General features: G+C 70.7%; 111 protein-coding genes, 5 tRNA genes, 1 other RNA gene and 2 pseudogenes (2 of these 119 cut by a window edge). 62 read left to right on the forward strand and 57 right to left on the reverse strand.

Going from position 1 to position 111919, the window contains the following annotated elements:
• The 9 genes from ACIRO3_RS15930 to ACIRO3_RS15970 form a co-directional block, all read right to left on the reverse strand.
• A protein-coding gene (locus ACIRO3_RS15930) for an HAD family hydrolase (RefSeq protein ID WP_404136824.1) crosses the window boundary here: on the reverse strand, positions 1-11 show its 5' portion. The gene continues 802 nt to the left of window position 1, outside the view; the window shows 11 of its 813 coding nt (coding positions 1-11); the start codon lies at positions 9-11; its stop codon lies beyond the left edge, outside the window.
• Positions 8-1285: a serine--tRNA ligase gene (serS, locus tag ACIRO3_RS15935; RefSeq protein WP_361770810.1), complete on the reverse strand. Its 1278-nt coding sequence runs from the start codon at positions 1283-1285 to the stop codon at positions 8-10. Before serS ends, ACIRO3_RS15930 begins: the two co-directional genes overlap by 4 nt.
• A 525-nt stretch (positions 1286-1810) precedes the next feature.
• Entirely contained in the window at positions 1811-2746 is a 936-nt protein-coding gene (gene pheA / locus ACIRO3_RS15940) for a prephenate dehydratase (RefSeq protein WP_361770812.1), read from the reverse strand.
• Positions 2747-2788: 42 nt separating this feature from the next.
• Positions 2789-4084: an iron uptake transporter deferrochelatase/peroxidase subunit gene (efeB, locus tag ACIRO3_RS15945; protein WP_404137165.1), complete on the reverse strand. Its 1296-nt coding sequence runs from the start codon at positions 4082-4084 to the stop codon at positions 2789-2791.
• On the reverse strand, positions 4081-6174 hold the full coding sequence (locus ACIRO3_RS15950; protein WP_404136829.1) for a copper resistance protein CopC: 2094 nt from the start codon (positions 6172-6174) through the stop codon (positions 4081-4083). Before ACIRO3_RS15950 ends, efeB begins: the two co-directional genes overlap by 4 nt.
• 22 nt (positions 6175-6196) lie before the next feature.
• Positions 6197-6697, reverse strand: coding sequence for a copper chaperone PCu(A)C (locus ACIRO3_RS15955; RefSeq protein ID WP_404136831.1), 501 nt, complete (start codon positions 6695-6697; stop codon positions 6197-6199).
• Positions 6694-7347, reverse strand: coding sequence for an SCO family protein (locus ACIRO3_RS15960; protein ID WP_404136833.1), 654 nt, complete (start codon positions 7345-7347; stop codon positions 6694-6696). The genes ACIRO3_RS15955 and ACIRO3_RS15960 overlap by 4 nt, the downstream gene beginning before the upstream one ends.
• Before the next feature lie 69 nt (positions 7348-7416).
• Positions 7417-8130: a YcnI family protein gene (locus tag ACIRO3_RS15965; protein WP_404136836.1), complete on the reverse strand. Its 714-nt coding sequence runs from the start codon at positions 8128-8130 to the stop codon at positions 7417-7419.
• Positions 8131-8243: 113 nt separating this feature from the next.
• Positions 8244-9053 carry a hypothetical protein gene (locus ACIRO3_RS15970; protein WP_404136839.1) on the reverse strand — a complete coding sequence of 270 codons (810 nt, stop codon included), beginning with the start codon at positions 9051-9053 and terminating at the stop codon, positions 8244-8246.
• Positions 9054-9273: 220 nt separating this feature from the next.
• On the opposite strand from ACIRO3_RS15970, the gene ACIRO3_RS15975 reads away from it, so the two are divergent.
• The gene (locus ACIRO3_RS15975; protein ID WP_361973889.1) at positions 9274-9756 is read left to right on the forward strand and encodes an ATP-binding protein; all 483 of its coding nucleotides are present in this window, start codon (positions 9274-9276) and stop codon (positions 9754-9756) included.
• A gap of 64 nt (positions 9757-9820) precedes the next feature.
• Here the strand turns inward: ACIRO3_RS15975 and ACIRO3_RS15980 are convergent, their stop codons facing one another.
• The gene (locus tag ACIRO3_RS15980; RefSeq protein ID WP_361770827.1) at positions 9821-11287 is read right to left on the reverse strand and encodes an aminopeptidase P family protein; all 1467 of its coding nucleotides are present in this window, start codon (positions 11285-11287) and stop codon (positions 9821-9823) included.
• A gap of 92 nt (positions 11288-11379) precedes the next feature.
• Entirely contained in the window at positions 11380-12933 is a 1554-nt protein-coding gene (locus ACIRO3_RS15985) for a PP2C family protein-serine/threonine phosphatase (protein WP_404136843.1), read from the reverse strand.
• 406 nt (positions 12934-13339) lie between these two features.
• Here ACIRO3_RS15985 and ACIRO3_RS15990 point away from each other — a divergent pair, with 406 nt between their 5' ends.
• Together ACIRO3_RS15990 and ACIRO3_RS15995 are read left to right on the forward strand one after the other, a co-directional pair.
• The gene (locus tag ACIRO3_RS15990; RefSeq protein ID WP_404136846.1) at positions 13340-14059 is read left to right on the forward strand and encodes a bifunctional DNA primase/polymerase; all 720 of its coding nucleotides are present in this window, start codon (positions 13340-13342) and stop codon (positions 14057-14059) included.
• A gap of 130 nt (positions 14060-14189) precedes the next feature.
• Positions 14190-14750, forward strand: coding sequence for a hypothetical protein (locus tag ACIRO3_RS15995; protein WP_404136848.1), 561 nt, complete (start codon positions 14190-14192; stop codon positions 14748-14750).
• A 181-nt stretch (positions 14751-14931) separates the two neighbouring features.
• Here ACIRO3_RS15995 and ACIRO3_RS16000 read toward each other — a convergent pair whose 3' ends face one another.
• The 3 genes from ACIRO3_RS16000 to ACIRO3_RS16010 form a co-directional block, all read right to left on the reverse strand.
• The gene (locus ACIRO3_RS16000; protein ID WP_361770835.1) at positions 14932-15918 is read right to left on the reverse strand and encodes a DUF5926 family protein; all 987 of its coding nucleotides are present in this window, start codon (positions 15916-15918) and stop codon (positions 14932-14934) included.
• 154 nt (positions 15919-16072) lie between these two features.
• Positions 16073-16675, reverse strand: coding sequence for an ATP-binding protein (locus ACIRO3_RS16005; RefSeq protein WP_404136852.1), 603 nt, complete (start codon positions 16673-16675; stop codon positions 16073-16075).
• A gap of 84 nt (positions 16676-16759) precedes the next feature.
• Positions 16760-17560 (reverse strand): glycerophosphodiester phosphodiesterase, encoded by an 801-nt coding sequence (locus ACIRO3_RS16010; protein ID WP_365997388.1) that lies wholly within the window; start codon positions 17558-17560, stop codon positions 16760-16762.
• 233 nt (positions 17561-17793) lie between these two features.
• On the opposite strand from ACIRO3_RS16010, the gene ACIRO3_RS16015 reads away from it, so the two are divergent.
• The 15 genes and pseudogenes from ACIRO3_RS16015 to ACIRO3_RS16085 all read left to right on the forward strand — a co-directional run bounded on the left by ACIRO3_RS16015 (position 17794) and on the right by ACIRO3_RS16085 (position 33129).
• A complete protein-coding gene (locus ACIRO3_RS16015) occupies positions 17794-19314 on the forward strand; it encodes a S1C family serine protease (RefSeq protein ID WP_404136856.1) in 1521 nt (506 codons plus the stop codon).
• Positions 19315-19429: 115 nt separating this feature from the next.
• Positions 19430-20335, forward strand: coding sequence for a LysR substrate-binding domain-containing protein (locus ACIRO3_RS16020; RefSeq protein WP_365997390.1), 906 nt, complete (start codon positions 19430-19432; stop codon positions 20333-20335).
• Between the two features lie 100 nt (positions 20336-20435).
• On the forward strand, positions 20436-20990 hold the full coding sequence (locus ACIRO3_RS16025; RefSeq protein ID WP_404136859.1) for a cysteine dioxygenase: 555 nt from the start codon (positions 20436-20438) through the stop codon (positions 20988-20990).
• Complete coding sequence (locus tag ACIRO3_RS16030) at positions 20990-22042, forward strand: YeiH family protein (RefSeq protein ID WP_404136862.1); 1053 nt, start codon at positions 20990-20992, stop codon at positions 22040-22042. The genes ACIRO3_RS16025 and ACIRO3_RS16030 overlap by 1 nt, the downstream gene beginning before the upstream one ends.
• Positions 22043-22321: 279 nt before the next feature.
• Positions 22322-23272, forward strand: coding sequence for a trypsin-like serine peptidase (locus ACIRO3_RS16035; RefSeq protein ID WP_404136864.1), 951 nt, complete (start codon positions 22322-22324; stop codon positions 23270-23272).
• Positions 23273-23315: 43 nt separating this feature from the next.
• Positions 23316-23402 (forward strand) — tRNA-Ser (locus ACIRO3_RS16040).
• A 278-nt stretch (positions 23403-23680) separates the two neighbouring features.
• Positions 23681-24100, forward strand: coding sequence for a DUF6344 domain-containing protein (locus ACIRO3_RS16045; RefSeq protein WP_404136867.1), 420 nt, complete (start codon positions 23681-23683; stop codon positions 24098-24100).
• A gap of 1051 nt (positions 24101-25151) precedes the next feature.
• Positions 25152-25462 (forward strand): annotated as a pseudogene (locus tag ACIRO3_RS16050) (hypothetical protein).
• Positions 25463-25711: 249 nt separating this feature from the next.
• Positions 25712-26947 (forward strand): acyl-CoA dehydrogenase family protein, encoded by a 1236-nt coding sequence (locus tag ACIRO3_RS16055; RefSeq protein ID WP_404136870.1) that lies wholly within the window; start codon positions 25712-25714, stop codon positions 26945-26947.
• An 83-nt stretch (positions 26948-27030) separates the two neighbouring features.
• Positions 27031-28008: a bifunctional MaoC family dehydratase N-terminal/OB-fold nucleic acid binding domain-containing protein gene (locus ACIRO3_RS16060; protein ID WP_404136873.1), complete on the forward strand. Its 978-nt coding sequence runs from the start codon at positions 27031-27033 to the stop codon at positions 28006-28008.
• A 1-nt stretch (position 28009) separates the two neighbouring features.
• A complete protein-coding gene (locus ACIRO3_RS16065) occupies positions 28010-29074 on the forward strand; it encodes an acyl-CoA dehydrogenase family protein (protein WP_404136876.1) in 1065 nt (354 codons plus the stop codon).
• On the forward strand, positions 29071-29460 hold the full coding sequence (locus ACIRO3_RS16070) for a MaoC family dehydratase (RefSeq protein WP_361770860.1): 390 nt from the start codon (positions 29071-29073) through the stop codon (positions 29458-29460). Before ACIRO3_RS16065 ends, ACIRO3_RS16070 begins: the two co-directional genes overlap by 4 nt.
• Entirely contained in the window at positions 29457-30623 is a 1167-nt protein-coding gene (locus ACIRO3_RS16075) for a lipid-transfer protein (protein WP_404136879.1), read from the forward strand. The genes ACIRO3_RS16070 and ACIRO3_RS16075 overlap by 4 nt, the downstream gene beginning before the upstream one ends.
• A 146-nt stretch (positions 30624-30769) precedes the next feature.
• Complete coding sequence (locus ACIRO3_RS16080) at positions 30770-31303, forward strand: SigE family RNA polymerase sigma factor (RefSeq protein ID WP_404136882.1); 534 nt, start codon at positions 30770-30772, stop codon at positions 31301-31303.
• 176 nt (positions 31304-31479) lie between these two features.
• Positions 31480-33129: a long-chain fatty acid--CoA ligase gene (locus ACIRO3_RS16085; protein ID WP_404136885.1), complete on the forward strand. Its 1650-nt coding sequence runs from the start codon at positions 31480-31482 to the stop codon at positions 33127-33129.
• A 97-nt stretch (positions 33130-33226) separates the two neighbouring features.
• On the opposite strand, the gene ACIRO3_RS16090 is transcribed toward ACIRO3_RS16085, so the two are convergent.
• From ACIRO3_RS16090 to ACIRO3_RS16100, 3 genes are all read right to left on the reverse strand, one after another.
• Entirely contained in the window at positions 33227-33802 is a 576-nt protein-coding gene (locus tag ACIRO3_RS16090) for an antibiotic biosynthesis monooxygenase (protein ID WP_404136887.1), read from the reverse strand.
• A 13-nt stretch (positions 33803-33815) separates the two neighbouring features.
• The gene (locus tag ACIRO3_RS16095; RefSeq protein ID WP_404136890.1) at positions 33816-37214 is read right to left on the reverse strand and encodes a PAS domain-containing protein; all 3399 of its coding nucleotides are present in this window, start codon (positions 37212-37214) and stop codon (positions 33816-33818) included.
• 119 nt (positions 37215-37333) lie between these two features.
• Positions 37334-37768, reverse strand: coding sequence for an SSI family serine proteinase inhibitor (locus ACIRO3_RS16100; RefSeq protein WP_404136893.1), 435 nt, complete (start codon positions 37766-37768; stop codon positions 37334-37336).
• Between the two features lie 336 nt (positions 37769-38104).
• Here ACIRO3_RS16100 and ACIRO3_RS16105 point away from each other — a divergent pair.
• The 11 genes from ACIRO3_RS16105 to ACIRO3_RS16155 all read left to right on the forward strand — a co-directional run bounded on the left by ACIRO3_RS16105 (position 38105) and on the right by ACIRO3_RS16155 (position 48101).
• A tRNA-Ser gene (locus ACIRO3_RS16105) sits at positions 38105-38195 on the forward strand.
• 374 nt (positions 38196-38569) lie between these two features.
• Positions 38570-38642 (forward strand) — tRNA-Arg (locus ACIRO3_RS16110).
• 165 nt (positions 38643-38807) lie between these two features.
• Positions 38808-39176 carry a PH domain-containing protein gene (locus tag ACIRO3_RS16115; protein ID WP_361770874.1) on the forward strand — a complete coding sequence of 123 codons (369 nt, stop codon included), beginning with the start codon at positions 38808-38810 and terminating at the stop codon, positions 39174-39176.
• A 181-nt stretch (positions 39177-39357) separates the two neighbouring features.
• On the forward strand, positions 39358-39792 hold the full coding sequence (locus ACIRO3_RS16120; RefSeq protein WP_404136896.1) for an Lrp/AsnC family transcriptional regulator: 435 nt from the start codon (positions 39358-39360) through the stop codon (positions 39790-39792).
• Complete coding sequence (locus tag ACIRO3_RS16125; protein ID WP_404136898.1) at positions 39789-40682, forward strand: DUF2797 domain-containing protein; 894 nt, start codon at positions 39789-39791, stop codon at positions 40680-40682. Before ACIRO3_RS16120 ends, ACIRO3_RS16125 begins: the two co-directional genes overlap by 4 nt.
• Positions 40683-40864: 182 nt before the next feature.
• On the forward strand, positions 40865-41206 hold the full coding sequence (locus ACIRO3_RS16130; RefSeq protein WP_404136901.1) for an antibiotic biosynthesis monooxygenase family protein: 342 nt from the start codon (positions 40865-40867) through the stop codon (positions 41204-41206).
• 58 nt (positions 41207-41264) lie between these two features.
• Entirely contained in the window at positions 41265-42170 is a 906-nt protein-coding gene (locus ACIRO3_RS16135; protein ID WP_404137167.1) for an amidohydrolase family protein, read from the forward strand.
• 124 nt (positions 42171-42294) lie between these two features.
• Positions 42295-43062 (forward strand): response regulator transcription factor, encoded by a 768-nt coding sequence (locus ACIRO3_RS16140; protein ID WP_404136904.1) that lies wholly within the window; start codon positions 42295-42297, stop codon positions 43060-43062.
• Entirely contained in the window at positions 43062-44597 is a 1536-nt protein-coding gene (locus tag ACIRO3_RS16145; protein ID WP_404136907.1) for a sensor histidine kinase, read from the forward strand. Before ACIRO3_RS16140 ends, ACIRO3_RS16145 begins: the two co-directional genes overlap by 1 nt.
• A gap of 25 nt (positions 44598-44622) precedes the next feature.
• Positions 44623-45897 (forward strand): glycosyltransferase, encoded by a 1275-nt coding sequence (locus ACIRO3_RS16150; RefSeq protein ID WP_404136909.1) that lies wholly within the window; start codon positions 44623-44625, stop codon positions 45895-45897.
• Positions 45894-48101 carry an ArnT family glycosyltransferase gene (locus tag ACIRO3_RS16155; RefSeq protein WP_404136912.1) on the forward strand — a complete coding sequence of 736 codons (2208 nt, stop codon included), beginning with the start codon at positions 45894-45896 and terminating at the stop codon, positions 48099-48101. The genes ACIRO3_RS16150 and ACIRO3_RS16155 overlap by 4 nt, the downstream gene beginning before the upstream one ends.
• A 103-nt stretch (positions 48102-48204) precedes the next feature.
• On the opposite strand, the gene ACIRO3_RS16160 is transcribed toward ACIRO3_RS16155, so the two are convergent.
• Both ACIRO3_RS16160 and ACIRO3_RS16165 read right to left on the reverse strand, forming a co-directional pair.
• On the reverse strand, positions 48205-49839 hold the full coding sequence (locus ACIRO3_RS16160) for an MDR family MFS transporter (protein ID WP_404136915.1): 1635 nt from the start codon (positions 49837-49839) through the stop codon (positions 48205-48207).
• A gap of 15 nt (positions 49840-49854) precedes the next feature.
• Positions 49855-50313: a MarR family winged helix-turn-helix transcriptional regulator gene (locus ACIRO3_RS16165; protein ID WP_404136918.1), complete on the reverse strand. Its 459-nt coding sequence runs from the start codon at positions 50311-50313 to the stop codon at positions 49855-49857.
• A 102-nt stretch (positions 50314-50415) separates the two neighbouring features.
• Here ACIRO3_RS16165 and ACIRO3_RS16170 point away from each other — a divergent pair, with 102 nt between their 5' ends.
• Positions 50416-50649 carry a hypothetical protein gene (locus tag ACIRO3_RS16170; protein WP_361770892.1) on the forward strand — a complete coding sequence of 78 codons (234 nt, stop codon included), beginning with the start codon at positions 50416-50418 and terminating at the stop codon, positions 50647-50649.
• A 68-nt stretch (positions 50650-50717) separates the two neighbouring features.
• On the opposite strand, the gene ACIRO3_RS16175 is transcribed toward ACIRO3_RS16170, so the two are convergent.
• From ACIRO3_RS16175 to ACIRO3_RS16220, 10 genes are all read right to left on the reverse strand, one after another.
• On the reverse strand, positions 50718-51599 hold the full coding sequence (locus ACIRO3_RS16175) for a hypothetical protein (RefSeq protein WP_404136921.1): 882 nt from the start codon (positions 51597-51599) through the stop codon (positions 50718-50720).
• Between the two features lie 57 nt (positions 51600-51656).
• A complete protein-coding gene (locus ACIRO3_RS16180; protein ID WP_053684131.1) occupies positions 51657-52496 on the reverse strand; it encodes an RNA polymerase sigma factor SigF in 840 nt (279 codons plus the stop codon).
• 223 nt (positions 52497-52719) lie between these two features.
• On the reverse strand, positions 52720-53637 hold the full coding sequence (locus tag ACIRO3_RS16185; RefSeq protein ID WP_404136924.1) for a SigB/SigF/SigG family RNA polymerase sigma factor: 918 nt from the start codon (positions 53635-53637) through the stop codon (positions 52720-52722).
• Between the two features lie 384 nt (positions 53638-54021).
• A complete protein-coding gene (locus ACIRO3_RS16190) occupies positions 54022-54183 on the reverse strand; it encodes a hypothetical protein (protein WP_199826690.1) in 162 nt (53 codons plus the stop codon).
• A 434-nt stretch (positions 54184-54617) separates the two neighbouring features.
• The gene (locus tag ACIRO3_RS16195; protein ID WP_361770897.1) at positions 54618-54905 is read right to left on the reverse strand and encodes a hypothetical protein; all 288 of its coding nucleotides are present in this window, start codon (positions 54903-54905) and stop codon (positions 54618-54620) included.
• Between the two features lie 125 nt (positions 54906-55030).
• Positions 55031-55117: transfer RNA gene (locus ACIRO3_RS16200), tRNA-Ser, on the reverse strand.
• An 81-nt stretch (positions 55118-55198) separates the two neighbouring features.
• On the reverse strand, positions 55199-55627 hold the full coding sequence (gene tadA, locus ACIRO3_RS16205) for a tRNA adenosine(34) deaminase TadA (protein ID WP_365997459.1): 429 nt from the start codon (positions 55625-55627) through the stop codon (positions 55199-55201).
• 65 nt (positions 55628-55692) lie between these two features.
• The gene (locus tag ACIRO3_RS16210) at positions 55693-56241 is read right to left on the reverse strand and encodes a hypothetical protein (protein WP_361770990.1); all 549 of its coding nucleotides are present in this window, start codon (positions 56239-56241) and stop codon (positions 55693-55695) included.
• 413 nt (positions 56242-56654) lie between these two features.
• Positions 56655-56840, reverse strand: a complete 186-nt coding sequence (locus tag ACIRO3_RS16215; RefSeq protein ID WP_361770899.1) for a hypothetical protein — start codon at positions 56838-56840, stop codon at positions 56655-56657.
• 102 nt (positions 56841-56942) lie between these two features.
• Positions 56943-57887 (reverse strand): universal stress protein, encoded by a 945-nt coding sequence (locus ACIRO3_RS16220; RefSeq protein WP_361770901.1) that lies wholly within the window; start codon positions 57885-57887, stop codon positions 56943-56945.
• 185 nt (positions 57888-58072) lie between these two features.
• Here ACIRO3_RS16220 and upp point away from each other — a divergent pair, with 185 nt between their 5' ends.
• On the forward strand, positions 58073-58708 hold the full coding sequence (upp, locus tag ACIRO3_RS16225) for a uracil phosphoribosyltransferase (RefSeq protein WP_053684141.1): 636 nt from the start codon (positions 58073-58075) through the stop codon (positions 58706-58708).
• A 40-nt stretch (positions 58709-58748) separates the two neighbouring features.
• Here upp and ACIRO3_RS16230 read toward each other — a convergent pair whose 3' ends face one another.
• Entirely contained in the window at positions 58749-59414 is a 666-nt protein-coding gene (locus ACIRO3_RS16230; RefSeq protein ID WP_361973975.1) for a LytR C-terminal domain-containing protein, read from the reverse strand.
• Between the two features lie 79 nt (positions 59415-59493).
• Positions 59494-59790, reverse strand: coding sequence for a type II toxin-antitoxin system VapB family antitoxin (locus ACIRO3_RS16235; RefSeq protein ID WP_008740979.1), 297 nt, complete (start codon positions 59788-59790; stop codon positions 59494-59496).
• Between the two features lie 88 nt (positions 59791-59878).
• Here ACIRO3_RS16235 and ACIRO3_RS16240 point away from each other — a divergent pair, with 88 nt between their 5' ends.
• The gene (locus ACIRO3_RS16240; RefSeq protein ID WP_404136931.1) at positions 59879-61459 is read left to right on the forward strand and encodes a helicase HerA-like domain-containing protein; all 1581 of its coding nucleotides are present in this window, start codon (positions 59879-59881) and stop codon (positions 61457-61459) included.
• 109 nt (positions 61460-61568) lie between these two features.
• Positions 61569-62501 carry a glucose-6-phosphate dehydrogenase assembly protein OpcA gene (opcA, locus tag ACIRO3_RS16245; RefSeq protein ID WP_404136934.1) on the forward strand — a complete coding sequence of 311 codons (933 nt, stop codon included), beginning with the start codon at positions 61569-61571 and terminating at the stop codon, positions 62499-62501.
• Here opcA and ACIRO3_RS16250 read toward each other — a convergent pair.
• Together ACIRO3_RS16250 and ACIRO3_RS16255 are read right to left on the reverse strand one after the other, a co-directional pair.
• The gene (locus tag ACIRO3_RS16250; protein ID WP_404136937.1) at positions 62450-62929 is read right to left on the reverse strand and encodes a cupin domain-containing protein; all 480 of its coding nucleotides are present in this window, start codon (positions 62927-62929) and stop codon (positions 62450-62452) included. The genes opcA and ACIRO3_RS16250 overlap by 52 nt on opposite strands.
• Positions 62930-63035: 106 nt before the next feature.
• Positions 63036-63650, reverse strand: a complete 615-nt coding sequence (locus ACIRO3_RS16255; RefSeq protein ID WP_404136940.1) for an HhH-GPD-type base excision DNA repair protein — start codon at positions 63648-63650, stop codon at positions 63036-63038.
• A gap of 120 nt (positions 63651-63770) precedes the next feature.
• On the opposite strand from ACIRO3_RS16255, the gene ACIRO3_RS16260 reads away from it, so the two are divergent.
• Positions 63771-64583: a VOC family protein gene (locus tag ACIRO3_RS16260; protein ID WP_404136943.1), complete on the forward strand. Its 813-nt coding sequence runs from the start codon at positions 63771-63773 to the stop codon at positions 64581-64583.
• Positions 64584-64657: 74 nt separating this feature from the next.
• Here ACIRO3_RS16260 and ACIRO3_RS16265 read toward each other — a convergent pair whose 3' ends face one another.
• The 3 genes from ACIRO3_RS16265 to ACIRO3_RS16275 form a co-directional block, all read right to left on the reverse strand.
• Entirely contained in the window at positions 64658-65170 is a 513-nt protein-coding gene (locus ACIRO3_RS16265; RefSeq protein ID WP_404136945.1) for a hypothetical protein, read from the reverse strand.
• Between the two features lie 102 nt (positions 65171-65272).
• The gene (locus ACIRO3_RS16270; RefSeq protein ID WP_404136948.1) at positions 65273-66226 is read right to left on the reverse strand and encodes a helix-turn-helix domain-containing protein; all 954 of its coding nucleotides are present in this window, start codon (positions 66224-66226) and stop codon (positions 65273-65275) included.
• A 285-nt stretch (positions 66227-66511) separates the two neighbouring features.
• Positions 66512-66877 carry an ATP-binding protein gene (locus ACIRO3_RS16275; RefSeq protein WP_361770920.1) on the reverse strand — a complete coding sequence of 122 codons (366 nt, stop codon included), beginning with the start codon at positions 66875-66877 and terminating at the stop codon, positions 66512-66514.
• A gap of 157 nt (positions 66878-67034) precedes the next feature.
• Between ACIRO3_RS16275 and ACIRO3_RS16280 the strand changes: the two genes are divergently transcribed.
• Both ACIRO3_RS16280 and ACIRO3_RS16285 read left to right on the forward strand, forming a co-directional pair.
• Positions 67035-67889: a helix-turn-helix domain-containing protein gene (locus ACIRO3_RS16280; protein WP_404136951.1), complete on the forward strand. Its 855-nt coding sequence runs from the start codon at positions 67035-67037 to the stop codon at positions 67887-67889.
• Positions 67886-68071, forward strand: a complete 186-nt coding sequence (locus ACIRO3_RS16285) for a DUF397 domain-containing protein (protein ID WP_404136954.1) — start codon at positions 67886-67888, stop codon at positions 68069-68071. Before ACIRO3_RS16280 ends, ACIRO3_RS16285 begins: the two co-directional genes overlap by 4 nt.
• Positions 68072-68086: 15 nt before the next feature.
• On the opposite strand, the gene ACIRO3_RS16290 is transcribed toward ACIRO3_RS16285, so the two are convergent.
• The 5 genes and pseudogenes from ACIRO3_RS16290 to ACIRO3_RS16310 form a co-directional block, all read right to left on the reverse strand.
• Positions 68087-68701, reverse strand: coding sequence for a hypothetical protein (locus ACIRO3_RS16290; RefSeq protein WP_404136956.1), 615 nt, complete (start codon positions 68699-68701; stop codon positions 68087-68089).
• 93 nt (positions 68702-68794) lie between these two features.
• Complete coding sequence (locus tag ACIRO3_RS16295) at positions 68795-70870, reverse strand: RICIN domain-containing protein (RefSeq protein WP_404136959.1); 2076 nt, start codon at positions 70868-70870, stop codon at positions 68795-68797.
• A 287-nt stretch (positions 70871-71157) separates the two neighbouring features.
• Positions 71158-71535, reverse strand: a pseudogene (locus tag ACIRO3_RS16300) (hypothetical protein); the annotation flags it as partial.
• Positions 71454-74336: a molybdopterin-dependent oxidoreductase gene (locus tag ACIRO3_RS16305; protein WP_404136962.1), complete on the reverse strand. Its 2883-nt coding sequence runs from the start codon at positions 74334-74336 to the stop codon at positions 71454-71456. The gene ACIRO3_RS16305 and the pseudogene ACIRO3_RS16300, both read right to left, overlap by 82 nt.
• Complete coding sequence (locus ACIRO3_RS16310; protein ID WP_404136965.1) at positions 74333-75217, reverse strand: FAD binding domain-containing protein; 885 nt, start codon at positions 75215-75217, stop codon at positions 74333-74335. Before ACIRO3_RS16310 ends, ACIRO3_RS16305 begins: the two co-directional genes overlap by 4 nt.
• 219 nt (positions 75218-75436) lie before the next feature.
• Here ACIRO3_RS16310 and ACIRO3_RS16315 point away from each other — a divergent pair, with 219 nt between their 5' ends.
• Positions 75437-76882 carry a PucR family transcriptional regulator gene (locus ACIRO3_RS16315; protein WP_404136968.1) on the forward strand — a complete coding sequence of 482 codons (1446 nt, stop codon included), beginning with the start codon at positions 75437-75439 and terminating at the stop codon, positions 76880-76882.
• A gap of 61 nt (positions 76883-76943) precedes the next feature.
• Here the strand turns inward: ACIRO3_RS16315 and ACIRO3_RS16320 are convergent, their stop codons facing one another.
• The 4 genes from ACIRO3_RS16320 to ACIRO3_RS16335 form a co-directional block, all read right to left on the reverse strand.
• Complete coding sequence (locus ACIRO3_RS16320) at positions 76944-77339, reverse strand: molybdopterin-binding protein (RefSeq protein WP_404136971.1); 396 nt, start codon at positions 77337-77339, stop codon at positions 76944-76946.
• 89 nt (positions 77340-77428) lie between these two features.
• Complete coding sequence (locus tag ACIRO3_RS16325) at positions 77429-78172, reverse strand: hypothetical protein (RefSeq protein WP_404136974.1); 744 nt, start codon at positions 78170-78172, stop codon at positions 77429-77431.
• Positions 78173-78368: 196 nt separating this feature from the next.
• On the reverse strand, positions 78369-78635 hold the full coding sequence (locus ACIRO3_RS16330; RefSeq protein WP_365997423.1) for a hypothetical protein: 267 nt from the start codon (positions 78633-78635) through the stop codon (positions 78369-78371).
• Positions 78632-79360, reverse strand: coding sequence for a DUF5994 family protein (locus ACIRO3_RS16335; protein WP_404136978.1), 729 nt, complete (start codon positions 79358-79360; stop codon positions 78632-78634). The genes ACIRO3_RS16330 and ACIRO3_RS16335 overlap by 4 nt, the downstream gene beginning before the upstream one ends.
• Positions 79361-79664: 304 nt before the next feature.
• On the opposite strand from ACIRO3_RS16335, the gene ACIRO3_RS16340 reads away from it, so the two are divergent.
• Positions 79665-80174: a DUF5994 family protein gene (locus ACIRO3_RS16340; protein WP_404136981.1), complete on the forward strand. Its 510-nt coding sequence runs from the start codon at positions 79665-79667 to the stop codon at positions 80172-80174.
• A gap of 108 nt (positions 80175-80282) precedes the next feature.
• On the opposite strand, the gene ACIRO3_RS16345 is transcribed toward ACIRO3_RS16340, so the two are convergent.
• The 8 genes from ACIRO3_RS16345 to ACIRO3_RS16380 all read right to left on the reverse strand — a co-directional run bounded on the left by ACIRO3_RS16345 (position 80283) and on the right by ACIRO3_RS16380 (position 86552).
• A complete protein-coding gene (locus ACIRO3_RS16345) occupies positions 80283-81251 on the reverse strand; it encodes a DUF1648 domain-containing protein (protein ID WP_404137170.1) in 969 nt (322 codons plus the stop codon).
• Between the two features lie 8 nt (positions 81252-81259).
• Complete coding sequence (locus ACIRO3_RS16350; RefSeq protein ID WP_404136984.1) at positions 81260-81607, reverse strand: GntR family transcriptional regulator; 348 nt, start codon at positions 81605-81607, stop codon at positions 81260-81262.
• Between the two features lie 581 nt (positions 81608-82188).
• Positions 82189-82659 (reverse strand): hypothetical protein, encoded by a 471-nt coding sequence (locus ACIRO3_RS16355; protein WP_404136986.1) that lies wholly within the window; start codon positions 82657-82659, stop codon positions 82189-82191.
• A 293-nt stretch (positions 82660-82952) separates the two neighbouring features.
• The gene (locus ACIRO3_RS16360; protein ID WP_404136989.1) at positions 82953-83528 is read right to left on the reverse strand and encodes a hypothetical protein; all 576 of its coding nucleotides are present in this window, start codon (positions 83526-83528) and stop codon (positions 82953-82955) included.
• Positions 83525-84778 (reverse strand): hypothetical protein, encoded by a 1254-nt coding sequence (locus ACIRO3_RS16365; protein ID WP_404136992.1) that lies wholly within the window; start codon positions 84776-84778, stop codon positions 83525-83527. The genes ACIRO3_RS16360 and ACIRO3_RS16365 overlap by 4 nt, the downstream gene beginning before the upstream one ends.
• Positions 84775-85521: an ABC transporter ATP-binding protein gene (locus tag ACIRO3_RS16370; RefSeq protein ID WP_404136995.1), complete on the reverse strand. Its 747-nt coding sequence runs from the start codon at positions 85519-85521 to the stop codon at positions 84775-84777. The genes ACIRO3_RS16365 and ACIRO3_RS16370 overlap by 4 nt, the downstream gene beginning before the upstream one ends.
• 74 nt (positions 85522-85595) lie before the next feature.
• Positions 85596-86021, reverse strand: a complete 426-nt coding sequence (locus ACIRO3_RS16375) for a hypothetical protein (RefSeq protein WP_404136997.1) — start codon at positions 86019-86021, stop codon at positions 85596-85598.
• Between the two features lie 96 nt (positions 86022-86117).
• Entirely contained in the window at positions 86118-86552 is a 435-nt protein-coding gene (locus tag ACIRO3_RS16380) for a hypothetical protein (RefSeq protein ID WP_404137000.1), read from the reverse strand.
• An 827-nt stretch (positions 86553-87379) separates the two neighbouring features.
• On the opposite strand from ACIRO3_RS16380, the gene ACIRO3_RS16385 reads away from it, so the two are divergent.
• The gene (locus ACIRO3_RS16385; protein WP_404137002.1) at positions 87380-87916 is read left to right on the forward strand and encodes a GNAT family N-acetyltransferase; all 537 of its coding nucleotides are present in this window, start codon (positions 87380-87382) and stop codon (positions 87914-87916) included.
• A gap of 68 nt (positions 87917-87984) precedes the next feature.
• Here the strand turns inward: ACIRO3_RS16385 and ACIRO3_RS16390 are convergent, their stop codons facing one another.
• Positions 87985-89484 carry a hypothetical protein gene (locus ACIRO3_RS16390; protein WP_404137005.1) on the reverse strand — a complete coding sequence of 500 codons (1500 nt, stop codon included), beginning with the start codon at positions 89482-89484 and terminating at the stop codon, positions 87985-87987.
• A gap of 398 nt (positions 89485-89882) precedes the next feature.
• On the opposite strand from ACIRO3_RS16390, the gene ACIRO3_RS16395 reads away from it, so the two are divergent.
• From ACIRO3_RS16395 to ACIRO3_RS16415, 5 genes are all read left to right on the forward strand, one after another.
• A complete protein-coding gene (locus ACIRO3_RS16395) occupies positions 89883-90068 on the forward strand; it encodes a hypothetical protein (RefSeq protein WP_404137007.1) in 186 nt (61 codons plus the stop codon).
• Entirely contained in the window at positions 90069-90815 is a 747-nt protein-coding gene (locus ACIRO3_RS16400) for a hypothetical protein (RefSeq protein ID WP_404137010.1), read from the forward strand.
• A gap of 1043 nt (positions 90816-91858) precedes the next feature.
• Positions 91859-94072: an ATP-dependent nuclease gene (locus ACIRO3_RS16405; protein WP_404137011.1), complete on the forward strand. Its 2214-nt coding sequence runs from the start codon at positions 91859-91861 to the stop codon at positions 94070-94072.
• 175 nt (positions 94073-94247) lie between these two features.
• Positions 94248-94694 carry a GntR family transcriptional regulator gene (locus ACIRO3_RS16410; RefSeq protein ID WP_404137014.1) on the forward strand — a complete coding sequence of 149 codons (447 nt, stop codon included), beginning with the start codon at positions 94248-94250 and terminating at the stop codon, positions 94692-94694.
• 11 nt (positions 94695-94705) lie between these two features.
• Positions 94706-95275 carry an HD domain-containing protein gene (locus ACIRO3_RS16415; protein WP_404137017.1) on the forward strand — a complete coding sequence of 190 codons (570 nt, stop codon included), beginning with the start codon at positions 94706-94708 and terminating at the stop codon, positions 95273-95275.
• Here ACIRO3_RS16415 and ACIRO3_RS16420 read toward each other — a convergent pair.
• Together ACIRO3_RS16420 and ACIRO3_RS16425 are read right to left on the reverse strand one after the other, a co-directional pair.
• A complete protein-coding gene (locus ACIRO3_RS16420) occupies positions 95263-95736 on the reverse strand; it encodes an NUDIX hydrolase (RefSeq protein WP_404137019.1) in 474 nt (157 codons plus the stop codon). The two genes, ACIRO3_RS16415 and ACIRO3_RS16420, sit on opposite strands and share 13 nt — an antisense overlap.
• Entirely contained in the window at positions 95733-96503 is a 771-nt protein-coding gene (locus ACIRO3_RS16425) for a helix-turn-helix domain-containing protein (protein WP_404137022.1), read from the reverse strand. Before ACIRO3_RS16425 ends, ACIRO3_RS16420 begins: the two co-directional genes overlap by 4 nt.
• A gap of 497 nt (positions 96504-97000) precedes the next feature.
• On the opposite strand from ACIRO3_RS16425, the gene ACIRO3_RS16430 reads away from it, so the two are divergent.
• The 15 genes from ACIRO3_RS16430 to ACIRO3_RS16500 all read left to right on the forward strand — a co-directional run bounded on the left by ACIRO3_RS16430 (position 97001) and on the right by ACIRO3_RS16500 (position 108505).
• Positions 97001-97321 carry a hypothetical protein gene (locus tag ACIRO3_RS16430; protein WP_404137025.1) on the forward strand — a complete coding sequence of 107 codons (321 nt, stop codon included), beginning with the start codon at positions 97001-97003 and terminating at the stop codon, positions 97319-97321.
• Positions 97318-97962 carry a GGDEF domain-containing protein gene (locus ACIRO3_RS16435; RefSeq protein ID WP_404137027.1) on the forward strand — a complete coding sequence of 215 codons (645 nt, stop codon included), beginning with the start codon at positions 97318-97320 and terminating at the stop codon, positions 97960-97962. Before ACIRO3_RS16430 ends, ACIRO3_RS16435 begins: the two co-directional genes overlap by 4 nt.
• Positions 97962-99047, forward strand: a complete 1086-nt coding sequence (locus ACIRO3_RS16440; RefSeq protein WP_404137172.1) for a conjugal transfer protein — start codon at positions 97962-97964, stop codon at positions 99045-99047. Before ACIRO3_RS16435 ends, ACIRO3_RS16440 begins: the two co-directional genes overlap by 1 nt.
• On the forward strand, positions 99047-99391 hold the full coding sequence (locus ACIRO3_RS16445) for an RRQRL motif-containing zinc-binding protein (protein WP_404136655.1): 345 nt from the start codon (positions 99047-99049) through the stop codon (positions 99389-99391). Before ACIRO3_RS16440 ends, ACIRO3_RS16445 begins: the two co-directional genes overlap by 1 nt.
• A gap of 69 nt (positions 99392-99460) precedes the next feature.
• Positions 99461-101617: a cell division protein FtsK gene (locus tag ACIRO3_RS16450; protein ID WP_404137030.1), complete on the forward strand. Its 2157-nt coding sequence runs from the start codon at positions 99461-99463 to the stop codon at positions 101615-101617.
• A 140-nt stretch (positions 101618-101757) separates the two neighbouring features.
• Positions 101758-102039, forward strand: a complete 282-nt coding sequence (locus ACIRO3_RS16455; protein WP_404137033.1) for a hypothetical protein — start codon at positions 101758-101760, stop codon at positions 102037-102039.
• A gap of 3 nt (positions 102040-102042) precedes the next feature.
• Positions 102043-102243 carry a hypothetical protein gene (locus tag ACIRO3_RS16460; RefSeq protein ID WP_404137036.1) on the forward strand — a complete coding sequence of 67 codons (201 nt, stop codon included), beginning with the start codon at positions 102043-102045 and terminating at the stop codon, positions 102241-102243.
• Positions 102240-102845 (forward strand): hypothetical protein, encoded by a 606-nt coding sequence (locus tag ACIRO3_RS16465; protein ID WP_404137039.1) that lies wholly within the window; start codon positions 102240-102242, stop codon positions 102843-102845. Before ACIRO3_RS16460 ends, ACIRO3_RS16465 begins: the two co-directional genes overlap by 4 nt.
• A complete protein-coding gene (locus ACIRO3_RS16470; protein ID WP_404137041.1) occupies positions 102842-103144 on the forward strand; it encodes a hypothetical protein in 303 nt (100 codons plus the stop codon). Before ACIRO3_RS16465 ends, ACIRO3_RS16470 begins: the two co-directional genes overlap by 4 nt.
• A gap of 12 nt (positions 103145-103156) precedes the next feature.
• Positions 103157-103447: a hypothetical protein gene (locus tag ACIRO3_RS16475; protein ID WP_404137044.1), complete on the forward strand. Its 291-nt coding sequence runs from the start codon at positions 103157-103159 to the stop codon at positions 103445-103447.
• An 85-nt stretch (positions 103448-103532) separates the two neighbouring features.
• Positions 103533-104240, forward strand: a complete 708-nt coding sequence (locus ACIRO3_RS16480) for a DNA methylase (protein ID WP_404137047.1) — start codon at positions 103533-103535, stop codon at positions 104238-104240.
• On the forward strand, positions 104237-105151 hold the full coding sequence (locus ACIRO3_RS16485) for a bifunctional DNA primase/polymerase (protein WP_404137049.1): 915 nt from the start codon (positions 104237-104239) through the stop codon (positions 105149-105151). Before ACIRO3_RS16480 ends, ACIRO3_RS16485 begins: the two co-directional genes overlap by 4 nt.
• Entirely contained in the window at positions 105148-106698 is a 1551-nt protein-coding gene (locus ACIRO3_RS16490) for a YfjI family protein (protein WP_404137052.1), read from the forward strand. Before ACIRO3_RS16485 ends, ACIRO3_RS16490 begins: the two co-directional genes overlap by 4 nt.
• Positions 106699-106970: 272 nt before the next feature.
• Positions 106971-107195, forward strand: coding sequence for a helix-turn-helix domain-containing protein (locus tag ACIRO3_RS16495; protein ID WP_404137055.1), 225 nt, complete (start codon positions 106971-106973; stop codon positions 107193-107195).
• A 26-nt stretch (positions 107196-107221) separates the two neighbouring features.
• The gene (locus tag ACIRO3_RS16500; protein WP_404137057.1) at positions 107222-108505 is read left to right on the forward strand and encodes a tyrosine-type recombinase/integrase; all 1284 of its coding nucleotides are present in this window, start codon (positions 107222-107224) and stop codon (positions 108503-108505) included.
• Positions 108506-108568: 63 nt separating this feature from the next.
• On the opposite strand, the gene ACIRO3_RS16505 is transcribed toward ACIRO3_RS16500, so the two are convergent.
• Positions 108569-108656, reverse strand: a tRNA-Ser gene (locus ACIRO3_RS16505).
• A 316-nt stretch (positions 108657-108972) separates the two neighbouring features.
• On the opposite strand from ACIRO3_RS16505, the gene ffs reads away from it, so the two are divergent.
• The 3 genes from ffs to purD form a co-directional block, all read left to right on the forward strand.
• An RNA gene (gene ffs / locus ACIRO3_RS16510) (signal recognition particle sRNA small type) lies at positions 108973-109067 on the forward strand.
• Positions 109068-109146: 79 nt separating this feature from the next.
• Positions 109147-111390, forward strand: a complete 2244-nt coding sequence (locus tag ACIRO3_RS16515; protein WP_404137060.1) for a DNA polymerase III subunit gamma and tau — start codon at positions 109147-109149, stop codon at positions 111388-111390.
• A gap of 61 nt (positions 111391-111451) precedes the next feature.
• On the forward strand, positions 111452-111919 hold the beginning of the coding sequence (gene purD / locus ACIRO3_RS16520; RefSeq protein ID WP_404137063.1) for a phosphoribosylamine--glycine ligase. 786 nt of this gene lie beyond the right edge of the window; 468 of the gene's 1254 nt are visible here — the first part of the coding sequence; its start codon is at positions 111452-111454; its stop codon lies off the right edge, out of view.

The raw sequence follows: 111919 nt of genomic DNA on the forward strand, positions 1-111919 counted from the left end.
GCCGGGCTCACTTGGCGATCGGCTCCAGGACCTCGCGACCGCCCAGGTACGGACGGAGCACCGGGGGCACTCGCACGCTGCCGTCGGCCTGCTGGTGGTTCTCCAGGATGGCGACGATCGTGCGCGGGACGGCGCACAGGGTGCCGTTCAGCGTGGAGAGCGGCTGGGTCTTCTTGCCGTCGCGGTAGCGGATCGACAGACGACGCGCCTGGAAGCCGTCACAGTTCGAGGCGGAGGTCAGCTCGCGGTACTTGCCCTGGGTCGGGATCCAGGCCTCGCAGTCGAACTTGCGCGAGGCGGAGGCACCCAGGTCGCCCGTGGCGACGTCGATCACCTGGAAGGGCAGCTCCAGGCTGGTCAGCCACTGCTTCTCCCACTCCAGGAGCCGCTGGTGCTCGGCCTCGGCCTCCTCCGGCGCGACGTACGAGAACATCTCGACCTTGTCGAACTGGTGGACGCGGAAGATGCCGCGGGTGTCCTTGCCGTACGTGCCGGCCTCGCGGCGGAAGCACGGCGAGAAGCCGGCGTAGCGCAGGGGCAGCTTGTCGGCCTCGATGATCTCGTCCATGTGGTACGCGGCGAGCGGTACTTCGGAGGTGCCGACCAGGTAGTAGTCGTCCTTCTCCAGGTGGTACACGTTCTCCGCGGCCTGGCCGAGGAAACCCGTGCCCTCCATGGCGCGCGGACGGACCAGCGCGGGGGTCAGCATCGGGATGAAGCCGGCCTCGGTGGCCTGCGCGATCGACGCGTTGACCAGTGCCAGCTCCAGGAGCGCGCCGACGCCGGTGAGGTAGTAGAAGCGGGAACCCGACACCTTGGCGCCACGTTCGACGTCGATGGCGCCCAGCGACTCGCCGAGCTCCAGGTGGTCCTTGGCCTCGAAGCCCTCGGCGGCGAAGTCGCGGATCACGCCGTGCGTCTCAAGGACGGTGAAGTCCTCCTCGCCACCGACGGGGACGTCGCTGTGGACGATGTTGCCGAGCTGGAGGAGGAGCCGCTTTGCCGCCTCGTCCGCCTCGTTCTGCTCGGCCTCGGCCGCTTTCACGTCCTGCTTGAGTTGTTCGGCCTTTGTGAGGAGCTGCGCCCGCTCCTCCGGAGAGGCCTTCGGGATGAGCTTGCCGAGCGACTTCTGTTCGTTGCGCAATTCGTCGAAGCGCATGCCGGAGGACCTGCGGCGCTCGTCGGCGGAGAGCAGTGCGTCGACGAGGCCGACGTCCTCTCCACGAGCGCGCTGCGAGGCGCGGACACGGTCAGGGTCTTCACGGAGCAGCCGGAGGTCAATCACCCCTCCAGGCTACCGGGCTGGGGTTCCCGGCATCACACCGATATCACGCTGCGTGTCGCTATGCCCTAATTGTCGCGAATATTAAACGGTCGACCGTTGGCCTGATGCGATCGCTCCACGGAGGGCCGATAAAAGCGTCCCATTCCCTGAAAAGGGGCAAACTCCGGGCTGCGAGCGGCTCCTGGATCGGCCCGGGGCCGTTCTTTGTCCACAGGAATTCCTGCCAGAGCCGTCTTATCCACAGGCTGTGTGCCGCATCTGTGGAAACGCCAACAGTTCATTCGCGATCCGCGGTCGAGCGGGGCGAATCGGGGTTCAAACCGCCCTCACACACTCATTCGGGTGGGAATGACTCGCCCCAACGAGTTGATCTGCGATGCACGGGTGACGCCGTTCACCTCCCGCTCTCCAGCACGAAACCCGGACCACCCGACCGATTTGTCGACCTTGTCATGCTGCTCTGTCGACTTGTCCCCAGGTCACCATCTCGTCCTGTGGATAACTCTGTGGACAGTGGACGAAGCCCTACCCGCGGCCGTCGAGGCAGCGCGTCAGCCAATCGGAGGCCGCCGTGAAGTCGCCGTCGGAGGTGCCGGGACGCGAGGCCCGCACGTCACCCAGAGCGACGCCCGCGCGCGGGTACGAACCGAGGAAACGGACCTGCGGACACGTCCGCTTCAGTCCCATCAGCGCCTCACTGACACGACGGTCGGAGATGTGGCCCTCGGCGTCCACCGCGAAGCAGTAGTTGCCGATGCCGGCGCCCGTCGGCCGGGATTGGATCAACATCAGGTTGACGCCACGCACGGCGAACTCCTGGAGCAGTTCCAACAGCGCACCGGGGCGGTCGTCACCGAGCCACAGCACCACGGACGTCTTGTCGGCGCCGGTCGGCGCCGCCGGGCGCGCGGGCCGGCCGACGAGCACGAACCGGGTCTCGGCGTTCTCCGCGTCGTGGATCTCGGTGACCAGGGCCTCCAGCCCGTACGTGGCGGCGGCGAATTCGCCCGCGAAGGCGGCGTCGAACCGGCCCTCCTGCACCAGCCGGGCCCCGTCCGCGTTGGACGCGGCCGACTCCCACAACGCGTCGGGCAGGTGCGCCCGCAGCCAGTTGCGGACCTGCGGCTGGGCCACCGGGTGCCCGGTGACCGTCTTGACGTCCGACAGCTTGGTTCCGGGTCGCACGAGGAGCGCGAACGCGATGGGCAGGAGCACCTCGCGGTAGATCATCAACGGCTCGCCGGAGGCCAGCTCGTCGAGGGTGGCGGTGACCCCGCCCTCCACCGAGTTCTCGATCGGGACCAGCGCGGCGGCGGCTTCACCACCCCGCACGGCGTCGAGCGCGGCCGGCACGGACACCATCGGGACGAGCTCCCGGGTGGCGGCTTCCGGCAGGGTACGAAGGGCTGCTTCGGTGAAAGTGCCCTCGGGACCGAGATAGGTGAAACGTGTGGCCGACATGTGATCAGCCTAATGCCGCAGGCCGTGCGCCCGAGGGCCTGTTCACCCTTCGAGCAGCCGCTGTCCCACGTACTCCCCGGCACGCGGTCCGGGCGGGACCGCGTACAGCCCGCTGGACTCGTGCCGGATGAACTCGGACAGGGCGTCACCGCGGTCGAGCTTGCGCTGCACGGGTACGAATCCGCGCAGCGGATCGGCCTGCCAGCAGATGAAGAGGAGCCCGGCGTCCGGGGCGCCGTCGGCGGTGATCCCGTCGTGGAAGGAGAACGGACGACGCAGCATGGCCGCTCCTCCGTTCTGCTCGGGAGCCGAGATCCGCGCGTGGGCGTTGGACGGGATCACCGGCTTGCCGTCGCCGCCGATCCTGGTCAGGTCCATCTCGGTGGTCTCGCCGCCCCCGGTCAGGGGCGCCCCGGTGGCCTTCGTACGACCGATGACCTGCTCCTGCTGAGCCGTGGACCGCTTGTCCCAGTCGTCCAGGAGCATCCGGATCCGGCGGACGACGGCGTACGAGCCCCCGGCCATCCAGGAGTGCTCCGCCGGCCCGGGCCCGCCGGCCGGCACGAAGATCCGCTTGTCGAAGTCCGGCTCGGAGGGCTTCGGGTTGCCGGTGCCGTCGATCTGGCCCATCAGGTTGCGGGCGGTCATCGGGGAGAGGGTCGCGCCGGGAGACCGGTTGAAGCCGTTCATCTGCCAACGCGCCCGGGCGGCCTCGCCCGCCTCCTTGTGCAGGGCGCGCAGCGCGTGGAAGGCCACGAGCCCGTCGTTCGCGCCGATCTGGACCCAGAGGTCGCCGTTGCTCCGCTGCGGGTCGAGCCGGTCCGAGGAGAAGTTCGGCAGCGGGTCCAGGGCCGTGGGGCGGCGCGCGGCCAGGCCGGTGCGTTCGAAGAAGGAGTGGCCGAAGCCGAAGGTGATCGTGAGGGACGAGGGCCCCGCGTCGAGGGCGATCCCGCTGTCGGCGTGTGGCGCGGTCTCTCCCGCCATCAACCGCCGGGCCGTTTCGGACCAGCGGCGCATCAGCGCGGCGGCCTCGGGGCGGCCGGCGCCGGGGGCCAGGTCGAAGGCCACGACGTGGCCCTTGGCCTGGAGCGGCGTGGTGATGCCGGCCTGGTGGTCGCCCTGGAAGGAGACCTCCGTGGCGCCGAGCGAGCTGAGGGCCCCCGCGGCGCCGGGAGCGCCGCCGGTCGGGGTGTCGGACAGTGCCGAGTGCGTGAGGGCGCCACCGACGCCGCCGAGCGCGAGCCCGGCGGCGCCCGCGGCGCCGACCGTGCCCAGCAGCCGGCGCCGGGAGATCTCGATGTCGGGGTGGTTGTCGCTGCTCTCGGTCACGCTGGTCAGCCGATCTTCACGTTCTTCTGGACGGTCGTCTGGTCGATGTCGGAGGTACGGACGGTCACGTCGATGCGCCACTCGCCCGCGAGGGGCAGCTGGACCCCGGACGACGACCAGTGTCCCGGAGCGGCCCGGTCCGGGGCGAGCGGCAGCGGGCCGATGTCCTTGGCCGGGAGGGTGAAGGCGACCTTGATCTCGGGAAGGTCGACGGGCTGCCCGTCCGGGCCGTCGGCCCAGAGGTGGAGGGTGTTGGCGCCCACCCGGCCGGGATCCAGCTCCAGTCGCACGGTGCCCTTGCCGTTCTGGCCGCCGGTGTCGAAGGGCAGGGTGATCTTCACGGCCCGATCGGGGACGGCGGTGGCCGAACCGTTGCGGCCGGTCTCCTGCTGTACGGCGCGGCCCGGCTCGGTGCCCGTCAGGATGGTGGTGACGGCCAGCAGTGCCACGGCCACACACGCCTCGGCGAGAACGGAGCGGCGCAGGCCGGCACGGCCCGGATCGGAGTCCCGGACCTGCTTCTCGCGCGCGTTCTCGCGGGCGGCGTGCTGTCGGGCGAGCTGGGCGGCGCGCCTGGGGTCGGCGGGAACCGTCTCAAGCGTTGCCTCGGGAACCGTCTCGCGCGATGTTTCACGTGAAACATCGCCCTTCGTTTCACGGGCCTTCGTTTCACGGGCCTTCGCTTCACGTGCAACCCCGGTTGTTGTTTCACGTGAAACCCCGCTCCTTGTTTCACGTGAAACACGGCCCTTCGCCCCGGCCACCCCGCTCCCCACCCGGCTTTCGGCGAGTCGGGCGGTCCAGCCCCGCGAGACGTAGGCGATGCCGACGAGGGCGGCGACGAGGCCGACCTTGATGAGCAGCAGCCGCCCGTAACTGGTGTCGGTCAGGGCGGACCAGCTTCCGAGCTGGCGCCAGGACTGGTAGACCCCGGTGACCGTGAGCACCAGGACGCTGATGAAGGCGACCTTGGAGAAGCGTCGGACGGCCTCGCGCTCGATGTCGGGGACCTTGTGGAGGGCGACCAGCAGGGCGGCGAGTCCACCGAGCCAGGTGGCGACGGCCAGGAGGTGCAGGATGTCCGCCGGCATCGCGATGCCCGGCTGGATCCCCGTGGAGGCATGCTCGGCCAGCGCCCAGGTCGCGGCGATGCCGGCGGCCAGGACGGAACCGCCGATCCCGAGCCCGAATGCGAGATCGGTGGTGTCCTTGCGATCCTGTGCCGCGGTGTCCTCCCCGGCCGGGTCCGGGGAGCTCGCGGTTTCGGCCACCTGCCGGCGGCGCGCGTAGGCACCGAACAACACGGCGATGAAGAGCGCGGCCGCGCCGAGGAGCAGCAGCCTGGAGACGAGGGAGGCGCCTGTCTTGGTCTCCAGTACGGCCTTGAGGCCGTCGAGGTCGAAGACGTCGGCGAACTTGCCCGAGCCGGTGTACGGGTTGCGCAGTGCGAGCATCGCCAGTGTGGCGGCGGTCAACGTGACCCAGCCGCGCAGCACCAGCTTCTGCAGGGGACGCTCGGCGGACCCCCGTCGCCAGCACAGCAGGATGAACGCGGCGCCTCCGACGAGCACGATGAAGCCCGCGTAGGCGGCGTACCGGGCGAGCCCGTAGGCGACGCCCACGGGACCACCGCCGGCCTGTTGCGTGGGAAGGGCGACCTGGGTGGCCGACGGGGCGCCGATGGAGAAGGTGAAGGCGCCCGAGATGGGGTGGCTGTCCGCCGAGACGGCCTGCCAGGCCACGGTGTACGTGCCGTTGGGCAGGCCGGAGTGCAGGGCGGTGCCGTAGCGGATGGTGGATCCGCTGCACATGTCGCGCAGCTCACCGGTGTCCACGCGCTTGCCCTGCGGGTCCATCACGCGGATGGAGTCGTCGCCCATGGCGACCTGCTCCGAGAAGGAGAGGGTGACCTGGGCGGGCGCCGTGGCGACCACCGCCCCGTCCTTGGGGTCGCTCGCGGTGAGTGCGGCGTGTGCCGTGGCCGGTGCGGCCGCGGCGAACAGTGTTGCCAGCAGGGCTGCGAGGACCAGCGCGAATCGCGGCACGAATGCCGGGATGTGCGCGCGGACCGGGGCGGGGGCGGGGGCGGTGGCCGTCATGGCGTGTCAGTTCCTCGGTCCGTCAGTGGGCGTTGGAGGTCTGTGCGTTGTACGTCCGTTCCTTCACGTCCAGCTCGACCTTGACGGGATCGGCCTTCTCGAAGCGCAGTTCGATGGTGACCTTGTCACCGACCTTCGGCTTGCTCTTGAGTCCCATGAACATGACGTGGTTGCCGCCGCGCTCCAGGTTCAGTTCGCCGTTGGCGGGCACGTCCATGGACGCGACCTGCTGCATCTTCTGGTTCTTGGTCTCGTGGATCTGAAGATCGTCCGAGAGGGGGCTGGTGATGCCGGTGAGCTTGTCCGCGGTCTTCGAGTCGTTCTTGATGACCATGAACGCGCCGGCCATCTGGTCGTTGACCGGCTCGGGCATGAAGGCGCCGCTGACGGTCATCGCCGGCTTGGCGCCGTCCGCCTTGGCGCCGTCGGCCTTGGTGTCGGAGTCCGAGGAACAGCCCGATATGGCGAGCGCTGCCGTCAGGGAGAGCGCGGCGGCGAGGGTGCGGGTGGTGCGGGCGTTCACGGGGTGTCTCCCTTGACGAGCTTCGGCAGGTCCTTGGTGTAGTCGTCGACGGTGGTGCCCTCGCCGTAGAGGACGTAGCCCTCGTCGGTCTTGGGCGAGAACGCGATGACCTGGGCGCCGTGCATGGAGACGACGTCGCCGTTGGCCGCCTTCGTGGGGGCCTCGATACCGATGCCGAGTGCGCGTGCGCCGGCTTGGATGGTGGCGAATTCCCCGGTCAGCCCGATGAAGGACGGGTCCTGGGCCTTGAGCCACGAGCCGAGGGAGTCGGGGGTGTCCCGTTCCGGGTCGGTGGTGACGAAGACGACCTGGAGCTTGTCCTGGTCCTCCTTGGGAAGCGCCTTGCGGGCGACGGCGATGTTGCTCATCGTCAGCGGGCACACGTCGGGGCAGTGGGTGTAGCCGAAGTAGATGAGAGTCGGACGGCCCTTGGTCTGCTCGCGCAGGTTCCACGGCTTGCCGGTGGTGTCCGTGAGAACCAGGTCCGGCTTGTCGAAGGGGCGGTCGAGGATCGTCGCGGCGCCGGCCTTGGCCTGGCCGCTGATCTGCTTGATCGAATCGCCGGTCTTGGCGGTTTCACCGCCGCAGGCGGTGAGGGTGAGGGCGGCCGCCGCGAGGAGCGCGGCGACCGTCACACGTGTGGTGCGCATGGAGAGGTGTCCCTGGGATCGGGGAGGGTGCGGATGGTCTGAATGACTGGGGCCTGCGGGTGCGTCCGGTCAGGAGGCGCGACGACGCGAGGCGACTGCGAAGGCGACGCCGCCGAGCCCGATCACGATGCCCGCGATGCCGAGGGCGCGCGCGGTCGTGTCCGAGCCGCTCTTCGCGGCCTCGTCGTGGGCCGTGTCGTCGCTCTTGGCCTCGCCGGTCTTGGCGTCCCCCGCGGCGTGGTGGTCGTCGCCGGCCTTGGCGGCGACCAGCTTCAGGACGGGCGCCGGGTTCTGCGGTTCCGCGGCGCCTTCCTTGGCCTCCTCGATCCAGCGGACGACCTCGTTGTTGTCGTACGTCTGGATCGCCTTGAGGACCATCTGGTCCGCGTTCTCCGGCAGCTTGCCGACGGACACCGGGAACTGCTGGAACTTGCCGGCCTCGATCTTGCCACCGCTCCAGGTCACCTTCGTGACGGCCTCGTTGATCTGCTTGCCGTGCACGGTGAGCGGCTTGTCGAGCTTGGACTTCTCGACCTTCACGGTCCAGCCGGGGACGTCCTGCGGCATGACGGAGGTCAGCGGCTGGTCGATCGGGAAGTTGACCTCCAGCTGGGTCGTCGACGCGTTGTCACGCTCGTTCGGGACCTTGAAGTTGATGACGGCGTAGCCGCCCTTGGTGGCCTCGCCGGGCTGTACGCCGACGTGGGCGAAGGCGGTGCCGGAGAGGACCAGGACGGTACCGGCGGCGAGGGCGGCGGCGAAGGAGACGCGAGAGGCCTTCATGGCAGAAACACTCCACGGGGAGACGGTGTGACGGTGGCCCCGCGCACGGGCGCGCGCGGAGTTCGCGGCACCGGTGCTCCCGCCGTGTGTCTCGGGGAGGTGGGGATGCCGCGTCAGGCTGCGAGGGCGAGGCCGCCGGGCGGGCCGCGCCTGATCACCGTGTGCTGGAGGGCTTCCCGTCCGGTCGCCGTGGCCGGGGTGGCCGCGGTCCGACGGGTCCGGGGAGCGCCGGAGCACGTCCCGAGGAGCCCGTTGCCGAGGGCGCGTACGAGGGCCAGCGCGGCGCGCAGCGGACGTACGGGGTCGGCTTCGGCGGAGAGCCGGGACAGTTCGACGAGCCGGAACAGCGCGGCGTCGCCGCGTCCGAGGAGCCAGCCGGCGGCGAGCGCGGCCAGCAGGTGGCCGAGCAGCATGGCAGGGCTGAACAGTCCGGTCGCCGGGACGGCGGCGCTCTGGGTCACGTGTGCGTGGGCCATGTGGCCCTGCGCGGCGGCCTGCTCGGCCATCGCGGCCGGATCCAGTCCGGCGCTCACCAGGATCTGCCGCGCGTCGGCCGGGTTGATCGGAACGGAGTTGCCGCCGCAGACCAGCCGGGCGGCGAGCGCCGCAAGCGAGGAGTCGGACAGGGCGGGGTCCGCGGCCGAGGCGGCGTTGTGCTGGCCGAGACCGAAGACGCCGTGGAGCCCCAACTGGCCGACGGTGAGCCCGGCGGCGATGCCGGGCAGTGAGCGCCGGCGGCCGGCGAGCGGCGTCACGACCGCGAGGACGGCGAGGAAGCCGATGCCGATGGCCCACCAGGGAACGGTGGCGCAGGATGCCAGGGCGTGCCCGACGGCGGACAGCACGACGCAGACCGCGGCGAACACCGCGGCCCGGATCGTCCGGAGGCCTGTTCCGGCCTGCGTCGTGTGGGGGGCAGTCATGGCCCGGTCATCATCGCACTGCCCGCGGGCCGGACATACGGCAGGTCCGGAAGGTCCCATGCGTCCCCCGCGGGACGAGGTGCGGGCGTCGCAGAGGGCGTGTGGCGGCGCCTGGTCGCCACGGCGTACACCGCTGCCCGGGAGTGCCAGATCGGCCGAATGAGCGCTCTGTCCGCTCTCGGGGGCTTACGGCCGACCTCGGGCGGCAATAGGTAACCGTATGAGCATCTGGTGGTCTCTCCACTTGAGGCGCGAAGCCGCGAGCGTGCCGCTCGCCAGGCGGTTGTTGCTGGGGACGATGGAGACCGCGGGGGTGGATCCGGACATTTCCTTCGACCTGTCGGTGGCGCTGAGCGAGGCGTGTGCGAACGCGGTCGAGCACGGTGGCCCGGTGTCCGTCGCCGGCTGCGGCGGCGGATCGGTCCCGGAGGACTGCGCGGCGTATCGGGTCACGGCCTACCTGGACGGCGATCGTTGCCGCATCGAGGTGACGGACTCGGGCCCGGGTTTCCCGCCCACGACGGTAGCCGGCCACAGAACCCCGCCGGTCGTCCCCTCGGAGAAGGAACACGGCCGCGGCCTGTGGCTGATCACGGAACTCGCCGACCACGTCCGCTTCGGCAACGGACCGGGACGGGGCGCGGTGGTCAGCTTCGACAAGATCCTCAAGTGGCGTGACGGCGCCCTGGTGACGGCGTCGTAGCAGCCCGGGACACGCCGGTGGGCGGGACCCCGTGAGGGATCCCGCCCACCGGCGTGAGGCGGTGTCAGCCCTTGAGGCGCGCCATCCAGGCCTCGACGTCGACGGAGGTGCGGGGCAGCCCGGCCGAGAGGTTCCGGTTGCCGTCCTCGGTGACGATGATGTCGTCCTCGATCCGGACGCCGATGCCGCGGTACTCCTCGGGCACGGTCAGGTCGTCGGCCTGGAAGTACAGACCGGGCTCGACCGTGAGGCACATGCCGGGCTCCAGCGTGCCGTCCACGTACGCCTCGGTGCGCGCGGCGGCGCAGTCGTGGACGTCCATGCCGAGCATGTGGCCGGTGCCGTGCAGGGTCCAGCGGCGCTGGAGGCCCAGCTCCAGGACGCGCTCGACCGGGCCCTCCAGCAGACCCCACTCGACGAGCTTCTCGGCGAGCACGTGCTGCGAGGCGTCGTGGAAGTCGCGGAACTTCGCGCCGGGCTTGACGGCGGCGATGCCGGCTTCCTGGGACTCGTAGACCGCGTCGTAGATCTTGCGCTGGATGTCGGTGTACGTGCCGTTGATCGGCAGGGTGCGCGTCACGTCGGCGGTGTAGAGGGAGTGGGTCTCCACGCCGGCGTCGAGCAGCAGCAGGTCGCCGGAGCGGACGTCGCCGTCGTTGCGGACCCAGTGCAGGGTGCAGGCGTGCGGGCCGGCGGCGCAGATGGAGCCGTAGCCGACGTCGTTGCCCTCGACGCGGGCACGGAGGAAGAAGGTGCCCTCGATGTAGCGCTCGGACGTGGCCTCGGCCTTGTCGAGCACCTTCACGACGTCCTCGAAACCGCGGACGGTGGAGTCGACGGCCTTCTGCAGCTCGCCGATCTCGAACTCGTCCTTCACCGCGCGGGCCTCGGAGAGGTAGACGCGCAGTTCCTCGTCTCGCTCCTTGGTGACCTTGTCGGTCAGGGCCGTCTCGATGACGGAGTCGTGGCCGCGGACGTTGCGGACCGGACCGTCGGCCTCGGTGAGGGCCTCGGCCAGTTCGCGGACGTCCTTGGCGGGGATGCCCAGCAGCTGTTCGGCCTCGGTGAGGGAGTGGCGGCGGCCGACCCACAGCTCGCCCTGGCCGGACAGCCAGAACTCGCCGTTCTCGCGGTCGGAGCGGGGCAGGAGGTAGACGGTCGCGGTGTGGCCGGTCTCGCCCGTGGGCTCCAGGACCAGGACGCCGTTCTCGGTCTGGTCGCCGGTGAGGTACGCGTACTCGGTCGAGGCACGGAAGGGGTACTCGGTGTCGTTCGACCGGGTCTTGAGCCGGCCGGCGGGAACGACCAGGCGCTCGCCGGGGAAGCGCGCGGACAGCGCGGCGCGACGGGCGGCGGTGTGCGCGGCCTGGGCGATCGGCTCCAGTCCACGCAGCTCCGTGTCGGCCCAGCCGGTGCGCATGCTCTCCGCGAGTTCCTCGCTGACGCCCGGGTACAGCCCGTTCTTGCGCTGCTTGTGCTTCTTCTTGGGCTGCTCTTCTTCCGGGGTCTCCGGGGTGAGCTCGTCAGCCACGTCATCTCCTCAGCTACGACATGCAAGGGCCGGGTATGGACCCCGTCCATCGTATGTGTGAGCGGAAGATGCCCGGCGAACTATGTGACAAATCAGTCAAACCGGGCGGCGAGCAGGACGATGTCCTCGGTGGCGTCCTCCCCGGAGACCGGGGCGGCCTCCCCCTCCGGCAGGACGGTGCGCAGGATGTGGTCGCAGATCGCCGCCGGATCGTCGCGAGCGGCACGGGGGACCCCGGCGGCCGCCGCGTGCAGCCGGGCGTACGCGCGGTCCATGGGGTCGCCGGTGCGCCGCAGCAGTCCGTCGGTGTAGAGCAGCACCGTTTCTCCGGCGGCCGGTTCGATCTCCACGCTCGGCGCCTCCCAGCAGGCCAGCATTCCCAGTGGCGCGGAGAGCGAGGTCTCCACGTACTCGGTCCGCCGCTCGCCGATGAGCAGGGGCGGGGTGTGCCCCGCGCCGGCCAGGATGATCTTCCGGGCTGCCGGCTCGCAGTAGGCGAAGAGCGCGGTGGCCGAGCGCGCGGGTTCCGTCAGCCGCAACAGCAGCTCCAGGTCGGAGAGGACCGCGACGGGATCCTCCCCCTCCATGACGGCGTACGCGCGCAGGGACGCCCGCAGCCGACCCATCGCGGCGACGGCGCTCGGGCCGGCGCCGGTGACGGAGCCCACGGCCAGGCCCATGGCGCCCTCGGGCAGCGGGAGCGCGTCGTACCAGTCGCCCCCGCCGCGCGGGCCGGTGTGGTGCCGGGCGGCGAGCTGCACGCCGGGGATCCGGGGCAGTCGGCTGGGCAGCAGCTCCTCCGCGAGGATGGCCAGGCGGGAGCGGGACCGCTCCACCTCGACCATGCGGGCCAGGTGCTCGGCGGCGTGCCGGACGTAGAGCCCCGCGAGGTCGCGCTGGCGGTCGCCCGGTTCGGCCTGCTCGTCGTACAGCCAGACGGCCGCGCCGAGTCGGCCGGTGGCCTCGGCGGTCAGCGGCAGCGCGTAACTGGCCGCGTAGCCGAGTCGGGCGGCGACCTCGCGGTGGCGCGGGTCGACCGGGACGCCGAACCCGCCGGTGCCGGGGGCCTCGCCGGGTTCGGGGAGCACCTCGGAGCCACCGTGCGCGTCCGGGAGCCCGTCCAGGATCCGGCCGTACGAGGTGGCGCTGCGCGGCACCGTCTCGATGTGGCCGAGGTCGGCGTGGCCGAGCCCGAGGCCGATCGTGGTGGTGGGGCCGAGCCCGTCGGAGGGTTCCAGGACGACCAGGCCGCGTCGGGCGCCGACCAGCGCGGCCCCGGCGCGCAGGAACTCCCGCAGGGAGGAGTCGAGGTCGACGGCCCGGGCGAGCCGCTCGGTCAGTTCGTGGAGGGTGGTGAGGTCGGAGACCATGCCCGCCAGGCGGTCCTGGATGACGCTGCTCGCGGCAGGCGGAGGGGCCTGGGCGGGGGTGCTGCGTGCGGGTGTGGGCGCGGTGGGCGCCGCAGTGTGCGGTGACGCTGTAACTGCTGGATCGATTCCAGCCACTTTCGGCAGATGCGGGGCGCTCATGGCGTCCGCCTTTCCACCTGGTGCGATTCGCCATGTAGCATCGCAAACCCCCAGATCGTGCTGCGCCGCCATCAATGGATCCACATCTACACGCACACGAGGATCGATGTCCAGCATTGCCCAGGTGGGAATCCTGGTGTCCGTGAGACTGCAACTCACTGTGCGGCCAAGGCTAAAACTTGGCCGGAAAAAGCGGGAACCGGACGGTTTTTGCGATCGACTGGGCGGGCGTCCCTGTGGGCTCGGGTACGTAATCGGTGGTGGCCGGGGCGAGTTGACCCCTTCCGGCGCCCACCGGGAACCACCCGGCGCAGCCCGTCGTCCTTAGCGGCGGCAGCCGGTCTCGACCCGGCGCGGGTCGCGTTCCGCCCCCGCCGGACGTTTGATGGACCCGTAAGAAACTGCACGAACCCGTGTGAACCTGCTTCTGGCGGACAGTGACGCGCAACGTGTACGTGTGGTGAGACACCGATTACCTGGTGTGATGTGGCCCTCGGCGTTCAACGGAAAGGAACGAGCGCTCATGCGCGAGATCCTCGGAAGGCGTCTCCAGCGGCTCCGCGATCGCTTGAAATCCCTGCGACCGACCTCCCCCTCCGACCGGATCCCGGACGGCGGCACACCACCCTCGCTCCTCGACGCGGCGCTCGTCTGCGCCGCCGAGTGGCGGTGGCCCGTGCTGCCCGGTGTGGGCCGGGCCGGCGCCGACGGCGTGCGCTGTGCCTGCCCCGATCCCGACTGTGTGGTGCCAGGCGCCCATCCCTTCGACCCCGGGCTGCTCGCGGCCACCACCGACCCCCGGATGGTGGCCTGGTGGTGGGCCAGGCGTCCCGCCGCTCCCGTGCTCATGGCCACCGGAGGGGCCGCTCCGTGCGCGGTGAGCCTGCCGGCCACCGCCGCCGCGCGTGCCGTCGCGCGGCTGAACGCGCAGGGCATGCGGCTCGGTCCGATCGTCGCGACGCCGACCAGGTGGTCCCTGCTGGTGGAGCCGTATTCGTTGGAACGGCTCGGTGAACTCCTGTACGCCAAGGACCACGTGCCCTCCTCGCTGCGCTTCCACGGCGAGGGCGGCTACCTGTTGCTGCCTCCGTCCGTCGCGTCCGGTGGCGGACAGGTCTGTTGGAACCGGGAGCCGCAGGCGGGTCCCGACGGCATCTGGCTGCCCGAGGTGGAGGCGGTCGTGGACGCGTTGGTCGAGGCGAGCAGTGGGGCGCCGGGCGGCGGCAGCCGGTTGGCGTACTGACCGTCATCGCCTTCCCGACCGCCGATCCCTGCCCGGGAGATCACTCGTACGGGTGCCGGCGGGACGAGTTTCCAAGGGAATTGGGCGCGGGGATCTCCGCGCCCCTTTCCCGCATCGCTATCTTCGGCGAATGAATCTCCGCCTGATCGGTATCGGCGCCGGTGTGCTGATCATCTTGTCGCTTCCCCTCGCGGGGGCGATCGCCGGGCCGGATTTCGCCGGTCAGGATGACGGAAAGGGCGGCGGGTTGCTCTCGACGCTCGGCCTTTCGGACTCGTCCCGTAGCAAGGACGAGGCGTCGCCCGCCGCCCGCCCCGCCCAGCCCGGACCACCCGTACAGCCACGCACGGATGCCCGGTGCGGCCCCGAGGTCTCCTCGCCGCACGGAGTGGAGGCGCAGACCTGCGTCCTGGTCGGGGACGGCAGTACGTGGGGCCGCAGTTACTACCGCAACACCAGTGGCCGCGCACTGGACGCTGTGCTGACCGTGATGGGTCCGGCGGGGCGCACCGTGCAGATCCGCTGCGTCGTCGGACCGGGTGACGAGCCGGGGCTGTGCGAAACACCGCGTGACGACTTGGCGGGAGGCCCGGAAGGCTACTCGGCCGTGGCGGAGTTTGCAGTTCCGGATGATGAAGGGGCGTTGCTGCTGAGGTCCGGGAGCAACTCACCGGCACCGGGAGATGGTTGAACATCGCCTGAAATGTAAGGGCCCGGTCGCTGGCGACGGGGGATGCACCAGCGACCGGGCTACAAGAACGGTAACAAGAGATCGCCTGTTCGCAAATTCGATCTCTGATATTCGGACACGGATTTGCAGGCGATTAGCGGGAGTTGTGACCCCAGTCACCGGCCCTGCGGACGCGCGGTGGTCAGCTGAGCGTCACCTGGCGGTTCGTGAGGCCGGCGCGCGCCCGACGCTCCTCCGTGGTCAGGGGCGCGTCCGTGGCGAGGGCCGCGGCCAGGCGCTCCGCGAGTTCCGCGGCGGGCTTCTCGACATCGTCGGCCGAGACGCCGGTGGGCAGGTCCCAGACGGGAACCATCAGGCCGTGGGCGCGGAAGGAACCGACGAGCTTGGTGCCTTCACCGAGGGAGGAGGTGCCGGCCGCGTGCAGTCGTGCCAGCGCGTCGAGCAGCTTCTCCTCGGGGTGCGGCATGACCCAGCGCAGGTGGTTCTTGTCCGGCGTCTCGCACCAGTAGGCCGCGTCCACGCCGGCCAGCTTGACGGTGGGAATGGCGGCGGCGTTGGCGCGTTCCAGCGAGGCGGCGATCTCCGGAGAGGCGTTCTGGGCGTTCTCCGCATCCGGAATCCAGAATTCGAAGCCACTGTGGACAACCGGCTCGAAAACGCTGTCCGTGTCCAGGAGATCCTGAAGTCGCGGACCCTCGGCCGGAACCCGGCGGGCGGGGACCGGAGTACCCGGCTCCGCCACCAGCGCGCGCTCCAGGGTGTCGGCCATGTCCCGGGCGAGGTCCCCGGTGGTCGAGTCGTTCTGCAGGCCGAGGAGGACGGAACCGTCCTCGCGGCGCAGGGCCGGCCAGGCCATCGGCAGTACGGTCACCAGCGTGACCGAGGGGACGCCCTCGGGCAGGCCGCCCTTGAGGGTCAGCGGGATGGTCGCGGCGGGCACCAGCTCGCGCAGGGCGACCCAGTCGCACTCGCCGGGCAGGCCCTCGAAGGGGCGCCGCACGTGCTCGGTCACGGCGTGCGCGGCGGCGGCGCCGTGGCAGGCCTTGTAGCGGCGCCCGGATCCGCAGGGACAGGGCTCGCGGGCACCCACCACGGGGATCTCCCCGTTGTTGAGCTGCGGCGTGCGCTGCGACTTCGCGTTCTTCGCGGCGGGGCGCTTCTTTGCCATCGTGGGTGTCTCCCGGTTGCGGCGGTACGGCGGTTTTCTGGGCGCGAGCCTAGCCGTTCACACCGCCCGAACCTGTGGGGTGCGGCCGGGAGCGCGGTCGGCGTGCGCTCCCGACGGCCGTTCCGATCCGACGTGGGACGGGACTCCCGGGGCCTCAGTGGTCCAAGTCGTCGAAGGACGTGCCGAAGTCGATCGCCGGGGCAGTGACGCGCGTAGCGAAATCCTCGTGCCGGGTCCCACAGGCAACGACCACCCATACGGTGACCTCACCCCCCGCTCCGTCCCGGACGCCCCAGTCCTGGGCCAGCGCGCTGATGATGTTCAGCCCCCGGCCGCCGCGCGCGGTGACCGACGGTGTGGAGGGGACCGGGCGGGTGGGCCCGCCGCCATCCGTGACCTCGACGGTCAGTCGTCCTGCCCTGTCGACGCGCCACGCGGCGCGTATCTCCCCGTCTCCGACTTCCCGCGAGCCCAGCGGCCGGCCGTGCCGGCAGGCATTGCTGAGCAGTTCGGAAAGGATGAGTACGGCATCGTCCACGACCGATTCGGACAGTCCGCCGATGCGCAGGTGTTCGCGCATGCGGCGCCTCGCCTCGCCCACGCCCGCAGGACCATGGCGTACGTCCACGCACGACGACGTGGGCACTTCATGTGCCATCACCAACGCCACCCCCGGAACCTCCTTAGCCCCACGCCAAGGTCTGGATGCCCCAATGGCCTGGACCGGAAACCGTTCATGAAGAGCCCTCTGGCGCATTCACGACGACAATTGCGGAGCGGATGCGCCGGGGCACACCCTGTGACGGATGGGACGCCCGTGGCGGGTGGGCAAATCGGGACGTCAGCGCCCCAGCTGTGACAGAACCTGGCGGGGTCTGTTCGTGATGATCGCTTCTACACCCAGGTCAGCGCAGAGCTGAACGTCCGAGGGTTCGTTCACGGTCCATACGTGCACCGAATGTCCCGCCGCCTGGAGCTTGCGGATGTAGCCGGGATGGTTGCGCACGATGCGCATCCCGGGGCCGGCGATGCTCACGCCGGCCGGCAGCCTGCCGTCCCGCAGGCGCGGGGAGATGAACTGCATCAGGTACACGGTCGGGATCGTCGGCGCGGCCGCCCGCACCCGGTGCAGCGAACGCGCGGAGAAGCTCATGACGCGGACCGGGTGCGGTCCCTCGGCGGGCGGGGCGTCCAGTCCGAAGCGTTTGAGGAGGAAGAGGAGCCGCTCCTCCACCTGTCCGGCCCAGCGGGTCGGGTGCTTCGTCTCGATCGCCAGCTGTACGGGCCGCCCCGCGTCGGAGATCAGTTCCAGCAGCCGCTCCAGGGTGAGCACGGAGGTGCGCTCGGGATCGGCGTCCCAGTCCGGCGACTCCTCGCGGTCCTTCCAGGAGCCGAAGTCGAGGGCCGCGAGATCGGCCAGCTCCAGGGCGGACACCGCGCCGCGGCCGTTGGAGGTCCGGTTCACCCGGCGGTCGTGCACCAGGACCAGATGGCCGTCGGCCGTGAGCCGGATGTCACATTCGAGGGCGTCGGCCCCGTCCTCCATGGCCTTCCGGTACGCGGCCAGGGTGTGCTCGGGGGCGTCCTCCGAGGCACCGCGGTGGGCGACGACCTGGATGGGGAGCGGCGTTGCGTGGGTCACGGGGTCATGGTGCCACCGAGGCGGCCCCCCACGGCGTGGCGAGCTTGCGGATGCGCCCGAAATGCCGGGGATAAAGGATGGGGGGAGACGCACAGGTCCGGCTTACAGTGCTCTGACGGGTCATGGGAAAGGCTTTGCACTGGAACTTGTGCGGCACGTCGAACGTTCAGTCGGACCGGTATCGCCAGATATTCAAGAACCAGAAGCCGTGTTTGTGACGAGGAGAGAGCGCTGTGAGCACCGAGAACGAGGGCACCGCGGCCCAGACGCCCCCCGCGGCCCCTTCCGCACCGCCTGCGCCCGTGCCCGCCTCCACCCCCGGCCCGGCCGCCGAGCCCACAGCGTCGCGGCCCGCCGACGCCGCTCCCCCCGCTCCCGCCACTCCGCCGCCCCCGGTCGGCGCCCCTGGTCCCGAGCCGACGCAGCGGCTTCCGCACACCCCGGGCGGGCCTGAGGCCCCCGGTTATGCCCAGGACCAGGGATACGCCCAGGCGCCGCCCTACGCGCAGCCGCCGACCGCCGCCCACGGCGCCGAGGGCTGGCCCCCGCCGCCGCCCACGGTGCCCGCGTACGCCGACGGCGGCCACGGCGGTGGCGGCTGGGGCGTGCCCCTGACCACGGACGGCCCCCCGCCCAAGCCCAAGGGCAGGGGCGGCCTGATCGCGGGTGTGCTCGCGGCCGCCCTCATCGCGGGCGGTGTCGGCGGCGGCATCGGTTACTGGGCCTCGGAGCGCTCGCACGACGGCTCGGGCTCCACCACCATCAGCGCCAGCACCCCGAAGGACCTCAAGCGTGAGTCGGGCTCCGTCGCCGGCCTGGCGGCGGGGGCACTGCCGAGCGTGGTGACCATCGAGGCGAAGGCCGGTGACGGCGAGGGCGGCACGGGCACCGGCTTCGTCTACGACGAGCAGGGCCACATCCTCACCAACAACCACGTGGTGGCCTCCGCCGCCAACGGCGGCAAGCTCTCCGCGACCTTCTCCAACGGCAAGCGGTTCGAGGCCGAGGTCATCGGCCGGGCCGAGGGCTACGACGTGGCCGTGCTCAAGCTGAAGAACCCGCCGGCCGGCCTCAAGCCGCTGGCCCTGGGCGACTCCGACAAGGTGGCCGTCGGAGACTCCACCATCGCGATCGGCGCCCCCTTCGGCCTGTCCAACACGGTCACCACCGGCATCGTCAGTGCCAAGAACCGCCCCGTGGCCTCCGGAGACGGCTCCAGCGGCAAGAACTCGTACATGAGCGCGCTGCAGACGGACGCCTCGATCAACCCCGGCAACTCCGGCGGCCCGCTCCTCGACGGCCGCGGCGCGGTCATCGGCATCAACTCGGCGATCCAGTCGGCCGGAAACGGCGGCTTCGGCGGCGGTCAGGCCGGATCGATCGGCCTCGGTTTCGCCATCCCGATCAACCAGGCGAAGAACGTCGCCCAGTCGCTGATCAAGACGGGCAAGCCGGTCTACCCGGTGATCTCGGTCTCCGTCGACCTCCAGGCCAAGACGGAGGGCGCCAAGATCTCCGAGTCCGGCGCCCCCGCCAACGAACTGGTCGACCCGAACGGGCCGGCGGGCAAGGCGGGCCTCAAGCCCGGCGACATCATCACCCAGCTCGGCGACAAGCCGATCGACAGCGGCCCGACCCTGATCAGCGAGATCTGGACGTACAAGCCGGGCGACACGGTGAAGCTGACCTACCTGCGCGGCGGCAAGCCGAGCACCGTGGACATCACCCTCGGCTCGCGGACCGGGGACAAGTAGCACCCACGACCGGGCCCGGACCTGCTCGACAGGTGCTGGACGCCGGCTTGATGGAGAGGGGCCGCAGGCGCGATTACGCCTGCGGCCCCTCCCAACGTCCGCTTATGCTTTGCTGGTGTTCGATTCCCGGCACATACGGACATTCCATGAAGTGGTCGCCTCCGGTTCGTACTCGGCCGCCGCGCGGGCCCTCGGATACACCCAGCCCGCGATCACCCAACAGATGAAGGCCCTCGAACGGGCCGTCGGCACGCCGCTGTTCACTCGTATCGGCCGCACGATGCAACTCACCGAGGCCGGCCGGTCCCTGGCCAAACACGCCGACTCCATTCTCGGCAGCCTCTCCGCCGCCGAGGCCCAACTGAAGGCGTACGCGCGTCTGAGCACCGGCCGGGTCCGGGTCTGCGGGTTTCCCAGCGCCAATGTCACCCTCGTTCCGGAAGCGCTCAGCGGGCTGGCCTCGTCCCATCCGGGCATCCAGGTCGAACTGCTGGAGGGGGAGCCGCCGGAATCGCTGCGCAGGCTGCAACGCGGCGAGTGCGACATCACGCTGGCCTTCACCTACCCCGGCCTGCGCGAGGAGGTTCCGGAGGAGGTCGACGAGGTCAGGCTGCTGGAGGACCAGCTGACGGTGCTCCTGCCGACCGGCCATCCGCTGGCCCGGCGCCGGGCCGTACACCTGGCCGACCTGGCCGAGGAGCGGTGGATCGCCGGTTGCCCCCGCTGCAGGGCGAACCTGCTGCACGAGTGCGCGGAACTCGGCTTCGTCCCCGACATCCGGTTCGCGACCGACGACAACCTGGTGGTCCAGAGCCTCGTCGCGCAGGGCCTGGGCGTCGCGATGATGCCCGCGCTCGTCCTGCCGTCGCTGGCCCTCACCCGGGTCTGCGGTCGGGCCCTCCAGCCTGCCGCCCGCCGCCACATCTCCGCGTACGTGTACCGGGACCACCTGAGGATTCCCGCGACGGCCGTGGTGTTGGACGAGCTGAAGCGGGTGGCGTCGAACCGGATCGGCTGCTGACCGCCGGCGCGAACGCCCGAGCCAACCCATAAGCAGAGCTTGGGATTTCGGGTGAAAACTGTCGTTGGACGTGATCGGTGGGCTGTTCGACGCTGCCCGTATGACCACCACCACGCCGGCCCGAACGACCGCGAGGATGGCCGCCCTCGTCAGCGAGATCCGTACGGTAGTGGAGCGCGGGCTCGCCCCCGACCTGACCGCGTACCTGGTCGGCGAGCGGCTCGCCCCGCACCTGGGTACGTCCGATCTGCTCGCCCCCGAACAGTGCGAGGGGCATGCGGATCGGTACCGGCAGCACATCCTGCACGCGGAGCCCGACGGCAGCTTCTCGGTGGTGGCACTGGTGTGGCTGCCCGGGCAGGAGACGTCTATCCACGATCACGTCTCGTGGTGCGTGGCCGGCGTCCACCAGGGCGCGGAGAGCGAGCGCCGCTACCGGCTCGCCCCGGCGGCGGGTACGCACGGCGCCCGGCTGGTGCCCACCGAGGAGGTGGTCAACGGCCAGGGGGACGTCTGCGGGTTCGCCCCGCCCGGGGACATCCACCAGGTCCGCAACTCCTGTCGTACGACGGCGATATCCCTCCACGTCTACGGCGCGGACGTCTCCCGCCTGGGCAGCAGCGTTCGCCGCGTCTACACCCTCCCGACCGACTGATGGCGCTGTTGCACCGCCCCGTCCACCGACCCGGGCGGGCGCGCGATGTTTCACGTGAAACAGCCTCCCCCTGGCCCGGGTTGGGGCTGGCCGTCGGGGGCGCCCTCGTGGCCTGGTGCGTCCACCGGTTGGCGCCGGCCGTACCGATGCTGACCGCGGCGGTGGTGCTCGGCATCGCGGTCGCCCACCTCCCGCGTCTGCGGACCGTCGTACGGGGTCCCGCGCGGGCGGGTCTCTCCCTGGCGGGCCGCCGCCTGATGCGGATCGGCATCGTCCTGCTGGGGCTCGGTCTCGGCCTGGACCAGGTGCTCGGGCTGGGCTGGGCGACCGTCGCCATGGTGACCGGGGTGGTCGCGGCCACCTTCCTCGGGACCCTTTGGTTGGGTCGGCGGCTCGGACTCCCCGGTGATCAGCCGCTGTTGATCGCGACCGGGTACTCGATTTGCGGGGCCTCGGCCATCGGAGCCGTCAGTCAGGTCTCCGGCAGCGACGAGGAGGACGTGGCCTCGTCGGTGGCCCTGGTCACCCTCTGCGGAACGATGGCCATCGCGGTACTCCCGCTCCTCCAGGATCCGTTGGCGCTGTCCGACCTCGCCTTCGGGCGCTGGGTGGGCGCGAGCGTCCACGATGTCGGCCAGGTCGTGGCGACGGCCCAGACGGCGGGTCCCGACGCCCTGGGCGAAGCGGTCCTGGTGAAACTGATGCGGGTGGCGCTGCTGGCCCCGCTCGTCGCCGCGGTGGCCTTCTCCGTACGGGCCCGGCGGCGCGGAGTGCGTACGGCCTCGGGACGCCGGCCGGCCCCGGTGCCCCTGTTCGTCGCCGGGTTCCTCGCCGCCGCCGCGCTCAGGGCGACGAACGTGCTGCCCGACGCGGCGCTGGAGTGGGCGCACACCGCGCAGGAGGCGCTGCTGGCGGCGGCACTGTTCGGCCTGGGCAGCGCCGTACACCTGCCGACCCTGGCCCGGACCGGCGGACGGGCTGCGCTCCTGGGGCTCGGAGCCTGGGCGGTGGTCGCCGGGGCCTCGTACGCGGGCGTCCTGCTCACGCTTTGACCGGGCCCTCAGCTCCGGGCTCCGGGCCCTCAGCTCCGGGCCCTCAGCTCCGGGCCCTCAGCTCCGGGCTCCCGGCCCGAGATTTCGGGTGCCGGCTGGCTTCGGGTACCGGGGAACGGAGGGGAGTTGGCCATTTCCTGGCCGGAACCGACCGAACGTTCCGACCGGTGCCTGACATCTCATACGGCCCGTGCAACCCTGCATCCGATCCGCACCGGAAACTCTTCACCCCCACCCTGCCCGGACCCGACAGGCCGGGCACGGCAGAAGGAGTCCTGCGTGAATCGTCATCGCACGGCCCTATCGGTTCTGTTGGCCGCGGGCGCCCTGCTGGCCGGCGCACTGACCGCGGCGACGCCGTCGGTCGCCGCCGACGCCCCCGTCTCGTTCCGACAGCAGCACAGCCAGGGTTTCTGGACCGCGGAGCGCATGCGGTCCGCCGTCCCGCTGGACGTCACGGCGACGCCGGGGAGCATGCGTACGGCGCCCTCCCCGGCGGACCGACCCACCCGTGTGGCCCCCATGGCCGCTCCCGCCTCACCCACCGCGTTCCCGCAGGCGGGCGGCGCGTGGACCGGCGGCGGGGCCGTGGTGAAGACGTCCGGGCGGGTGTTCTTCACCATGGGCGACCGGACGGCGTCCTGCTCCGGTGACTCGATCGCCGGCGCCAACGGGAGCACCGTCATCACCGCCGGGCACTGCGTGAAGTACCAGGGCGCCTGGCACACCAACTGGGTCTTCGTCCCGGCGTACGACAACGGCAGCGCGCCCTTCGGCCAGTGGTCGGCGACGCGCACCTTCGCCACGGCGCAGTGGGCGGCGAGCGAGGACATGAACATGGACGTCGGCCTGGCCGTGGTCGCCCCGCTGAACGGCCAGAAGCTGAGCCAGGTCGTCGGGGCCCAGGGAATCCTGTTCAACGGGGGCTACAACAAGAGGATGTACTCCTTCGGCTTCCCCGCCGCCGCTCCATACGACGGCACCAAGCTCGTCTACTGCAGTGGCAACAGCAGCAAGGACTTCCTGCTGACCAAGGACCACGGGCTGGCCTGCAACATGACCGGCGGCTCCAGCGGAGGCCCCTGGTTCCAGGACTTCAACGAGGCGACCGGCCTCGGCACGCAGGTCTCGGTGAACAGCTTCGGATACACCTTCCTGCCGAACCGGATGTTCGGCCCGTACTTCGGAAATGAGGCCAAGGCGGCGTACGACCAGGCACAAACCGCCTGACCAGCCCCGCACACCCCCACCGCCCGGTACTCTGTACCGACCAGGTGGGTTGCCCGAGCGGCCTAAGGGAACGGTCTTGAAAACCGTCGTGGCAGCGATGTCACCGTGGGTTCAAATCCCACACCCACCGCCGGTGAACGACCCCTGACGAGTGTTCCGGTCAGGGGTCGTTCGCGTCTTCCGGCTCATCCGCCCCCTGGTTTCCCGTGTTCCCACGGCTGCGATGTGCCGTCGCCGCAAGGGCCTCCCACCTGCGCGATTCGCAGGCTGTAAAGGGCGGTCTAGGCCTTCCGAGTGGTGTTTGTCGGAAGATCGGCGCGCGTGGTGGAGGCGCTCCGGTTGCGCACACATCATGGCGAATGTATTCAGATCGGCCCGTCGGAACATCGCGAAATGAGGCAACCCGTCATGGCACACCGCAGCAGCGTCACGTCCATCTGGACCGCCGTCCTCGCCGCACTCGTGGCACTCTTCGCCGCCCTCGGTCTCGGCGCCAAGGTGGCCCCGGCCGCCCCCGCCACCGTCTCCGCTCCGGAGGCCCCGACCGCCACCGTGCGCCGGCCGGCCGTGATGGCCCGGCGGACGTGGCGGGCGATGATGCGGGGAGGTTCGCTCCCGCCCACCATCAAGCAGCGGATCCGCGCCGAGGCGCACGGCAAGACCCCGTCCGTTCGTCGCTCGACCACCGCCCTCGCCGCCGGGAACGCCGGGACCGCTGTCAGCCCCGTCGACGGTGTCACCCCGCTCGCCCCTGTCGCACCCGTCACCGCGGTCGCCGCGGCCACCTCTGCCGGAACCGCCGCCCGGGGCATGGCGCTCGCGGCGTAGTAGTCGTGCTTGCGCGACCACGTGGCCCTGGTAGGAACCGCGGGCATCGTGGGTACGGAACGGCAACCGCCCGGAGGGACAGGCGTACGCGCCTACGCCGGGCAGACGGATCAGCGAAGCAGTACGGCAATGCAGCGGTAGGGCAGTACGGCAGTACGACACAGCGATGTGGCAGCACAGCATCAGGTCAGCACAGAAGTACATCGGTACAGGAGCACAGCAGCACAGGCGCACGGCAGCACAGCAGCACGGCAGCACAGGCGCACGGCAGCACGGTGATACGGCAGCGCGGCCATTCGGCGAGACGCCGAGAGGCCAGGGCGGCAGCCCGTGAAGTCGGCGGTACGGACGAGCGTCGCCAAGGCAGGACGGCGGCAGCGCGCCGACGCCGCAAGGCAGCAGGGTGGTACGGCACCGATCTCGTGCCGGCGGCAAGGCTGTGCGGAGTGCGGCCCCGAGGTCGAACGGCAGGACGCACCACACGGCGAACGACAACACGACGGCGCGACGGAGTGTCAGCGCGGTGGCCCGAGCGCCGCGGCACGACCGCATCCGGCGCGGTGGTACGGCAACAGCACGTGGAACGGTAGGCGCTGGAGCCCGGTCGGTATGCGACCGCGGATCGCGCCATGACGTGCCCCCGAGCGGGGCGCGGATGGATTCACCCCGGCGGGCGCCGGGGGCGTGCAGGGGGCGCAGAGCTTGGCGTCGCCAGGTGACACAGGTTCGCGGACCCGGGGGGCAGTGGGACTCCCGAACGGCGCGGCCCGTTTTGGCATGTCCAGGGTGCGGTGGTTTGGCGGAACGATTCCGCACTGGTGTCGCAGGGGTTTCGGGCGGCGGGGGGTCGCTGACCTGGGGCGCTCGGGGCGCGAATGGGGTTTATCCGATGTTGCTCATGCTTGCGGGGGAATCACCGGCTCCGGGGTGGTTCGCCGGGGATTCGGTGGGCAACTCTGATGTCGCGACGTCGTCACCACGCGTAATGACCGGGTCGGTCGGCCAACTGCCCTGGTGTGAAGCCCACTTCGGTTTTCTGGAGGATAAAGACATGGCAAGCATCCGTACCGCCCGCGTCATCGCCGCCGTCGCCGCTCTCCCGCTCGCCGTCGCCTTGTTCGGCGGGGTGCCACGGCTGACAACGGCTCGTTCGCGAACGACGGATCGAATGCGAGCGTCGCGAGCATCATCGGCAGCGGCGTGGGTGGCAACAACAACGGCAACTCCTCCACGTCGCAGCAGGTCGCCACCGGCTCCGGCGCGTCCAACCAGAACAACACGGCGCAGGTCAACGGGTCGGCCTTCACCGCTATCGAGCAGCACAACGCGAACCTGGCGGTGAATTTCTTCCCCTTGTTCTGATCGTTGCGAATGCGGCCTGAGCCGCGATGGCGGCGATGAGCCGCGATGAGTGTTGAGGGCGTCTGCGTGACCGGACCGGCTGGGGTCCGGTAGCGCGGGCGCCCTCGGGCGTTTCGGGGCCGGGGTGCCGGCCGGGCGCGCCGGGCACTCGCTGCCGCTTCGGCGGTTCCCCGGTGGACCTTGACATCCACAGTGAATCTGACGGACAGTCAGGTTTCCTCGTTGATGTGACGCCGGGAGGCCCGAGCCGTGCACCTCGCCCCGACCGAAGGCCAGTTTCGGCTCCGCGCCGAAGTGAGGGAGTACTTCGGAAACCTGATGCCGGACGGGCTCCCCGGGGATCCGGCCGCGCAGCGTGCCCTGTTGCGCCGGATCGGCGCCGACGGGCTGCTCGGCCTCGGCTGGCCCGTCGAGTACGGAGGCCAAGCCAGGGGCCCCGACGAGCAGTTCGTCTTCTTCGACGAGGCCTACCGGGCCGGTGCCCCCGTCTCCATGGTCACGCTCAACACGGTCGGCCCGACCCTGATGAAGTACGGCACCCGGGAGCAGAAGGACTACTTCCTCCCCCGGATCCTCGCCGGGGAGGTCGTCTTCGCCATCGGCTACTCGGAGCCCGAAGCCGGCACCGACCTCGCCTCGCTCCGCACCCGCGCCGTACGCGCCGCAGACGCCAAACGAGACTCCAAACGAGACGCCAAGCGAGACGACAGCGATGACAGCGATCGCCGTGGCAGCAGTGACGCCGGCGACACCGACTGGATCATCGACGGTCAGAAGATCTTCACGTCCAACGCCCAGAACGCCGACTGGATCTGGCTCGCCTGCCGCACCGATCCCGACGCCCCCAAACACAAGGGCATCTCGATCATCCTGGTTCCCACCGACGCCCCCGGCTTCGTCTGGACCCCCATCGACACCGTCGGTGGCCTCACCACCACGGCCACGTACTACGACTCGATCAGGGTTCCCGCCGGCAACCTGGTCGGCCCCGAGCACGGCGGTTGGGGCCTGATCACGAACCAGCTCAACCACGAACGCGTGGCCCTGGCCGCCATCGGCATGCAGGCGGAGGACTTCTACGACCAGGCCCTCGCGCACGCCAGGACCCCCGATCCGGTCACCGGCGAACGCCCCGCCGACCGCCCCTGGGTGCGTTCCCGCCTCGCCGAGGCGCACGCCCGGCTGGCCGCCGTACGCCTCCTCAACTGGCGGCTGGTCCAGGACGTGGGCAGCGGCGACCTGGCCCCGGGCGACGCGAGCGGGGTGAAGTTCCTCGGTACCGAGTCGACCGTCGAGGTGTACCGGATGTGCCAGGAGGTCGTCGGTGAGGAGGCGCTGATCCGGGGGCCCTCGGCCTTCGCCGGGGGCGAGTTGGAGCGCCTGAACCGGGCCGCCCAGATCAACACCTTCGGCGGCGGGGTCAGCGAGGTCCAGCGGGAGATCGTCGCCATGATGCGGCTCGGCATGAAGGGAAGGAAGCGATGACGGCCGACGGAGCCGAGGGGACGGTGGACACGCCCCCGCACGCCCCGACACGGGCAGCGGCGCGGGAAGACATACGGACAGGAGTGGAATCGGAGCCAGAGCCAGAGGCAGAGGCAGAGGCGGCGGAAGCCCGGTTCCACTCCCGGCTGACGGCCTTCGAGGGGAAGCCCGCCGCCACCGGGGGCCGGGCCAAGGACAAGGTCAACGAGCCGATGATCCGCCATTGGTGCGAGGCGATGGGGGACACCAACCCCGCCTACACCGGACCGGACGCCATCGCCCCACCCACCATGCTGCAGGCCTGGACGATGGGCGGGCTCTCCGGGCACACCGACCGTTCCTCCGCCTACGACGAGCTCCTCCTGCTGCTCGACGGCGTGGGCTGTACCTCCGTGGTGGCGACCGACTGCGAGCAGGAGTACCTCCGTCCGCTGCGCCCCGGCGACCGCGTCACCTTCGACGCCGTCATCGAGTCGGTGTCCGCGCGCAAGACGACCAAGCTGGGCACGGGGTACTTCGTGACGACCCGGATGGACGTCCACGCGAACGGCCAACCCGCCGGGACCCATCGCTTTCGCATCCTCAAGTACGCCCCCGCCCCGAAGCGGCCCGGGTCGGCGAAGCAGCCCGCCCGGCCGCGCCACGAAGGCCACTCCAGCCGCCCCGCCCGCCCCCGCCCCGTGATCAACCGCGACAACCAGGGGTTCTGGGACGGCGTCCGGGACCACACCCTGCTGATCCAGCGCTGCACGGCCTGCTCGACCCTCCGTTTCCCCTGGCTCCCGGGCTGCAACGCCTGCGCCTCCCCCGACTGGGACACCGTCCCGGCGAGCGGCGCCGGCACGGTCTTCTCGTACGTGGTGATGCACCACCCGCCCTTCCCGGCCTTCGATCCCCCGTACGCGGTCGCGCTCGTCGAACTCGCCGAGGGAGTACGGATGATCAGCAACATCACCGGCGTCCCGTACGACAAGGTCCGCATCGGCCTGCCCGTCCGACTGGAGTTCCTGCGCGTCGACGACACGCTCGAACTCCCCGTCTTCCGGGCGGAGGCCGGCTGACATGGACTTCCACCCCACCGAGGAGCAGTCCGCCGCCGTCGGTCTCGCCGCGCGGATCTTCCGGGACCTCGCCACCCACGAACGCCTAGCCGCCGCCGGCACCGACAGCGACGCCGAACTCTGGAAGGCCCTGACCGCGGCCGGGCTGATCGCCGCCGTCGAGGAGGTCGGTCTGCTCGGTCTGGTGCTGCTGCTGGAGGAGCAGGGCCGCACGACCGCGCAGGTTCCGTACGCCGCCACTTGCGCGTACGGGGTCCTCGCCGTGGCCCGCCACGGCAGTCCCGAGCAGCGCGCGCGCCTGCTGCCCGCCCTGGGAACCGGAGAGGCGGTGGCCACCGGCGCCTTCCCGGGACGCGGCCGGATCACCGCCGCCCCCGACGGCCGGCTCACCGGAACCGCTCCGGCCGTGCCCTGGCTGCGCGACGCGACGCACGTCCTGGTGCCGGACGCGAACGGGTCGCTGTGGTTCGTGGCGACGGACGCGCCCGGCGTGGCGATCTCGGCGGTGGAGACGACCGCGCCCTGGGCGGCCGGCGCGCTGACGCTGACCGGCGCCCGGGGAGAGCGGCTCGGCGGTCCGCGGGCCCACGACGAGGTGCTGTCCGCCGCACGCACCGCCTTCGCGGGCCTCCAGGCGGGCGTCTGCGCCGGGTCGTTGGCCCGGGCCGTCGAGTACACCTCCACCCGGGAACAGTTCGGCCGGCCGCTCTCCACCAACCAGGGGGTCATGCTGCGCGCGGCCGACGCGTACATGGACACCGAGGCGATCCGGGTCACCGCCTACGAGGCGGCATGGCGACTCGACACGGGCCTGCCGGCGCGCGAACACGCGCTCACGGCGGCCTGGTGGGCGTCGGAGGCGGGCAAGCGGGTCGTTCACGCGGGCCAGCACCTGCACGGCGGCATGGGCGCCGACCTGGACCACCCCGTACACCGGCACTTCCTGTGGGGGCGCCAACTGGACGCGTACCTGGGCTGCGGCAGCGAACTGCTCGCCGAGCTGGGCGCGCTCGTTTCGGACCCGGTGACCGCCGGCGCCGCGACACCCGAGGGGGACGACGCATGAACGTCGGCGACACGCTGCCGCCGCTGGAGATCCCGGTCACCCGCACGCTGATCGTCGCGGGTGCGATCGCCTCCCGCGACTACCAGGACGTGCACCACGACGCGGAGCTCGCGCGCGAGAAGGGCTCCCCGGACATCTTCATGAACATCCTGACGACCAACGGCCTGGTCGGCCGGTACGTCACCGACCACCTCGGGCCGTCCGCGGTACTGCGCAAGGTGGCGATCCGGCTCGGCGCCCCCAACCACCCCGGCGACACCATGACCCTCACCGCGACCGTCGTCGCCCGCGACGGGGACACCGCGGAGCTCCGCGTCGTCGGGGCCAACGGCGTCGGCCTGCACGTCACGGGCACCGTCACCGTCACCCTGGGGGCCACGGCATGAGCGTCCGTACCCGCGACGGTCTCGGTGGTCGCGCCGCCATCGTCGGCATCGGCGCGACCGAGTTCTCCAAGGACTCCGGCCGCAGCGAACTGAAGCTGGCCGTGGAGGCCGTGCACTCCGCCCTCGACGACGCCGGACTGAGCCCCGCCGACGTCGACGGCATGGTCACCTTCACCATGGACACCAGTCCCGAGATCACCGTCGCGCAGGCGGCCGGCATCGGGGACCTGTCCTTCTTCTCGCGCATCCACTACGGGGGCGGAGCGGCCTGTGCCACCGTCCAGCAGGCCGCCCTCGCCGTCGCCACCGGCGTCGCCGAGGTCGTGGTCTGCTACCGGGCCTTCAACGAACGCTCCGGCCGCCGCTTCGGCTCCGGCGTCCAGCAGCGCGAGCCCTCGGCGGAAGGCGCGGCACTGGGCTGGTCGCTTCCGTGGGGGCTGCTGACCCCGGCCTCCTGGGTGGCGATGGCCGCCCAGCGCTACCTGCACACCTACAACCTGACCCCCGAGGCCTTCGGTCACGTCGCGGTCACCGACCGCCGGCACGCCGCCAACAATCCCGCCGCGTACTTCCACGGCAAGCCCATCACCCTCGCCGATCACGCCGCCTCGCGGTGGATCGTCGAACCGCTGCGCCTGTTGGACTGCTGCCAGGAGACGGACGGCGGACAGGCGATCGTCGTCACCACCACCGAGCGGGCCCGTCACCTGCGCCGCAAGCCCGCCGTGATCACCGCCGCGGCCCAGGGCGCCGGTCGACGCCAGGAGGCCATGACCTCCTTCCATCGCGACGACCTCACCGGGCTCCCCGAGATGAACGTGGTCGCCCGCCAACTGTGGCGGACCAGCGGCTTGCGCCCCTCGGACATCGACGTCGGGATCCTCTACGACCACTTCACCCCGTTCGTGCTCATGCAACTGGAGGAGTTCGGCTTCTGCGCCCCCGGGGAGGCCGCCGATTTCGTGGCCGCCGACGCGCTGCCGCTGAACACCCACGGCGGCCAGCTCGGCGAGGCGTACCTGCACGGGATGAACGGCATCGCGGAGGCCGTCCGTCAGCTGCGGGGCACCTCCGTCAACCAGGTTCCGGGCGCCGCGCACACCCTGGTCACCGCCGGCACCGGGGTTCCGACCTCCGCCCTGATCCTCGGCTCCGACGGCTGAGGGGGCGCCCGGGGGCGGCCGAGGGCGGGCGCCGCCTCCTCCACCTTCAGGAGGTGGGGCACGGCACGGCCCTACAACCTGAGATGGACCCCGCTTCGGCACCTGCGGCCGATCCGGGGAGCCCGCTCCGCTCCTAGCGTGGAGCCATGACCACGCCTGTGTGCACACTCGCCTCGAATCCGACGTCGTACCCGTCGTTCTCGGCGTACGTCCGGACCCGCGGCTCGGTCCTGATGCGCACCGCGCGCTCCCTCACCGCCAACCCCTGCGACGCCGAGGACCTGCTGCAGACGGCCCTGGCCAAGACGTACGTGGCCTGGGACCGCATCGAGGACCACCGGGCCCTCGACGGCTACGTACGGCGGGCGCTGGTCAACACCCGCACCTCCCAGTGGCGCAAGCGCAAGGTGGACGAGTTCGTCTGCGACGAGCTTCCGGAGAGCGAGGAGCCGCCGGCCACCGACCCCGCGGAGGCCCAGGCCCTGCGCGACGCCATGTGGCGCGCGGTGACCCGGCTGCCCGACCGGCAACGGGCGATGGTGGTGCTCCGTTACTACGAGGACCTGAGCGAGGCGCAGACCGCCGAGCTGCTCGGGGTCTCGGTCGGCACGGTCAAGAGCGCGGTCTCCCGCGCCCTGGTCAAACTGCGCGAGGACCCGGAACTCACCGTCGTCCGATGAGGGCGCCTGCCAGCGTGTTTCACGTGAAACACGGGACGCGTGGCGCCGGGCGCTGTTTCACGTGAAACATCGCGAGGGTTTCCACCCGTGAGGTAGTGACATGCCGACCGGTACGTGCGCAGAATCGGCAGCATCCGTAGCCGCCGCAGCGCCGCAGCGCTCACCGGGAGGACGCTTTGCTGAGCACGATGCAGGACGTACCGCTCCTCGTCACCCGCATACTCCAGCACGGGATGACGATCCACGGGAAGTCCCAGGTCACGACCTGGACCGGGGAGGCCGAGCCGCATCGTCGCAGCTTCGCCGAGATCGGTACCCGCGCCACCCGCCTCGCCAACGCCCTGCGCGACGAACTCGGCGTCCGGCAGGACGACCGGGTCGCGACCCTCATGTGGAACAACGCCGAGCACGTGGAGGCGTACTTCGCGATCCCCTCCATGGGCGCCGTTCTGCACACGCTCAACCTGCGACTGCCCCCCGAGCAGCTGGTCTTCATCGTCAACCACGCGGCCGACCGGGTCGTGCTGGTCAACGGCACCCTGCTGCCCCTCCTGGTCCCGCTGCTGCCGCACCTGCCCACCATCGAGCACGTCGTGGTCGTGGGCATCGGGGACCGCTCCGGGCTCGACGGCCTCGACGTGCGCGTGCACGAGTACGAGGAGCTGCTGGCGGGCCGCCCGGACACCTACGCCTGGCCCGAACTGGACGAACGCCAGGCCGCGGCCATGTGCTACACCTCCGGCACCACCGGTGACCCCAAGGGCGTCATCTACTCGCACCGCTCCGTCTACCTGCACTCGATGCAGGTGAACATGGCCGAGTCGATGGGTCTGACGGACCGGGACACCTCGCTCGTCGTCGTTCCGCAGTTCCACGTGAACGCGTGGGGGCTGCCGCACGCCACGTTCATGACCGGCATCAACATGCTGATGCCGGACCGCTTCCTGCAGCCCGCTCCGCTCGCCGAGATGATCGAGCGGGAGAGGCCCACCCACGCCGCGGCCGTCCCCACCATCTGGCAGGGGCTGCTCGCCGAGGTGACCGCCAACCCGCGCGACCTGACCTCGATGAAGCAGGTCACGATCGGCGGCGCGGCCTGTCCGCCCTCCCTCATGGAGGCGTACGAGAAGCTCGGCGTCCGCCTCTGTCACGCCTGGGGCATGACGGAGACCTCGCCGCTCGGCACGATGGCGCACCCGCCGGCCGGTCTGACCGCCGAGGAGGAGTGGCCGTACCGGATCACCCAGGGTCGTTTCCCCGCGGGGGTCGAAGGCCGCCTGGTGGGCCCCGGCGGCGACCACCTGCCGTGGGACGGCCGGTCGGCCGGGGAGCTGGAGGTGCGCGGCACCTGGATCGCGGGCGCCTACTACGGCGGCGCGGACGGTGAGCCGCTGCGTCCCGAGGACAAGTTCAGCGCGGACGGCTGGCTCAAGACCGGCGACGTCGGCGTGATCAGCGCCGACGGCTTCCTCACCTTGACGGACCGGGCCAAGGACGTCATCAAGTCCGGCGGCGAGTGGATCTCCAGCGTCGAGCTGGAGAACGCGCTGATGGCGCATCCGGAGGTGGCCGAGGCGGCCGTCGTGGCCGTCCCCGACGAGAAGTGGGGCGAGCGTCCGCTGGCCACGGTCGTCCGCACCGAGGGCGCGAGCATCGACTACGCGGGGCTGCACGCCTTCCTCGCCCAGTCGATCGCCAAGTGGCAGCTGCCGGAGCGCTGGGCCTTCGTCGAGGCGGTACCGAAGACGAGCGTCGGCAAGTTCGACAAGAAGGTGATCCGCAAGCAGTACGCGGACGGAGCGCTGGAGGTCACCAGGCTCGGCTAGAGCCCCTCGGCGACGGCGAACGATCTCCTGCGGCTACCGGATCTCCCGCGACCAACGGGTCTCCCGCGGCGGGCCGGAGAACGCGCCGTCGCCGGAGTCAGCCCCGGGTGAGCCAGGGCCGCAGCAGCTTGCTGACGGCGGGCATGGCCACGTAGGTCATGAGGGTGCTGAAGACGACCGCGAACGCGGCCGTGCGCACCACGAAGTGCAGGTCCACCAGGTACGGCCCGAGCAGCGCGTTGCCCGCCAGCGAGATCGGGAAGATGGCCAGCCCCGAGCTGATCGCCATCTTCCAGCGCGGCGGCGCGGGTCGGGTCGTACCCGGCTTGGCGAACCAGGTCTCCATGCCGTGGAGTTCCCGCCGGGCTATCTCGGTGTGGTGGTGCCCGAGGCAGTTGGAGAACCACTGCGCCCGCTCGGTGGAGTCCTGCCACCGCTGGAACGCCGCCTCGTTGCGGAAGCGGTGCACCAGGAACCAGGGCCCGCCCTCCGAGGCCGGGCGGAACAGCCCGTACCCGAGGTGGTCCGGGAAGCCCGCGGCGGTCTCCAGGATCCCGTGGGCCCAGGCCTCGAACGTCTCCTCGTGACCCGGTTCCACCTGACGGGCGATGAGCAGGTTCACCTCCCCGTTGTCGGCGGGAACGGTGTGCTCGGTCGTGTCGGTGATGGCCATGCGGCCAGGATGACTAGTTGGTGCCGATCTTCGCCAGCAGGTCCACGATGCGGCCCTGCACGTCCGCGGTCGTGGCCCGCTCGGCGAGGAACAGGACGCTCTCGCCCGAGGCCAGCCGCGGCAGTTCGGCCGGGTCGATCCCGGCGGTCGTGTAGACGACCAGCGGGGTCCGGTTCAGCTGCCCGTTGGCGCGCAACCAGTCCACGATCCCCGCCCGACGGCGCCGGACCTGCATCAGGTCCATGACCACCAGGTTGGGGCGCATCCGGGTCGCCAGCTCCACCGCGTCGGTGTCGGCGCCCGCCCGTGCCACCTGCATCCCGCGCCGCTCCAGGGCGGCGCTCAAGGCGATGGCGATCTCCTCGTGCTCCTCGATCAACAGGACCCGGGACGGGTGCTGCTCGCTGTCGCGGGGCGCGAGCGCCTTGAGCAGGACGGCCGGATCGGCGCCGTAGGCGGCTTCGCGCGTGGCGTGGCCCAGCCCGGCCGTGACCAGGACCGGGACCTCGGCGGCCACCGCGGCCTGACGCAGCGACTGAAGGGCGGTCCGGGTGATCGGCCCGGTCAGCGGGTCGACGAACAGCGCCGCGGGGAAGGCGGCGATCTGCGCGTCCACCTCCTCGCGGGAGTTCACGATCACCGGGCGGTAGCCGCGTTCGCTGAGGGCCTGCTGCGTCTGCACGTCGGGAGCGGGCCACACGAGCAGCCGGCGCGGGTTGTCCAGCGGCTCCGGCGGCAGTTCGTCGTCCACGGGGCGGGGCACGGGCCGGTTGACCACCTCGACGGCCCCACCGGGGCCGTCCAGCGGCTCGGGGCCCTCGGCGGAGCCCGCCTCGGGTGCCCCTATGGCGAAGGCGCGTCCCTGCGCGGCGGGTTCGGCCAGCCGGCGCCTGCGACCGGAGCCGCTCGCGTCCACGGAGATGCCCTGGCCCAGGGTGCCGAGGGCGCGCACGCTGATCGGCTGCGCGGCCTCCGCAGGGGCGTCCTGCGGCTGCCGGGCACCGGGTACGGCGGCCGGTGCCGCGGCCTCGTCGTCCTCGACGGCGGTCCGGGCGGCGGGTACCGGCCATGCCGGGGTGGCGGGCAGCGCGCGACGCCGACCGGTGGGGTGAGCCGGATCCACTGGTTCCTGCGCACCGGGCTCGGGCGCGGCGTCGGGGGTCTCGGGCTCCGACGCCGGCGCGCCGAGCACCCGCCGGCCGCGGCGGCCGCCCGGAGCGTCCGATTCGGCCTCGGCGGGAGCGGGCGCGGGACCGGCCATCGCGGGCGCCTGCGGGGCGGCCGGTACGGGTCCCGGCGCGGGGCTCGCCGCCGGGGTCGGGCCGGCGGGCAGTGCGAAGCCGCCCTCGGGGGCGATGGGGCGCTGCGGTACGGGCGGCACGAGACCGGTCGCCGGCACGGGCCCGCCGGGCTGCGCGGGCGGACCCGCGGGCCCCAGCGCCCGGCGCCGTCCGGCGGGGTGCTCGGTCACCGGGACCGGCGGTACGGGCGGCAGCGCGGGCATCGCGGTGCCCGGCGCCATCGCGGTGCCCTGCGGGGGCACGGGCCGACCGGAGCCGCCCTGCCCGCCGTTCGGGCCGTTCTCGGGACCTCGGGCGGGGCCGGCCGAGGCGCCGTTCCCGCTGCCGTCGCCGTCCCGACCTCGGCGGCGTCCGGTGCCCAGGCCCGCCGGGTTCACCGGGGACTGCGCCAGCCCGGATCCCGTCGGACCGGAGTCGGCGGGGCTGCCGTCGGCCCGCCTCCGCCCGGACGGCAGCGCGAGCGCGCTCCCGCCGCCCCCCTGGGCGGGGCCGCGGCCCTCGGGGGCCTTCGGCTCCTCGGCCTCGTCGTCCAGGAACGCGTCCACGCCGCTGCGCCGTGCGCGCCGGCCCCCCGACTCGCCCTTGCCTTCGCGGTCGGGCTTGCCTTCCGGGGCCTTGCCCTCGGGCTCCTCCGCCGGCTCGGGCAGGGTCACCGTGCCGGCCCCCGAACCCAGCGGGAACTCCAGCACGTACGCACCGCCGGGCGCGCCCGGGACCTCGACCGTCTGCAACACACCGCCGTGCGCGGCCACGATGCCCCGCACGATCGGCTCGTGCACCGGGTTGCCGCCTTCGTAGGGCCCGCGCACCTCGATCCGTACGACGTCACCACGTTGCGCGGCGGCCACGACGATCGTCGAGTCGGCGTACCCGCTGCCCTGCGCGGTCTTGCCGGTGGCGTCCACCCCGGCCACGTCGGCGACCAGATGCGCGAGGGCGGCCGCGACACGGTCCCCGTCCACCTCGGCCTCGATGGTCGGCGCGTGCACGGCGAACTGCGCCCGGCCCGGCCCGATCAGCTCGACCGCGCCGTCGACACCGGCCGCGACGACCGTGTTGATCAGAACCTTCTTCTTGTCGAGCTTGTCGTTGCCCGCGTCCAGTCGTTGGAAGCCGAGCACGTTGTCCACGAGTGTGGTCATCCGCGAGTACCCGGCGGCCAGGTGGTGCAGCAGCTGATTGGCCTCCGGCCACAGCTGACCCGCGTCGTCGGCCGCCAGCGTCGCCAGCTCCCGGCGCAGTTCGGCCAGCGGACCGCGCAGGGAGTCGTCCAGCAGCGCCAACAACTGGGCGTTGCGGGCCGCGAGCGCGTCGTACGGCCGGCGGTCCGTGAACGTCATGACGGCGCCGACCAGCAGCTCCCCGTCCCGTACGGGCGAGGTGGTCAGGTCGACGGCGACGGGTTGCCCCGACTTGTTCCACAGGACCTGTCCGCGCACCCGGTGCTTGCGTCCGCTGCGCAGGGTGTCGGCGAGGGGGGACTCCTCGAAGGGGAACGGCGAGCCGTCGGCCCGGGAGTGCTGGATCAGCCCGTGCAGCTCGCGGTTGCCGAGATCGGTGGCGCGGTACCCGAGGATCTGCGCCGCGGCCGGATTGACCAGCACGACCCGCCCGTCGGTGTCGGTACCCACCACGCCCTCGGCGGCGGCGCGCAGGATCATCTCGGTCTGCCGCTGGGAACGGGCCAGCTCGGCCTCGGTGTCCACCGTCTCGGAGAGGTCCCGTACGACCAGCATGAGCAGCTCGTCACCGGTGTAGGACGGGGCCGGCTCGCGGTAGGCGTCGCGGCCGTCGAGGTGGGCGCTGGTGACCTCGACGGGGAACTCGGTTCCGTCGGTGCGCCGCGCGGTCATCCGCTTCGGCCTGGCCCGCCCGCCCTCGTCGTCGCCGGGCCGGCGCATGGAGCCGGGGATCAACTTGGAGTCGAACTCGGGCAGGAGGTCCAGCACGCCGCGCCCGACGAGCCCGGTGCCGGGACTCTCCATGATTTCGAGGGCGATCGAATTCGCGTTGACGACCGTGCCGTTGGCGTTGACGAGCAACAGCGCGTCGGGAAGTGCGTCGAGTATTGCTGCGAGGCGAGCAGCGCCTCGGGATGGCCTGCTGCTCACGACGAGCTTCCTCCCTGACCACGACTACCGGCATGTCACGGGAGGAGTCTAAGGGCACGGTCCCCCGGCGGGGTGGCGGATGTGCGGTGTATTCCGCCCATCCTTCGCATCCTCCCAGGTCAGGAACGCCCACTCGGAAGCACAGGTTCCATGTTGTTCCAACGGGCGATGTCGCATCCGTTCGTTCGCTGGAACGTGGCGTCCACCTTCTTGCCGTCCCACGTTCCCGTGATCCGGGCGGTGGCGGGCCCGCCGTCGACCATGGTGCAGAACTGCCGCTTCGAGACGGGGGCGAAGGGGTTCTCGCCGTTCTTCGCGAAGGTGTCGAGACGGGCGCAGGCGTCCTGGGCGCGGGGGTGGTTCCCGCCGGCCGGGTCGCACTCCAGGGAGTACTCGCCGTCGGCGAGCGGGTTGCCGGTGTCGGACACGGCGACGGTCAGCCGGTCGGGAGCCTGAACCGGTGCCGAAAGCAGGTTCAGGGGCAGCGGTGGCAGCGGTCCGGCGGCCGCTGCGGCCAGGGCGGAGGTGACGGCGAAGGCGGCGAGACGCAGCATGTGGCACTCCAGGTCGTCCGTACGTCGTACCCCCCACCAACGACGCGCCGGCCCCGACGTTGCGCGCGGGGCACGGCGTGCGTGTGTACGTGTACGTGGCGTGCGTGTGTACGTGCCGGGCGCCCGCCACTCCTTCCGGGACGCCTGCCGACGCCTTCGCCGCGCCCGCCGGTGCCCACGCGTCACCCCTCGGGACGGGTACCGGGACGGGTGCCGCGCGCGGGGCCCTAAGCCTTTGCCCTGGACCTCTCGTTCCTTGTACCGTGGGAGCGGATTGGTGACCGGCCCCGAGCCTGTGTCATCATCTGCACGCACCTTCGTACGCGAGGGTGTGCTGGAGGCGTCGCCTAGTCCGGTCTATGGCGCCGCACTGCTAATGCGGTTTGGGGCTTACCCCCCATCGAGGGTTCAAATCCCTCCGCCTCCGCACCTCACCGAAGCCCCGGTCCTCAGGACCGGGGCTTCGGTGCGTTCGGGCTTCGGTACGTTCGGGTTCGTGCGGCCGGCTCGACGTGCCGCCATCGGGTGGCTTCTTCGCATGGCCGTCTTTCGGACGACTGATTGACGACTTCCGGCCGCTCCCCGGACCTGGCGCCCGGAGGTCGGGTTCGGCCCGGTGATCACGCCGCGGCCCCCTCGGGAACCCGGCCCGGGACACTTCCCGGACCTACCCGGATGATCTTCTTCCAGGTCGTTTTCCCAGGTCAGCGGCGGTGGAGCCAATGGATTTCGCGTCCCGCCGAGGTCCATGTATTGTTGTTCTCGCAAGGCCAACGGGGCGCAAAACCCCGGGAAGCCCAAGCACTCGTAGCTTAACGGATAGAGCATCTGACTACGGATCAGAAGGTTGCAGGTTCGAATCCTGCCGAGTGCACAGCAGGCCAGAGGCCCTCAGGAGAAATCCTGAGGGCCTCTGGCGTTTCCCGGGTCGTGGTGTCTCCGGGGGATCTCCGGGTGCGGGTCGCCCTGGTGGACGACGCCGCGGGGGGAGGGTCTGGCTAGCCTTTCGAGGGTCGTTGAGTCTTCGAAGGGAAGTTCCATGGGTCTGTTCGGGAACGCGCACACCGTCGATCCGGTGTCGGCGCAGCGGGACTACGAGCGGCTGTTGGGGCAGGGGGAGCAGGTGCACGCCGCGTACCTCCTGATCCGCGACACCATCCTGTTCACCGACCGGCGGCTGGTGCTCGTGGACAAGCAGGGCATCACCGGCAAGAAGGTGGAGTACCACTCCATCCCCTACCGCAGCATCACGCACTTCTCGGTGGAGACCGCCGGTCACTTCGATCTCGATGCCGAGCTGAAGATCTGGATATCGGGCAGCCCGACGCCCGCCGTGGAGAAGACCTTCACCAAGGGTGTCGACATCTACGAGGTGCAGGCGATCCTGACGCAGTTCGTGGCCCGGTAGCCGCCGGCCCGGCGGCCCGAGCGGAGGCGATCGTCCGAACCTCGTACGAGTCGAGGGCGGTCGTGGGTGAGCCCATTTGTTCCTGTGCCCGTTGTGTCGAATGATGTTCGGCATGATAGGGGGATTGCAGGATCAGGTACCGTCTTCGCAAGGCCCGACGGGCACATGAGAGGAAGATCGCGTGGACGACATCGACCGGGCGCTCGTCCTGCGCCTCCAGCAGGACGCGGGCCAGTCCTACGCGGCGCTCGGCGCGGCCGTCGGTCTCTCGGCCGGCGCCACGCACGAGCGCGTACGGAAACTGCGCGAGCGCGGAGTCATCCGGCGAACCACCGTGGACGTGGATCCGGCCGCCGTGGGCAGCGGGGTGCTGGCCTACGTGATGGTCGACTCCAACGCCTGGATGGGGGACTCGGCCGAGGCCTTCGCCGCGATCCCGGAGATCCAGGAGGCGCACGTCATCGCCGGCAGCGCGTCGGTGCTGGTCAAGGTGCGCTCCGCCACCACCGTGCAGCTGCAGGACGTACTGCGCCGCCTCTACGCCATCGAGGGGGTCAGCGGGACGCAGGCCACCGTCGTCCTGGACACCTTCTTCGAACGGCCGCTCCCCCTGTGACCTGGTGGTGCACCGGCATCCGCTGGAAGGAAGCGGGGCAGGACGGCATCCCGTCCATCGGCTGGTACGAGCCGGGGCGCGCCGAGCGCGCCGGCCTGCTCGGGTACGGGAACCGGCTGGCCTTCGCCGCCCGGGGCGAGCGGCACTGCCTGGGCGTGTGGCGGGCCGGCAGGCGGACCGTGTGTCCGACGGGCCGGCCGGTGCCGGGCCGGACGGGGAGCGCGCAGTGCCCCGAGTGCGCCCGGCTGGACCGGTCCTTCTCGGTGGCCGCCGACACCAACGTCGCCGATCCGCGCACGTACCGGGTGTACCTGGCGTGGTTCGGGCCCGGCCTGCTCAAGGTCGGCATCACCGCCGAGGAGCGCGGCCCGACCCGGCTGCTGGAGCAGGGGGCGGTGACCTGGACCTGGCTCGGGCGCGGGCCGTTGATGGCGACCCGGCGCACCGAGGAACTGCTGCGGGCCGCCCTCGGGGTGCCCGACCGGATCGCGTACGCACGCAAGCGCGCCGTACGGGCCCACCTGCCGCCGCGCGCGGAGCGGGCCGGGGAGGTGGCGGAGCTGCACGCCCGGGCCGCGGCCCTGCCGGGATGGCCGGAGTCGCTGGAGCGGCTGGGGTGCGAAGTCGTCGATCACGCCGTCCCGTTCGGCCTCGACCGGCTGCCCCGACCCGCGCGGGTGGTCACCGAGATGGTGCCCGAGGGGACGGTGACGGGGACCCTCGTGGGCGCGGCCGGACCGGATCTGCACTTCGCGGACGGGCTGGTGGTGGACACCCGACTGCTGGCCGGCTGGGAGCTGGTCGCACCGGGGGAGGCCGGCGGCGCGGAGGTGCCGACGGCCACCGTCGCGCCGCCGCCCCCGGAGGTCGGGCAGGACGGCCTGTTCTGACCGGCGCACCGGCGAGCCGACCGCGGTCGAGCCCCGCCGGCGAACCGGGCGCGCACCGGCGAGCCGCCGCCGGTCGAGCGCGCTGCGCCGCGAGGCGCCCATGGTCAAGTCTTGGATCCCTTTGGCCTCGTGGGCGGCTTTCCGGTGGACATCCCGGGGGCCCGCCGCAGAGGGTGGTGGGCATGAGCATCCAGCCCGTACCGGCGTTCGAACCGCCGTACCTGATGGCCGTCTTCACCGATGTCCGCACCGCCGACGAGACCGACTACCCGGAGACGGGCGCCCGGATGAGCGAGCTCGTCGGGGCCAACCCCGGCCTCCTCGGTCACGAGTCCGCGCGTACCCCGGGCGGTCTCGGGATCACCGTCGCCTACTTCCGTGACCAGGAGTCGCTGACCGCCTGGCGCGAGGACCTGGAACACCGGTCGGCCATGGAACGGGGCCGCGAGGACTGGTACGAGAGCTACACCCTCCACGTCGCGACCGTCGAACGGAGCCACGGCTTTGTCCGCGCCGAGCACTGAGCCGACCTCCGAGGAACCGACCTCCGAGGAACCGACGGCCGAGGAGCCGACGGCCGAGGTGCCGACGGCCGAGGAGCCGACCTCCCAGGAGACGACCGCGGAGGCGGTCCGGGTCTTCCGGGAGCGGCTCGGGGTGTCCGGGCTGGTCGACGTGCACACCCACTTCATGCCCGAGCGGGTCCTGGACAAGGTGTGGGACTACTTCGACGCGGTCGGTCCGTTGACCGGCGTCGAGTGGCCGATCACCTACCGGCACGAGGAGGAGCATCGGGTCGCGCTGCTCCGGCGGTTCGGGGTCCGGGCCTTCACCGCCATGTTGTACCCGCACAAGCCGGCGATGGCGGCCTGGCTCAACGCCTGGGCCGCCGACTTCGCCGCGCGGACCCCCGACTGTCTGCACACCGCGACCTTCTTCCCGGAGGACGGGGCGGCGGCGTACACCGCCCGGGCCGTCGACGCCGGGGCGCGGGTCTTCAAGGCGCACCTCCAGGTCGGCGGGTACGACCCGAACGACGAGCGGCTCGAAGCGGTCTGGGGGCTGCTGGCCGAGGCCGGGATCCCCATCGTGATCCACTGCGGCTCGGGGCCCGTCCCCGGCAAGCACACCGGGCCCGAACCCATCGCCCGGCTGCTGGCCCGCCACCCCCGGCTGCCCTTGATCGTCGCGCACATGGGGATGCCCGAGTACGCGGACTTCCTCGACCTGGCCGAGCGGTACGGCGAGGTCCGGCTGGACACCACCATGGCCTTCACCGACTTCTCCGAGCAGTTCAGCGGCTTCCCGACGGGGGACCTCGGGCGGCTCGCCGACCTCGGCGACCGGATCCTGCTGGGCACCGACTTCCCGAACATCCCCTACCCCTACGAGCACCAGTTGGAGGCCCTGGACCGCCTCGGGCTCGGGGACGACTGGCTGCGCGCGGTCTGCCACGACAACGGGGCCCGGCTGTTCCGGCTGCCCTGAGCCGTCCCGGCTCGGGCGTCGGGGGGCATCGGCGGGTGTCGGCGGGCGGCGCGGGCCGGCGTTTCTCAGGAAATTCACAGGTGGGCGCAAGAACGCTCTCAGAGGCCCCGGTCAGCGTGGAGGCATGACTGCGACGACCACCTCACACGCGTCCACGTCCACCGCCCATCACACGGCCCTCGTCCGGCCCGACGGCGGCCCCTGCCGAGTGCTCGTGGTCGACGACGAGGCCGCGCTCTCCGAGCTGCTGTCCATGGCCCTGCGCTACGAGGGCTGCGAGGTCCGCAGCGCCGGGGACGGGGCCGGCGCGGTGCGTGCGGCCCGGGAGTTCCGCCCCGACGTGGTGCTGCTCGACATCATGCTCCCGGACATGGACGGGCTGGCCGTGCTCGGCCGGCTCCGCCGGGAGCTCCCCCACGTACCGGTGCTGTTCCTGACCGCCAAGGACTCCGTCGAGGACCGGATCGCGGGCCTGACGGCGGGCGGCGACGACTACGTCACCAAGCCGTTCAGCCTGGAGGAGGTCGTGGCCCGGTTGCGCGGCCTGGTCCGCCGGTCGGGCGCGGCGCAGGCCGCGCGCGGTGGATCCGTCCTGGTCGTGGGCGACCTGCGGCTCGACGAGGACAGCCACGAGGTCACCCGGGACGGCCGGGAGGTGCACCTGACCGCCACCGAGTTCGAGCTGCTGCGCTACCTGATGCGCAACCCGCGCCGCGTGCTCAGCAAGGCCCAGATCCTGGACCGGGTGTGGTCCTACGACTTCGGCGGCCAGGCCAACGTCGTCGAGCTGTACATCTCCTACCTGCGACGGAAGCTGGAGAGCGGCCCCGGATGGCCCCCGATGATCCACACCCGCCGCGGCGCCGGCTACTTGATCAAGCCGGCCGAGTAGTGCCCGTACGCCTCCCCCGACGCGGCGGCCGGCCCCGTCGGCCGTGGTCGTTGCGGACCCGGCTCGTCCTGTCGGCGGTGGCCCTGATCGCCGTCGTCGGCGCGGCCATCGGCACCGTCACCACTCTCGCGCTGCGCGAGAACCTGGTCGACAAGCTCGACGACCAGTTGCGGGTCTCCCTCGACATGGCGCTCCGCGGCCCCGGCGCGGGAAAGGCCGCCCGCGAGAACAGCCTGGGATTCGTCCTGGCGCCCGGCAGTCCCCTCGGCGCCGCCGGGATCCGGCTGGACTCCGACGGGAAGGTCATCGGGACCGCCCGCAGCGCGGCCGTGGGCGGCCCCGACCTCGACCACCGCCAGCCCCTCACCGACGGCCAGACGGCCGCGTTGGAGCAGGCCGCCCATGCCTCCGCCCCGGGCGGGGCCGACCCGACCGACGTGGAGCTGCCGCAGCTCGGCGGCTACCGGGTGCTGACCTCCCCCGACGGGAGCCTCGTACTCGGCTTCCCGCTCAGCGACGTGGACTCCACCGTCCACACCCTCGTCGCGGTGGAGGTCTTCGTCACCCTGGCCGGGCTGATCGCCGCCTCCCTCGCGGGCCAGGCGCTCGTCGGCGTCGCCCTGCGCCCCCTGCACCGGGTCGCCGCCACCGCCACCCGGGTCTCCGAACTCCCCCTGCACAGTGGCGAACCCGCCCTGCACGAACGCGTCCCCGACGCGGAGGCCGACCCCCGCACCGAGGTGGGGCAGGTCGGCGCGGCCCTCAACCGGATGCTGGGCCACGTCTCCTCCGCCCTCACCGCCCGGCAGCAGAGCGAGACGCGGGTCCGCCAGTTCGTCGCCGACGCCAGCCACGAGTTGCGCACCCCGCTGGCCTCGATCCGCGGCTACGCCGAACTCACCAGGCGCGGCCACGAGCAGCCCGGCCCCGACACCCGGCACGCGCTGGGCCGGATCGAGTCCGAGGCCACCCGGATGACCGGACTCGTCGAAGACCTGCTGCTCCTGGCCCGGCTGGACGCCGGTCGCCCGCTGTCCACCGGCGACACCGACACCGACCTGGCCCCGCTCGTCGTGGACGCCGTCAGCGACGCCCGGGCCGCCGGCCCCGCGCACCACTGGCGGTTGAACCTCCCCGACGAGCCCGCCCCGATCCGCGCCGACCCGGCCCGGATCCAGCAGGTCCTGGTCAACCTCCTCGCCAACGCCCGCACCCACACCCCGCCCGGCACCACCGTCACCGCCCATGTTTCACGTGAAACATCCGCCGTCCGCCTGCTGGTCGAGGACGACGGACCCGGCATCCCCGCCGAACTCCTCCCCCACGTCTTCGAACGATTCGCCCGCGGCGACGCCTCCCGCTCCAGGTCGGCGGGTTCCACCGGCCTCGGGCTCGCCATCGTCCAGGCCGTGGTCTCGGCACACGGGGGACAGGTGGACGTACGCAGTCGGCCGGGACGGACCAGCTTCGAGGTACGCCTGCCGCTCGCCGCCACGGACTCACAGACGGGGCACAGGCTCACCACACAACGGTGACAGCCCGACCGGCGACTGTCGGTGCATGCCAACCGACACCTCTCCCGGCCCCGGAGCCCTCCCGGCCCGCGCGCCCCTGGCGCCCGTGCCCGGTGTGCCCGTACTCGACGTGGTGATCCCGGTGTTCAACGAGGAGAAGGACCTCGGACCGTGTGTGCGCCGGCTCCACGAGCACCTCACCCGCACCTTCCCGTACCCGTTCCGGATCACCATCGCCGACAACGCGAGCACCGACCGCACCCCCGAGGTCGCGGCCGGCCTCGCCGCCGCCGTCGAGGGCGTACGCAGCACCCGGCTGGAGAAGAAGGGCCGAGGGCGCGCCCTGCGCACCGTGTGGTCCCACTCCGAGGCGCCCGTCCTCGCGTACATGGACGTGGACCTGTCCACCGACCTCAACGCGCTGCTGCCGCTGGTCGCCCCGTTGATCTCGGGCCACTCCGACCTCGCCATCGGCACCCGCCTGGCCCGCTCCTCGCGCGTGGTGCGCGGCGCGAAGCGGGAGTTCGTCTCCCGCGCCTACAACCTGCTGCTCCGCTCCTCCCTGTCCGCCCGCTTCAGTGACGCCCAGTGCGGGTTCAAGGCCATTCGGCGGGAGGTCGCGGAACGGCTGCTGCCACTGGTGGAGGACACCGGCTGGTTCTTCGACACCGAGCTGCTGGTGCTCGCCGAGCGGGCCGGCCTGCGAATCCACGAGGTACCGGTGGACTGGGTCGACGACCCCGACACCACCGTCCACATCGCCCGCACGGCCGCCGAGGACCTCCGCGGCATGTGGCGGGTGGGCCGGGCCCTGGCCATCGGGGCGCTGCCGCTGGACCGGCTCGCCCGCCCCTTCGGAGACGACCCGCGCGACCGGACCGCCCTGCCCGGGGTGCCGCGGGGGCTGGCCCGCCAACTCCTCGGGTTCTGCGCCGTCGGCCTGCTGAGCACGCTGCTCTACCTGCTGCTCTACTCCGCCTTCCGCTCCTCGGTCGGGCCGCAGACCGCCAACGCCGCCGCGCTGCTGCTGTCCGCCGTGGCCAACACCGCCGCGAACCGCCGGCTCACCTTCGGCGTGCGCGGCCGCGCCCGCGCCGTGCGCCACCAGGCACAGGGCCTGGTCGTGTTCGGCATCGGCCTGGCCCTGACCAGCGGCTCCCTGGCGGCCCTCGGCGCGGCCACCACCGAGCCGTCCCACGGCACCGAACTCGCCGTCCTGATCACGGCCAATCTCGCCGCCACCGTGCTGCGCTTCCTGCTCTTCCGCGCCTGGGTCTTCCCCGAGCGGCGCGGCACTTCCGCGAAGGACGACAACCGATGACCACGGCAGCAGTCCCCCTCTTCCCGTCCTCCCCACCCACCGCGGCCGACGCCGCGATCGGCGGGCCGCGCTGGGAACGCCCCGCGTACGTCGTCCTGCTGCTCGCCACCGGTCTGCTGCTGGTGTGGAACCTGGGCGCCTCCGGCTACGCGAACTCCTTCTACTCCGCTGCCGTCCAGGCGGGCTCGGAGAGCTGGAAGGCCTTCTTCTTCGGGTCCTCGGACGCGGGGAACTCCATCACCGTCGACAAGCCCCCGGCCGCCCTGTGGCCGATGGCGCTGTCCGTCCGGCTGTTCGGGCTGGGGGCCTGGCAGATCCTCGTTCCCCAGGCCCTGATGGGCGTCGGCACCACCGCTGTCCTGTACGCCTGCGTACGCCGTCAGTTCGGTCCGGCGGCCGCCCTGATCGGCGGGGCCGCGTTCGCGCTGACCCCGGTCGCCGCGCTGATGTTCCGCTTCAACAACCCCGACGCGCTGCTGACCCTGCTCCTGACGGTCACGGTGTACTGCGTCCTGCGGGCCCTGGACGGCGCGCACACCAGGTGGCTCCTCTGGGCGGGGGTCGCGGTCGGGTTCGCCTTCCTGACGAAGACCCTCCAGGCCTTCGTCATCCTGCCGCCGCTCGCCCTGCTGTACGCGGTCTGCGCGCCGACCGGGCTGCGCAGGCGGCTCGGGCAACTGCTGCTCTCCGGGCTGGCGATGGTGGTGGCCGGCGGCTGGTGGGTGGCCATCGTGGAGCTGTGGCCGGCCGCCTCCCGCCCGTACATCGGCGGCTCGCAGAACAACTCCTTCCTGGAACTGACCCTGGGCTACAACGGCCTCGGCCGGATCAACGGCAACGAGACCGGCAGCGTCGGCGGGGGCGGTCGCCCCGGCGGCGGCGGAGGGGGCTGGGGCGAGACCGGTATCGACCGGCTCTTCTCGGGCACCATCGGCGGACAGATCTCCTGGTTGCTGCCGGCCGCCCTGGTGCTGCTCGTGGCGGGGCTGGTGATCACCTGGCGCGCCCGCCGGGCCGCGGACTCGCTGGAGAGCATGGCCCGCGCGGCCTTCCTGGCCTGGGGCGGATCGCTGCTGATCACCGCGGTGGTCTTCAGCTACATGCAGGGCATCTTCCACGAGTACTACACCGTCGCCCTGGCCCCCTTCGTGGCCGCGCTGGTCGGCATGGGCGTGGCCGTCCTGTGGGAGGAGCGGGGCAGCCGCGCGGCCTCCCTCACCCTCGCGGGGACCCTCGCGCTCACCGCGTGGTGGGCGTTCGTCCTGCTGGGCCGAGCCGAGGGGTACCTGCCCTGGCTGCGCTGGACCGTACTGGTCGCCGGCCTCGGAGCGGCGGTGCTCCTGCCGTTCGCGGCGCGGCTGGGCCGTCCGGTCCTGCTCACGGTGGCGGGGGTCGGTCTCGCGGCCTCGCTGGCCGGGCCCCTCGCGTACTGCCTGACGACGGTGAACACCCCGCACACGGGCTCGATCGTCACGGCCGGGCCGGCCGTCGCGGGCGGCCGGGGTCCGGGAGGCGGACCGGGCATGCGGGCCTTCTACGCCCCGGGCGGCGGGGCGGCTCCCCAGGGCGGGCTCCCGGGCGGCGCCCGGGGCGGCCCCGGCCGGACGATGCCCGGCGGCGGACAGGCTCCCGGCGGCCAGGCCCCGGGTGGTCAGGCCCCGGGTGGTCAATGGGGTCCCGGCGGCCAGACCCCCGGCGGCGGCGAGCGGTTCGGGAACGGCCCCGGCGGCCCGGGCGGCGGCGCCGGCGGGCTGCTCAACGGCACCCGGGCGAGCGCCGAGGCGACGGCCGCCCTGCGCGCCGACGCCTCGCGGTACACCTGGGCGGCAGCGGCCATCGGCTCGCAGAACGCGGCCGGTTACCAGCTCGCCTCGGGCGTGCCCGTGATGCCGATCGGCGGCTTCAACGGGAGCGATCCCTCCCCGACGTTGGAGCGGTTCAAGGAGTACGTGAAGGCCGGGAAGATCCACTGGTTCATCGGCCAGGGCAGCACCGGCCAGGGCGGCTCCACCGGTCAGGGCGGTACCGACGACGGCGGTACGGGTGAGGCCCCCGGCACGAACCGGATGGGCGCCGGCCCCGGCGGTGGCACGAGCAGCGCCATCGAGACCTGGGTGAAGGCCAACTTCAAGGCCGGCACGGTGGGCGGAGCCACCCTCTACGACCTGACCGCCCCCGTCTCCGGCGCCACCGGCACGTCCTGATCCGACCGTCACGAGAAGACGGCCGCGGACCGACCCCGGAACGCGCGCAGCTCCGGCCGGGCAACAGCCCTGCCGGAGCTCCGCGTAGCGGGCGACCGGTCGGTCAGGCCTTGAGCGACGCGGTCGCCGGGGCCTGCGGGGCGCTCTCGGCCATCGGCGCGTCGGCGGCCGGCTTCGACTTCAGGGCGACCTCCTTGATGAACAGCACCAGGAGCAGGGAGAGCAGGGCGAACGGGGCGGCGTACAGGAAGACGTCGCCGACGCCGTGCCCGTAGGCGGACTCGATCACCGTACGGAACGGCGCGGGCAGCTTGTCGAGGTCGGGGATCCCGCCGCCGGCGGTGCCCCCGTGACCCATCGCGGCCGCCTTGGGCCCGAGGGCGGTCAGCCCGTCCTGGACGTAGTGGGTGACCCGGTTGGCCATGACCGCGCCGAGCGCGGAGACGCCCACGGCGCCGCCGAGCGAGCGGAAGAAGGTGACGACGGAGCTGGCCGAGCCCAGGTCCTCGGGGGCCACCTGGTTCTGGGTGGCGAGGACCAGGTTCTGCATCATCATGCCGAGACCGAGGCCGGTCAGCGCCATGTGGATCGCGATGTGCCAGTAGGGGGTGTCGTACCGCAGGGTGCCCAGCAGACCGAGTCCGGCGGTCAGCAGCACGCCGCCGGCGACGAGCCAGGCCTTCCACTTGCCGGTCTTGGTGATCACCGCACCGGAAAGAGTGGAGGAGACGAAGAGTCCGCCGATCATCGGAATCGTGAGGATTCCGGACATCGTGGGGGACTCGCCGCGGGCCAACTGGAAGAACTGGCTGAAAAAGACCGTGCCCGAGAACATCGCGATGCCGACGAACAGGGAGGCCGCCGAGGCCAGGGTGATGGTCTTGTTGCGGAACAGCCGCAGCGGGATGATCGGGTCGCTCGCGCGGGACTCGACGAGGACGAAGAGCGCGCCGAGGGCCACCGAGCCGGCGGTCATCGCCAGGCTGGTCCAGGAGATCCAGTCGTACGAGTCACCGGCCTGGGTGACCCAGATCAGGAGCAGCGAGACGGCGCCGCTGATCAGGAAGGCGCCCAGCCAGTCCACCCTGACGTCGCGCCGGACCACGGGGAGCTTCAGCGTCTTCTGGAGCACGATCAGCGCGATGATCGCGAAGGGTACGCCGACGTAGAAGCACCAGCGCCAGCCGAGCCAGTCGGTGTCGGTGATGACGCCGCCGAGCAGCGGGCCGCCGACGGTGGCGACGGCGAAGACCGCGCCGAGGTAGCCGCTGTAACGACCGCGCTCGCGCGGGGAGATCATGGCGGCCATCACGATCTGCGCGAGGGCGGACAGGCCGCCGACGCCGATGCCCTGGACCACGCGGCAGGCGATGAGCATCCCGGTGTTCTGGGACAGGCCCGCGACCACGGATCCGAGGACGTAGATCACCAGGGATATCTGGACCAGCAGCTTCTTGCTGAAGAGGTCCGACAGCTTGCCCCAGAGCGGGGTCGCGGCCGTCATCGACAACAGGGCGGCGGTGACGACCCAGGTGTAGGAGGACTGGGTGCCGCCGAGGTCGCTGATGATCTGCGGCAGGGCGTTGGAGACGATCGTGGACGACAGGATCGCCACGAACATGCCGAGCATCAGCCCGGACAGGGCCTTCATGATCTGCGGGTGCGTCATGGGCGCGCCGGCGGACGTGGTCCCCGACCGGCCGCCTTCCCGCACGCCGTCGGGTGTGGTCGTAGCCATGCGTTTCCTCGGGTTCTAGAAGCTCGATCGGAGTCGGGCCAGCAGGGTGTTGAGTACGTCGACGTCCTCGGCGGACCAGTCGGTCAGGGCGCGTTCCAGCGCCCGCGTGTACCGGGTCCCGAGGTCGGCCAGGAGTGCGTGCCCGGTCGGGGTCAGCCGCAGGATCCGGCAGCGGCCGTCGACGGGGTCGGTCTCCCGCTCGATCCAGCCGCGTTCGGCGACGTGCGTCACGTGCCGGCTGGTCACCGAGATGTCGATGGCCATGAGTTCGGCGAGCCGGCCGAGCCGCATCTCGCCGTGCCGGTCGAGCACGGTCAGTACGGCGGCCGAGCCGGGCGGGCAGTGCGGGGGCAGGGTGCGGGCGAGGTCGCGCTTGACCGCGCCGATCGCGGTGAGTTGGCGGGCCAACTCCTCGTAGGCGGGAGTCGTCGCCGGACCCGTCGTGGTCGAAGTCGTCACCGGGCATCCCCCCATCTTGTTGCCTTGAGCAACGATAGAAGCAGATGGTTGCTACAGGCAAATGAATGGCGGGGTGGGGCGGTAAAGGAATGGGAAAACCCGCTAGGGTCCTGATCCATGGCTGAGAACCACAACTCACAGGTCCCCGAGGGCAACCACGACCCCGCGGGCAGCACGCAGATGTTCCGGGCGTTCGTGGAGGAGGCCGCGCCGGCCCGCCAGGCCGGGCCCGGCGCGCGACAGCAGCGGCGGGCCGAGCGTCAGGCGGGCTCGAAGACGGGCACGTGGATCGCCCTCGGTGCGGCCCTGGTCCTGGTCCTCGCGGTGGTCCTGTGGGTCGTCCTGAAGTGACGCGGCACTCCTGAAGCGGCGCGGCGACCGGCCTCGCCGACCCTGCGGACCCGACCCGTTCCCTCCGCTCAGTTCCAGGTGGCGGTGACGTTCCGGGTGTCCACGTGCATGCCCAGGGGAACGCGCCAGGAGTCGAGGCAGACGGTGTAGGTCCGCGTCCTCGTCGTGCCGCCCGCGATCGGGGTGGGCAGGGGCTGTGTCGTCGTACGGGTGGCCCAGTCGACACCGAGGGCGCCGATGATGTGCGTCGCGAAGCTGATCGTGCCGGAGCGGGCCGCCGTGCTGCCGGTGTTGGTGAAGCTCACCGTGGCGTTCTCGCACCATCGGTCCGCGGCGGCCGACCGGGTCGGGGCGCCCAGGACCAGCTTCGCCGGCGTGGCCGGCGTCGGCGGAGGCGGTGTCGTGCCCGGCGGTGTCGTCGGCGGCCGGGGCGTACCGGAGCCGCCGGTACCGCCCGAACTCCCCGAGCCGCCTGAACCCGAGCCGCCTGAACCCGAGCCGCCCGAACTCCCCGAGCCGCCCGAGCTCCCCGAGCCGCCTGAACCCGAGCCGCCCGCCGAGCCGCCCGCCGTGCCCGGGGGCGTGCCCGGGTCCGGGTGCCCGGGCTCCGTGCCCGGGCCGCTGTCCTGGGTCGCTGCGGAGCCGCCGCTCGGCGAGGGCCCCGGTCCGCTCCCGCCGCCGCCCGAGGTCTGCGGTGCGGGCGAGCCCGGTGGCGTACCGGTGGAGGCGGAGGCGGAGGACGTGCCCGACGCCGGTGGGGCGCCGAGCCGCTGGAGCTCCACCCGCCCCCCGGGCGGTACGTTCTCCCCCGCGCCCCGCTCCGGACCGGGTGCGGCGGCGCCCACGGCCACGTAGCCGTCGCGCGACGCGCCGCCGCAGCCGGTGAGGGCCGTGGCGGCGGCCGAGCAGCAGAGGGTGAGGGCCAGCGCCGCGCGAGATCCCGTTCGCATCGCGTCAGTCTTCCTGACGCATCGTCAAATGAAAATGGTGCGGAGCGGGTTGATTGTCTACTCGCCGATCAGGCCCACGCGCAGTTGCGCGAGGGTGCGGGTCAGCAGCCGGGAGACGTGCATCTGGGAGATGCCGACCTCCTCGCCGATCTGCGACTGGGTCATGTTGGCGAAGAACCGCAGCATGATGATCTGCCGTTCCCTGGGCGGGAGTTTGGCCAGCAGCGGCTTGAGCGACTCGCGGTACTCGACGCCTTCGAGCGCCGTGTCCTCGTAGCCGAGCCGGTCCGCGAGCGAACCCTCGCCGCCCTCGTCCTCGGGGGAGGGCGAGTCGAGCGAGGAGGCGGTGTAGGCGTTGCCGACGGCCAGGCCGTCGACCACGTCCTCCTCCGAGACGCCGAGCACGGCGGCCAGTTCCGGCACGGTCGGGGACCGGTCCAGCTTCTGGGCGAGCTCGTCACTGGCCTTGGTGAGGGCCAGTCGCAGCTCCTGGAGCCGGCGCGGGACGCGCACCGACCAGGAGGTGTCCCGGAAGAACCGCTTGATCTCGCCCACCACGGTCGGCATCGCGAACGTGGGGAACTCGACCCCGCGTTCGCAGTCGAAGCGGTCGATCGCCTTGATCAGGCCGATCGTGCCGACCTGGACGATGTCCTCCATGGGCTCGTTGCGGCTGCGGAAGCGGGCCGCCGCGTAGCGCACGAGGGGCAGGTTCAGTTCGATCAGGGTGTCGCGTACGTACACTCGTTCGGGGCTGTCCGCGTCCAGGGTTGCGAGTCGCTGGAAGAGGGAGCGGGAGAGGGTGCGGGTGTCGATGGCTTCCGAGCGGTTGGACACTGCCGGCACCGCACGCTTGACGAGCGTGAGTACCTGTGAGCTGCCCTGGTCTACGGACATGCCACCCCCTTGAGGTCGCGGACGGTCGCGTCTTCTGCGCGCCCGTCGGAGGAACGCAGCCTCCACCTGAATACCGGAGGCGGGGCTGCGGCAAACGCGGTTCCAGCAGAATGTCACATGTCGGCAACACGCTGTAGCGCCATGTCGACATGTATCTCCAGCGACAGAGCGGAATGAGCCCGGTCTGTCGGGAAACGCGTCGGGGAAGCTCCACTCGATCCGGTTACGCCTCGATCCTGTTTGCGGATCGCAAGCGGGCGAAGCTCCTGGCGAGCAGTCGCGACACGTGCATCTGGGATACGCCCAGCTCGGCGCTGATCTGCGATTGCGTCAGGTTGTTGTAGTACCGCAGCAGCAGGATTCGCTGTTCCCGCTCGGGCAGTTGTACGAGGAGATGCCGTACGAGGTCACGGTGTTCGACGCCGGCCAGTTCCGGGTCCTCGTAGCCGAGGCGATCGAGCAGCCCGGGCATTCCGTCGCCTTCCTGCGCGGCCTCCAGCGAGGTTGCGTGGTAACTCCGGCCGGCCTCGATGCAGGACAGCACCTCGTCCTCGGAGATCCGCAGTCGTTCGGCGATCTCGGGGGTGGTCGGGGTGCGGCCGTGCTGGGTGGTGAGGTCCTCGGTGGCCGCGTTGACCTGCACCCACAGCTCGTGGAGGCGGCGCGGGACGTGGACGGTGCGGACGTTGTCGCGGAAGTACCGCTTGATCTCGCCCACCACGGTCGGCATCGCGAAGGTCGGGAACTGCACCCCGCGTTCGGGGTCGAAGCGGTCGATCGCGTTGATGAGGCCGATCGTGCCGACCTGGACCACGTCCTCCATCGGCTCGTTGCGGCTGCGGAAGCGGGCCGCCGCGTACCGGACGAGCGGGAGGTTGGCCTCGATGAGGGCGCCGCGCACCCGGTCGTGCTCCCGGGTGCCGGGCTGGAGCACCTTCAGCTGGCCGAAGAGGACCTGGGTGAGCGCCCGGGTGTCGGCGCCCCGGCTCGACGGCCTCGGGGCGAAGGGGGGCTCCTGCGGGGCCTCCCGGGGAGGCGGTGCGGGGGATTGCGCGGTCGCCTGCGTCGGTGAGGGGGCGGACGGCTCCCGGGAGGGTCCCGCCGGGGACTCCTGCCGGGGCGACTCCTGTTGCGGGGGCACCTGGGCGTCCTGGTGGGGCGGGGTGGCGGCCTGCGGGCCGGGGGCACCGTGCGGGCCGGGAGAACAGGGGGTGTCACGGGCGCCGGGGGTGGCGTGCGGGCCCGGAAGTCCCTGGGTGTGCTGAGGCTCCTGAGGGTCCTGCTGGGGTGGCACCTGAGGCGCAGTACTGGCCGGCACGGTCACGCCACCCCTTCAGTCAACTATCCGTCAAAAGCGGTCATAGCATCACAAGAGATGTGCACTATGTGCAAGCACCGCATATCTCCGTGTTGAGGGTAAATTGTCCATATGCGGGCATTCAGTTCGAACATGGATAACGCAAAAGACCCCCCATCCGTCGGAGTGGGGGGCCGGTATGTCCGGAAGCCGCTTCAGCGTACGGGTTCAGGTCACCAGTTCGGTCATGAACTCGCCGATCCCGTGGGCGGCATCCGAGATTCCTTGGAAGCCTATTTGGACCATATCGGCGGCTTTGATCGGCTGGGTGATGATCACGAAGAGTACGAAGACGGCGAGCGCGCCCGTGATGATCTTCTTGGTGTCCACGAGCGGTGTCGGCCTCCCCAACCGGTCCTGCAAAGTCGGGTGAGTCTAACCGGTCGGGTTTGGACACTCACCTGCCCTTTAAGGACCAATGACCCGGCGTTCCGGGTCCTTTGCCGCTCGGTGGCGGGGTGGGGCAGGCGCAGGATTGAAGGCGAGCCCACCGGTTCTGGCAGGAAACCGGTGAGCGAGGGACAGGGCCTCACTGCGGGGTCCGAGCCGCGGGCCTACCCCCTGACGCGGCACGGACTGGCAGGTTCCGTCCTCATCGGGGGGAGTGGCTTGTCCCCCCGATGCCGCTTCCCCCCGTCCCGACGTCGAAGGTCCCGACCCCTGGTCGGGGCCTTCTTCGCGTTCCCCGCCGTTCGAGCCGACGATGCTGTTCGAGCCGACGGTTCGAATCAGGTGCGGCTGTCCGGTGGGTCTGTCCGGTGCGGCTATTCGATACCGCCGGCGAGGTCCGTGATGGGCTGTACGGGCGCGATCACGGGGGCGAGGTCGTTCGGGAGGTCCATCAACCGGTTGAGCTGGTTGAGGTCGTTGAGCTTGGCGCCGATCTCCTTCACGGACCCGGGCGTCGCGCCCTTCGGCATGCCCGGGGCCGCCGTCGGCAGGTCGGGGAGGGTGAGGGGGGCGATCGGCGCGGCGGAGGCGGCGGGAGCTGCGAGGCCCGCGGCGGCCCCCGCGAGGGCGAAGGCGGCGAGCATGCGCTGGGTCTTGGTCATGCCGTGACAACGGCCGAGGAGGCGGCCGGTCACGCGCTTGTCCCCCGGAGAGCCCCGGAAATGATCGACAGCCCCGGGAAAGGCCGAGAGCCCCGACCCTTGCGGGGCGGGGCTCTCGATCAGAGCGGTAGCGGTGGGATTTGAACCCACGGATAGCTTGCACCATCACACGCTTTCGAGGCGTGCTCCTTCGGCCGCTCGGACACGCTACCGAGAGAGAGCTTAGCCCAAAGTGCGCCGTGCTCTGAAATCCGTGTCGGGGCGACCCTCGTCACAGCGTTCACGGGTGGCGGTCACAGGTCGCGGAAGAAGTCCGTCAGCTGCCGCGCGCACTCGTCCGCGAGCACCCCGCGGACCACCTCCGGCCGGTGGTTGAGCCTGCGGTCCCGTACGAGGTCCCACAGCGATCCCGCGGCGCCCGCCTTCTCGTCGTCCGCGCCGTAGACGACCCGGGCCACCCGGGACTGCACGAGGGCGCCCGCGCACATCACGCACGGCTCCAGGGTGACCACGAGGGTGCACCCCGGGAGCCGCCATTCGCCGAGGGCGGCGGCCGCCCGGCGCAGCGCCAGCACCTCGGCGTGCGCCGTGGGGTCGCCCGTGGCCTCGCGTTCGTTGTGCCCGGTGGACACGACCTCTCCCGCCGGGCCGAGCACGACGGCGCCGACCGGCACATCGCCGGCCGGCACCGCGAGGGCGGCCTCCCGGAGCGCCAGGCGCATGGAGTCCCGCCAGGGGTCCCGTACGGGGTCGGGGCCGGGGTGGTGCGTGTCGTGCGCGTCGATCACTAGCGGACGGCCTCCAGGACCTCGGTGGCGCCGAGGGATTCGGCGATCTCCGAGAGCGCGTCCCCTTCCAGGGCGGTCAGTTGCTTGGGGCTGACCCCGAGGTCGTTCAGCAGGCCGAGGTCGCCGAACGGGCCGGCCGGCAACGGCTCGGCGCCGGTCCCGAGCGGAAGGTCCGTGTCCGCGTCCTCGTCGGCGAAGGCGGAGACGCTCTCCTCCTCGCCGTCCTCGGTGCCGTCCAGGTCGAGTTCGTCGAGTTCGTCGTCCTCCTCGTCGCTGCCCAGCAGCTCTTTGGTCAGCATCGAGCCGTAGGAGCTGCGGCCGGCTACGGAGGCGTTGGACACGAAGTACCGAGGGTCTTCCTCGCCGTCCAGGCGCATGACGCCGAACCAGGCGTCCTCCTGCTCGATGAGGGCGACCACCGGCTCGTCGTCGACGGCGGCGGAACGGGCGAGATCGATCAGATCGGTCAGGGACTCGACGTCGTCGAGTTCCAGGTCGCTCGCTTCCCACCCATCTTCGGTGCGCGCGAGCAGTGCGGCGAAATACACCGTGACTCTCCCACTGGTCATAGGCGTGCCGGTTGGAGGTCCCCCCGGCCGGAGGATGGGGTGAAACGGTCGTGCTGCTCACCGCTTCGTGCCCCGCCCAATCGGCATCGTGGCAGAAACAGCGGCTTTGCGAGAGGTCTTCCGCCGTGTCGCGCCGGGGCGCCGCCGCCGGGTGGGCGGGTCGGAGGGGGCCGCGCCGGCTGCGGCGCCGTCCCCCCGAGGGGCGTTGCCCGGGGCCTCCTCGGCTCAAACTCCGGCGGGGCCGAACGGCTCCCGGCCCCAACCCCGGGGCCGGCCGGGTCGGGGGCGCGGAGGAGTCGGGGCGAGCCCCTTGCGGACCGGGTCGGGGCGCGGAGAGAAGTCGGGGCGAGCCCGCGAGGGACCGGGTCGGGGTGCCGCAGGAGCCGGCCCGGTCACCAGCGGAAGGTGCGCATCCGCATCTGTTGCCGCATGCGGGCGGCGCGGGCGCGCCTCGGTTGGACGCGGTCGCGCAGTTCGCGGGCCTCGTTCAGGTCCCGTAGGAACTGGGCGCGCCGCGCTCTGCGCTGCGCCGCCGTTTCCGCCTCTCCGCTCTCCACGCTCGACTCTGTTTCTGGCATGGGCCATCACCCCGGCTGCTGGTCCGGTCGTCCTCGCCCCCCGAACCCACCTTCCCCCGGACCGCCCGATTGATGCCACCCCCGTGCCAGGGTTGTCGCAGCTCAGGCGTCTTCCGTCCGGGTCGGCACCACCGCCACCGGGCCGTGCGCGTGGTGGAGCACGGCGTGCGCGACGGAGCCGATCATGAGGGGGCCGACGTTTCGCGTGGGGTGGTGTCGACCGACCACGACGAGCGCGGCCGAGCGGGACGCGGTGACGAGTCGTCCCGCCGCCTCGCCCGGGACGGCCGCCTGCTCGACGGGCACGTGCGGGTAGCGGGCGCGGAACGGGGCCAGCCGCCGCGTCTGGGACCGGAGCATCTCCCGCTCGGCCGGCACCCCGTCGCCGCCGTCCGCCAGACCCTCCGGCGGGATCACCGCGAAGGGGCTGTCGACGCCGATCATCGTCGAGGGCGGGACGGCGTACGCGGAGACCACCTGTACGGCGGTCCCCCGCACGGCGGCTTCCTCGAAGGCGAAGGCCAGCACGTCGTCGGGGGTCTCCGCGGCGTGCAGCCCGAGCACCACCCGCCCGGCCGACTCCTCGCCGGAGGCCTCCACGGCCCGTCCGGCGTGCGGGACCACGACCACCGGGCAGGTCGTGGTGGAGGCGACGGCGCGACTGTTGGACCCGAGCAGCAGGGCGGCGAAGCCGCCGCGCCCCCGAGAGCCCATGACGAGCATCCGGGGGTCGGACTCGGCGCCGATGACCCGCAGCGCCTCGGGTACGGACCCCTCCAGGGCCTCGTAGCGGACCTCGGCGGGCAGTTCGGGGGCGCGCGCGAGGAGGTCCCGTACGTGTTCGCCGACCGGGTCGGTGTACTGCTCCGGCTCGGAGGCGGAGTGGAGGGCGGAGCGGCGGCCCGCGTACAGCTGGGCGCTGTCGGGCAGTACGTGCGCGACCATGAGCCCGCCGCCGTGCAGGAGCGCCGCGCTCCGGGCCCACTCCAGGGCCTTGAGACTGTGTTCCGATCCGTCCACGGCCGCGATCACGAGGGGGTTGCTCATCAGTCCAGCGTGCTGGGCGTCCGGGCGGGCCGCATCTCCGCGCGTTGCGGCCCGCGGGCGGCTTCGGACGCGGAGGGGTCGTGGCACCGCGTAGCCTTTTGGGTGTGGGTCGCACACCGCGGCCGTTTTCGCAGGTCGCAGGTCGAAACCCGGCAGCTGGCGGCAGCTGAGTCTTGGAGGATGTTGTGCGTTTGCAGGTCGTCGATCACCCGTTGGTCGCGCACAAGCTCACCACCCTGCGCGACAAGCGCACCGACTCCCCCACCTTCCGTCGGCTCGCCGACGAGCTGGTGACCCTCCTCGCGTACGAGGCCACGCGCGACGTGCGGACCGAGCAGGCCGACATCGAGACCCCGGTCGGCCCGACCACCGGCGTCAAGCTGTCGCACCCGCGTCCGCTGGTCGTGCCGATCCTGCGCGCCGGTCTCGGCATGCTGGACGGCATGGTGCGGCTGCTGCCGACCGCCGAGGTGGGCTTCCTGGGCATGGTCCGCAACGAGGAGACCCTGGAGGCCTCCACGTACGCGACCCGCATGCCGGAGGACCTCTCCGGACGCCAGGTGTACGTGGTCGACCCGATGCTGGCCACCGGCGGCACGCTGGTCGCGGCGATCCGGGAGCTGATCAAGCGCGGCGCCGACGACGTGACCGCCGTGGTGTTGTTGGCCGCGCCCGAGGGCGTCGAGATCATGGAACGCGAGCTTGCGGGCACGCCGGTGACGGTGGTGACGGCCGCCGTGGACGAGCGGCTCAACGAGAACGGCTACATCGTGCCGGGCCTGGGCGACGCGGGCGACCGCATGTACGGCTCTGCCGAGTAAATGACGGTCGGCTCCGCCGAAGGGCCGACCGTAGGTCCGGTCAGCACGTCTTGGCGGGCGCGGGAACGGGGTGGGCCAGTGCGGCCAGCGCCTTGTCCGCGTCCGCCTTCGTGTTCAGTTCCTTGAAGGCGTTGCCGAGGATCAGGTCGATGTCCTTGCCCTCGCGGGTGTCGTTCTGCAGGGTGACGCCGGCCAGCTGGGTGCCGAGCACGGAGTACGCGGCCTTGTCGGTGGTGGGGGCGCCCAGCAGTATTCCGATGCCGGGGACCTTCTTGTCGAAGTCGGCGGGCGCGTTGCCGACCTGGCCGACGGTGAAGCCGCGTTTCTTCAGCTCGTCGCCGACCAGTTTGGCGAGGCCCGCGCGCGGGGTCGCGTTGTAGACGTTGACCGTGATCTCGGCGGGTTTGGGGAGGGTGACCGCGGCGGCCGGGGACGCCGGGCGCGCGGAGGCGGCCGAGGCCGGTCCGGCCTTGCTCGGGGAGCCGGTCGGACAGTCCTTGCCCGCCGCGACCGTCTTCTTGCCGCCGTTGCCTCGGAACACGTCGATGAGCTGCAAAGCCCCGTAGCCGAGCAGGGCCAGTGCGAGGACGGATCCGAGCAGGGCGAACACGATCCGGCGGCGTCGCCGGGGTCGGCTCATGCGGGGGTAGGCAGCTCCCGTTACGCGGTACTTTCCGCCCATGCCGGGGGGTGTGAGCATGCTCATGGGCGCAGCGTAGTGCCGTACCGGAACGATGCCTACTAAATGATCTGTTGATCGGGTAAGGCAGACCCGAAAGGCGCAATCAGTCCATCTCGAGGACGCGTGCATGCAGCACTTGGCGCTGCTGGAGCGCCGCGCGCACGGCGCGGTGCAGCCCGTCCTCCAGGTACAGGTCGCCCTGCCACTTCACGACGTGCGCGAAGAGGTCGCCGTAGAACGTGGAGTCCTCGGCGAGCAGGGTTTCGAGGTCGAGCTGCCCCTTGGTGGTCACGAGCTGGTCGAGCCGGACCGGGCGCGGGGCGACGTCCGCCCACTGCCGGGTGGTTTCCCTGCCGTGGTCGGGGTACGGCCGCCCGCTTCCGATGCGCTTGAAGATCACACGGAAAGCCTACCGGGCCGGTGCCTGCGGGCGCAGCCTCGCGGTGTGGGTGCAAAGGTGACAGGCAGGGCTATTTCGGGAGTGAAGCATGAGCGAGAGCACCGACCCCGCGTCTCCGGCCGACCGGATCGCCGCCGGGTACGCCTTCACGGGACCCGCGCTCGACCTGGGTGCCCTGCTGTGGGACGGGCGGTGCCTGCCGGACCGACAGATCCGTGTTCCGCTGTCGATGCTGAACCGGCACGGGCTGGTCGCGGGCGCCACCGGCACCGGGAAGACCAAGACCCTCCAGCTGATCGCCGAGCAGTTGTCGGCGAACGGCGTGCCGGTCTTCCTCGCCGACATCAAGGGCGACGTCTCCGGCATCTCGGCGCCCGGCGCGGACAACGAGAAGGTCCGGGAGCGCGCCGCGGACGTGGCCCAGGACTGGCAGGCCACGGCCTGCCCCGCCGAGTTCTATTCCCTGGGCGGCATCGGCACCGGCATCCCCGTGCGGGCCACGGTGACCGCTTTCGGTCCGGTGCTCCTGTCGAAGGTGCTCCAGCTCAACCAGACCCAGGAGCAGTCATTGGGTCTGATCTTCCACTACGCCGATTCCAAGGGCCTGGAACTGATCGACCTCAAGGACCTGCGGGCGGTGGTGGCCTTCCTCGTGTCCGACAAGGGAAAGGCCGAGCTCAAGGGCATCGGAGGGCTTTCCACGGTCACCGCCGGGGTGATTCTCCGGGCCCTCACCGCATTCGAACAGCAGGGCGCGTCGGAGTTCTTCGGAGAACCCGAATTCGACACCTCGGAATTCCTCCGGACGGCCGCCGACGGGCGCGGTCTGGTCTCGGTGCTGGAACTTCCGGCAGTACAGGACAAACCGCAGCTGTTCTCCACCTTCCTGATGTGGCTGCTCGCCGATCTCTACGCCGACCTGCCGGAAGTCGGCGATCTCGACCGACCGAAACTCGTCTTCTTCTTCGACGAGGCGCACCTGCTCTTCAACGGCGCCTCCAAGGCCTTCCTGGACTCCATCACCCAGACCGTGCGGCTCATCCGCTCGAAGGGCATCGGCGTGTTCTTCGTGACCCAGACGCCGAAGGACGTGCCGGCCGACGTGCTGGCGCAGCTCGGCAACCGGGTGCAGCACGCGCTGCGCGCCTTCACCCCGGACGACGCCAAGGCGCTCAAGGCGACCGTGAGGACCTTCCCGAACTCCCCCTACGACCTGGAGGAACTCCTCACCGGCCTGGGCACCGGCGAGGCGGTGATCACCGTGCTCAGCGAGAACGGCGCGCCCACCCCGGTCGCGGCGACCCGCTTGCGCGCCCCGCAGTCGCTGATGGGGCCCGTGGACGCGGCGGCCCTGGACCGGGCCGTGAAGGCCTCGCTGCTGTACTCCCGGTACGCGGAGCCGATCGACCGCGAGTCGGCGTACGAGAAGATCAGCGCCGAGCAGGCGGCCGCCGAGGCCGAGGCGGAGGCCGCCGCGGCGGCGGCGGAGGCGGAGAAGCAGGCCAAAGCGGCGGAGAAGACGGCCCGCAGCGCCCCCAAGCCCGATCCCTCGCTCGCCCAACAGGTGGTGGGCAGCGGCATGTTCCGTTCGCTGGCCCGTTCCATCGGCACCCAGGTGGGCCGCGAGATCTCCCGGTCCCTCTTCGGCACGGCCCGCCGGCGCAAGTAGCCGCGTTCGTGACCGTACGGGTGCTTGGCCGGGCGCCCGGCCGGGGAGTCGAGGCGTATTCCAGCGAACCGGTTGCCGAACGCCGGGCGGGCGCTGACAGACTCGGGGCATGCGGACCGAACTCACCGACACCACGTCCAGCAAGATCGACCGGGCTCTGCTCGAAGCCCGTCGAGCCGTCGGCAGTCCCACCATGGGGCTGGTGCTGACGCTCGTCGTGGTCACCGACGAGGAGAACGCCTACGACGCGGTACGCGCGGCCTCCGAGGCCTCCCGCGAGCACCCGTGCCGCATCATCGCGGTGATCAAGCGGAGCACGCGCGGGCCCCGCAAGCTCCCGCAGAGCCGGCTCGACGCCGAACTGAGGGTCGGCACCGACGCCGGTTCGGGGGAGATCGTGCTGCTGCGACTGCACGGCGAACTCACCGACCAGGCCGGTTCGGTCGTCCTGCCGCTGCTGGTGCCGGACGCCCCGGTGGTGGCCTGGTGGCCGGCCGACGCGCCCGCCGATCCGGCCCGGGACCCGCTGGGCGCGCTGGCCCAGCGCAGGATCACCGACGCGCAGGCGGCGGTGGACCCGATCGCCGTCCTGGAGGAGCGCGCCCGGGCGTACGCCCCCGGGGACACCGACCTGGCCTGGACCCGGCTGACGCCGTGGCGCTCGCTGTTGGCCGCCGCCCTGGACCAGAAGCCGCTGCCGGTGACGGGCGCGGCGGTGGAGAGCGAGGCGGACAACGCGAGCGCCGAGCTGCTGGCGCGCTGGCTGGAGGGTCGGCTGCGGGTTCCGGTGCGGCGGGTGGTCACGGACGGGCCGGTCATCACCCGCGTCGTGCTGGAGACCGGTGCGGGCGAGATCCGGGTGGACCGGCCCGCCGGGGTGCTGGCCAGCCTGGTTCTGCCGGGGTGGCCGGACCGCAAGGTGGCGCTCAAGGTCCGCGGCCTCTCCGAGTTGATCGCGGAGGAGCTGCGGCGGCTCGACGCCGACGAGGTCTACGCCTCGGCGTTGCGCGGACGACCGGCCCAGGCCTCGCTCTCGGCGTAGTGGTTGTCGTACACCGGCCCGCTGTCGATGATGTCCCGCACGCCGGCCTCGCCCGCGCGCACCCGGCCGAGCAGCCGGTAGTAGTCGAAGCGCGCCATGCCGGGGGTGAAGCCGACGAACACCTCGGCGGTCCGGCCGGCCGCCGGGGCGAAGGCGTGCTTCACGCCGGCCGGGACGCTGAGGAAGTCGCCCTTGCCGAGGGTGTGGATCTCGTCGCCGACGAGCACGTCGAGCAGGCCGTCGGTGACGTGGAAGAACTCGGTGGCCTTGGTGTGGAAGTGGACCGGGGCGCCGGCCGCGCCGACCTCGAAACTCGCGGTGTTACAGGTGAGTTCGGCGGTGTCGGTGAGGAGCGTGATGACGCTGCCGGGGCCGTCGGTGATGGTCTCGGCAGCGGCGGCGCGGGTGAGGTTCTCGGTCTCGGTCATGATCATGATCATAGGTGGGGGCTCTGACAGCGGCCGGGCCGTCTTCCCGCGCCGCTCGCCCTGTCCGCCGGCCCTGTCCGCCGGTCCCGTCCGCCGGCCCCGTCCGTCAGCCCGCGGGCGGGGACTTCGACGCCGTCTTGGCCGCCTTCGCGGCGGCCTTGTGCTCCTGCTTGTACGCCCGCACCTTGGCCAGCGACTCCGGGCCGGTGATGTCCGCCGCCGAGCGGTGGATGTTCGCCGGGCCGTACCCGCCGGCCGCCTCCCGCCAGCCCTCGGGGCGCACGCCGAACCGTTTGCCGAGCAGGGCCAGGAAGATCTGGGCCTTCTGTTCCCCGAAGCCGGGCAGCTCCTTGAGGCGCGCGAGCAGTTCGGCGCCGGTCGTCGCGTCCCGCCAGACGGCCTCGGCGTCCCCGTCGTAGTGCTCCACCAGGTACGCGCAGAGCTGCTGGATCCGCTTGGCCATGGATCCCGGGTAGCGGTGTACGGCCGGCTTCTCGCTGAGCAGGGCCGCGAAGGCCTCCGGGTCGTACGCGGCGATCACGTGGGCGTCGAGGTCGTCCGCGTCGAGGCGGCGCGCGATCGTGTGGGGGCCCGAGAACGCCCATTCCATCGGGACCTGCTGGTCGAGCAGCATCCCGACCAGCGCGGCGAGCGGGCTCCGGCCGAGCAGGGCGTCGGCTTCCGGCTGCTGGGCCAGCCGGATGGTGATCTCCTTGTCCATGACTCCAGACTCCTCCGTGCGCGTCTTCCGCGCGCGGGCGGCACACCGGCGGCCTAGCGTGTGAGGCGAGACGGGTCACGTCGTACACGACAGTCGTACCGACACAGGAGTCGATCGATCATGACTGAGTTCCCGGAAGGCGCTCCCTGCTGGGTGGACGCGATGTTCACCGATGTGGAGGGCGCGAAGAGTTTCTACGCCGATGTGCTGGGCTGGACCTTCGGCGATGCGAGCAGCGAGTACGGCAACTACACGCAGGCCTACAAGGACGGCAAGGCCGTGGCGGCCGTCGTCCCGCCGATGCCGGGGGCGGACGCTCCCTCGCAGTGGTGTCTGTACCTCGCCTCGTCGAACGCGGCGGCGACGGCGGAGAAGATCAAGGAGGCGGGCGGCGAACTGCTGATGGAGCCGATGCAGGTCGGCGCCTTCGGCACGATGGCCATCGCGAAGGAGCCGAGCGGCGCGGTGTTCGGCGTCTGGCAGCCGGGTGAGCACAAGGGTTTCGAGCGGATGGGCGAGGCGGGCTCGTACGCGTGGGCCGAGGTGTTCAGCCGGGACGTCGCGAAGGCCGACGCGTTCCTCCCGAAGGTCTTCCCGTACGGCGAGCAGCAGATGGACACGGGTGACGACCCGGAGATGGCCGGCATGGACTTCAAGGTCTTCAGCCTGGGTGGCAAGGAGAACCCGGTGCTGGGCCGGATGAACATGGGGACCGACTTCCCGCCGGAGATCCCCTCGTACGTCCAGGTCTACTTCGGCGTCGACGACTGCGACGAGGCGGTCGCCAAGACCAAGAAGCACGGCGGGAAGTTGCACTTCGGGCCGATGGACAGCCCGTTCGGGCGGTTCGCGGCGGTGACGGATCCGCAGGGCGCGGCGTTCGCGGTGATCGACATGTCGAAGACGACGGGCGAGATGCCGAAGTTCGACTAGTCGCCGGTCGCGGTACCGGCCGCGGGTGTCGGGCGGGGCCCCGGGTCCGGGACCCCGCGCCGTGGTGAGCGCGGCTACGGCAGGGCGGAGGTCACACCGTCCACGATCATCATCCACATCGGTTGGGCGCCCGTGCCGAAGGCCGCGGCGAGGGCGTAGCCGACGGAGGCGTCCAGGGGCCGCAGTTCGACGCCCTCCTGCCATTCGGCGATGACGAGCGCGTCTCCGTCGGCGGTGAAGTCGCCGAGGTGAACGCCGTCGCGGGTCAGTCGACTGCCGGGGACGGAGTCCGGGACGAGGACGTGGCGCGCCCCCTCGTACTCGACCTCGACCCGGTACGAACCCCTGGTCAGCCGGCCCTTCGCCGGCAGCAGCGCGCCGGCCCGGCCGTCGATCGTCAGGGTGAGCTGCTCCGGGTCGCGGGTGCCTATGCGGATCTGCGGGTCCACCTCGGAGCCGGGGGCGCGGACCAGGGAGACCGGGGGGATTCCCGGACCTTCGATCTCGACGCGTTCCTGGCCTTCGAGGCGGACGGTGATCGCGCCGAAACGCGTGTCCTGAAGGGTCGTCGGGGTGGCGTCGTCCACGGGCTGGTCCTTCGATGAGGTCGGAACTCACGTCCGGGAACGGGATGTTCAGGACGTAAACGATCTTACGTCGCGCTCGCGCGGCCGGGCCGGCCCGCCCGGTCAGGCGGCGCGGGCCCGCCGTTCCTCGCAGCCCTTGCAATGGCCGCCCCGGGTGGGGCTGCGGAAGGCCCGATCGCAGGTCTCGCAGGTGGTGAACGGGTCGGGCGGCACGAAGGCCGGGTGGTGGGGGAGGGCGGCCAAGAGGGGCGGGAGTTGGACGGTGAGGCGGTGCGCGACCAGGCCGGCGGCGTTGCGGGGGCGGTCGGGGAGGTTCGCGCACAGGGCGGCGGTGATCGCCTGGTGGGTCGCGCCGCGCTCCAACCAGGTCTCGACGGCGCCCGCCAGGCGCTGGACGTCCCGCTCGCCGAGCAACAGGCGGGAATCGGCGCGGCGCAGTTCCGCGAGGATCTCGACGGCCAGCTGACGGCGGGCCGGGTTGTCCGGGTTGCGGGGGGCGGGCAGTGTGCGCGCCGGGATCGCCGGGACGGGCTCCGGCGTGACCGGGGGCTCGGGCGTGGGCGCGGGATCCGGCGTGGGCTCCGGCGCCGGCTCCTCGGGCGCCGGGTCGGGGGCGGGCTCCGGGTCGGGGGCGGGCTCCGGGTCGGGCGTGGGCTCCGGCGGGGGTGCGGGGCGGGGCGGCGGCGGGGCCTGTGGGGCGACGGGTGCGAGGTCGGCCGCGCTGGGGTGGTTGTGCGACACCGTATGGGTGACGAGGCGCCCGTTCGGGAGGTGCTCCTTGGAGCGGCCCAGGAAGCCGTGGTGCTCCAGCTCGCGCAGGGCCGAGGCGATGGACACCTCGCCCAACGGCAGTTTCCTGACCAGGTTCTTGATGCCGATCGGGGTGCCCGCGGGCAGCGACTGGATGTACGCGCCGAGTCCTCGGGCGTTCAGCGACAGCGTCCGGTGCTGGGCGAGGTCGTTGCTGATAATCGTGAAGCGACGGGTGAGCCGCACGTTGCGGTGCTGAACGCCGTACGCCACGCGCGAGGGGGCGCTAGGGTGCTGGAAAGCCATCGGGAAGTTGGATCCTTCTCGTGGTCAGGCCCTCGATCGGGATTGCCGTCCCGGCCGGGGGCCGTCCTGTGTCTGGAGTTGTCGGGGCCGAGCATATGCCAGGCAACGGGCGCTCTTGCCAGCCAAGTTGGGGCTATTCACTCGTGTGAGTGAGGGCGCCCCGGCGGGAGGCTGGAGGGGTGGGGCAGGTTCTTTCCCCTGGTACTGCGAAGCAAAAAAGAAGCATCGCGGGCCACCGGGTCCCGGCCGGCCGCGACCCGGTCCGACCAGCATCAAGCACGTTCTTCAGCACTTCAGTTCGGCCCATACCACCTTCCTCGGAGCGGGCCCGGGAGTGCTCCCCCAGCGGTCCGAGAGGGCTTCGACGATCGCCAGCCCGCAGCGCGGCTCGCCGATCGGCACGTCGCCCCGGGTGTCGGTCACCTCGATCCGCACCGCCCGGGAGGCGTCGACGCTGATGTCCAGCCGAAAGTCCCGCCCGGGAACCCGGCCGTGCGTGATCGCGTTCGCGCAGAGCTCCGCGACGAGCTGCGCGGCGTCCTCGAAGGGCACGCCCCAGGACCGGAGTTGCTCGACGGTGAGCAACCGTGCGAGCCGGGCCGCGCGGGGCGTGGCGGAGAGCTGGAGGGAAAAGGCGAGTTGAGGATTCATGTCACGCAGCGTGGCCGCTCGTGCGTAGCCTGAGAAGGTGCAACGGCCTTGTGTGCAAGGTCTGTACGAGGCCTGTCCAAGCCTGTCCGGACTGTCCGGCGGGTGCGCGCGGGTACGGGGAGTAGCGAAACTTCGGGCTCGTCGGAGGTGGGCGCGCGTGAGCGTGGACAGTGACGGTACGGAAGAGCACAGCTGGTCGGTGGACCCCGAGGACGAACAGGGGGCGGACATCGTCGCGTTCGGCCGCCAGATGCGGGCCCGGCGGGAAGCGCTGGGCGTGCGGGTGGCGGAACTGGCGTCGCGGATCCGGTACGGCGAGGACCTGATCTACAAGGTCGAGGGCGGCAAGCGGATCGCCAAGCCGGAGTACCTGGACAGGGTGGACGAGGCGCTGGAGGCCGGCGGCCTCATCAAGGCGATGAAGGAGGACCTGACGCGGGTCCGATACCCGAAGAATGTCCGGGTGCTGACCAAGATGGAGGACGATGCCGTCGAGATCGGCGCCTACCGCGTGCACGGCATCCATGGCTTGTTGCAGACGCCCGGGTACGCCCGCGCACTGTTTCGGATGAGGCAGCCCGCGTACTCGGAAGCCGAGGTCGAGAGGTTTGCCGCCGCTCGTGAGGCCAGGTGGTCGATCTTCGATCGGAACCCGGTTCCGACGCTCGGCTTCGTCCAGGAAGAGGGCACCCTGCGTCGACGTATCGGGGGGACAATGGTCTGGCGTCAGCAGCTCGAACGTCTCCTGGAGCTGTTGGAGTTTCGCTGTGTGACGCTTCAGGTGATGCCTCTCGCCAGCGAGGCCCACGCCGGGATGGACGGCGGGATCGAGGTCCTGAAATTCGGGAATGGAACGGCTGTGGGACGCTCCGAGGGAGCCTTCAACGGACGCCCCGTATCGGACCCGAAACGCCTCCAGCTCCTGGAGTTGCGGTATGGAATGATCCGAGCCCAGGCGCTCTCGCCACGGGAGTCCCGGGAGTTCATCGAGTACTTGCTGGGAGAGACATGATCTACGAACTGGACTGGTTCAAGAGCAGTTACAGCGACGGCAGCGAGGGCGACTCCTGCGTCGAGGTCGCCGCGACCCCCGGCACCGTGCACGTCCGGGACTCGAAGAACCTCCCCGGACCCCGGCTCTCGCTCACGCCGCAGGCCTGGGCAGGCTTCGTCACGTACGCCTCCCAGGCCTGAAACGACTCGCGCGGGTCAGCGCCTGCGGGCCCGCGCGCGGCGCAGGAGGATGCCGACCGCCGCGCCGGCCAGGGCGATGACCGCCACGCCCGCCGTGGTCCACCAGACGGTGTCGTCGGACTTCTTCACCGCCGGGGCGGTGGACGGGGCCGGGACCTGCGGGGTGGAGGCGGTGGGGGCGGACGGGGTCGCGGAGGCCACGGGGCTCGGCGCGGACGTGGGGGCGGTCGACGGCGCGGTCGACGGGGCGGGGTCGGTCACCGGAACCGCGATCTCGCTCTCTCCGTGTCCCAGGTCGGGGAAGCCCACGTCCACCGTGACCTTCCACGTGCCCGGCGGCAGCACCTCGGTCGTGGACCAGCCGCTGGGCGTGCCCGCGTCGCGGACCAGGCGCCAGGGGCCCATGGTGCGGGAGCCGTCGGGGTTGGTCGCGTTCACCGTGGCGGCCACGGCCTCCTCGACGGGATCCCCGTCGTTCTCCCAGGTGATCTCGGTGGTGACGTGCCCCTCGCGCTGTCCGGTGATCACCACCTTCACGGTGTCACCGTGCGCGTGCGCGTCGGTGGATACGGCCAGGCCCTGCGCGAGCAACAGGAACAGGAACAGGAACGCGTGTCTGGTGCGCATCATCGCGGTACTCCGAAGTGCGGTGGGACGAGATGAGGGAGCCGGCGGACGGCCCCGCGTGGGGAGGGGCCGTCCGCCGGGGGTTCACGGGGAGGGTCAGGCGGCCGTCTGGACCGTCCACGCCTGCGCCGCGCGGCCGTCCGCGCGCTGGAGGTCGAGCAGCCAGTTCCCGTAGTACGGGCGGTTGCTGACCGTCAGGGCAAAACCGCCGCCCGGGTCCGTCACGGTCACGGCGTTGCCGCGGGAGGTCACCCGCCACTTCTGCGCGCCGGAATTCGTGCAGGGCTGCTGCGCGACCCACATGCCGGCCGCCGCCGCGCTGCCCGGCTGGAGGCACTTGCCGGAGACCGCGGAGCGGATGCGGACGAGGCCGCCGCCCGCGTCGTCGAAGTACCACTGCTGCTGGGCGTAGCCGTTGGCCCGGCCGCCGACGAGAACCGTCCCGTCGGCGGTCCGGCCGCCCCACAGTTCGGCGTTCATGCCGGTGCTGCCGTTGCCGAGCAGGTAGCGGGTGTTCGGCTTGGTGGTGGCGCCGCCGCCCGTGCTCTTCGTACGGAACGTCGTGGTCTTGCCGGCGCCGCTGTCACGGCCGGCGGAGTCCCGCACTGACACCGCGACCTTGTACTCGCTGCCCGGCTTGAGGTTGTAGATCCGCAGGGTCTGCGACTGGGTCCAGGTCAGGTGCTTGCCGTTCAGCTGCACCTGGTACCAGGCGGCGCCCTCCACCTTCGGCCAGCTCACCACGACGGAGTCGGACTGGATCTGTCCGGCCGTGACCGTGGGGCCGCCCGTCGGCTTCTTGGTCGGCGTGGGCTTCGGGGTGGGGGTGGGCGTCGGCTTGGGGTTCGGGTTCGGGTCGGTCCCGCCCCCGCCGCCGGCCGTGCGCATCAGGAACTGGTTGTCCGCGATGTTCCAGTGCGTGGCGAGGTAGCTGCCCGCCTTGGGACTGGTGTGGAAGTAGTCGTCGTGGTTGCAGTCCAGGATGTTCTCGGCCGCCTGGTTGGTGCAGACGTTGCGCATCTTGGGGTAGTACGGGGTGTCCGAGTAGCACATGACGTCCCACTCGTCCGTGCAGTGCGCGCCGCGGCTGGTGTTGGGGGCGCTGTTGTTGACCGCGCCGAGGTTGTGGCCCAGCTCGTGCGCGGCGGTGTGCCCGCCCCAGCAGCCGGAGTCGGTACGGCCGTAGGAGGGGCCGAAGTTGCTCAGGTTGTCCTGGCCGCTGCGCTCGTCGCCGTTGAAGGTGCCGATGCCGCAGTAGACCTGCGTGTCCGCGAAGATCATGTACTTGCGATCGCGGCGGTCGAGACCCTTGCCGGCGAGCGCCTTGTTGGTCGCGCTGAACTCGGAGAGCGCGGACGCCGGAAGCTCGATGTTGAGCACGGTCGGCGTGCAGTCCGCCGCCGTCACGTAGCGGATGTGGCGGACGCCGCCGGTCTCCTTGGCGCTCGTGGAGTAGATGAGGTCCGCGTCGACGGCCCACTTGCGGAACGAGGCCACGTACTCGGAGAACCGGTCGCGGTCGGGGCCGTGTACGTAGACCACCTGGACGCGGTTGCCGGTGCTGCCGTCGCCGTCGCACTGGACGGTCTGGCCGGCGGGCCCTGCGGCGACCGCCTGGCCGGAGCCGGCCGAGGCGGCGGGGGCCGGGGCGGCCTTCGCGGTGTTCGTGGCCGCCTGCGCGTCGGCGGCGGGCGCGTCCTGTGCGCGCTTGCCACCCTCCGCGGGAGCCGGGTCGTCGGACGCGGGGCGGGCCGGGTCGGCCGCGGGCGCCTTCGCCTTGACGACGGGCGGGATGTCCTTCTTGATGTCGACGCCCTTGGGGGGTGCGTCGGGGCCGTGCGTGCAGTGCCCGGCATCGGTGCGGTAGACGCCGACGCAACGGTCGCCCTTGGGCGCGGCCTTGAGGCCGTCGTAGATCATGCCGCGGGCGTTCTCGTTGGCGGGCGCGTCCTTGATGGCGGCCGGCTCGGCGTCCCGGGCGGGTGCGGCGGCGGGCGTGGGTATCTCCGCGGCGAGTGCTTCGGCCTGTGCGGGCGGGGACGCCTGGGCGTTGTCGCCCAGTCCGGAGTAGGCGACGCCTCCCGCGATCACCGCCGCGGTGGCCATGGCGGCGGTGACGAGTATGAACCGGCGTGGCTTGCGCCGGTGTTCACGCCTTCTACGTCTGGTCATGCGCACCTCAAATCCTGATGGGGGGTGGGTGCGCGGAAGCCTGCCAGAAGGGCGGTACGGAGAATTCGGACAAACGGGAATTGGCCCCAAGAAATCAGACCGTTACCTTCTGGTTTGATTTGATGAACCGTCAACTCGCGTGCAGACAAAGCGAGTTACGCGTGTAGCGGCGCAAAGGTCCAGGCCTTTTCGGGGAGGTCGTTATCAAATCGAGATAAGAAGTGGAAGCTTATTGACGACAATTCAGTCAGGGATTCACCTATCGCTCACCTGCTGAATTCTCGCGGTCACGAAAAGTGAGGAATGGTCCGGAGCGGGCCGGGTGCCGCGTCGGAGCCCCGTCGGAGCCCCGGGTTCGGTGGCGTCAGCGCACCGAACCACACGCGCGTGACCGCGCCGACGTACCGCGCCCCGCAGCGATCCGAGGGCACCACCGGCCGACTGCCCGCCCCGTCGAGGTCCGCCCCCGCGAGGTCCGCCCCGTCGAGACGGATCGCCAACAGGACCGGGGTGGCCCCGAAGTCGGTGTCCAACTCGGCCCAGGACAGGACGCCGTGGTGCCCGTCCCCGCCGCTCACCGCGATCAGGAAGCGCGAACGGTCCTCGCGCCGCCGGGCATCGAAGGCCGGGCCGGCGTGCCCGGCGACGTCGCGGAGCAGCGCACCTCGCCCCGCTGTCCGCCCCGCGCGTGCTCCGCGATCTTCCGCCACACCAGGTCCCGCGTCACCGGCAGCTCCGTGAACCGCACACCCGTCGCGTCGCGCAGGGCGTTCGCGAGCGCCGGGCCCACCGGGTTGAAGGGGCTCTCGCTCATCGACTTGGCGCCCAGCGGCCCGATCGCGTCCGACGTCTCCATGAAGTGGACCTCCGTGCGCGGCACGTCCGCGTACTGCGGCAGGCGGTAGCGACGGAACGCCGCCGTGGTCACCTCCCCGCGCCCGTCCACCCGTACCGTCTCGAACAGCGTCGCGCCCAGCGCCTGCGCCACCCCGCCCTCCACCTGGCCGCGGCACTGCATCGGGTTCATCACCTTGCCCGCGTCGGCCGCGTGCACGCTGCGCAGGATCCTCATCTCGCCCGTGTCCGGGTCGACGGCGAGGCGGAACCACTGCGCGTTGAAGGCGACCGAGCGCGGCGAGCCGCCCCAATGCCCGTCCGCCGCGATCTCGTCGAGCTTCCCCTTGTCGTACGCGGCCTCGTACAACTCCTTCAGCGTGAGCACCCGGCCCGCGCAGTCGAAGCCCTCGGCCTGGAGCTCGCACAGGTGACGCGCCACGCCCGTGTGGCGGGCCGCGAAGGTCTGGAGGCGCTCCGCGAGCGAGTTCGCCGCCAGCATCACGGCCTTGCCCGCCACCACCGTGCCCGCCGAGGCGAACGCGCCGGTGTCGTGCCGGACCACGTCCGTGTCCGACTGGCGGACCGCGATCCGGTCCACCGTGGTGTTCAGCGCGCCGGCGGTGATCTGCTTGTGGACGGTGGTGGTGCCGTTGCCGAACTCCGCCGTGCCGACCGCGATGTCGTACGTCCCGTCACGCGACAGGCTGACCCGGGCGTCGGCGAAGTGGCCGCCCGGCGGCCCGGTCGCGATCATCGCGACCGCCGCCCCCTGGCCGGTGAGCCAGCCCTCGGGGACGTCCTCGTGGCTGCGGTCCTCGGCGATGGCCTTGCGGACGACGTCCATGCACTGCCTCATCCCGTACGAGGCGATGAACAGGTCCTCCTCGTGGCCGATGGGGGTCACCAGGTGGTCGCCGGCGCCGATGACGTTCTTCTCGCGCAGCACGAGCGGATCCATGCCGAGCCTGAGGGCCAGCTCGTCCATCATCGATTCGAGGGCGAAGAGGACCTGGCCCAGGCCGTAGCCGCGGAAGGCGCCGGCCGGAACGCCGTTGGTGTAGACGGAGTACGCCTCGACCTCCTTGTTCGGCGCCTTGTAGACGGCGAACGACTCCCCGACGCTGTGGAACATGACGGCCGGGCCGTGGTTGCCGTAGGCGCCGGTGTTCGCGACGACGCGGATGCGCAGCGCGGTCAGGGTGCCGTCGGCCTTCGCGCCGATCTTGATGGTGATCTTGAAGGGGTGGCGGGTGGTGGCGCCGAGGAACTGCTCGGCCCGGGTGAATTCGAGTTTCACCGGACGCCGCAGCTTCAGGGCGGCGAGGACCACGATGTCCTCGGTCAGCATCTCCTGCTTGCCACCGAACCCGCCGCCCACGCGGCCCGCGACGACCCGGACCTCGTCCTCGTTCAGGTCGTAGAGCGCGCACAGGGCCCGCCGGGTCAGGAACGGCGCCTGGGTCGAGGAGCGGACGGTGATGCGCTCGCCGTCGCCCTCCTCCCTGGGTTCGAAGTACGCGACGCTGCCGTGGGTCTCCAGGCTGGCGTGCTGCACGCGCTGCGTATGGAACGTCTCCTCGAGGACCACGTCCGCCTCGGCGTACCCCTGCTCCATGTCGCCGAGCGTGTTGTGGACCTCCCCGCACACGTTGTTCTCGGCGCGGAAGATGCCCGACTCGGGACCCTTGGGGTGCAGGACGGGCGCGCCCGGCAGCATGGCCTCCTCCGGATCGATCACGTACGGCAGCTCCTCGTACGTGACGACCACGCGGCGGCAGCCCTCCTCGGCCGCCTGCTCGCTGTCCGCGACGACGGCCGCCACCCGCTGGCCGACGAAGCGGACCACGTCGTCGAGGACACGGGTGTCCATCGGGTCCTCGGTGGGATGCTCGTGCCGCGCGGAGGAGTAGAGCCGCTCGGGGGCGTCGTGGTGCGTGAGGACCGCGTGCACCCCGGGAACCCGGAGGGCCTCGCGGATGTCGATGGAGACGATGCGTGCGTGCGGGTGCGGGGAGCGCAGCAGCTTCATGTGGAGCAGCCCCGGCACCTCCACGTCGAAGGTGTAGCGGGCGGTGCCGGTGACCACGAGGGGGCCGGCGGGGGCGCCCAGCGACCGGCCGACGGCCTGACCGGCCTCCGGTTCCTCGGTGTGCCTGACCCCGCGCACGGCGTCCTCGATGGCGCGGTAGCCGGTACAGCGGCAGATGTTCCCCTTGAAGGCGCGCGGCAGGTCCTCCAGCTTGCCGTCGTCGTGGGCGGTGCCCTGCTCGGCCTGGAGGGCGGCCGTCGTCATCAGGAAACCGGCCGTGCAGAAGCCGCACTGGAAGCCCTGCGCGTCGAGGAACTGCCGCTGCGCCGGATGGAGTTCGCCGCCGGGCTCGGCGAGTCCCTCGACGGTGGTCACCGAGCGGCCCCCGGCACGGACGGCCGGATAGAGGCAGCTGTGCACCGGCTGCCCGTCGACGTGCACGGTGCAGGCACCGCAGTCGCCCTGGTCGCAGCCCTTCTTCACACCGAACCAGCCGCGCTCGCGCAGGTACGTGCGCAGACACTGTCCGGCCCGGGGCTCCTGCGTGAACTCCTGCCCGTTGATCTCGATCCGGTGGCTCTCGGGCGCGTCGGTGCTCATCGGGGTCCCTCCTGGTGGTCGGTGACCGGTTCGGTGGCGGTGGCCGGTTCGGGGGCGGGGGCTCCGCGGTCGGGGGCCAGTTCGCGGCGGATCTCCTCGGCGAGGCGGAGGGCCATGTGCCGGCGCCAGTCGGGCAGGCCGTGGATGTCGTCGAACCACTGGTCGGCCCGGACGGCGCCGTCGATCGCCTCCCGCAGCTCGGCCGCGGTCGGCGGCAGCGCGAACCAGAACCGGAACGGCCGGGTGGTGGCGGCGGTGACCGTCACCGTCAGCGAGCCGTCCCGCGGGTCCGACGCCCCGATCACCAGCACGCCGGAGCGCCCGAGCCCGTACAGCGACGCCTGCCGGAAAGCCGTACGGCAGTCCAGCGCCCGGGCCGGGACCCGCACGGAACGCAGCAGCTCGCCCTCCCGGAGGTCCTTCACGCCGGCACCCAGGACGAAGTCCGCGACGGGCAGCCGGCGGGTGGCGCCGTCCTGGCCCTGGAGCAGCACCTCGCCGTCGAGTGCGGCGGTCAGGGAGATCATCGGTCCGGCGGGGAGGCCGTTGCAGAGGTTGCCTCCGACGGTGGCCATGTTCCAGATCTTGAAGCTGGCGAGGAAGGCCCGGCAGCACTGTTCGATCAGCGGGGCGGCGGTCGTCGGCAGCGAGCGGCCGAAGCGGGACAGCTCGGTGATGGTGCAGGTCGCCGCGATGTCCAGCGAACCGTCCGGCTGCCAGGACAACGGGGGCCAGCCCATCCGGGAGAGGTCCACCAGCCGCCGCAGATGCGGCTGCGGCTCGGAGAAGAGGTACGTGCCGCCACCGAGCCAGGCATCACCCGGCCGCCAGGGCTCCCGACGGCGTGCGTCGCGCACGTCGAGCACCGTATTGAGATCCACTGCGCGCCACCGGCCTCTCCCAGGGGGTTTTCAGTCAGTGAAGCAACGCGGACGTGGCCGGGACGACTGGTCCCGGCCACGGAAAGCAACGACCCGGAGGCGGTCTGCCCTGGAGAATCAACCAAGAGGCCACCAGGGCTATTGCCCTTGCATTTACGATGGGACATCTCGTATTCGCCTGGCGAATGTGGGTTGCACCCACCGCAAGGAGTCCCTGCCATGCACGTCCTCGACCTGCTCCAGTCCGACAATCTCGGCCTCACCCTGCTCTGGGGCGAGGAGGCCCTTCTCGGCCAGGAGGTCAGTGGGGTCACCGCCACCGACCTGGAGGACCCCCGCCGATTCCTCGGCCCCGGCGAACTCGTCCTGAGCGGACTCGTGTGGTGGGCGGACGGCGACCTCGCGAAGGCGGACCGTTTCGTCTCCGCCCTCGCCCACGCCGGGGCCAGCGCCCTCCTCGCGGGCGAGGAGACCCACGGCAAAGTCCCCGACGAACTGGTGGCGGCCTGCCGCGCCCACCGCGTCCCCCTCGTCGCCGTCCCCGCGAGGACCAGCTTCCGCGCCGTGACCGAGGCCGTGTACCTGCGCCAGTGGGGGGACCTCAGCCGCCGCCCCACCCGGCTCTTCGCCCTCCCCGAGAACGTCCGCAGCGAACTCAGCCGCCTCCTCGAAGGCGGCGCCGGACCCGCCGAACTCCTCGACCGGGCCTGCGCCCACCTCGGCCGGGTCGCCTGCTACCTGCTGACCGCGAGCGGCCGCACCGTCGCCCGCACCCCCTCGGCCCCCGCCCTCCCCGCCCAGTGCCCGACCGGCGCCCGGAGCGGCGTGTCCCTGCGCATCGAGTACGAGAGCTCCCCCTTCGACGCCTGGCAGCTCCACGTGCCCGACGCCGACGCCGCCCCGCCCCGGGTCCTGCACGAGATCGCCGAGGTCATCGCCCAGTACCGCGACGGCCAGGCCCGCCGCGTCGCCGCCGCCCGCGCCACCGGCCAGGAGCTGATCCGCGTCCTGTCCGACAACCCCGACCCGGCCGCCCTCGACGACGCGCTGACCGCAGCCGGGCTCCCGCTCGGTGGCTCGTACCGGGTGCTCACCGCCACCTCGGGCGACGCCCTCGCCGAGGCCCTGAACCACCTCGACACCATCCCGTCCGCGGTCGGCGACCGCGCCGCCGTGCTGTACGAGGACCCCGCCGCCGGCGTCGACGTACCGGGCCTCCTGCGCTCGGTGTGGCCGCTCGTGCGGGCCTGCGCCGACCCGGACGTGGACCTGCGCCTCGGCGCGGGCACCCGGGCCTCGACCGCCGAGACACTGCGCGCCTCCCTGAACCAGGCCCGCTTCGCCCTCACCGCGGCCGACGACGCCGTCCCGGTACGCGGCGTCGAGCAGCTGGACACCCTCGCCGAACTGCTCGCCGGGGTACCGCCCGAGGTCCGCACCGTCTTCGCGGCACGCACCCTGGGATCCCTGGGCGACGGCATGCTGCGGGAGACGCTGGAGGTGTTCCTCGCGAACAACTGCTCCTGGGCGCGCACCGCGGAAGCCCTGCACCTGCACGTGAACACCGTCCACTACCGCATCGAGCGGGTGGAGACCCTGACCGGCCGGGACCTCTCCCGCCTCGACCACAAGCTCGACCTGTACGCGGCGCTGCGCTGCGGATGAGCGGGCGGGGGCGCGCGGGGCGCGGGAGTTCGGGGGCCGGGGCTCATGGGGGCGGCGGGTGTCAGACCAGGTCGATGTACACCTCGGTGGACTTCACCCGCGCCGTGACGCACACCCCCACCGCGATCCCGAGCTGCTCCACCGACTCGCGCGTCACGACCGAGACGACCCGGTGGGGACCCGACTGGATCTCCACCCGGGCCGCCACGCCGTCGACCCGGATCGCCGTGACGATCCCCGCGAAGGAGTTCCGCACCGAGGTCGCGACGGCCCCGGCGACCGGTGCCGGGCTCGTCGCCCGCTCCTTCGCGAACGCGGCGAGCACCACCCCGTCCACGGTGCGCGTCCCGTCGGGTGCGCGGTGGGCGGCCAGCCTTCCGGCGTCCGCCCAACGGCGGACGGTCTCCGGGCTGACGCCCAGCAGGTTCGCGGCCTGACCCATGGAGTACGACGGCACGCCCGGCAGCCCAGCCGGGCGGGGCCGGCCCGGACGGGCCCGGCCCCGCGCGCGGTTTCGGCGTTTCTGCAGCGCCGTCGGCGGCGGTCTCAGCGGGCGGCGCCGACGCCCGCGCGGGCCGCCCCGTCCGTCCTGTACGGCGCGAACCCGGCGTTGTCCTTGCAGCCGAGCTCCTCCCAGGTGCTGACCTTGGTCGCCGGGTCGGTGTAGGTCAGGCGGTACTTGCAGGCGCCCTTGATGTAGCGGCCCTTGACCCCGCCCGGGAAGTCGACCTCCTTGTTCCAGAGGTACGGCGAGTTGTAGTTGTTGAGGTGCGCGGTGGCGTTCACGTCGATGCCGCCGGGCGCGTGGATCTCGTAGACCCAGCCCGTCTTCTCGGCCCCGTAGGTCGCGAACTTCTGCGCCACCCACTTCTCGCACGAGGTGCTCAGGTGCGCGCTGTTCTGCCCGCCGCCCTTGACGATGTACTCGGCCAGCGGGGTCAACCGGTCGCCGCGCGGCGTGAATCCGGTCTCGAAGATCTCCTCGACGGTCTCCCGCGTGTCACCGCGCCACAGGGTGTTGGTGTCACTGCGCCACTGCCAGCGCTCGTTCGCCGCGGCGGCCGCGACGGGGCGGGCGATCCTCGGGTCGGTCGTCGTGCGCCACCAGTCCCAGGCGCGGTACTCCACGGTCGGCCCACAGGGCGAGGTCAGGTCGTCGTCGACGAGCGCGGCGTGCGCCACGTGCGCCACGGGCACGAGGGGCGCCCCGTGCGCGGCGACGGCCGGGGACACGGCTGCGGCGGAGACGAGGGAGACGGCGGCGAGGACCCGGAGAGCGGCCTGCAACATGGTGGGGAGCCCATCAGTCGATCAACATGACGGGCCCTGTTATAGGCGCGACGATCCACCCTTCCCGGGCACGGTCCGGCCGATCCACCCGCACGGGTGGAACAGTCGTACTGGCGAAAGGATCCGCCTCGCCGCCTCGCCGGCTCACGCAGGCGTGGTCCGGCGGTGGCGGTGGCGCTCTCGGCGCCGTCCGCCGTCACACCTCGTCGGCGTGCGCGCCGGTACCGGCGCCGCTGAGCGGCCTGCTGGTGCTCAGCCAGGGCCGCTCCGGCCCGGCCGCGGCGTCGGTGTCCACCGTCAGGTGCAGGCGGGTGCCGCCGCCCGGGGCCGGATAGCTGCGCTGCTCCGTGGCGCCGAAGAAGTGGCGCAGGACCTCGGCGACCGCCCGGGCGGCCTCGGGGGAGGCGGCGACGATACGGACCTCGGCGCGCCCGGTCGTGGGCGGGTACTCGGTACGGGTCATCGCGATGTCCGGCCCGACCCGCCGGCCGCGGCCATGCCCGCGGCCGTCCCCATGCCCGCGGCCGTCCCCATGCCCGCGGCCGTCCCCATGCCCGCGGCTTCCACGGGCATCAGGGGCAGCCCCGGATTCCGGACGCGCGAGTGGCCGCGCGGGTCCCCGAGCGGCTCACCGAAGGGAGACATGCACGCCCCGCCCTCGGTTTCCCAGGTGACCTCCCAGTCCGCTTCCCGGCGCTGCGTCTCGCGCACACCACGCCCGATGACGGCCTCGTTGGCCATCAGGGTGCGGGCGCTCAGCATGCTGCCCGGGAGCGCGGCCGCGGCCAGCAGCCGCGCCGCCGAGGCGGGCGCGGTCTCGGGCGGAATCACCAACAGGTCCCACCGGCCGACGGTGAAGGAGAGCAGGATCAACTTGTCGGGGTCCTGCTCGACGAACCGGCCGACGTGGACGGCCCGCCCGGCGACGTCCACCCGCGTAGGGACGACGGGCCAGCGCGTCGGGTTCACGGTGACGCGGGTGATCCGCCCCCACAGCTCGTCGAGCGCCGCCATCAGGGGCGGGAGCTCGGCGGCGAGGTCGCGGGAGTGGGGCCACCAGGCCCCGTCCAACGCGGTGACCAGCGCGGACCGCGGAGCGAGCCGCAGACGCGACGCCAGCGCGAGCGCGGGCGCGAGGTCGTGATGCGTGGTCCGCCCGAGGGGCATGCTGTCGAGGGTCGTGTTCATGACGCGAACCGTCCCCCGGACCACCCGACGGCAGCCCGGCGTCTCGTGATCGCCGGAAACGACACTCGCCTGCGGCCGGTGTACGAAATGCTCCCGGTCCTTCGACTGTACTCCCGTACGACCCCCCGGGAACCTCCCGCGACCAGGCGCTTTCCCCACCGCCGGGCCGGCCCGGCGGCCCTTGGGACCCCTGCGGGGAACACGCCCCCGGAGTACCGTTGAACCACGAAGGCAGCGCCCGCCCGGCGACGGCAGGACGTCCCGTGATCGAGCGCGGCCTCACCCCCGAGAGCGGGCGAACCACATGGCCGACTCCGAGACCCACCACCACTACGAGCTGCTTCTCCCGGACGAGATCCACCACACGGTGAAGCCCGGCACGGCGTTGCTCCGGCTGGAGACCACGCACACCCGGGAAGGCGTGCTGGACGGCGCGTGGTGGCCCCGTTCGAGCGACCCCGTGGCCGAGCTGCCCGAGCTGATCTCGGTACTGACCGGCCACCTCGGCCCGATCTCCCGCATCGGCCTGGACGCCTCGACCTGGCAGGACATCCCGACCCGCCTGGTCGTCGACGGCCACGTCGTGCACCTCGTCTCCGACCCGGTCGGAGACGACACCGTCCTCATCACCCGCGGCGAGAACGACCACTTCGCGCTCCTGGTCGTCCCCCCGAACACTCGCCCCGCCGCCGCCCGCACCGCGATGGCCCGAGCGGTCCGCGCCGACAACACCGCCCGGGCGACCCAGATCCTCATGGCCGTCACCATCGAAGCCCCCACCCCCGAAGACGACGAACCGGCCCCGGTGCCCTGACGCGCACGCACCCCCCGAGCCGGAGAAGCACGGGCCGGAGAAGCACGGGCCGGAGAAGCACGGGCCGTGCTCCACGCCCCGGGCTCGCAGTCGGCTTGGCTGAACTGATCAGCTCGTCCGTCGCTGCCGGGTGGAGAAGGAGTTGAGCAGTGCGGCGCCGCGCTCGGCGTCGTCGACGCTCACGGCGAACTCCGGACCCTTGCGGGGGCGGATGACCAGGCACTCGCCCGCCCGGAGCATCACGGTCGTCCCCAGGCCGCTCAGCCGGTAGCCCCAACCGCCGACCTGCGCAGGTGTCCGTGACTCCGCCCGCGCCGATTCGATGTCCTGGGCGGCCCAGTGGCGCACGGGCCAGCCGAACGGGCCGAAGGCCACGGCCAACCCCTTCTCCGTCACCCGCGCCTGCACCGAAGAGCAGAAGAGCACGAGGGCCGAGGCGATCGCGAACGGTGCGATCAGTGCCCACTGCAGGCTGATCAGCCCGCCCACAGCGGCCAGTGCGGCGGCCGAGGCCACGAGGCCGGTGACGGCGGCGATCAGGTGGAGCCAGGGGTTCGCCGCACGGGACAGCCAGACGAATCGTTCCCCCTCGGGGATCTCCATCCGCGCCACGCCGCCGGTCCCTTCGCTGGAGGTCGCGGCGCCGCCTCGGCGGCCCACCAGCCACCCGAGCACGCCGGCGGCCGTCGCGGCCACGACGGTGACCGTGACTCCGGCGCCCACCGAGCCGGCGTCGCTCCATTCGGCCCGGTCCAGGTTGGCGCGCACGATGGTCGCCTGGACACCCGCGAGGAACACGCCGCCCGACAGCAACGTCACGCCGACCCACGGCCTCCCGGCCACGCCCCCGCGGCGTCCCGCGAAGGCGACGGACAGCGCCAAGACCGCCCAGATCAGCGCCGGGAACAACGATGCTGCCCACAAGGGCATCGAGCCGTCGGGTGAACTTCCACGCCAGTGCGTGGCCAGACGCTCCGGCAGGCGACCGCCCGCGGCCGGCGGAAGCGCGGCCAGCGCGGCCAGAACGCCCGCTGCCCACATGGCCGCACCCCAGCGCGCACCGTTCGTCCGCTTCATACGGTCGTTCACGAAAGCCCCCTGATCAGCTCGATGAGTTCGCTCCTGCCGTAGCCCTGACGCGCCGCGTCGGCGACCAACTGGCGGGCCCTCTCCAGCAGTTCCGACCGCATGTCCGCGCCTTCGGCGACCGTCACCCCGCGGCCCCGTCGGAACTCCAGCACTCCCTCGTCCCGCAGCGCCCGAAGGCCCCGCAGCACGGTGTTGGCATTGACGCCCAACGCCAGGGACAGGTCGCGGGCGGGCGGCAGCCGGTCCCCCGGAGCGCACTCCCCGTCGGCGATGGCGCGTCGGATCGCGCCCGCCACCTGCTCGTGCAGGGGCCGGTTGTCCGCGGTGTCCAGTCTCAGCAGCATGATGCCAATAAGCGTAGCACCATCAGTTTCTTGGGATCGGGGCTCCAGGCCGGAGCCCGGGGGACTGCGGGGCGATGTCATCGCCGCTCCGACTCGACTCACCTCTCCGGCGGGAAACGCCGGGACGGGTCAAGAACCGCCTGCCTCTGAGGGGACGGGTCGTGGGACCTCGGAGTCGTGGGACCTCGGATTCGGCTCGTCCCGGCCTTCGGGCCGGCCTCGCGGAGACCATCCGGGGCCCCCGGAGAAGGGCTCTGTCGACCGAGGCCAGGACAGCGATCCCTGAGGAACGACGAAGAGCCCCACCGCAAGCGGTGGGGCTCTTCAACGTATTGCCCGGTGAGAGCAATGGCGGAGGATACGAGATTCGAACTCGTGAGGGGTTGCCCCCAACACGCTTTCCAAATGTTCGTACGCCCGTCCTGCGGGGGCCGTACGTGTCCTGAACTGCGGCGGAGTGGTCCCGCAGCCCCCATCCGAACGAGCCCGGACGGAGGCGAATGCAACCAGAACTGCAACCATGAATGCGTCGCCCAGACGCGTCGGCGGCCAGCTGGCTCAATGGCCGCGGTGGAGGCTGCTCAGAACGTGGGGCAGAGGTGCGTGTGGACCGCTTCCAGGATCTTGGCTGCCTTGGCCGGCCCGAAGCCGTCCGGGTGGGCGGGCGAGGTGAACCGCTGGTTCGTGAGGTCGGTCTGCTTCTGCTTGTCGGTGGGGAAGCTGCCGATCGTCTCGCACTGGTTGCGGCCCCGGTCGACCGCCTTGTCGGGCTTGGTGTTCACGATGTCCGGGTCGATGGCCGTCAGGGTGGCGATGTATTTCGCCTGCGTCGCCGCGTCCGGCTTGGGCGGGATCCCCTTGCCCTTGGCCGTCCCCGTGGCGGCCGACGGGCTGCCCGTCGCCGCGGGCGCCGAGGAGGCGCTGTTCGGCGCGGTGGAGGGCGGGGTCTTCGCCGCCGGTTTGTCGGCGCCCTCATCGCTGCTGCCGCAGGCGGTGAGCCCTGCGGCGGCGATGACGGCGGACAGTACGGCGATGGCGGTGCGTTGGTTCACGGCTCTCCCCTGCGCGGTGACTGTGTGCAAAGGAGCCGATCGCTCACGGTGGGCAATGGTTGTACGCCTGGCGAAACTGCCGTCCGATCGTCCGTGCGCGCTCTGGCGGGTCATAACGGAGCGTCCGCTCGCGCATAGGGCACGCATCGGGCACGCCCGGGTCCGGGAACGGCTGAGCGCCCCCTCCGGCCCAGACCAGAGGGGGCGCTCAGTTGCAGGTCAGAGGGTGGAATCCTCGCCGGCGAGCAGTAGGCCACGTGAGACTCGGAGTTCTCCGCCGCCGGCCGTGGGCCTCAGCGCGTGCGTGCGCGGGGCACGAGGCCCCAGGCGAGCGCGCCGGCGAACAGGATTAGGACCACTACGAGGGCGGGGATACTGTCCGCGGGATAGAGAGGCAGCGCCCACCAAGAGCCGATGCGATATCCGAGTGGGTCGGGGGGCTGCCCGATCATCACGTTGGCGATGATGTACAGCAGTCCGGCAGCCACCGCCGTGGCCTCGTTCGCGAACCGGCGCACTACCAGGGCCAGGGCCAGGACGAGAAGGGTGTTGCGGGCTACATCCAATCCGACGACGGGCGTGGTGGCCAGCAGCAGCACCGCCCCTGCCGACACTGCCGCCCGGTCCAGCCGGCGGACCGGCACGACCGCCGTCAGCTCCGCCTCCAGCAGCCGCCGGTCCAGGCAGTACATGACGGCCGTGCTCACGATCACCGGCACGAAGTGCTTGATCTGGGCCAGCCCCCCGCCTCCCATGATGCTGGGAACGGGCACCTGGCTCGCCCCGATCAACCAGGTGACGAGCATCAGCGCGAGCACCGCGGGAACCACGACCCACCAGCGCCTCACCGACAGCGCGTAGAGCTTCACGAGACCGCTCCGCAGTGCTTCTGTGCCCGCGCCTCCTCGGTGAACCACGTGGCCTGCCGTTTCTGGGGGAGGGCGCGGATCTTCGTGAGCTCCTGCCAGGCCGCGGGCGGAATCGCCCTCCGTACGTTCTCTTCGTTCACGCCGACGACGAGCGCGGCCCAGGCTGCGGGCATGGAACCGGGGCGGCGGCAGGAGGTGACCCCGGCGCTCGCGGTGGTGCCGATGACGGCGGATTCCGCCAGGTCACCCAGCGAGGAGTCGGGGTCCGCCTGCCCGTTGGCGAGCGGCAGCGCCCAGATCAGTGGCCAGACTCCGGGCTTCAGGGGCTCCTTCGAGGAGGCCAGGAGCAGTTCATTGGGCATGGCCACGCCTGAGTCGCGCAGTTTGGCGAGCGGCTCCGTGAGGTCCTCGCGGAGCCCGCCCGCGTAGGAGGCGTACTCGGGCGGCAGGCACACTCGTGGCGCCTCCCCGGCGCAGACCGGGGTGACGACCCGCGCGTCCGAGGGCCGGAAGTAGTCCCAGTCGGCGACCGCGCCGCGGCCGAGCAGGATCGTGGCGATCACGAGGGCCACGCTGAGGGAGACGGCGGGAACCCGCTGCCGGATCAAGACGGGGAGCCAGAACGCGAGGACCAGACCGCAGAGCACCGCCCAGGGAACCAGGTACGCGAGCGGCGACCGCGTGTCGGTCGGGGAGGAGAACCCGTCGATGAATCCGCCCAGGTGTCGCAGCCACGGGTTCGTCATGCCCTGGGGGAAGGAAAGGAACATCCAGCCGCCGATGCCCGCGACGGGGGCGGCCAGGCTGCGGGGAAGGAGGTGGCCCACCCGCCATCCAATGGCCGTCCATCCGAGCGGAAGCACCACGGCATGGGCGACCCCCAGCCAGCCGCCTGCGCCGCTCGGCAGTGTTCCGACCGTATAGGCGGCCAGCAGGACGGAGGCGACGAGGAGCACCGCCTGCAGCACGACGACGGGGGTGACGGCCCAGACGAACCGGCGCAGCGGACCGCGTGCGGCCGTGGTGGGGAACGCACCGAGCAGACGGTGTCGTCCGGCCTCCCACGCGGCGACCGCGGCCACGGCACCGACCAGGACGGGCGCGGCCTGCGCGACGACCTCGCCGGCCTCGACCCCGTAGGCGGACGGCACGCTGACGCGGTTGGCGGTGATGTACAGGCCCGAGTACACGAGGGCGGGAAGCGCCACCCAGGGGGCGGCCGAGGCGCGGAGGTTGGCCCAGGTGATCATTCCGCGGCCTCCAGCAGAGACGCGTACGCGCTCTCCAGCCGGCGGCCGGGCGCGCTATCGGGCGCGGCGTGGCTGTCGAACAGCGACACCGGACCTTGGAACCTCGTCCTGCCCGACTCGAAGACGACCACCTCGTCGAAGGCCTGGTCGAGGTCGCCGATGTCATGGGTGGAGACGATGACATGCATGGTGCCGCGCAGGGATACCAGCAGGTCGAGGAAACGGCGGCGCTGGTGCGGGTCGAGCCCCACGGTGGGCTCGTCCAGAAGGAGTACCTCGGCCTCGTGGACAAGGGCGCCGGCGATGGCGACGCGCTGCTGCTGACCCCCCGAGAGTGTTTTGATCCGGTCGTTGAGCTTGTCGGCGAGGCCGACACGATCGATCACCGCGGGGGCGGCCGCCCAAGCGTCACGCTCCCGCATTCCCTTGAGCCAGCCGATGTACGCCACATGCTCACGAGCCGTCAGTCCCGGCAGGAAGCCGGGCCGTTGTGGCAGCCAGGCGACCTTGCGTCGGTAGGTGCCGGCGTCGCGGGAGCCGCTGGCGGACAACCGGCCGAAGCCCGCCCGCCCCGATCCGGGCCGGAGCGCGCCGGCACCGAGCGAGAGCAGCGTGCTCTTCCCGGCGCCGTTCGGACCGAGCAGGACGGTGTGACCTGGAGCGAATGCCAGGTCCAGCCCGTTCAGGACAGGACGTGTGCGGCGACCGTAGCTAAACGTACAGTCCTGGTAGAGCAGGGGCATGCAGACCTCAAGTGTGCTATGGGAAAAGCCTGTTCGGGCGGGAAGGGTTCCTTCCCGCCCGAACAGCGAGTGGATCAGTAGTTGACGGACAGTGTCCTGACCGACAGGACCGCCGATGAGCCGTAGTTCACGGCAAAGTAGTAGTTACCGCTGCCGTGGTCACCCCAGTTGCCCGAGGAGGTCGAGTTATAGCCGTTGAAGCAGTTGCTGAACGAAGCCGTGCTGTACTGCGGGTCGACCTGGAAGTCGACGTCCTTGCGCAGGGTCACATTGGCCACGGAGACGTCGCTGGTGCAGTCGGTGAACGTGATGTTCGTCGAGCCGCCGGAGTCGTACCAGCGACGAGACTCGAACCCGGCACCCGCACCGGAGAGGCTGCTCGACCAGCTCGCCGCCTGGGCAGGACTGGCAGCCAGACCAGCGACGGCGGCGACGCCCAGGCCTACCACGGCCGCCCGACGGCCGGATTCACGCAGGGCGGAAAGATGAATTGACTTCATGATGCTGGAATTCCTTTAAGATAGTGGAGGGCAGATCAACTTCTACTCGGAGGGTGGAATGCTGTCACTCCACCCGCATCGAATTTACGAGTTGATTCAGTAATTGACGCTGACAACCCGGACATCCAGGTCGCTGTACGTCGCACCCTGATTCACGGCAAAGTAGTAGTTGCCGCTGCCGTGGTCACCCCAGTTACCCGAGGAGGTAGAGCTGTAGCCGTTGAAGCAGTTGGTGAAGGAAGCCGTGGAGTAAGCGGGGTCCACTTGCCAGTCGACGTCCTTGCGTAGGGTGACGCCGGCGCTCGTGGCTCCGGTGCCGTCCTCACAGTTGGTGAACTGGATGTTCGTGCTGCCGCCCGCATCGGACCAACGACGGGACTCGTAGTCGGGGTAGGCGCCAGAGAGGTAGCTCGACCAGCTGGCGGCATGGACCGGGCCGGCCATCAAAGACAGCAGAGTTACGGCGCCGAGCGAAACGAGACCGGCGCGGTGCCCGTTTTTCCGCAGGCCGGACAGAATAGAAGATTTCACATTCCCCCCCGGGGAGTGAATTGATTGAGGATTCGATACCACGATGCACCTGGAAGCGCCATCGAATTAATCCGCACAAGCGCCGTCCAGGCACAACGGGGATGCAATCACGCACCGGACAACGTCGTCAAGATCAAGCAAAGTCCCCTCACTCGCCAGGGGCGTCCATGGCCAAAAATGGCGCTCCGCGTTCCGACTGCTCGGAATTAATCGTTCCTCCGTGGGGTCGCAGTGGCGACAAGGCCAGGTGCTGCCGAGAGAAGCCCATGCAACGCCCCCCGGGCTGCAAAATAGTTGTCTGGAATACGGTCCGCACATTTGAGCCAAGTTGCTTGCAACAGGCCAACAGTCACCTCCCATCCCCGCACCGTTCACGCCACCGGCACTCGTCGGATGCCAGGTGACCGCACGCCCGCCGTACCCGCCCCGGTCAGCAGCCAGGTACTCGCCGAGCCCCGCGGGCCGGCTCCGGCCGCGGCGGCGCCGTAGGGCCGACCGCGTAGTCGGCCATGCCCCGTAGTAGCGGCCTAGGACGAGGAGCGGTGGGCGGGCCTGTGGAGGTTGCTTGTCGCCCCTCCGATCCGCCTCGCTGGGCGGTCCCCTGTTGTGGGTGATCACGCGTCGGCGGCTAGCGGACCCTCACACTGTCGGCTTGCGTCAAACCGAGGTCTTTGCGCAGGCGCTTGCTACAAGGCGCGCTGCTCAACAGGCCGAAGGGCGAGACCCGGCCCACACTTGTTGCTGTGACTCTGCGATCAGCTGGTACGCCGATGCACACCGGCCCTGGCGTACCCGTTGTCGTGCGGCGTTTCACCGAGGGTGACTCGGTGGAGGAGCTGACCTGCCTGCTCCATCGTGCGTACGCCGATCATGCCGCCGCCGGGAGGATCTTCTTCGCGTCCTACCAGTCCTTGCTGGACACGGCCCACCGCCTGGGCAAGGGCGAGTGCTGGGTCGCGCTCCGGGGGAACGCGTTGGTGGGCACCGTGACCGTGGCGGCTCCTCACGCGGTTCCCGAGGGGTACCCTGCGCCGGCCACCGCCGGTTCGTTCTGGCAGCTGGCCGTGGATCCCTCGGAGCGGGGCGGCGGGCTTGGGCAGCGCCTGCTGGGGCTCGCGGAGGAGCGGATCGCGGCGCTGGGCTCTGCTGAGGCCGTCATCGACACGTCGGCACAGGCGACCGAGCTCGTCGGTTGGTACCGCAGGCGTGGCGAGCGGCCGCCCAGGTTCGAGATGTTCGTGGCCGCGGTCGCGGTCGGCTACGCGGCCGGTTACACCGCCGGCATCGGCAACGAGGCCGAGCAGGTGCTGGGCTTCGTGACGGTCACGGCGCTGGGGTGGCTCTGGGAGCGGTGGCGCCGCTGATCGCCTTCGGCCGCCTATGACCCTCGCCAGCCGGTCCCCGATGACCTCCGGGGACCGGCTGGGCGGGTTCACGTATCGGCCGGCTCAGGGGCGTCATCCCACCAGTTCGGCTCTACTTCTTCCTGCTGTTGGGCCGGGATCTCGACAGGGTGCGTGCAGCGCCACACGGCCCCCATCCCGGTTTTGGGGTGAACGGTGTCCTTGAGCCCGTGGTGATCGCAGTGGGTGCAGGCCTCGATGACCTCTCGCTTATGGACCCACTGGATGTCTGCATGGAGGCGCCGGAGGCTGCTGAGCGCGAGGGGTGTCGTGTGCCAGCGGGGGGCCTCGTACTCGGGGATGGCGTGATGGAGCTCGATCGCCTTTTCGATCTTCCCGTTGAGGCTCGTCACAGAGGCTGACGCGGCCTCCGGCGGGCCCATCCGGGCGTTGCGCTCCTTCCAGGCTGCGGCAGAGTCAGCCGCCCGCCACGCGAAACAGATCATCTGCCCAGGGGTGTAGCCATGGCTGAAGCCCTTGCGGATGACGTCGGTGAGCTCTTCGCGCCGCGCCTCGGGCACTTCGGGGTAGCTGTACTTCTTGGTGAGCAGCCCATTGATGTACGCAGCGACGTTGGTGACCTCCGTCTGCTCCGTGAGCGCGGCGACTGCCTTCCGGGCCTCTGATCCCCGCGGCCCAGGCTCGGTCTGGAAGCCGTACGTGATCTCCCCGACACGCTCCTGTGCGATCGGGAGACTGCCGATGAGGCGCCAGGCCACGTCCTTGGCGACGAACGTGATGTCGTCGCCGTCCGTGGAGAGGGTGAAAGCCTGTACCGGGGTTTCTTGGGAGATGGCGAGCAGGTTTGCGTAGTAGAGCGCGAGGAGGAGCTCCCGGTCCTGCCCGGTGTCGCCGGTCCAGCCCATGGAGCCGATGTTCGTGATGCTGGGCAGCGGCTTGCCCGGGTTACGCGCGGCGTAGCTGACCAGTGCCACGTAGAGGGCCAAGGCTGGGGCGTTGTCCTCCGGGAGGCGGCTGATGGCCTCCGACTTTCCCTCCTCGTCCTCGATGGCTTCGGCGATCAGGCGTTTGACCTCTTCGGCCTTCTGCTTCTCGCGCTCCTGCTCAGCCCGCTTCTCCGTGGCGATGCGCTGCTGCCGCTCGGTCTCCTGGCGCTTCTGAACCGCCGTGCAGTCCCAGCAGAGGTAGGTGGGGGCTTCAGCATCGAGGTACTTGCCGCCGACCTTGTTGGCCCAGGACCTGTTGGCGACGCTGATTGGTTCGGAGCAGTTCGCGCATGGGCAGCTGAGCAGGACAGCGTGAGAGTGCGCGGTTGCCACCGCGCCGACGTTGCTGGACACCCCGATACTGCTGACGGTCCGTGCCCAACTGCCGTCGTGCTTGATCTCCCAGTAGAGGACGCTGACCTTCTGGGCGTCTTCCGGCGCGTCGTGCTTGATCACGACGCGGATGCGGGGGGCTTCCTCCGGATACTCCAGGATGATCGGCTGCGGGGTGTTTGGCCGCTGCTGCGCTTGGTTCTTCCTCTTCGCCTGTTCCCGCTTGCGCCGGCGTTCGCGCTTACCCACGCGTTGCTCCGTAGTTCATGGTTCGGATGGTGACGCACTTGGCGGCGCGCGCGGGAGGATTCTCGCCAACAGCTCCGAAAGCGGGACGACTTCTGGCCAGAGCGCTTACTCGGTGGGTGCGCCGAAGGCCCAGCACCGGGGCGGTCTACAACCGATCATTTGCCGATTCGAACGCGCCCACCTCAGGAGGCGGCTGGCTCCCCGGATGCTCGCCCGCCTGCGGCGGAGTCCGACTTGGGCGAGAAGGAGGTCTCAACGGCGCCCTCTGCGTCGCGGTTCAGGGGCGAGCCCAGGTGGCGAGTGCAAGGTCAGCTGAAAGCGACATTGCCGAAGTCATGCCGCTCGGCGCTCTGTTGCCTGTCAGGGGACGATTCTATCGTGGAGGGATGGCCAATGGCGTGTGGCATACCGAATACGGCATTGAGATCAACCTGACGCAGCCAGACCTGGGGGTCCGTGGCTACCCCGGTCTGCTCGAAGAGATCACGACCAGCGTCTCGGAGCGGAACCCCCAGCTGCTGGAGTGCCTCGCGCACCACCGAGGCGAGCCGTGCGCGTCCGAGGCGGGTGGGAAGTCCCCGTAGATGTTCATCCGGCGGGCCCGCGTCGGTGGCCGTTCACCGCTGGTTGCGGCTCACCTGCCGATCACGCACAAGCCGACGCCGGCGGAGAGCGATCAGCACAACGCCACCAAGGAGCGGATCGTCGAGACCGCCGAGGGCTACGGGCTGGCAGCTGACGCCGAGGTGGGGATGCCCAACCGGCGCGGCGTCACCGACGCCGTGGTCACCGGGCCCTCCGGGATCCAGATCGGGTGGGAGATCCAGTACTCCCCACTCAGCCCCAGCAGCGTGCACCGTCGCTCGGCCAACGCGATGGAGCACGACATCACGCCGCTGTGGGTCGCCAAGGACGACCGGGCAGCGCTGATCGACCGGGCGCCCTGGGTCAGGGTCGACGACATGTCGTGGCGGGAGATCGCTGACGGCAGCGAGATGGTCATCCGTGGTGGGTACCGACATCTACAGGTCTGGCGCTGCCTGTCGAGCAGCGCGCTCCATTGCCCCGAGAACGAGGGCACGGGCCATTGCGGAGCGATCCACGCCGAGTGGTTCCTCCCGGCGCTCTGTGCCCCGCCGAAGCCTCCCGTCCGGATCGAGGACCTCATCCTCACCAGCGCCATCGGGGACAGCGTCCCTGTCTTCGTACCGAGCCGTGGCGGCGGTCGGGCAGGTCGGCACATGTGGGTTCCCCGCACCGAGCCGAACCTGGAGGGAGCTGACCGGCCAGTGGGAGCCGCTGCCCAAGGTGCAGGAGCCGGAGGCCGATGACGAGATCACCTTCTCCGAGCAGGAGATGGACCGGTCCTGCCGAGCTGGAGAAGAAGGGTGGGTCAGGAGCGACCCCCGGCCGGTCAGGGATCTTGGCCAGCCGACCGATGGGTTCACCCTCGCCCGCATGCCAGCCCAGCGGAGTCGCCGTGCGACGTGGATCACGCAGGTGGAGCGGGCGGCGGCAGCTGCCGCCCTCGGGTGTCCGCCGTGGGAGGTCGGCCCGTGCATCCGGTGCACCCAGCTGATGCGCCGGTACGGGCGCAACGCGGCGATGGCCTGTGACGCCTGCCGGGCCTCGGGTATCCCGAGGCAACGAGGGGCGTAGATCGGGAACTGCAACCAAAACTGCAACCACGGAACGACGAAGGACCCGGCCGCGATGCGGTCGGGTCCTTCGTTTGCCCTGGTGGGCGAGTGCGGAGGATACGAGATTCGAACTCGTGAGGGGTTGCCCCCAACACGCTTTCCAACTGTGCGCATGGCCGTTCCTGACCGTCCGTGGACGTTCAGGCGCCAGTTCGGGCGGCTCGCCTGAACTGGCGTGAACCAAGGTGTATCGCAGTGCACTGGACAAAGACCAGGACAACCCGAAGGGCTGTGGACCGTGCTCTGGCAGGGTGCTGCCTGGGCCTCCGCAACAGATCTGTGGCGGCGGTACTCGTGGGCTGCGCTGGCGGTGCTGGCTCCCTCCAGCACCGGCCAGCCTTGGTCCCTTGCGTGGAGGTGGGCCCATCAGGGTGACGTCCGGAGGTAGCTGGAACAGGGTCGGTTCGGATCTCTCAGCCCGCGCCGATGGATACGGGTGATGGCGCGGCAGGCGAGGGACTAGTCGGGGTAGCTGTCGTCGGCCAGGACCCAGTTTCGGGGTGGTCAACCCCTGGTCGGACGCTGGCCGATCTCGATGGAGAGCTGCCGGCACTGCCGGGCTGATCTTGGGGGTTGCTTACCCACGAGTGTCCAGCATCGCGTTCGGCGGATCTCGTAGCGCCCGAGCGATCATCCAACTACGATCAGTGATCCGCTCATGGGGAGGGGTAGTAATGCGTATCGACTCGGTGAGGGTTGCCGGATTCCGCAGCATTGAGAACACGTCTCTTGATTCCTGCGGCAAACTCAACGTGCTGATTGGAAAGAATAACTCAGGGAAATCCAATCTCCTTATCGGCATAAAGCGGTTCTTTGACTTCTTCACGGCGGAGGGTCGAGTTGCCACAATCACACCGGATATGCGGCAACCGAATGACTGGTACCAGAAGGACACTCGGTCAACGATCTCCATTTCAGTATCCCTGATGCTGGACGACGTAGAGCGTGAGGATATTAGAGAAAGCATCGTTGCGGAAACTCCCCAGGTCAAAAATGCACTCGCTAGCGCCGAGTTGAGCAATCTGATTACGGTCGATCTGAGGTTTACTTCCGCTCCGGCATCAGTAGGTTATGTGTCGAAGATTTCCTTCGGCGGCGATCAAAATCATGACGGATTGATCCTGGAAATTAGCGAGGAGAGTGCCACAGAAATAGCGAAGAACTCAGCCTCCATTGATGAATATACGGAAGAGTGCCAGATCCTCGACCTTATTCTTAAGGATTTCGAGGAAGAGGATTGGAGGCGTATCAAAGAACGGGGATATCTGACAGGTTCGCCTAGGATGTCGCGAATCGCAGGCATGAGCGGTCAGGCTACGGAGCTGATTGTTAGGCACTCGCGTGCTGCGGGTAGCTATGCCGAGTTTCGAGGAAACTCCCGGGACCGCCTTCAGCTCCTTAGTGGTCGCATTGAGGAGGCTACTTCATCTCTGTTTAGTTCTCCCATTTCCACTTTCTCGGGAAGCGCCACGAGCATCCCTGAATATGTGACGTCTCTCCTGCATCGAATTGCAGGTATGCGGGTCCACATCCTGTCGGAGCAAAGAAAGGCTATCGGTCCAGCCGAGGCTAGTAGGATCCTTAAACTCAAGACGAGTCGCGGTCAAGGTGAAGTCCTCACCGCAATTCAGTCAGTAGTGTCGGGCCTCTTGGGTGTCCAGATTGACGCGTTCAGTGCTGACGATCCGCTCATGGAAAGAAGGGCTGTTCCCCCTTCTAGGAGGGGTGAAGGAATCCCTGCCGAGTTGGATGTGGATGACTTCCTTGTGCAGTTGAACGGGTCAGGAATCCGTGAGGCGCTTCGCTTGATTCTGGATCGGGAGTTCGAGCGCCCTGATGTGCTTCTCGTTGAGGAGCCGGAAGTGCACTTGCACCCTGCACTAGAGATTGCGATCATGCAGTACCTTAAGGAAGTTAGCGAGGATTGCCAGATATTCCTAACCACTCACTCCACAAATTTCCTTGATGCGGGATCACTTCGAAATATTTACCTAATCCGGAGAGATCGTGCAACTTCCGTACGGCATATGGACCTCGAAGAGGCCGAGGATTCCATCCCGGAAGAGTTGGGTCTACGCCTGAGTTCGCTGTTTATGTTTGATCGGTTGGCCTTCGTTGAGGGTCCATCTGATGAGCAAATTCTCCGAATCTTCGCTTCGATCGCAGGAATTAGCTTCGGCCAGGCTGCTTTGGGCTTCGTGACCACGGGAGGGGCTCGAAATTTCACGCACTACGCGACGACCAAGACTCTTGAGTTTCTAAATAAGAGGAACGTTCGCACGCTGTTTCTGATTGATAGGGACGAGCGCGACGCTGCGGATGTTGATGACTTGAAGAAGCGTGTCGAAGGCGTCAGTGAACTGGTAGTTCTGCGTCGACGAGAGCTAGAAAACTACCTGCTTAGTCCGACTGCTCTATCGAGATACATCAACAGCAAATCCGGTGGCGCCGCGACACCTTCCCCTGAGGACGTCGAGTCTGCACTTGACGATGCATGTCAAGAGCTATTCCAAACGGCGGTTGAGCGAAGAGTCCTTAAGCGCGCTTGTCGGCCCGTTATCCCTAAGCGCGAAAAAGTTCTCAAGCGGGCCGGAGGTGAGGAATTTGAAGCCGCGCTTAAGGTTCAGCTTGATGAATCCGTAAAGGAACTTCAAGGTGTAATTGGGGACCTGGGTGGAATGATTGATGGCGCCACGATTGAAGTGCAGGGAGAGTGGGATTCGCGGAAGTTGGAATTGATCCCCGGAGATGAGATTCTTGATTCAATGTTTCGGCACTATGGGCTTCGATTCAACAAGCGGAAGGATGCGGTGGAGATCGCCTCGCAGATGCGCCTGAACGAGATTCCGGGCGAGATCCGAGAAATTCTGGATAATCTAGTTCGCTGAGTAGGGGAAACCGGGTCGACAACGAGGCGTCATCCACGAACTGGTGCAAACCAGCAGAAGGTATTTGGGGTTGTCGTCCATCCTGATCCTCCCTGTCTGGGGCCAGGCCCGGTCCGGTGTCGTTCCTCCGTGTCACCCTTGGCAGCGAGCAACGGTGAGAGCGAGAGGAGCCCACGTGTCGGAGGCCAGTCCGCGCGGAACCTACCTGGGTATTTCGGAGGCACTGCGCAGGGGAATCGAAGAGGGCGAGATCGTTGACGCGCTGCCGTCTGAGGCTGATCTCGTCAGCCTGCACGGGGTCTCCCGCAATACGATCCGCCGCGCGCTGAAGGTCCTCGAAGCCGAGGGGGTGCTTCAGTCCGCGCCAGGCAAGGGCTGGAGTGTTGCACGGGGTGGCGACCGGCGCTCCCTCGTGGAGCGGATGACTGACGTGATCGCAGAGGATTCGCTGGCGATCGGTGACGTCTACCCGTCCGAGGCCAAGCTCTGCGAGCGCTTCGACGTCTCCCGCACGGCCGTGCGCCGTGCCATTGCCCAGATGGAGGGAACAGGCTTGCTCGACACTGTCCACGGCAAGGGGCGCACCGTACGCGCCCTCCCCACTCAGAGCGGCCGGCCGTAGCCTTGGCCGCCATGGGACTGACTACGTGGGCGTACTCGCTCTCCGAATCACTGCTGTCTGATCCGCTTCCGCGCCGATGGGTGCACTCGCTCGGAGTTGCCGAGCGTGCTCGCTCCCTCGGCCCGATCCTGAGCGCCGATGCGGAGCTGCTGGAAGCAGCCGCGGTGCTCCATGACATCGGCTACTCGCCGAGCCTCGCCACAACCGGCTTCCACCCGCTGGACGGGGCCCGGTTCCTCCGTGACCAGGAGGGCGCGGACGATCGGGTTGTCCGCCTCGTGGCCCATCACTCCTGCGCCCTCCTGGAGGCCGAGGAGCGAGGGCTCCGGCACGAGCTGGAGAGCGAATTCGAGCTGGAGCGCCCCGACCTCGTGGACGCGCTGCTGTTCTGCGACATGACGACTACGCCGGACGGGCTCCACACCACGCCGGCGCGGCGGCTGGCCGAGATCGTAGAGCGGTACGGGCCGGACACGATCGTCGGCCGCTTCATCCAGCGGGCGGCACCGGAAATCCATGCGGCTGCGGAGCGGGTGGAGTCCCGCATGGCCAAGGTGGCCGCCGGAGATCAGCCGATGTAGGGATCGGTCCGCGAGTCGTCCAGGCCGTGCTGGATGCGCAGCCTCATGGACGGGTGGATGTCCAGGTCGTCGAGGTCCGCCGGATCCATCCAGCGGACCTCTTTCGACTCGCTGCTCGTCCGAAGTGAACCGCCGGTCGGGTGGGCGCGGAAGCAGATCGAGAACTGCTGCCGCACCTCGCCGTCGTCGTACGCGAGGACGTGCTGAGGGTCGGTGTAGAGCCCCGAGATCCCGTCGATCTCGACCGTGATCCCCGTTTCCTCCTCCACCTCCCGCACGACCGTGTCGCCGATACTCTCGCCGATGTCGTGGCCGCCCCCGGGGAGCGCCCACAGGTCGTTGTCGGTCTTGTGGATGATGAGCAGCCGTCCGGCGTCGTCACGGACGACAGCAGTGACCGAGGGGACCACGGAGTTGGCGGCCGGCGCGTTGGGGTCGCGGAAGTAGTCGATTCGGCTCATGCGTGTGGACCTCCGAAGTCGACGGGCGAGGCGATGGGCCTGGCCGTTTCCCAGACCCGTTCGATGCTCTCAGCGTACGCATCGAACAGTTCACCCCCCGGCACCCGCTGGATGTGCAGGACAGGGGCCATGTACGCGCCGACGCCGTACAGGTGGCCGTTGGCCAGCATCTCGTCGTCAGCCCGGTAGATCGAGTTGTAGAGGGTCGTGGCGTGCAGCCTGAACTCGACCCCCGGGAGGCCGAAGAGGGGCCCGTAGTTGACGAGCGCGTTCCGAACCTTGCTGGCCATGGCAGACCCGATGCCCTCATCAGCACCGCGCACCGCGACGGCCGGGCTCTCCGGCTCGCCGAGCATGAAGCGGATGGAGACGCCGGCCGCTGACTTCTCCTTCACGACCTGGTGGAACGTGGAGTCCTCGGTGAGCCAGAAGCCGGAGTAGACGAGCACGTCGAAGTGCTCCTTCGCCTTCGCATAGAGCTGCGGCCATAAGCGGTTCGGTACGACGGAGCGGTGAGGGTACAGCTTGATCAGCTCTGCATTCCCCGCCTCTGTCACCTCGGCAGATGTCCGTTCCTCCGGCCAGAGGTAGGACATCTCGCACTGAAGCAGCGAGGCTGCGGCGTACTGGAAGCGGCGGTAGGGCTTGCGCTTCGGATCGCCGATCCAGCGCTCCACGGTCTTCGCCGACACGCCTAGACGTGCCCCCACTTGATCGAGCGTCAGGCCGCTCTCGATGATCGCGCCGCGCAGTCGTTCGTTGGCCATGCCGTGCTCTCCCCCATGGGACGACTTGGTGCGACTTCACCGTAGCGAAGTCGTCCACAAGTCGTACATGTGCGGGGTCGATCGTCTTCGGTCCTGAGGCCAATCTGTAAGCAGATCGAGCGAGGGACTCGCAGAAACCCAAAAAGCCGAGGGGCTTGACGGAGCGAATCCTTCTCTGCAAAATGAGGGACATGTAATACATGTTCCTCATGGAATGCCCGGAGGAAAGCCCGCAGGGGTGAGTACGAAGGCCGCGTCCGTTGCTTGAGAACTGAAGAGCGTGCCGGTCCAGCCACATGCACACGTGTGGTCGATGGGCCATGTGATCGGAGGGCCTCGCCCTCCGTGTTGCTCCGATGGTCGTAGGCCAGGTTCGACTCCTGGCCGGAGCGCGGGCCCCGTCCTTGGGGGCTCTCTGCACAACCAGCCGCGTGCGGTCCCCTCTCTCCAAAGACCGCGACCGCCCCGGCTCCCTTCGCCGATCAGGAGAGATCCACATGCGTTCGTACATCGGTAACCACCAGATCGTGAACCCGGCCGAGTTTGAAGAGCTGGCGCTCGGCTTCGATGAACTGCCCCTCGGGCTGGACCGGGACCTGTTCCGGGGCCCGCTGACCCCGGAGACGGCCCAGGAGCGGGCGGCCCGTGAGGCGGTGGCCCGTGAGGTCATCGCGGAGCTGGCCGCCATGGGTGAGGGCGGGGACGAGATCGCCGCGTGGGACGCGCTCTACGCCGACGCGCTGACCCGCACGGTTCCCTTCCTGCGGGGCGCTGCCCGTGGCGCCGGCCGTTCCTCCTGGATGGGGGAAGCGGCATGAGCCACACCATGGCGGCCCTGTCCGCAGCGCTTCCGTTGGCGTCCGGCTGGTCGGTTCACAGCCTGTGGATGCGGCGCCGAATCGCGGCGGCCCGCCGCGACCCGCTCACCGGACTGCTGACCCGGGACGGTTTCACCGAGGCGGCCCAGCGTCGGCTGACGCATCGGCCGAGGGCCGTGTGCCTGATCGACCTCAACAAGTTCAAGCAGATCAACGACACCTACGGCCACGCCGCCGGGGACGCGGTCATCCGCGCAGTCGGCAAGCGGCTGAGTGACTGGGCCCTGAACAACTCGGCTGTTGTGGGGCGTTTGGGGGGCGACGAGTTCGCCGCCGTGGCTCCCGCCTACAGCGAGAACCAGCTCGCCGAGACCCTCAGCAGCCTGACCGCAGGGCTGGAGCAGCCGGTAGACGTCGGGGGCCATTCGCTGACCATCAGCGCTGCGATCGGCTTGGTCTGCTTCAACGCACGCACGAATCAGGCAGACCTCTCCGAGCTGCTGCGGGTGGCGGATGAGCAGATGTACCGGGCCAAGCGCGGTGGCACCCCGTGGATGAAGGCCCTCGACTACGCCCCGGAACGGGCGACGGTCAACGGCCGGCGCGCTGGTCGTCAGGGTGCCGGCGAGGTGGCGGCGTGATGGCGACCCGTAAAACTTTGACCACGGTGCAGAGGGTCGTTCTGACGGCCGCGTTCCTGCCCATGCTCGCCACCGGAGTCGCCGGTGGGGTCGGGACCTACAGCAACATCAGCCGCGCCTACGGCTCGGGCACGGCGCTCGGCGCGGTGGCGGCCGGTGAGGGTGCGACCGCGGTTCTGGCGCTGGTGCTGCTCGGGCTGACGATGCTCGGCCAGTCCTCCCCGGGGATCATCCGGATCGGCTTGTGGGCCCTGCCGGCCGCCGCTTCGGTGATGGCGGCCATGGCCGCCGATGACCCGGGCCGCACCGTGATCTACGCCGTGACCCCGATGGGCATGTGCGTGGCTGCCGAGGGCATGGCGTTCCTGGCCCGGCGGATCGTGGTCCACCAGGACGGCCGTGACGCCGAGGCGGAAGCCAAGGCGGCGACCGTGGTTCGGGCCTTGGCCTATCACCGGGCCCGCGCTGCGAACCACCCGTGGTCGTGGGTGCGCAAGTGGTCCGACCAGACGTCGTGGCGGCTGGCCCGGAGGGTCGGGCTGGGGGACGCATCGTTGGGTGCTCGACTGCTGGACGTCCAGCGCGAGCGGCTCACCCACGGCGCGGACGCCGCCCTGGCAGCCATGTTCACCGGACCTACAAACCAGGATGAAACGACAGAGTTCCTCGTAAATCGGTTGGGGTCTGACCTGCGGGAGTCGGCCGCCGAGGCCCCGCCCGCGACGGCCGAACTCATGGCCGCCGAGTCGGCCGACCCGGTTCCGGTGATCGAGCCGGTGGCGCTGCCGGAGTTGGTTCCGGTAGTCGAGCCTCCCCAGTCGGCTGCGGTGAAGGCGGTCGCCGCCGTTGAGTCGGCTCCGCGCCGGGCGACCGGTCGGGTGCCGAAGTCGGCCCGTACGCCCCGACCGACGCGCGATTCGGATGAGCTGCTGGATGAGGCCAGGTCGGTTACGGCCGACTGGTCCGATGGCGAGCTGACAGCCGAGGCGATCCGTAAGGCGGTCCGTACGTCGTCCGCCAGAGGGCGACTGCTGCGGGACACGCTCAAGACCGAGCGCGCTGCCGCTGAAGCGACGGCCGCGTGATGGCCGGGCCCGGCATACCCGTCTATCCATGGAGGCTCGCCCCGGACGGGCTGGCCACGCGCCGTCAACTCCGCGCGGCTGGCCTGCGCCCCGGCGGACAGGACGTCGTGGCCCAGCTGGAGCGACCCCGCTACCGGCGGGAGCCGCTGACCGCCTACCTCTACCGCGTGGATCTGGCCAAGCCCGTCCGGCCGATGACCCCGGCCAAGTGGGACGCGCTCGCCCTGGCCATGCTCGCCCGCCGTACCTGCCCCCAGTGCTCCACCGACGCCGGATACGTCATCCCGGCCTCGCTCGGCATGTGCGTGCCCTGCGCCTACCCCGAAGAACAGCGCGCCGCCTGAAGCAGAGGCCCGGACACCCATCGTCCGGGCCCCCTTCCACCCCACTCGCTATGAGGGAGCAGACCAACCGTGTCTGATGTCTACATCGCAGGCCAGAGCGAAGAGTCCGAGCGCCCCGGCGCCGAGGTCTTCGACATCACCACCAAGCGCCCCACCATCCCGGCCCCGCCCGCGCCGCCGGCCGATCGGTACGACGACGATGAGGAAGAGTCGCCGCGGTCGCGGCCGGTCGACTCCAAGGACCTGCCGTCCCCGGGGATCACGACCTACAAGCGGCTGCCGATCATCCCTTCCTGGCTGAAGTCGAAGCCGGGGTTCGTCTCCACCACCCAGCGCGCCACGAGCAATGCGTTCTACGCCACCGCATTTCACGGGATCCGCACCCCCTGGTACGCGCTGCAGCTCGGGCGGCTCGCCCCGCGCGGCGTGGCCCGCCTGGTCCGCGAGACCAACGCGTGGGTGTGGGACGCCGAGGCGGCCCCGCTCCGCGCGTACGAGGTCTACAAGGAGAACACCGCCGAGTACCTGAAGCTGTCGCGGCAGCGTGACAGCCGGGTGCGGCTGCGGACGCTGGTCACGATGGTGGCGCTGATCTTCGGTACCGGCTTTGCGCTGACCATGTACGTCATGGCGCCGGGCTGGCTCGCCGTGTTCGCTTCGGCCGCGGTACTCGCCGCCGGTTTCTGGGGTGCTCCGAAGGATCAGCCGGTGATCGGGCCTGCCGTGCTGAAGACGGAGCTTGAGAAGCTCACCGGGATGCTCGTGCTCCGGGCGTTGGACAACATCGGCAACGCGAAGCTGTCGGCCGCCATCAAGAAGGGCGGCGACATGAACGGCCTGCGCTTCACCTCGGAGATCACCCGGGACGGGCCCGGTTACCGCGCCGACCTGGACCTCCCGTGGGGTGTCACCCCGGAGGACATCATGGAGGCCCGTAAGCCGCTCGCCTCCGGCCTGCGCCGCAAGGTCGGATCGGTGTGGCCGTCCTCCGACCCGACCGAGCACGAAGGGCGCCTGGTCCTGTGGGTGGGCGACAAGCCCATGAACGAGACCAAGAAGCCTGCCTGGCCGCTGCTGAAGTCCGGGCAGGTGGACCTGTTCAAGCCGGTCGTCTTCGGCAACGACCAGCGCATGGCTGATGTCGCCGTCACCCTCATGTTCGCCAGTGTGGTCGTCGGCTCCATCCCCCGTATGGGCAAGACGTTCCTGATGCGTCTGTTCCTGCTCATCGCCGCTCTGGACCCGCGCGCTCAGCTCTACGCGTTCGACTTCAAGGGCACTGGCGACTTCGGTGCGCTGGAGCCGGTCTGTCACCGCTACCGGGCAGGGGATGAGGATGAGGACATCCTTTACGTCCTCGAATCGCTGCGGGAGCTGCGGGCCGAGCTGCGGCGCCGGGCGAAGGTCATCAAGTCGCTGCCGCGCTCGCGCTGCCCGGAGTCGAAGGTGACTGCCGAGCTGGCCAACGACAAGAGTCTCGGTCTGCACCCGATCGTCGCCGGGTTCGATGAGTGCCAGGTCCCCTTCGAGCACGAGAAGTACGGCAAGGAACTCGAAGAGATCTGCACCGACCTGTGCAAGCGTGGCCCGGCCCTCGGCATGGTGACGCTGTTCGGGACCCAGCGCCCCGACGCGAAGTCGCTGCCCACCGGCATCTCCGCGAACGCGGTGCTGCGGTTCTGCCTGAAGGTCATGGGCCAGCCCGCCAACGACATGGTGCTGGGCACCTCGATGTACAAGGCCGGGTACCGGGCCACGATGTTCTCCCGCACCGACCGGGGCATCTGCTGGATGGCCGGTGAGGGCGACGACCCGCGCATCGTCGCCTCCGCGTTCGTCGACGCCGTGGCCGCCGAACAGGTCGTCGTGCGGGCCCGCCGGATGCGCGAGGAGTACGGCAACGTCACCGGCCACGCCATCGGCCAGGAACCCGAGTCCGGGGAAGCCTCCTTCGACCTCCTCGCCGACATCCTCAGGGTCGTGCCGGCCGATGAGGAGAAGGTCTGGAACGAGAAGGTCGCCGCCCGCCTGGCCGCGCTCCGGCCCGAGGTCTACAGCGGCTGGAAGGCCGAGACGGTCACCACGAACCTCAAGCCGCACGGCATTACCGCCCAGGACGTATGGGGCTCCACCACCGGCGGCAAGGGCACCACTCGACGCGGTATCGCCCGCGCCGACATCACGGGCGCCATCACCCTCCGTGATGGAAAGCGGGCCGGGGGCTGACTCGCACCGCTGCTAGACCTAGCGCCCATCGCTGCTAGGTCTAGCACCCCCGCTAGCACCCCGAACCGGCTCCCATCAGCGATCTCGCACCTAGCGGCCGACCTGCGAAAACACCGGAAACCCCGCCCGGAAGGCACCCCGTGACCCCCATCCTCCTTGCTAGCGCCTGCCTGCTCATCGTCACACTCGGTTACGTCAGCGTGTGCGCGTCCAGCCCGTTCGGCACCTGCCGCAAGTGCAAGGGCTTCGGCTACGCGATGAAGACCGACCGCAAGGGCCGCCTCAAGCGCGGCAAGCACTGCCGCCGCTGCGACGGCCACGGCAAGCGCATCCGGATCGGCCGCCACCTCTACAACCTGTGGCTGCGCCTCTACCGCGACGCCAACCCCACCCCCCGCAAGACGTTCGCCCCGAAGGGATAACCCATGGCCATCACTGTCTCCCTCGTCGCCCTGTTCGGCCTGGTCCTGTTCTTCCTGCTCCGCTCCAAGACCCTCGGCTACGGCTCCGCGTTCATCGCCATCATGTTCGGCTTCTTCCTCGCCTCCACCGGAGCCTCCGGCCCCATCACCGAACTCACCACCGCTGTCCTGAACGCCGTTTCCGACCTCGGGAGCCAGGGATGAACGAGCCCATCACCTACCGGCACTGGGCCCTCGACCTCGCCCCCAAGGCAGCCCCTGCCGTCGCCACGACCACGGTCCTGATTCTGGGCCGGATCTGGAACGCCAACGGCGCCGAACACTCCGTCGGAAACGCCGCGCTGATGTTCGTCCTCGCCGCCGGAGCCGCGGCGGCCGGCGCGTTCTCTTCCGGCAACCAGTCCGGGGGCAGCGTGATCGCCGGAACCGCGTTCGCCGCATCCGGCGGCCTGGCCCTGGCCGGAGTCGCCGGATACGCCGATGGCGTCTCCCTCCCGATCCTGCTCTGGGCACTGGCCACCGCCATTGCCTACGGACTCGCGGCCCGCTACTGGCGCACCGACCGCCGAGAAGCGGTCACGTACGAGCGGCAGACCATCGGCCGGCGTGAAGACCACGCCCACGTGGAGCGCGTGGAGGCCCTGCGCGCCGGAGCACAGATCGAGGTCGCCCGCTCCGGCGCCGCCTACGCCGAGCAGCTCGCCAACGCCCTCATCACCCGCGCCGCCTTGCCCGGCTTCAACCCGCAGGCCATCACGGACGCGGGCATGCCCGAACTGCCTTCCACCGAAGGGAAGGACTGGTGACCGGGCCCGAGGCGGCATACGCCACCGCGCCGAGCGTCATCAGCGAGATCGGATGGACCGTACGGGGAGCCCGTGACTGCCGCAGCGGCATCCGTGTCCGTGAGTTCTGGCTCCGCAAGGCCGCACTCCTGGACCGCATCGCCCTCACCGACGACGACCCCGTAGGCGGCGACGCCGCGACCTGCGCCACCGAAGCGGCTCACCGCCTGATGGAAATCGACCACTCGGACGGCCCCCGCACCGAAGACCCCCGCGGCTACGTCCGCCAGGAGTACGCCCTCTGGCTCCGCCACCACTGAAGAGAGATCGCCATGAGTTCCAGTCCCGCCCTGAGCACCACGCAGCACCCGACGATGCACACGCAGGTCGACGGTCGCAGTTACCGGCCCGAGCGCGTCAGCGTGATCGCGGCCCTGTCCCACATCCGCAGCGCCCGCAAGAGCCCCAAGAACGTGGACGTCGTCAACGTGTACGCGTTCACCGGCCGCGACGGAATCCCGCTCCACGTGGTCTACATCCACCACACCCCCGGTCGCTGGCACGGAGTCAAGGACGTCATCGACGTCTACGAGATCCCCACCGCCGCGCTCACCGACCTGTAGCTGTGCCCGGGGCGGTCGCCTCTCTCCAAAGACCGCGACCGCCCCGGCTTCCCCAGTCCCTTCGCAGAAACAGGAGACCCCCAGCATGACGCAACCCACCCCTATCAGGCGATCCCGCCTGCGGGTGCTTGACGCCTACTCGTGCATCGGCGGAGCCGCCCGCGGTTACCAGTACCTCGGCTGGCACGTCACCGGCATCGACATCAACCCGCAGCCCGACTACTGCGGCGACGCCTTCCACCAGGGCGACGCCATCGAGTTCATCCGCGAGCACGGTCACGAATTCGACTTCATCCACGCCTCCCCTCCCTGCCAGGGGGAGGGAGCGCCGACCAAGGGCACGAACGCCGCACGCAACGCCCGGACCGGCCGCAGGCACCCCCACCTCATCGCCCCCACCCGCGCCGCGCTGGACCTTGTGGGACGGCCCTACGTGATCGAGAACGTGGCCGGCTCCGAGGTCCGCAAAGACCTGCGGCTGTGCGGCGAACAGTTCGGCCTGGCCGTGCTGATGCACCGCTACTTCGAACTCGGCAACTGGTCCACCGCGCAGCCGGCCCACCCCGCTCACCGGGGCAGGGTGCGCGGCTGGAGGCACGGCAAGTTCTTCCACGGCCCCTACGTCGCGGCCTACGGCAAGGGCGGCGGCAAGGCCACCGTTCCCGAGATCCGCGAAGCCAAGGGCATCGACTGGTCCCACGACCACCTCGCCCTGCGCGAGGCACTCCCGCCCGCCTACACCCGCTGGATCGCCACCGCGTTCCTGACCCGCAGCGAGGAGGCAGCGGCATGAACTCCACTCTCCTGAACGCCGCCCTCGCCGCCGCTGAGCGCGGCTGGCCCGTCTTCCCCCTGCGTGCCGGAGACAAGCGGCCCGCCGGACACCCCGAGCGCAACTGCCCCGGTACGGGCCGCTGCGCGGACGGTCACCGCACCCCCGAACAGCGCGCCACCCTCGCCCCGAAGAACATCACCGCGTGCTGGCAGTCAGCCCCGTACAACGTCGGGATCGCCACCGGCCCCGCCGGACTCCTGGTCGTAGACCTCGACATCCCAAAGGACGACGACGGACCCGCGCCACAGGAATGGGCCGGGGCCACGGACGGTCTGGACGTCTTCGCGATGCTCTGCGAGCGCGCGGGGGAGCGGCTGCCGACCGAGACGTTCACGGTGCGCACCCGCCGTGGCGGCCAGCACCTGTACTTCACCGCCCCCGCCGAAAAGCGGCTGCGTGGGAGCGCAGGGCGGTTGGGGTGGAAGGTCGACACGCGAGCCTGGGGCGGGTACGTGGTCGCGGCCGGCAGCACGGTCGGTGCGGGGTCGTACGAGATCATTCACGACGCGCCTCCGGCCCCCCTCCCCACGTGGCTCTGTGACCTGCTCATCACGCCGCCCGCAGCTACCCCCGTCCCCGTGGCCGTTCTCCGCTCCCGGATCGGGAAGGCAGACCGGTACGCGACGGCCGCCCTGAACGGCGAGGTCGCCAAGGTCGCGGCTGCTGTCACCGGCGCCCAGAACACCACGCTCTACAACGCGGCATACGCCCTCGGCCGTCTCATCGCCGCAGGGACCCTCACCGAGGACGAGGTGACCGACGCGCTCACCGCCGCCGCGCCGGAGGGGCTCGCGCCTTCCCGCGTCGCGGCCAGCATCCGCGACGGCATCCAGCGCAGCGCCCGCAACACCCTGGGAGGGGCGGCATGACCACACAGCCCGTGGACAGCTCGGAGCTGTGGGCGGGGTTCGAGGCTTTGGACGCTGAGCAGGCGGCTACCGCGCCGTGGGAGGAGCCGATTCCGCTCACCGCCCGCCGCGATCTGCCGGCGTTCCCCACCGAGGTCTTCCCGGCCTGGCTGGGCGACTACGTGCGCGCGGTCGCGGAGGAGACGCAGACACCGGTGGACATGGCCGCCTCCCTCGCGCTCGCGGTGCTGGGCACTGCTGCCGGAGGCCGCGCCGTGGTTCACGTCCGCGGCCGGTGGCGCGAGCCCGTGAACGTGTTCGTTGTCGTCGCCCTGCCGCCGGGCAACCGCAAGAGTGCGGTGTTCAACCTGATGGCCGACCCGCTCTACCGCTGTGAAGCGCTCCTGGTCACACAGTCCGCCGGACGGATCGTGGAAGCGGAGATCACCGCTAGGCTCGCCAGGGAGGTCGCGGACAACGCGGCGGCCAAGGCGGCCCGCGCCGACGCTGACAAGCGGGACCAGCTCGTGGCTGAGGCCATCGGCCTCGCACAGGCCGCCGAGGCGGTCACGGTGCCCGCGAAGCCCCGTCTGCTGGCCGATGACGCCACCCCGGAGGTCATCGCCTCACTGCTGGCCGAACAGGGCGGCAGGCTCTCCGTGATGTCGGCCGAGGGCGGCATCTTCGACATCATCGCGGGACGCTACTCCGGCACCCCGAATCTGGATGTCTTCCTGCGGGGGCAGGCAGGCGACCGGCTGAGGGTGGACCGCCGGGGCCGTGAGGAGTTCATCGAGTCCCCTGCCCTGACCATGGGGCTCACCGTGCAACCCTCCGTTCTGGAGGACATTGGCCGCATCAAGGGAGCCAATGACAGGGGCCTGTTGGCCAGGTTCTTCTACTCCCTTCCGACGTCGCTCGTCGGGCACCGCACGATCCTGCCCGACCCGATCCCGGACACGGTGGCCGCCACCTACGAGGAGAAGATCACCGCCCTGACCATGTCCCTGGCCGACTGGACGGACCCGGCGGTACTCCAGCTCTCCCCCGAAGCGGGTGCCGTCCTCGTTGCGTTCGAGGAGCGCCAGGAACCGCGACTGCGGCCCCGTGGGGGCGACCTCGCTCACGTCGGGAACTGGGCCAACAAGCTGGGCGGCGCAACCTGCCGCCTGGCCGGGCTGCTCCACCTCGCCTTGCATCCCACGAACGGCCACATCGAGCCCATCAGCCCGGACACCATGCGCGCGGCGGTGAAGCTGATCGACTACTTCACCGGTCACGCCCTGGTGGTCTTCGACCTCATGGGCGCTCACCACACCGCCAACCGCGCCCATGCCGTGCTGGAGCTGCTGCGCACCCAGCAGTGGAGCGAGGTCAGCAAGCGCGACGTCATGGTGAAACTCTCCCGCTCCGAGTTCCCCACGGTCGCCGATCTGGACCCCGCGCTGGAGCTGCTGGACGACCACGGATTCATCCGCTGCCAGCCCGTCCAGCGCACCGGAGGCAGGGGCCGGCCACCGTCCCCGCGCTACCTCATCCACCCCCAGCTCAGCGACCCGACCGCCTGACCCCCGCCACAGAAACCACAGAATCACAGAAATAACCCCACCATGCCCCTGACCTGCGTAAACGCTGTCAGGGGCGGTGGGGTGGCCGTCGCCACAGAAACCCACGGAAGTCCCACACAAATACCCGCCCAGCCCAGGGCCCTTATTTCTGTGGGACTTCCTGCGGTTTCTGTGGCGCACCACCCCCACAGAGGTTTCCGCAGGTCAGACCCCCTGCCCCGGGTTTCTGTGTATTTCGTGGTTTCTGTGGCGGGCCGCCAAGGAGCGAGCCCATGCCTGACGCCCATGACGCCGTGTCCCACGCGGCAGATCCAACGCTGGTGCTGCTGACCGTCGAGGAAGCCGCCCGCCGACTCCGCGTCGGTAGAACCACCTGCTTCGCGCTGATCCGCACTGGCGCGCTGGAGTCCGTCCTGATCGGTGGACTCCGCAGGGTCCCGGTCGATGCGCCGGCCGAGTACGTGACCCGCCTCCGCACCACCCAACACGCGGCTTGATGGCCACCTGAGACAGGAGTCTGCCTATGGCAGAGAGAAGCAAGAAGGGCACCCGCCGCGCCAACGGCGAAACCGCGATCTACTTCGGAAAGGACGGACGCTGGCACGCCAGAGTGCCGATGGGCTACCGGGACAACGGCGAGCCGTACCGGAGGCACATCACCCGGCTTACGGAGGATCTCCTCATGGAGGAGGTCAAGCGGCTGGAGAAGCAGCGTGACCAGGGGACTGCCCAGCAGCCCGGGAAGCTGTGGACGGTCGAGAAGTGGCTGTGGCACTGGGTCGAGAACATCGCCAAGGAAGCCGTCAGTGAGAACACCTACGACGGCTACGAGGTGGCTGTTCGGGTGCACCTCGTGCCCGGTATCGGGAAGCACCGGATTGACCGCCTGGAGCCGGAACACCTGGAGAGCCTGTACCGCCGGATGAAGGCGAAGGGCAGCAAGCCCGCCACGGCCCACCAGGCCCACCGGACCGCCCGCACTGCGCTGGGTGAGGCGGTACGGCGCGGCCACGCGGCGAAGAACGCCGCCGCCCTGGCCAAGCCGCCGCGGGTGGAGGAGGCCGAAGACGAGATCGAGCCCTATTCGGTCGAGGAGATCCAGAGCCTGCTGATCGAGGTGAACAAGCGCCGCAATAGCGCCCGCTGGATGCTTGCCCTCGCGCTCGGGCTGCGGCAGGGGGAGACGCTGGGGCTCCGGTGGGCCGACGTGGACCTGGAGAGCGAGTACCTGAAGCTGCGCCGGAACCGGCTGCGGCCGAAGTACGCGCACGGGTGCAAGGAAGCTGCGCCGTGCGGCCGGAAGGCCGGGTACTGCCCCCTGCGCAGCCAGGTGCGGCGCGAGACGAAGAACACCAAGTCGCGCGCCGGACGTCGTGCGGTGCCCCTGCCGGGGCCCCTGGTCCGGATGCTCCGGGCGCACAAGGAGGTCCAGGCCCGAGAGCGGAGGGCGGCCGGCGACCTGTGGACCGAGTCGGAGTACGTCTTCACCAAGCCGCTCGGCGGCCCTCTCAGCCCGAACACGGACTATCACGACTGGAAGAAGCTCATCGGGGACTCGGGTGTGAGGGACGCGCGCCTGCACGACGCACGGCACACCGCCGCCACCGTGCTCATGCTGCTCGGGGTTCCGGACCGGGTCATCGACCAGATCATGGGCTGGGAGGCAGGAACCTCTGCCCGGATGCGTGCGCGGTACCTGCACGTGCCCGACGCCATGCTGAAGGACGTGGCGCAGAAGATCGGGGAGGCCATCTGGGGTCCCTCGCAGAAGAGCCTTGTGGACAAAGACCAGGACAACGGAACCTGATGAACGACGAAGGGCCCCGCTGCAAGCAGCGGGGCCCTTCGACGTATTGCCCGGTGAGAGCAATGGCGGAGGATACGAGATTCGAACTCGTGAGGGGTTGCCCCCAACACGCTTTCCAAGCGTGCGCCCTAGGCCACTAGGCGAATCCTCCGGGGCAAACAATACAAGACGTTCAGGGGTGCTCGCGAACGTGATCGTCGGGCGGCGGACCGGGACGGATCCGGGAGCGATCCCGGGGCCGATCCGGGAGGGAGAACCGGCAGGGAGAACCGGCAGGGAGAACCGGGTCCGTTCCGGGACGGATCAGCCGGCGATCCGGGAGGAGACGCCGCCGGCGATCCATGGCGGATCGCGAGGGACGCCGCCGGCGATCCAGGACGGAGCGGCGAGAGGCGTCGCGAACGACCCGGAAGTGGCCGATGGATCGGCCGGGTCGATTCCGGGTCGTTTCATCGGCTAGGGTGGGGCCAGCCCCTCACGTGGCGCTATCTCACCCAACTCCCCCAGGGCCGGAAGGCAGCAAGGGTAAGTGGGCTCTGGCGGGTGCGTGGGGGGCGTTTTGCGTTCCGGGGCGGCTCCGGCGGGGGATCCGAGGAGCCGGCGGGCGGCTGTTGTCGGTGGGCCCGGATAACCTCGTATACGTGTCGTCCCTTGCGCTGTACCGCCGCTACCGCCCCGAGTCGTTCGCCGAGGTCATCGGTCAGGAGCATGTCACCTCCCCGCTGATGCAGGCCCTGCGGAACAACCGGGTCAATCACGCGTACCTGTTCAGCGGTCCGCGAGGGTGTGGCAAGACCACCAGCGCGCGCATCCTGGCCCGCTGCCTGAACTGCGAGCAGGGCCCCACGCCGACCCCCTGCGGGGAGTGCCAGTCCTGCACGGACCTCGCGCGCAACGGCCCCGGGTCCATCGACGTCATCGAGATCGACGCCGCTTCGCACGGTGGCGTGGACGACGCCCGTGACCTGCGCGAGAAGGCCTTCTTCGGGCCCGCCTCCAGCCGCTACAAGATCTACATCATCGACGAGGCCCACATGGTCACCTCGGCGGGCTTCAACGCCCTGCTGAAGGTCGTCGAGGAGCCGCCGGAGCACCTGAAGTTCATCTTCGCCACGACCGAGCCGGAAAAGGTCATCGGCACCATCCGCTCCCGGACGCACCACTACCCCTTCCGGCTCGTCCCGCCCGGCACCCTGCGGGACTACCTGGGCGAGGTCTGCGGGCGCGAGGGCGCCACCGTCGAGGACGGCGTGCTGCCCCTCGTCGTGCGGGCCGGCGCCGGCTCGGTGCGTGACTCGATGTCGGTGATGGACCAGTTGCTCGCCGGCGCCGCCGAGCAGGGTGTGACGTACGCCATGGCGACGTCCCTCCTCGGCTACACGGACGGATCGCTGCTCGACTCGGTCGTCGACGCCTTCGCCGCCGGGGACGGGGCCGCCGCGTTCGAGGTCGTCGACCGGGTGGTGGAGGGCGGCAACGACCCCCGCCGGTTCGTCGCCGACCTGCTGGAGCGGCTGCGCGACCTGGTCATCCTGGCCGCCGTTCCCGACGCCGGGGAGAAGGGGCTCATCGACGCCCCCGCCGATGTCGTCGAGCGGATGACGGCCCAGGCGTCCGTGTTCGGCGCCGCCGAGCTGTCGCGCGCCGCCGACCTGGTCAACACCGGGCTCACCGAGATGCGGGGCGCGACCTCGCCCCGGCTCCAGCTGGAACTGATCTGTGCCCGCGTGCTGCTGCCCGCCGCCTTCGACGACGAGCGTTCCTTCCAGGCCCGCCTGGACCGCCTGGAGCGTGGCGGGTTCGCGGCGGCCGGGGCGGCGGGCGCCGTCGCGCCCGTCGCGATGCCCGCCATGGGGTACGTGCCCGGGCCCGAGGCCCACGGCATGGCCCCGGCCGGACCCGCCGGCGGAATGGCCGCCGCCCGCGCCGCCGCCCGGGCCCCCGAACCCGAGTCCGCCCCCGCGGCACCCGCGCCCCCCACCCACACCCCGGCCGCAGCCGCCCACACCCCGGCCGCCCCCACCCCGGCGGAGACCCCCGCACCCGCCCCCGCACCCGCCCCCGCGCCCGGTGCCTGGCCCGGCGCGGCCCAGCCGGGCTCCGGCGCCCCCGCCCCCGCCGAAGGTCGGCCGGGTGCCTGGCCGGGAGCCGCGAGCCCCACCACCCCCGCCCCGGCCCCCGTCGCTCAGGCCACCCCCGCCGCCGGCGCCTGGCCCAGCGCCACCGCACCCGGATCGGGAGCCTCCGCACCCGCCCCCGCCCCGGCCGCCGCCGCCCCGAGCGGCGGCCCCGCGCCGGCCATCCCCTCACCCGGCATGGCCGCCGGCGCGGGCCAGGTACAGGCCATGTGGCCCGGTGTCCTGGAGGCCGTGAAGAACCGCCGCCGCTTCACCTGGATCCTGCTCAGCCAGAACGCCCAGGTCACCGGCTTCGACGGAACGACGTTGCAGCTCGGCTTCCCCAATGTCGGAGCCCGCGACAACTTCGCGAGCAGCGGCAGCGAGGACGTCCTCAAGGCCGTCCTCGCCGAGCAGTTCCAGGTCAACTGGAAGATCGAAGCCGTGATCGGCGGCGGCACGCCCGTGCCCGCCGTGGGCTCGTACTCCGCCCCGGCGGCTCCCGCGTACAGTCCGCCGCCCCCGCAGCAGCAGGCCCCGGCCCCGCCTTCGCAGCAGTCGTCGCAGTCGGCCCCGTACCAGCAGCCGCCTCAGCAGTCCGCGTCCTCACCCCGGCCGCCCGAACGGCAGGCGCCCCCGCCGGTCGCCCCCGAGGACGACGTCCCCGAGGAGGACGATCCCGACCTCGTCGACAGCGCCCTGACCGGACACGACCTGATCGTGCGGGAGCTCGGAGCCACCGTTGTGGAGGAATACACGAACGAGTAGCGGCCGTCTCATTGGGTGGCCGCACGAAAGGGAATCCGGAGGGCGGGCTACGCTTCATGGCGTGAAGGTCCTCGTCATCGGCGGCGGCGCCCGCGAACACGCCCTGTGCCGCTCTCTGTCCCTCGACCCCGACGTCAACGCGCTGTACTGCGCTCCCGGCAACGCCGGCATCTCCGAGGTGGCCGAACTGCGCCCGGTCGACGCCCTCGACGGTGACGCGGTGGCCCGCCTCGCCGTCGAGCTCGGCGCCGACCTGGTCGTCGTCGGACCGGAGGCCCCGCTGGTCGCCGGGGTCGGCGACGCCGTCCGCGCGGCCGGCATCCCCGTCTTCGGCCCCTCCGCCGACGCGGCCCGACTGGAGGGCTCCAAGGCCTTCGCCAAGGACGTGATGGCTGCGGCAGGGGTTCCGACCGCCCGCAGCTACGTGTGCACCACCCCGGAAGAGGTGGACGCGGCCCTCGACGCCTTCGGCGCCCCGTACGTCGTCAAGGACGACGGCCTCGCCGCCGGCAAGGGCGTCGTGGTCACC

The sequence above is a fragment of the Streptomyces sp. NPDC102278 genome, assembly GCF_044766345.1.
In the GTDB taxonomy this organism is placed as follows: Bacteria; Actinomycetota; Actinomycetes; order Streptomycetales; family Streptomycetaceae; genus Streptomyces.

Coding starts and splice junctions, on each gene's coding strand:
- pheA (WP_361770812.1), bottom strand. CDS start 2,746: ATGTCGGCCACACGTTTCACCTATCTCGGTCCCGAGGGCACTTTCACC.
- ACIRO3_RS15950 (WP_404136829.1), bottom strand. CDS start 6,174: ATGACGGCCACCGCCCCCGCCCCCGCCCCGGTCCGCGCGCACATCCCG.
- ACIRO3_RS15960 (WP_404136833.1), bottom strand. CDS start 7,347: ATGCGCACCACACGTGTGACGGTCGCCGCGCTCCTCGCGGCGGCCGCC.
- ACIRO3_RS15965 (WP_404136836.1), bottom strand. CDS start 8,130: ATGAAGGCCTCTCGCGTCTCCTTCGCCGCCGCCCTCGCCGCCGGTACC.
- ACIRO3_RS15970 (WP_404136839.1), bottom strand. CDS start 9,053: ATGACTGCCCCCCACACGACGCAGGCCGGAACAGGCCTCCGGACGATC.
- ACIRO3_RS15975 (WP_361973889.1), top strand. CDS start 9,274: ATGAGCATCTGGTGGTCTCTCCACTTGAGGCGCGAAGCCGCGAGCGTG.
- ACIRO3_RS15985 (WP_404136843.1), bottom strand. CDS start 12,933: ATGCTGGACATCGATCCTCGTGTGCGTGTAGATGTGGATCCATTGATG.
- ACIRO3_RS15990 (WP_404136846.1), top strand. CDS start 13,340: ATGCGCGAGATCCTCGGAAGGCGTCTCCAGCGGCTCCGCGATCGCTTG.
- ACIRO3_RS15995 (WP_404136848.1), top strand. CDS start 14,190: ATGAATCTCCGCCTGATCGGTATCGGCGCCGGTGTGCTGATCATCTTG.
- ACIRO3_RS16000 (WP_361770835.1), bottom strand. CDS start 15,918: ATGGCAAAGAAGCGCCCCGCCGCGAAGAACGCGAAGTCGCAGCGCACG.
- ACIRO3_RS16005 (WP_404136852.1), bottom strand. CDS start 16,675: ATGCGCCAGAGGGCTCTTCATGAACGGTTTCCGGTCCAGGCCATTGGG.
- ACIRO3_RS16025 (WP_404136859.1), top strand. CDS start 20,436: ATGACCACCACCACGCCGGCCCGAACGACCGCGAGGATGGCCGCCCTC.
- ACIRO3_RS16030 (WP_404136862.1), top strand. CDS start 20,990: ATGGCGCTGTTGCACCGCCCCGTCCACCGACCCGGGCGGGCGCGCGAT.
- ACIRO3_RS16045 (WP_404136867.1), top strand. CDS start 23,681: ATGGCACACCGCAGCAGCGTCACGTCCATCTGGACCGCCGTCCTCGCC.
- ACIRO3_RS16065 (WP_404136876.1), top strand. CDS start 28,010: ATGGACTTCCACCCCACCGAGGAGCAGTCCGCCGCCGTCGGTCTCGCC.
- ACIRO3_RS16070 (WP_361770860.1), top strand. CDS start 29,071: ATGAACGTCGGCGACACGCTGCCGCCGCTGGAGATCCCGGTCACCCGC.
- ACIRO3_RS16075 (WP_404136879.1), top strand. CDS start 29,457: ATGAGCGTCCGTACCCGCGACGGTCTCGGTGGTCGCGCCGCCATCGTC.
- ACIRO3_RS16080 (WP_404136882.1), top strand. CDS start 30,770: ATGACCACGCCTGTGTGCACACTCGCCTCGAATCCGACGTCGTACCCG.
- ACIRO3_RS16090 (WP_404136887.1), bottom strand. CDS start 33,802: ATGGCCATCACCGACACGACCGAGCACACCGTTCCCGCCGACAACGGG.
- ACIRO3_RS16100 (WP_404136893.1), bottom strand. CDS start 37,768: ATGCTGCGTCTCGCCGCCTTCGCCGTCACCTCCGCCCTGGCCGCAGCG.
- ACIRO3_RS16115 (WP_361770874.1), top strand. CDS start 38,808: ATGGGTCTGTTCGGGAACGCGCACACCGTCGATCCGGTGTCGGCGCAG.
- ACIRO3_RS16130 (WP_404136901.1), top strand. CDS start 40,865: ATGAGCATCCAGCCCGTACCGGCGTTCGAACCGCCGTACCTGATGGCC.
- ACIRO3_RS16140 (WP_404136904.1), top strand. CDS start 42,295: ATGACTGCGACGACCACCTCACACGCGTCCACGTCCACCGCCCATCAC.
- ACIRO3_RS16150 (WP_404136909.1), top strand. CDS start 44,623: ATGCCAACCGACACCTCTCCCGGCCCCGGAGCCCTCCCGGCCCGCGCG.
- ACIRO3_RS16155 (WP_404136912.1), top strand. CDS start 45,894: ATGACCACGGCAGCAGTCCCCCTCTTCCCGTCCTCCCCACCCACCGCG.
- ACIRO3_RS16160 (WP_404136915.1), bottom strand. CDS start 49,839: ATGGCTACGACCACACCCGACGGCGTGCGGGAAGGCGGCCGGTCGGGG.
- ACIRO3_RS16165 (WP_404136918.1), bottom strand. CDS start 50,313: ATGGGGGGATGCCCGGTGACGACTTCGACCACGACGGGTCCGGCGACG.
- ACIRO3_RS16170 (WP_361770892.1), top strand. CDS start 50,416: ATGGCTGAGAACCACAACTCACAGGTCCCCGAGGGCAACCACGACCCC.
- ACIRO3_RS16175 (WP_404136921.1), bottom strand. CDS start 51,599: ATGCGAACGGGATCTCGCGCGGCGCTGGCCCTCACCCTCTGCTGCTCG.
- ACIRO3_RS16180 (WP_053684131.1), bottom strand. CDS start 52,496: ATGTCCGTAGACCAGGGCAGCTCACAGGTACTCACGCTCGTCAAGCGT.
- ACIRO3_RS16195 (WP_361770897.1), bottom strand. CDS start 54,905: ATGACCAAGACCCAGCGCATGCTCGCCGCCTTCGCCCTCGCGGGGGCC.
- tadA (WP_365997459.1), bottom strand. CDS start 55,627: ATGCGCCTGGCGCTCCGGGAGGCCGCCCTCGCGGTGCCGGCCGGCGAT.
- ACIRO3_RS16215 (WP_361770899.1), bottom strand. CDS start 56,840: ATGCCAGAAACAGAGTCGAGCGTGGAGAGCGGAGAGGCGGAAACGGCG.
- ACIRO3_RS16220 (WP_361770901.1), bottom strand. CDS start 57,887: ATGAGCAACCCCCTCGTGATCGCGGCCGTGGACGGATCGGAACACAGT.
- ACIRO3_RS16230 (WP_361973975.1), bottom strand. CDS start 59,414: ATGAGCATGCTCACACCCCCCGGCATGGGCGGAAAGTACCGCGTAACG.
- ACIRO3_RS16240 (WP_404136931.1), top strand. CDS start 59,879: ATGAGCGAGAGCACCGACCCCGCGTCTCCGGCCGACCGGATCGCCGCC.
- opcA (WP_404136934.1), top strand. CDS start 61,569: ATGCGGACCGAACTCACCGACACCACGTCCAGCAAGATCGACCGGGCT.
- ACIRO3_RS16250 (WP_404136937.1), bottom strand. CDS start 62,929: ATGACCGAGACCGAGAACCTCACCCGCGCCGCCGCTGCCGAGACCATC.
- ACIRO3_RS16255 (WP_404136940.1), bottom strand. CDS start 63,650: ATGGACAAGGAGATCACCATCCGGCTGGCCCAGCAGCCGGAAGCCGAC.
- ACIRO3_RS16260 (WP_404136943.1), top strand. CDS start 63,771: ATGACTGAGTTCCCGGAAGGCGCTCCCTGCTGGGTGGACGCGATGTTC.
- ACIRO3_RS16270 (WP_404136948.1), bottom strand. CDS start 66,226: ATGGCTTTCCAGCACCCTAGCGCCCCCTCGCGCGTGGCGTACGGCGTT.
- ACIRO3_RS16275 (WP_361770920.1), bottom strand. CDS start 66,877: ATGAATCCTCAACTCGCCTTTTCCCTCCAGCTCTCCGCCACGCCCCGC.
- ACIRO3_RS16285 (WP_404136954.1), top strand. CDS start 67,886: ATGATCTACGAACTGGACTGGTTCAAGAGCAGTTACAGCGACGGCAGC.
- ACIRO3_RS16290 (WP_404136956.1), bottom strand. CDS start 68,701: ATGATGCGCACCAGACACGCGTTCCTGTTCCTGTTCCTGTTGCTCGCG.
- ACIRO3_RS16295 (WP_404136959.1), bottom strand. CDS start 70,870: ATGACCAGACGTAGAAGGCGTGAACACCGGCGCAAGCCACGCCGGTTC.
- ACIRO3_RS16305 (WP_404136962.1), bottom strand. CDS start 74,336: ATGAGCACCGACGCGCCCGAGAGCCACCGGATCGAGATCAACGGGCAG.
- ACIRO3_RS16315 (WP_404136968.1), top strand. CDS start 75,437: ATGCACGTCCTCGACCTGCTCCAGTCCGACAATCTCGGCCTCACCCTG.
- ACIRO3_RS16325 (WP_404136974.1), bottom strand. CDS start 78,172: ATGTTGCAGGCCGCTCTCCGGGTCCTCGCCGCCGTCTCCCTCGTCTCC.
- ACIRO3_RS16330 (WP_365997423.1), bottom strand. CDS start 78,635: ATGACCCGTACCGAGTACCCGCCCACGACCGGGCGCGCCGAGGTCCGT.
- ACIRO3_RS16335 (WP_404136978.1), bottom strand. CDS start 79,360: ATGAACACGACCCTCGACAGCATGCCCCTCGGGCGGACCACGCATCAC.
- ACIRO3_RS16340 (WP_404136981.1), top strand. CDS start 79,665: ATGGCCGACTCCGAGACCCACCACCACTACGAGCTGCTTCTCCCGGAC.
- ACIRO3_RS16345 (WP_404137170.1), bottom strand. CDS start 81,251: ATGAAGCGGACGAACGGTGCGCGCTGGGGTGCGGCCATGTGGGCAGCG.
- ACIRO3_RS16350 (WP_404136984.1), bottom strand. CDS start 81,607: ATGCTGCTGAGACTGGACACCGCGGACAACCGGCCCCTGCACGAGCAG.
- ACIRO3_RS16365 (WP_404136992.1), bottom strand. CDS start 84,778: ATGATCACCTGGGCCAACCTCCGCGCCTCGGCCGCCCCCTGGGTGGCG.
- ACIRO3_RS16370 (WP_404136995.1), bottom strand. CDS start 85,521: ATGCCCCTGCTCTACCAGGACTGTACGTTTAGCTACGGTCGCCGCACA.
- ACIRO3_RS16375 (WP_404136997.1), bottom strand. CDS start 86,021: ATGAAGTCAATTCATCTTTCCGCCCTGCGTGAATCCGGCCGTCGGGCG.
- ACIRO3_RS16400 (WP_404137010.1), top strand. CDS start 90,069: ATGTTCATCCGGCGGGCCCGCGTCGGTGGCCGTTCACCGCTGGTTGCG.
- ACIRO3_RS16405 (WP_404137011.1), top strand. CDS start 91,859: ATGCGTATCGACTCGGTGAGGGTTGCCGGATTCCGCAGCATTGAGAAC.
- ACIRO3_RS16415 (WP_404137017.1), top strand. CDS start 94,706: ATGGGACTGACTACGTGGGCGTACTCGCTCTCCGAATCACTGCTGTCT.
- ACIRO3_RS16420 (WP_404137019.1), bottom strand. CDS start 95,736: ATGAGCCGAATCGACTACTTCCGCGACCCCAACGCGCCGGCCGCCAAC.
- ACIRO3_RS16425 (WP_404137022.1), bottom strand. CDS start 96,503: ATGGCCAACGAACGACTGCGCGGCGCGATCATCGAGAGCGGCCTGACG.
- ACIRO3_RS16430 (WP_404137025.1), top strand. CDS start 97,001: ATGCGTTCGTACATCGGTAACCACCAGATCGTGAACCCGGCCGAGTTT.
- ACIRO3_RS16435 (WP_404137027.1), top strand. CDS start 97,318: ATGAGCCACACCATGGCGGCCCTGTCCGCAGCGCTTCCGTTGGCGTCC.
- ACIRO3_RS16440 (WP_404137172.1), top strand. CDS start 97,962: ATGGCGACCCGTAAAACTTTGACCACGGTGCAGAGGGTCGTTCTGACG.
- ACIRO3_RS16445 (WP_404136655.1), top strand. CDS start 99,047: ATGGCCGGGCCCGGCATACCCGTCTATCCATGGAGGCTCGCCCCGGAC.
- ACIRO3_RS16460 (WP_404137036.1), top strand. CDS start 102,043: ATGGCCATCACTGTCTCCCTCGTCGCCCTGTTCGGCCTGGTCCTGTTC.
- ACIRO3_RS16465 (WP_404137039.1), top strand. CDS start 102,240: ATGAACGAGCCCATCACCTACCGGCACTGGGCCCTCGACCTCGCCCCC.
- ACIRO3_RS16475 (WP_404137044.1), top strand. CDS start 103,157: ATGAGTTCCAGTCCCGCCCTGAGCACCACGCAGCACCCGACGATGCAC.
- ACIRO3_RS16480 (WP_404137047.1), top strand. CDS start 103,533: ATGACGCAACCCACCCCTATCAGGCGATCCCGCCTGCGGGTGCTTGAC.
- ACIRO3_RS16485 (WP_404137049.1), top strand. CDS start 104,237: ATGAACTCCACTCTCCTGAACGCCGCCCTCGCCGCCGCTGAGCGCGGC.
- ACIRO3_RS16490 (WP_404137052.1), top strand. CDS start 105,148: ATGACCACACAGCCCGTGGACAGCTCGGAGCTGTGGGCGGGGTTCGAG.
- ACIRO3_RS16495 (WP_404137055.1), top strand. CDS start 106,971: ATGCCTGACGCCCATGACGCCGTGTCCCACGCGGCAGATCCAACGCTG.
- ACIRO3_RS16500 (WP_404137057.1), top strand. CDS start 107,222: ATGGCAGAGAGAAGCAAGAAGGGCACCCGCCGCGCCAACGGCGAAACC.